Below are 91,361 nucleotides of genomic sequence, written 5' to 3'. Positions count from 1 at the left end.
TGGTTCGCAACCATTGATCTTGCCTTTCCCGGTGAACAGTTGCCGGTAATGGAGGGGAATTTATTGGCCTTCCATATAGTTGATAACAATGGCTTAAATTTAGAAGGGATTGCCGGGACAGCTTTGCTCATGGAAAAGTAGTTTCTACGCGGACTGAAGTGGTAGCGGTTTTAGAGACAGGGGAGCTTTACGTGATAGCCGATATGCGTGCGTGGCTTAAGGCGCGAGGCCACGGGGAATAACCGGAAGGCCCGCCGCCCGGCCTAAGGGGTCCAGGAGATCACGGCCCAGAGCGACGGTTTGATCCGTTCCAGGCGCCAGGTGCCGTCGGGCTGGGCGATCAGGCGGTCGTCCAGGTAGGATTCCAGTTTGGCCAGTTCAGTGGGGGTGGGATCATTCAGCATCCAGAGGCGGGAGGCGATGGCCGCCTGGCGGTTGGGGTAGGTTCGCTGGTTCTCCAGGCGGATAAAGTTCACCGTGGCCTGGATGCCCATGCTGTAAAGGATGTTGACGGTGATGATATAGTCGGGGCCGGGGGCGAAGGGGCGGCCCACGGCGGCAAAGAGATCGGGATCGAAGGGGCCGGCCCCCACCCGGTCGCTAATGATCGCCCGGCGGCCGGCCCAGCGGTTGATCTTGCTTAAGGCCCCCCGCAGATCATCCACCGCCAGCGAGCGGGAGGCGATCACCACCTCATGGCGGGGAATATTCAGTTGCTCCCAGTCATCTTCCCAGGCGGCCTGGACGGTGCGGATATTATCCAGCCCCTGGCGCTGCTGTTCGCGGGTCAGTTCCGCCAGCATGGCGGCCGAGTAGTCGATGGCGGTTACCGCCTTGACCCGGCGGGCCAAAGGCAGGGCGATGGTGCCGGGGCCGCAGCCGGCGTCCAGCACCGTCCACTCCGGTTGCCAGTCGAACAGGGCCAGAAACTGCTCGGTGTAGGGGGAATCCAGGTTGCGGGCGGCGAAATCGGGGGCCCGCCGGTCCCAATCCTTACGGCTGCGGCGGGGCCGCGATTTCTGGCGGCGCTCCTCCTGCCAGATCTCATCCCAATCCAGATCGCGGTAGCGCATGGCCCTTTTTTCCTACCTGGCGGTGAGCCGACTGATGATGACCGTGTGCTCCTCGTCGTCGGACTGCATCCGCCGCCGACTCATGGCGATCTCGAAATCCGGTTCGGCCAGGGTCAGGAAGGGGGAGAGGCTTTTGCGCCGGATATCGTGGGCCAGGTAGATGGTGCCGCCCGGGGCCAGCAGTTTTTTGAACAGGCTCAAAAGTGGTGCGAAAAAATCCTCCCGGAAGAGGATTTCGGCCCCGATGATCGTGGAAAATTGGGGCAGCTTGGGCGGTTTGAGCCAATCCAGCAGCAGATGCTCCACCCGCTGGGCCACCCCGCTGGCCTCGGCGCTGACCCGCTGAAAATCCAGGATATGGGGCTCGTAATCGCTCAGGGTTACCTGATGACCGGCGGCGGCCGCCGCCAGGCCCGGCAGGCCCAGCCCGGCGCCGATTTCCAGCACCCGGCCGTTCTCCTCCGGCGGCTGGGAGGCGATGAAATCGGCCAGCACCACCGAGGCTTCCCACAGTTTCACCCAGAAGGGGAATTCGCTGACCTCGGCAAAGGGGTCCTTGCCCTTGAGCAGACTTTCCAGGTCGGCCACCTGGAGGACTTGCAGGGCATGGCCGCGAATGGTCAGGGGGTTCAGCTCGACCCGGTGGGTTTGGCGCAGTTTGGTCAGCAGGGCGGCGGTGGCCGGCTTAAGTTCCTTTGCGGTGGTCATGGCTTAACCCAGCACTTCCTGCAACGCGCGTTCCAGGACCGTGATATCGACGTAGCCGTCGTAGCGTTGGACGATGTTGCCCTGGCGGTCAACCAGAAACGAGGTGGGAATGCCGAAGACATTGCCGAAACTCTTGGGGGTGTCCGGGTCGCTCATCGCCACCGGATAGTTGATCCCCAACTCGGTCATGAAATGGCGCACCGTTCGGGTGTCGCCCTGGTCCACCGAGATCCCCAACACCGTGAAGTTGCGGTCGGCATACTTGTTCTGCAGGGCGATCAGGGTGGGGACCTCCTGGCGGCAGGGGGCGCACCAGGTGGCGAAAAAGGTGATCACCATCGCCTGGCCCTGGAAATCCCGGCTATCGATGGGGCTGCCGTCCAGGGCCGAGGAGAGGGCAAAGGCGGGCATGGTTTCCACCATGGTGAACTGCTGTTTGCGGTCGGAGCAGCCAATACCGGCGACCAGCAGAAGAAGAAGCAGGATCAGGCCCAGCGCCGGCAACAGCGCGAGGCGGTTAAAGGGGGTGATGCTGTTCATGGGACCTCCGTGGGTGGTTTTTTTAGATCGGTCCTATATACAGCATCACCGGTTAAATGCCAATGCGGTTATAGAATGTTGCCCCGCACCCCGATCACCACTTCCTTGACCGGAATGCTGGTGCCGGCCCGCTGCTGGGCGGCCTGGATGATGCCGCGCATGCTGCCGCAGCAGGGCACCTCCATGATGGCGATGGTGATGCTTTTGATCCCGGCATGCTGAAAAATTTCACTGAACTTGGCCACGTAGGACTGGGCGTCGTCAAATTTGGGGCAGCCCAGCAGCAGCGTTTTGCCGGGCAAGAGTTCCCGGTTGAAGCTGGGGTGGGCCGCCGGCGCGCAGTCGGCGGCGATCAGCAGATCGGCGCCCTTGAGAAAGGGGGCCTCCGGCGGCACCAGGCGGATCTGGATCGGCCAGTGGGTAAGGGCCGAGGCGCCACTTTCGCCGGTGGCCGCCGGGGCCGGGGCGCCCGCCATGCTGCGCGGCAGGTTGGCCGCCTGGCAGGGGGTGGCCGGGCTGAAACTCTGGATGTGGCTGGAAGCGCAACCGCAATCCATGGTGGCCGGGGCCGAAGCGGCCTTGGCCGCCTGCTGGCTGGCCAGCAGGGCCTCCACCGCCGCCTCGTCGAAATCGTCGGCCTGGCGTTCCACTACCTTCAGGGCGCCGGTGGGGCAATCCCCCAGGCAGGCCCCGAGGCCGTCGCAATATTTCTCGGCGATCAGCCGGGCCTTGCCGTCGATAATCTGCAGGGCGCCCTCGGCGCAACCCGGGACGCACTGGCCGCAGCCGTTGCACAAATCTTCATCTATCTCAATAATCTTGCGTAAAACTTTCATGGGTTGCATCTCCTTGGGTTTAGCGGTTCGTCGCCGGTTGCTCGGTTTGCTGGTGGGCCTCGGCCAGGGTTAAAAGGTTGGGGTTGCTCTCCTGGGCCTGGGGCGCGTAAAGATGGCGGATGGCGGCGCAAACCTCATCGGCCAGACCGGGGTTGGCGTCGAGCCCGGCCAGCAGGGCTCGGATCTCCTGCTCCCGCTCGGCCTCGTCGGCCGCTTCCGACCGGTAAATCGTGTGCAGATAGGCGGCGATATTCAGCACCGCCGGGTTGGTTCCTTCCCGGCTTGGGGCCAGCTCGGCGGCCCGGCGGGCCACCCGGCCGGCATGGCCGATGGCCTGAAAATCCTGGCCCAGGCGCCGCTTGATGGCCACCGCCACCTGCTCAACCAGCTCCTCCTGCTTCTTTTTCAGCAGCTCGGGGGGCAGCTCGCCCAGGCACTGGGCGGCGTAGGGACAGTAAGAAGCGCACCCGAAATCGATCTGCGGGTTGAGCATCCGGTGGCCGCAGTTCTTGCAGACCCGGGTGGAATCATCCTTGAAAAATTCCAGGGGGTGGCCGCACTGCTCGCAGGCGGTTTCAAAAACGGCGTTGCCGGTCCAATAGCGACTGTCCTGTCCGGGGCATTGCATAATCGTTTTCCGTTTAACTTTTCAGTGGGCTTGATCGCGTAAAGTACGGCCCGGGGCTGAACGGCGCTCTGTTTTCGCGGGTTTCGGCCACCGCCGGGCACATGGAGGTGCAGGAGGCGGTGGTCGCCTCGGAGGCGGGCAGGAGGCCCGCCGAGAATGAGCGAAAACAGAGCGCCGTTCAGCCCCTTTACGGGCGTTGGCAACTACCCCAGAATAGCCTTCAGATCCTCATCCGGGGTGGTAATCGGCTTGATGGCGAAATTCTCCACCAGCACGTTGAGCACATTGGGGGTGATGAACGCCGGCAGACTCGGTCCCAGGCGGATATCTTTGATCCCCAGGTGGAGCAGGGTCAGCAAAATCGCCACCGCCTTCTGCTCGTACCAGGAGAGGACCATGCTCAGGGGCAGATCGTTGACCCCGCACTCAAAGGCGTTGGCCAGGGCCACCGCGATCTGGATCGCCGAGTAGGCGTCGTTGCACTGGCCCACGTCCAGCAGGCGGGGAATGCCGCCGATATCGCCGAGCTGCTGATCGAAGAAGCGGAACTTGCCGCAGGCCAGGGTCAGGACCACGCAATCCTTGGGCACCTTCTCGACAAACTCGGTGTAGTAGTTGCGGCCCGGCTTGGCGCCGTCACAACCGGCCACCAGGAAGAAGTGGCGGATATCCTTGTTCTTGACCGCCTCGATCACGGTGCCGGCCACCCCCATTACGGTGTTGCGGGCAAACCCGACCATCACTTCACCCTTGTCGGAATCGGCGGTGAAGCCGGGCAGGGCCAGGGCCTTGTCGATTACCGGGCCGAAATCCTTGCCCTTGCCGGCGCAACCCAGGCCAACGGCATTTTTAACCTTGTCCAGCAGCGAGGGGCAGCCCTTGTCGTCGATATGGGCCACGTTGGGCCAGCCCACCAGGCCGGTGGTGAAGATGTTGCTCTGGTAAGAGTCCTGGGGCTTCTGGATGCAGTTGGTGGTCATCAGGATGGCGCCGGGGAACGCGGCGAACTCCTTCTGCTGGTTCTGCCAGGCGGTGCCGTAGTGGCCGTGGAAGTGGGGATACTTCATCAGCTCCGGGTAGCCGTGGGCCGGCAGCATCTCGCCGTGGGTGTAGATGTTGATCCCCTTGCCCTCGGTCTGCTTGAGCAGCATCTCCAGGTCTTTCAGGTCATGGCCGGAAACCAGGATCGCCTTGCCCTTCTTGGCGCCCAGGGGCACCTTGGTGGGAACCGGATGGCCGTAAGCCCCGGTGTTGCCGGCGTCCAGCAGCTCCATGGCCCGCAGGTTGACCTCGCCGCACTTCAATACCATCCCCACCCAGGCCTGGAGGTCCATATCCTTGCGGAGCAGGGCGGCCAGTCCTTCCTGAATGAAGGCGTAAACCTTGTCATCCTCCTGGCCTAAAATCTTGGCGTGATCGGCGTAGGCGGCCACACCCTTGAGGCCGAAGAGCAGGATATGCTTCAGCGACTGGATATCGGCGTTGTCGTCGGCAGCGTTTTTCATGTCGATCTCCTCCCCCTGCCTGACCAGGCCGTCCAGGTCGGCGGCGGGGGCGAAGGAGGCGGCGGCTTCGGTAAAAGCGGTCTGGCCGCCGGCGGCCTTGACTTTGCTCTTCAGGGCCTCGCGCAGGGCCACGGCCCGCTTGATCAGGGCCACGAAGCGCTGGGGATCGAAGTCGACGTTGGTCAGGGTGGAAAAGGTTCCTTCACAGGTGAAGAGGTTGACCTCCTCATCCACCACCCCCACCTTGCGGCCTTCCACCGCCACCAGGGCCAGCCCCTGCAGAGCGTAGATCAGCAGATCCTGCAGGGCGGCCACTTCCGGCTTCTTGCCGCAAACGCCCATCACCTTGCATCCTTCCCCTTTGGCCGTCTGTTCGCACTGGTAACAAAACATGTTCGATCCTCCGTAATGGTTTTTAAAACGGTGATCCGAAGAACCGCCTCCGGATCCGGTTTATCGTGCTGTTGAGGGCTACGATACCGTTGGATGGATCTTGAAACCTTGACCTAGGTCAACGGCGACGATTTTTTTTCAGTAGGGGATTTTATCGGGCATTTTTTCCCACTGCCGGAACAGGGGCAGGGCTTCTTCCCGCATCAACTGATGCATGGGCAGGTCCCGGTCCGCCGGAGGGCGAGCCAGCTCCTGGTAGATGTGCAGGTCGGCAAAGCCGATGGCCGCCGCGTCGTGACGATCGGCGGCGTAATAGATCGCCTTGATCCCGGCCCAGTAGGCGGCGGCCAGGCACATGGGGCAGGGTTCGCAGTTGACGAACAGGCTGGCGCCCTCCAGGTTGAAATCCGCCAACCGGCGGCAGGCGTCACGGATCGCCTCCACTTCGGCGTGGGCGGTGGGGTCGTTGCTCGAGGTGACCCGGTTCCAACCCCGACCCAGGATCTGACCATCCCGCACCACCAGGGCGGCGAAGGGACCGCCTTCCCCCTCGGGCAGCCGGGCGGCGGCCAGGGCGATGGTTGCGGCCATCATTTTTTGTTCTTCCATGGTCAACTCCGCAAAAAAGGGGGGCGGATCGTTGTTAACGTGCTACAATTACCGACCCTGAAGGCAGGGTATCACAAACGGGGATCAATAATGAACGGTTTTTTTATGGCGGAATATGTCGTACTGGTCGCCGCTGCCTATCTCTTGGGCGCGGTTCCCTTCGGCCTCCTTTTCGGCAAGCTGGCCGGGGTGGATGTGCGTCGCCAGGGCAGCGGCAATATCGGGGCCACCAATGTGGGTCGGCTGCTGGGTAAGAAGCTGGGCCTGCTGACCCTGGCCGCCGATATGTTGAAGGGGGTGGCGCCGATGCTGGCGGCGGCCTGGTGGACGGCGGGCCAGGAGGGGGGGCACTACCTGGTGATCTTCTGTGGCGGCGCCGCCTTTTTGGGTCATCTTTTTCCGATCTGGCTGGGCTTCAAGGGGGGCAAGGGGGTGGCCACCGCCCTGGGGGTTTTTCTCTACCTGGCCCCCTTGGCGGCCCTGGGGGCTTTGGCGGTATTCGTCCTGGTCCTGATCAACTGGGGCTACGTCTCCCTGGCCTCGCTGAGTGCCGCGTTATTGATGCCGGGCCTGATCTGGCTGCTCTATCACGGCGGGGCCAGCGGCGAGGAGGGGCTGGCCGGGCTTTGGGGCGCGGCCGGCCCGGAAACCCTGCTGGCCCTTTTGTTCGCGGTGCTGATCTGGCTGAAACACCGCGACAATATCGAGAGGCTGTTGCGGGGAGAGGAAAAAAGCTGGCGCCAGGCTAAAAAGTGACGACTTAAAATCGTGGGGGGTGATCGGCACATCCTTGTGCCGTCATCAGCGGCAGCCCGGCTCAGCCTTCCTCGGTGGCGAAGACCGGCCAGCAGGGATCGTATTTTTCCGGGTCGAGCAGGACCTGTTTGGCCAGGCGGGTGGCCGGATTGATCACCAGCGGTCCCAGCAGGTTGGCGGTCATTGCTGCCGGTTTGCCTTTGGGGATGGCCAGGATCAGCAGCATCTCCAGGCCTTGGTCGGCGACATCGCCCAGTTCCCGCAGGGCGCCCAGGGGAATTTCCGGCTCATAGAGGGGAACCAGTCGTTTGGCCTCGATGACCACGAAGGCCAGTTCCGGGTTGTCCAGCGACTGCAACCACATGAAAGGCGATTTGTTGCTGTGCTGGCGCAGGGCGAAGTGGCGGGTTTCAGGGAAACCGGCAAGGGCACTGGTCAGGGTGATTACCTTCTCCTGGTCCACCACCATTTCGCCGAACCGGCTGCTCCGGATGATCGTTGCTTCGCTGGGCTCTGCTATTTTCATCGCTGCCTCTACCATTAGTTACCTCCGATGGGGATTGCGGTTGCGGACCCCTTGGCCCGTTGCTGCCTGCCTACTCTTTATCGGCTTTTTCGCCCCTTTCCGTTAATTTGAGGGAGAGATTTTCCAGGTCGATGGGACCGCCGGCGGCGGCCTGGCGGTTGGCGGCCAGAATGCGCTGGTAGATCTCTTCCCGGTGGATCGGGATCTCGGTCGGGGCTTCCACCCCCAGCTTGACCTGGCCGTTTTTAACCTCCAGCACCCGGATGGTGATCTGGTCGCCGATGGCCACCGCTTCACCCAGTTTTCTCGCAAGTACCAGCATTTTTGGCGCCCTCCTGGCTTTGTTGGCGGCGAACCACTCCTTGGTCGCCCCTGACTTCTCAAATAAATCGGCTAAAGAAAGTTGACCAGACTAAGCTGCATGGTTTTGGCGGCGGCACTGAGGGCGGCCTGGTAGGCCACCTCCTTGGCCTGCATCTCCATCAGGGCCTTGATCAGGTCGGTGTCTTCCAGCTCGGAAAGATTTTCCGCCGTGGCCACCTCCAGGTTCATATAGATGTTGTTCTGGGTTTCGATTCGGTTGGCCCGGGCCCCGAAGTCGGAGATCTGGTTGGTCTGCTCGTTGAGCAGCACCTCCAGCTCGGCGATCGATTTTTGCAGGGCGCTGGCCTGAATCTGGTCCGGGCGCAAACCGATGGCGTCGAGCAGGCCGCTGGTGTCCTGCTCCAGGTTGAAGCTGTAGCGCTGGGGGTCAGAGGACTCCAGCCGCAGATGGCCGGTGTCGGTCCAGGTGGCCGCAAGGCCGTTGATGCCGTTGAGCCGCTGGGCGATATCCTCCAGGGTATCGTTTTCCGGGTCCACCCTGATTGTGGTGGTGGTATGGCTGGGCGGAGTGGAGTCGTGGTTGGCGATGACCACCTTGAAGGTTCCCCCTCCCTCGACGATGCGATCGGCCAGCTCCAGCCCGGTATCTTCGCTGTTCAGCAGGGCGTGGATATCGCCGGCCTGGGCGGCGCCGGTGACGGCGGTATATTTTTCCCCCTGGAGAAAATCCTCCAGCTCCTTGAGAATTCGGAAAACCCCGGTGTCGAATACCGCGTCGTAGCCGTTCTTGTTGATCTCGATGGTGCTTTGCGGTCCCACCTTGATGCTGATGTCGTTATCCCGGTCGCCGGCGTAGCGGACGTAGTCGTTATCCCGCTGGATGGTGTTGACGATCAGCAGGGAGGGGTCGTCCCCCTCGGCGCTGAGCCCCAGGGCGGCCAGAGCGGCGGCGGGGTCATCCTCGGAACGGCTTTCCAGCCGGAAGGGCTGGTCGGACCAGAGCCGTACCGAACCGAAATGAACCTGGGAGCTGGGCTGGCCGACCAGATTGTTGAGCTGGGTAACCTGCTCGCCCATGGCCGAGGTCGTCACCTGGAGGTTGCGCCCATCCACGGCGTTGAGGATCAGCCGGCCGTTTTCGCCGCGGCTGGCCACCACCCCGGTCTCCTCCTGCCGGGCGTTGATGGCCCGGACCAGGGCGTTGTCGCTGTCCAGATCGCCTACCTGCTCCACCAGAATCTCAACGCCGTTGATAACCAGGTCGCCGGGGTCCAGGGAGCCTTCCTGGACCGGGCCCGCCGCCGTGAAGCCGGCCGGGACGATTTCGGCCCGAACGCCGTAATCGCCGGCGTTGATGGCGGCGGCCTTGGCGGCGGCCGAGGCGTCGGCGTAGATGGTGGAGATGCCGTCGGCCTGGCTGCTCACCGGCCGGCCGTTGATCAGCAGTTCGCCGGCCAGGGGGCGCAGGCCGAAGAGCAGGGTGCCCTCCTCGGCCGACGCGCCCAGGCCCAGGGTGTCGAAGACGGTGTCGTCGTTATGGTTGGGGCTGGTCAGGGTAAAGGCCGAAGCCGGGTCGCTGGTGGAAGAGAGGGTGATTTCACCGGTGTTGTTGGCCGGGCCCGCCGCCGCCGAGAGGGCGTCGGCAAAATCGCCGGCGACTGACAGTACCGCCCCGGTACCGGCTTCCACCTCGGTGCGGGTAAAGGCGTTGATCTCGATTGTCGAGTCGTCGCCGGCGGTCAGGTTGCGCAGGACGATGCCGCCGGTGACTCCACCGTTGGCGTCATTGCCGGCCTCGGCCCCCACCCCGGTCTGGCCGGAGACGGCGTTGATCGCCTCGACAAAAAGGTCCACCTGCTCGGCGGCGCTCTGCTCTCCAATGATGCTGATGGTGTTCACCGCAACCCCGTTGATCGTGAAATCGTAGTCCACCTGGGGCGGGTCCCCGGTGCCGGCGGTCTGGGCGGTGAAGGGGGTGCTGTGGAGCAGGGTGGTCAGTTTGGCGCTTACTTCGGGGTCCAGCCCATCCAGGGCCGCCACCGCGTTGGCCGCCTTCTCCATGGCCAGGCCGTTGATCACCGCCCCCGGGTCGATATCCACCGGAGTGGGTGTCCCATTGACGGCCAGGTCGCCGGCGGCGATGGCGCTGTTATCCACGGTGCCGGTCAGGCTGGTGGCCAGGGGGGCAGGGGGCTCGCCATTGATGAAATAACCGTCCCGGGCTCCCTGCACGAAGGGGGCCGGTTCGGCGGGGGTATAGCCGGTGGTGCGGAAGCCGCCGAAGATATATTTGCCGTTGACCGAGGAGTTGGCCAGGATGATCGCCTGCTCCCAGAGATGCTTCACCTCCGTGGCCGCGTTCTGGCGGTTATCCGGGGAGAGGGGGGCGTTGGCCTGCTGGATCGCCAGGGTCTTGGCCCGCATCACCAGGTCCTTCATGCTGACCAGGGCGTTTTCCGAGGCGGTGATCACCGTGTTGCCGTAGCTGAGATTTTTGCGGTACTGACCGATCTCGGAGAGGTTGGTCCGCAGCCCCAGGGCATTGACCAGGTTGACCGGGTTGTCCGAGATGCTGGACATCTGCTTGCCCGAGGAGATCTGCTGGTTGACCCGGTTGATATCGGTGTTGAGCTTGTTCAGGTTGACCAGGATGTTGGAGTATATGGATTGCATGGTGACGCGCATGGCTTGGTCTCCTATCGTACCGTGTCCAGCAGGGTTACCAGCATCTCGTCGGACTTGGAGATCAGCCGGGCGGCGGCGGTGTAGGCGTGCTGGAACTTGATCAGGTTGGCCATCTCTTCATCCAGGGAGACCCCGGAGATCGTGTCCCGCATCTCGTTCATCTGGTTCAGCACCAGGGAGTTGAATTCGACGTTGCGCTTGACGGTCCGGCTCCGGTTGCCGATATCTCCCACCAGGGAGTTGTAGAACTCGTTGAGCGAGTTGCGCTTGCCGCCGAGGAACTCGATGTCGTCCTTGTGCTGGAGGCCGCTGATCGCCAGGGCGTTGGTGTTGTCGCCGGGATAGATTTCGCCGTTGGGGCCCACCTGGCCGGCGGCGAGATGGTTGAGATCCTTGATTATGGTCTGGTTGATCCCGATGGTGCCGGCGCTGTGGCCGGTGAAGAAGGTGTTGAGCCCGGTAACCTGGAGCAGGTTGGAGCTGTCGGCGGTGAAGGCGAACTGGTGGCCGCCGGTGGGGGTCAGCTTGAGCCGGTGATCGGTGAACGAGGCCTGGACCCAGGGCAGCGGCGAGGCGGCCAAGGGGTTGTCGGTGCCGCCGGCATTGATGATGGCGTTATTGATGGCGTTGACCGCGTCGTGGACGCTGTAGGCCCGTTCCAGGGAAACCTCCACCGGTTGGGGCAGGGCCAGGGAGCCGTCGTCGTTGTAAAGCCAGATCGAAAAGCTGCCGTTTTCGGTGTTCAGCTCCTGGCTGTGTTTGTAACCGGCCAGCAGGAAGGCGTCATTGGGCCCCTCGCCGGGGGTGATGGTTAGCCGGCCGTTGCCCGGAGTTTCGGTATCAATGTTGTGCAGCCCCAGCTGGGTCAGAAAGGTGTCGTCCACCCCGGCCTGGATGGTGTAGGGCTGGTCGGAGAAGAGGGTGATCTGGCCGGTGTTGTGGCCGGCGTCGGCCGTCAGGGTTTCACCGGCCACGGCGGCCAGGCCGAGGATGGCTGGGCTGAGGCCGGGGTCGGCAAAATCGCCCGCCAGGTTGTCGATGGTGATCGACGACTGGTCGCCGGCGTTGGTGTTGCGGAAGATCAGGGCGTTGGTCGCCGCTCCGTTGCCGCCGTCGCCCACCAGCGCCTCGATGGTCACTTTGGGCGGCAGATTGTCGGCATCGCCGTTGTGGGCCTGGATGGCGCCGTTGGCCGCCGCGGCCAGATTGGCGGCGAAGGCGGCGTTGTCGCCCGGATCGCCGGCTTGGACGGTATAGTTGACCTCCACCCCGTTGACCGTGAAACTGATGGTATCAGCGACGGTGAGTCCCGCAGCGTCCACCGGCGCGCCGGTCACCTGGGTGGTCAGCCCGGCGATCACCCCGCTGTCGGCCTGATTGATGGCGTTGACCGTGTTGGCCGCCTTCTCCATCACGCTGCCGCCCCGGATTTCGCCGATGCTCAGCCCGTTGATGGTGATGGTACCCGCCGGGATGGTCCGGTGGGCCGTGCCGGCGTCGATCCGGCCGGTGGTTACCGAGGTCATGGCCCCCAGCTCCCCGCCCACCAGGGGTTCGGAGAAGCGTATCGTGCCGATGCCGTCGGCGTGGACCTGGTTGAGTTCCCGAACCAGGGCGTTGGCCAGGGCTTCCAGGCGGCCGGCGTAGTTGTTGGGGTTGCCGGCGGTGAGTTCGCTGTGGATCTCCAGCCAGCCCCCGACCTTGCCGCCCAGGTGGGCCCCGGTGCCGAGAGGGCGGGAGATGGTGCGACCGTTGGCGTCTTTGCTGAGCCAGTTGAGCTGATCATCCACCCAGTCCACCCGCCAGCTCTCCTGGCCCTCCACCAGGGGGTGGCCGTTGGCCAGCAGGATGGTGTAGCTGCCGTTTTTATCGGCGAACTGGCTGATATCCAAGAGAGAGGAGAGTTCCTTGACCAGATTGTCGCGGCGGTCGCGGAGATCGTTGGCCTGGCCCCGAGCCACCTCGGCGGTGCTGATCTTGGCGTTGAGTTCGGCGATCTGGGTGGTCAGGGAGTTGACGTCGTTGATCCCGGCCTTGAGGCTGACCCCGATATCGGAGCGGGCCCGGATAATTTCGCCGTTCATGATCCCCAGGTGATCCACCAGCAACTGCCCGTGCTGGAGAACGTTCTGGCGGGAGGCCAGGGTTTCCGGGTTGTCGCTGAGCTCCTGCCAGGAGTTCCAGAACTGGTTGAGCAGATCGTTCAGGGCCAGGCCGCGGGCTTCGTTGAAGATCGGCTCCACCACCCGCAGGGCCTGCTGCTGGGCTTCCAGATTGCCCATCAGGGAGGATTGGCGGGCGATGCGCTCGACCATGAACTGGTCGTAATTGCGGGTGATGGTATCTCCCATGACCCCGCCGCCCAACAGGCCGGTGCCCACCGGGATCGCCTCGTTGGCCTTGAGGCTGAGGCTCTGGCGGGTATAACCCGGGGTGTCGACGTTGGCCACGTTGTGACCGGTGACCTGGATCGACATCTGGTGGGTCAGCAGGGCCTGCTTGGCGATGTTGAGGACATGGGTGATGCCGGACATGGTAGTGGGCCTCCGTTAAATCGCCCGGCTGATCAGGCTGGGCTGGCCGCTGCCACGGCGGTTGACCTGCCCGGGTTTGCCGTAGTTGGGTCGCTGTTCGCTCACCGACGAGGTGAGCAGGGTGATCGCTTCCCGCAGGTGACGCTTGGTGTCTTCCACAAAATGGTGGTTGATCACGCTCTTGGCCGCGATCTCCTGGCGCAGGGCCACCAGTTCCAGGCGCTGCCGTTCCAGGCGGGCTTTCTCCTCGCCCTGGGCCATGGCGACCAGGTCGGAAAGGCGGACCGCGTTGGCCGCCGGCTGGCCGGTGAGCTGCTCCACCCGAAGCCGCAGCTGCTCGTCAACCTCCCGCACCAGTTCGATCTGTTCGGCCTTGCGGCGACTCAAGGCCACCAGGCCGCTCATGTCCAGGGCCACCACCGCCGCCTGTTCCCGCGCGAGGATGCTCAACAGTTCGCGGCAGAGGCTGAACTCCTGGTCGATCAGGTCAAAGATGCCGCTGGGTATTTTTTGCCGCATGGTGATCTCCTCTGCCTATCGGCTGTAGTGCTGTTGGGTGATCTGGCGGTAAAGCATCTCGCCGAAGCCCATCCCCTCTCCGGCCGCCATCTGCTGGGCCAGCTCCTGGTCGTGGAGGGAGCGGTACATCTGCTCGGCATGGCCGCCGCTGAGCAGGCCCTCCTTGGGGGCGCTTTCCCGGGCCATGCGCAGAAACTTTTCCAGCATGATCGCTTCAAAATCGGCGCAGGCCTGGCGGAGACGGGGGTCTCTTTCCGTATCGGCAGCCCCGGCACTGTTCTTGAATCCGGCGTTGGTCATGGCGGTTACATTCATGCTCTCCTCCTCGCTAGCCCTAAATGATTTCCAGTTCGGCGTTGAGGGCCCCGGAGGCCTTCATCGCCTGAAAGATGGCGATCAGGTCGCGGGGGGCCACCCCCACCGCGTTGAGGGCCCGGACCACCTCGCCCAGGGTGGCTCCTTCCGCCATCCGCACCAGGCGCTGGTTTTCCCCGGCCACCTGGGGCAGTTCTCCCGGCAGCAGCATCTCCTGGCCCTCGGGCGGGGCGGTTACCTGCAGATTGAGATTGCCGTGGGCCAGGGCCAGCTCGCGGATTCGCACGTTTTCTCCCATCACCACGGTGCCGGTCCGTTCATCCAGGACCACCCGGGCGGCGATATCGGGGACGATCTCCAGGTTTTCAATGGCGGCCAGCAGGGCGATCTCGTTATCCCGGTAGTCGGGGGGGACGTTGACGGTCACGGTGCCCCCGTCGTGGGCCCGGGCGGTGCCGGGGCCGAGCAGGCCGTTGATCACCTGGGTCATCCGTTGGACCGTGGTGAAATCGGGGGTGTTGAGGCTGATCACGATCTCTTCCCGCCGCTCAAAGGAGAGCGGTACCTCCCGCTCCACCGAGGCCCCGGCCGGAATGCGGGCCACGGTGAGATGGTTCCGCTGCCGGCCTTGGGGGGTGGGGCCTTGGGCCTCGATGCCGCCGATACTCACCGGCCCTTGGGCGATGGCGTAAACCCGGTTGTCCAGCCCCTTGAGGGGGGTGGCCAGCAGGGTGCCGCCCTGCAGCGAACTGGCGTCGCCCATGGAGGAAACGGTGACATCCAGATATTGGCCCGCCCTGGCGAAGGGCGGCAGCTTGGCGGTGACGATCACCCCGGCCACGTTGCGGACCTGGATCTGCTGGGGATCGATATTGATCCCCATGTTGCGCATCACGTTGGCCAGCCCGTTGGTGGTGAAGACCGCGTTGCGACCGTCGCCGGTGCCGTCCAGGCCCACCACGATGCCGTAGCCCACCAGTTGATTGTGGCGGACCCCCTGGACCGAGGCCAGGTCCTTGAGGCGGACGGACCCGGCGGCCTCAAGGGCCGGCAGGGTCAGCAGCAGCAGGCAGAGCAGGCCGGCGGCGCTCAGGGAGATGTTGCGGGTTTTAGGTTTCATGTTCCCCACCTGTAATTGATCCGGGCCGGAGGAAAAAATAGCCCACCAAACTGGTTTCACCCGGGTGTAACTGCATAACCCATGCCAGGCTAAAAGGGCCAGAGCAGGCCCACGGCGCGGGAGAGCCAGCCGGGCTGCTGCTCGTCGGCCACCGCGCCCTTGCCGCTGTACTCAATGCGGAAATCGGCGATCCGGTTGGAGAGCACCGCGTTGTCGGCGGTGATGTCGTCGGGTCGGACCAGGCCGGAAAGGATGATGAACTGGGTTTCGTTGTTGACCCGCACCTCCTGGTAGGCCCGCACCACCAGGTTGCCGTCCATGGTTTTGTCGATCACCCGGGCGGAGATGGTGGCGGATACGTTGTTGTCGCGGGAGGTGCGGCCGGTGCCTTCGAAATCCTTGCTGATCCGGGCCTGGACGGTGCCGTAACGGTCGATGAAGTCACCCAAACCGAAAAAGGAGTCGATGCCGCCGGCCACGCTGGATTCCCGTTCCGTTTTGGTGTTGGCGTTGCTGCGGCCGCTGGAGCTCTCCACCACCCGGACCAGGAGGATATCCCCCACCTCCCGGGCCCGGTTGTCCCGATAGAGATCCAGGCCCTGGCCGCCGTTGTAGATGGTGCCTTCCCGGGCCACCTCCCGCGGGGTTTCAGGTTCCGGCAGGGCGTAGCGTTCCGGCAGCCGTTGGGAGGGCGCCAGTTCCGCCGAGTTGCCGCCGAAGGTGGCGCAGCCCCCCAGCCCCAGGGCCAGGAGCAGCAGCATCAATAGATGGTTACGCATGGCGATTCCTCCTCAAAACGTGGTTTCCACGGTGGCGCTGTCCACCACCCGGGCCTGGATCTCCTGGCGGCTCATCAGATTGCGGACCCGGACCAGATCACCCTGGGCGCCGGTGTCCCGGACCTCGCCGGGGGCGCTGACCAGGATACGACCGTTGCCGGCCACGATGTTAACGCGATCCCCCCGGCGCACCAGGGGGGGATTTTCCAGCAGGTTGCCGTAAACGATGGCTCCGGCCTGGAGGGTGGTGCGGGGTTGCTTGCCCACCGCCAGGCCGGGCTCGGCGATGAAGCTGGGGTCCAGCATGCTGACCTCCCGGCGCAGCACCAGCAGATCGTCGGGGCCGATCACCTCGCCCCGGTTGATCCGCCGGGCGGTGACCACCACCTCTCCCAGCCGTTGCAGATTGGCGCTGAGCCGCACCCGCTCCTGCTCCCGCCCGTTGACCAGCAGGGTAACCTGCAGGCTCTGGCGGCCCGGGCGGCTGGGTTCGGGGCGGTTTTCCAGGCGGTAATCCAGGATGCCCGCCGGAACTTGCACGCTTTCGGGAAAGGCGGAAAAACCGCTGATGCTCAACTCCTCCCGGGGCCAGACGCTCTCCTTGGCAATGATGGCGGCAAAAATTTCCTCCAGCTCGCCGGGGCCCAAAGTGATCACGGCGGCCCCCCGGGCCGGGGCCGGGGTCAGGCCCGCGGCCAGCAGCAACAGCAGCAGCAGGGGTGAGAAAATCAGTTTTTTGACGGTCACGGCGCTTGCTCCTTCAGGACTGGGCCTAGCGTTTCAGGGTGTTGGCCACTTCCAGCAGCTGATCGGCGGTCTGCACCGACTTGGAGTTCATCTCAAAGGCCCGCTGGGTGATGATCAGGTTGACCAGCTCCTCGGTGACATCGACGTTGGAAACCTCCATGAAACGTTGCAGCACCACCCCCACCCCCTCGGTGCCGGGGTCGGCCTCACGGGGAGCGCCCGAGGCCTCGGTGGGGCGGAAAAGATTGCCGCCTTCGGCCCGCAGGCCGCCGGGGTTGACAAAGTCGTGGAGGGTGAGCTGGCCGGCGGCGATGATCTCCTGGGCCGCGTTCTTGGCCTCGATGATCCCGTTGGCCCCGATGCTCAGGCTGGTGGTCTCCGGTGGAATCACGAATTCCGGCTGCAGGCGGTCGCCGTTCTGGGTGACGATGAAGCCGTCGGCATCACGGGTGAAGGCGCCGGCCCGGGTGTAAAATTCCTCCCCGTCCCGCGTCACCTGAAAAAAGCCCCGGCCCTCGATGGCCAGGTCCAGGTCGTTGCCGGTTTCATGGATGCTGCCCTGGGTGAAGATCTTCTGGGTGGAGGTGGCGATCACCCCCAGGCCCACCTGGATGCCGGAGGGCACCTGGCCGCCGTCGATGGTCTCCGCCCCCACCGCCCGCAGCTCCTGGTAGTAGAGGTCTTCGAACTGGGCCCGGCTCTTCTTGAAGCCGGCGGTGTTGACATTGGCCAGATTGTTGGAGATGGTGTCCAGCTGCAACTGCTGGCCCCGCATGCCGGTGGTGCCGGAATATAGCGCGCGGATCATGGGTCAATCCTCCCTGTTTGGTCCCGAAATTTGATTACTAGGCTAATTTGCCCACTCTGCGTACCGCCAGATCGTCCATCTCGTCCACCGCCTGGATCATCTTCTGCTGGGCCTCGTAGTTGCGGTAGAGTTCGATCATCGAGGTCATCTCCTCCATGGAGTTGACGTTGGATTTTTCCAGAAAACCCTGGCGGACCTGGAAGTTCAGGGCCGCCATCTCCTCGCCCTCCTCGGTGAGCCGGAAAAGGTTCTTGCCTTCCTTGACCAAGGCTGTCAAATCATTGACGGTGACGACCTCCAGTTGGTTGACCATGGCCCCATCCACCAGAACCCGGCCGTGGCGGTCCACGCTGAAATCGGCACTTTCCAGGACCACCGGGCCGCCGTCCCCCAGGACCAGGCCGCCGCCGGGCAGCCGCAGCTGGCCCAGGGGGTCCAGTTCGAAGTTGCCGGCCCGGCTGTAGCGCACCCCCTGATCGGTCTGGATGCGGAAGAAACCGTCGCCGGTGATGGCCAGGTCGAGGGGGTTGCCGGTGGGCTGGGTGTTGCCCTGCTGCTGGTCGGTGAGAATGTTGAGGGCCTTGCCCACCCGTTGACGATCCCGGGTGACGTTGTAGAGCATCTCCCAGAAGGTCACCGATTCAAGCTTATAGCCCACGGTGTCGACATTGGCCAGGTTGTTGGCCACCTGGTCCAGGCGACGCTCCTGGGCCAGCATGGTTTCAACCCCTTCGAGCATCCCCAGGCGGTTATGGATATACATGGCTTCTCCTCCGGTGGTTTGGTTCCCGTACTCGGGGGTAAAGCCATGCAATCATCGTGCCACTTTGGGGGGCATCTCCTGGTTGGTTCGGTAGATAAAGGCGAGGATTTCGGCGACCAGCAGGTAGGTTTCGGGGGGAATTTCCTGGTTGAGATCCAGGCGGGAGAGGATTTCGGTGAGGTCGGCGTCCTGGTGGATGGGGATCTGGTACTCGCGGGCCAGCTCGAGCAATCTCTCCGCCAGCAGGCCGCTGCCCTTGGCCACCATCCGCGGGGCGCCTTGCCGGTCGGTGTCGTAGCTTAAGGCCACCGCCTTCTTGCGGGGCGCTTTCCTGTCGGCGGGTTTGGCGGTCATGGGCTCGATTTTCCGGGTGGTTTGGCAACTGACCAGGATATAAACCGCAAAGCCTTGTAAGTTCAAGGGCTAATTGGTGCCGGCCCCGGCGGGGGCGCATTTTATAATTTCCCCGCCGCTCTTTTGTGATACCATGGCGGGGTGAACACAACGTAATACCCGCGGACCCTGCGGGTCCCTTCCGTTAATCGGCAACTTCAAAGAGGTGAACCATGCAACTGCACGACCCCAATCTGCACCTGAAACTGATCGAGATGTGCGACTGCTACCTGGAAACCGATTTTCCCACCCAGTTGCGCCAGGCCGCCGGCGAGGGGGGGGATCTCCGGGAGGGGGCCATCAAGTACCTGGCCCTGGCCCTGCTCCACGCTTTGACCGAAAAGGCCGGCAAGCTTACCCTGAGGCAGAAGAAGGACAAGGTGACGGCGACCATTAAGAGTGATGCTGAAAAGGAGACGATTCCCGCCCCGACTCCCGAGCTGTTCGCCGAGATCATCGCGGTGGTCCGGGTCATTCTCCACAGCGAGGCCGACAAGGAGAAAACTCTGCTGGTCCTCGGTCTGCGCAGCGGTGAGGTGGAGTTGCAGGTGAAGCTGGACCGGGAAGAGGATAAAGAGGTACTCAGGATCAAGTTTCCCCAGGGTTGAAAGAGATTTGACAACCGTAGAGCGAAAGGAGGACCATCCCATGCAGCTGCTGATTGTCTACTATTCCATGTACGGTCACATCCACCGAATGGCCCAGGCCGTGGCCCAGGGCGCCGCCGGCGTGGAGGGGGTGACGGTGGCCTTGCGTCGGGTGCCCGAAACCCTGCCCGATCAGGTGCTGGAAAAGATGGGGGCCAAGGCGTCGCTTGCCGGCCAGCAGGATGTGCCGGTCTGTACTCTGGAAGAGTTGGCGGCGGCCGACGCCGTGATCTTCGGCACTCCCACCCGCTTCGGCAATATGTGCGGGCAGATGCGCCAGTTTCTCGATGCCACCGGCCAACTCTGGGCCAATGGGAGTCTGGTGGGCAAGGTGGGCAGCGTCTTCACCAGCTCCAACACCCAGCATGGCGGTCAGGAGTCCACCATCCTCAGCTTCCACACCACCCTGCTTCACCATGGCATGGTGCTGGTCGGCCTGCCCTATACCTTTGCCGGCCAGATGAATACCGACGAGATTACCGGCTGTTCCCCCTATGGCGCCTCCACCATTGCCGGGGGCGACGGCAGCCGGACCCCCTCGGATAACGAACTGGCCGGGGCCCGTTTCCAGGGCGAGCATGTGGCCAGGATCGCCAAAAAGCTCAGCGCCTGAGCCGGGGATGTCGATACCGGGATGAAATTTTTTTTACCTTTGCTGGTCTTGGCCGCACTGCTGGTGGGGTTTACTAAAGGAGCGGTTGCCATGAACGATTCCAGGCCTTTTCCTATGCCCACGGTGGGCCTGGCTTTGGGTTCCGGGGGAGCCGGGGGGTTGGCTCATATCGCCATGCTGCGGGTGTTTGATGATCTGGGGATTAAGCCGGCCCGGATTACCGGCACCAGCATCGGAGCGGTGATCGGGGCCCTTTACGCGGCGGGGTTGAGCGCCGCCGAGATTGAAGAAATTTTTGCCGAATTCGGCGGTTCCAGCCTTGATGTTCTTTCCCGGCTGATCATGCCGGGTTCCGAACTGACCCTGGCTGCTCTGCTGAAAATCGACAGCAATGGAGGAATCTTCGATTCCGGCGGATTCCTCAAGTTTCTGGCCGGCAAGGTCGAGGCCCGCAGTTTTGAGGATCTTGCCATCCCCCTTGCGGTGGTCGCCACCGATTACTGGACCGGTGAAACCGTGGTGCTCGACCAGGGTGATCTGTTTACCGCCGTCCAGGCGAGCATGGCCGTGCCCGGGCTTTTTCCGCCGGTTCAGCGTGGTCAGCAACTTTTGATCGACGGCGGCACCTCCAATCCCTTACCTTTCGATCTTCTGCTTAAGCGGCACGACCTGGTTGTCGCCATCGACGTTTCCCGGTCGCGAACCCGCTCCGAGGAGCAACAGGTCGATTCCCTGGATTTGTTGCTGGGCAGTTTTACCATTATGCAGCAGTCCATCATCGCGGCCCGAATGGAGGCGGCGCAACCGGATATTTATATCAAGCCGGAACTTCATGATATCCGGATGCTCCACTTCAATCGAATCGAGGCTGTGCTAGAACAGGCGAAGCCAGCCGCGGCCGAGTTGCAACGCCGACTCGGCCAATACCATAAAAACGAGGATTAGGATTGGCGGCCAGAACCCCCAGGGCCCATGGCTGACAACCCTAAGCAGGATCAACCGAAGCGGCCGGTGATATACTCCTCGGTCCGCTGCTGGTCGGGGTTGGTGAACATCTTGCTGGTGGGGTTGAACTCGATCAGGTCGCCGACGAAGAAGAAGGCGGTGTGGTCGGAGATCCGGGTGGCCTGCTGCATGTTGTGGGTGACGATGACGATGGTCACCTGATTTTTCAATTCGCTCATCAGCTCCTCAATCCGCATGGTCGATTGCGGGTCCAGGGAGCTGGTGGGCTCGTCCATCAGCAACACCTCCGGCTCCACCGCCAAGGCCCGGGCGATGGAGAGCCGCTGTTGCTGGCCGCCGGAGAGCGAACCACCGGGGCTGCGCAGCCGATCCTTGACCTCTTCCCAGAGGGCCGCCTGGGTCAGGGCCCGTTCGGCCACCTCGTTGAGAATATCCCGCTTACGAATTCCCACCAGCTTGAGACCGGCCACCACGTTATCGAAGATCGACATGGTGGGGAAGGGGGTCGGTTTTTGGAAAACCATCCCGATCCGCCGGCGGATGGTCACCGGATCGACCTTGGGGGCGTAAATATCGTGGCCGTCCAGCAGGGCCTGACCGCTGACCCTGGCCCCCCGAGTCAGGTCATGCATCCGGTTCAGGGCCCGCAGAAAGGTGGTCTTGCCGCAGCCGGAGGGGCCGATCAGGGCGGTGATCTGCTTGTTGTAGATGGGGATGCTGACATCTTTGACCCCGGCGCTCTTGCCGTAGTAGACTGTGAGGTTACGGGTCTCCATCCGGATTTCTTCGGGCCGGATCTCTTCGGGCCGGATTTCCCCGGGCTGGTTCGGTTGTTGCTGGTTGTTGCTTGCTTCCATCTTTGAAACTCTCCGAACTGTTAGCGTCTGACGGCCAATCTGGCGGCAATGAAGGTGACGATCACCAGGCTCAACAGCACGATGCCCGCCGCCCAGCCCATCTCATGCCAGTGTTTGTAGGGACTGATGGCCAGGCTGTAGAGCCGTTGCGGCAGGGTATCCACCGGTCCCAGCAGCCAGCCGCTCAGGCGACTGGGCAGATAGTTGTTGCCGAACGAGGTGAACATCAGGGGGGCGGCTTCCCCCACCGCCCGGGCAAAGGCGATCAGGATGCCGGTGACCAGTCCCACCCGGGCGGTGGGGACGATGGTGGAGAGAATCACCCGCCAGCGGGGGAGCCCCAGGGCCAGGCCCGCCTCGCGGATCGACCAGGGGATGATCATCAGGGCGCTCTCGGTGGCCCGGGCAATGATCGGCAGCATCACGAAGGTCAGGGCGATGGCCCCGGAGATCCCGGAAAAGGTCCCCATGGGCTTGACGATCAGGGCAAAGGCCAGCAACCCCTTGAGGATGGCGGGCATTCCGTTCAAGGTGTCGTTGAGCAGCCGCAGCAGCGGGTTCAGGGGGTGGTCCGGGTACTCGGAGAGCATGATTCCGGCCCCGATCCCCAGGGGTACGGCCAGCACCAGGGCTAAAGAGTCCACCACCAGGGTGCCGATGATGGTGTGGACCAGGCCGGTGGCCTGACCCATTTGGGCCCGGGACGGCGAGCCCAGCTCCCGGGTGAAGAAATCCCAGTTGAGGGCGCCGAGCCCCTGGACCACCACGTAGCTGATCACAATCAGCAGCGGCACCAGCACCAGCAGGGTGGCGATGGCCAGCAGGCCCAGCATCAGACGATCGCGCAGGTAGCGGCGGCCCAGGCTGATGGGGGCTGGCATTTCCCGGATACTCATACCGATCGTCCTCCCGAAACCATCATCTTACGTTGAATATAGGCGGCGACCAGATTGACGATCAGCGAGATCAGAAAGAGGTAGAAGCCGATGGCCATCAGGCTGGCAAGGTGCAGGTTTTCCACCGCCTCCCGGAATTCGTTGATGATCACCGAGGGCATGGTGGCCGCCGGCCCGAAGAGGTTGAAGGGCAGGGTGTTCTTGTTGCCGATCAGCATGGCCACCGCCATGGTTTCGCCGATCGCCCGGCCAAAGGAGAGAATGGCCCCGGCGATGATGCCGCCCCGGGCGTAGGGCAGCACCGCCATCCGGATCACTTCCCAGCGGGTGGCGCCCAGGGCCCAGGCCGCTTCCCGCTGGGAGGCGGGCACCAGCCGGATGGCATCGCGGCTCAAGGCGGCGGTGAAGGGGACGATCATCAGGGCCAGCACGATGGTGGCGGTGGTCATCCCGTAGCCGATGGGGCTGCCCAGAATCGGCAGCAGGTCGGGCTGGTTTTCCGCCGCCCAGAGGTAGATCGGCATATAGAACCTCTCCCGCATCCAGGGGGCAAAGACGAAGATCCCCCAGATTCCCACCACCACGCTGGGTACCGCCGCGATCAGATCGACCATGGCGTCGATGAGGTGGGCCAGCCAGCGGGGGGCGTACTCGGCGGAAAAGATCGCCACCGCGATGGCCGGCAGAAAGGAGAGGACTAAAGCCGCCACGCTGGTGACGATGGTGCCGATCAGAAAGGGCAGGGTGCCGAAACTTAAGGTGATGGCCGGGTCCCAGGAGGTGCCGGTCAGAAAACCAAAAAAACCGAAGGTGGTGATCGCCGCTTCCCCCTCCCGGTAGAGGACCACCGCCAGCGAGATGGCCAGTCCCATCAGGAGCAGCCCGAACATGGTCACCAGGAGCGCGAAGATCCGGTCACCCAGCCAGCGGTAGAGCAGGGGCGGGGTGCGGCGGATCAGTTCCGAGGCGGATGGGTTGGCCTGCAAGTCCGGATTCCTCATCTTTAAAGTTGTCGCTTAAAAGGCGGTCCAGGCCCGGAGCTCTCACGCTTCGGGCCTGGAGGGGAAAATAGGGGGGAAATGTTTGTTTTTGGTTAGAGTTTCTTTAGGGTTCGGTAATGCCTAGAGGCCCGCCTCCCGCAGGATTGCGGCCCCCAGCTTTTCCTCCTGCCACTTGATCTGGCGGATCATGGCCAGGTTGCGGTCGACGGCCGCCCGGGGCAGGCGGGCAAAGCCCAGGGACTCGGAAAGCTCTTGGCCGTCGGTAATGGCCCAGATCAGGAAGCGGAGCAGTTCCGCCGCCTGCTCCCGATTGGCGATGGCCCGGTTTTTATCCAGGTTTTCATAGACCAGCATCCAGGCGAAACCGGCGGCGGGGTAGCCGTCCGGGGCCGGGGTGTTGGTGAAGAGCACCCGGGTATCCGTCGGCAGTTCGATATCGGCGGCGGCGGTGGTGGCGGCGTAGCTGGGTTCGATCAGGTTGCCGCTGGCATTGATCAGGTAGGCGTAGCTGATCTCGTTGAGCAGGGCGTAGGAGAGGGAGTTGTAGCCCAAGGCGCCGGGGGTGTTGATCACCACCCCGGCCACCCCTTCGTTGCCGTTGCCGCCCACCCCGGTGGGCCAGTTGACGCTGGTGGCATAGCCGACCCTGGCAGCCCACTGCGGGGAAACCCGGCTCAGATAGCTGGTCCAGACATTGGTGGTGCCGGAACCGTCGGAGCGGTGGACGATGGTCACCGGCAGGGGCGGCAGCTTAACCCCGGGGTTGAGGGCGGCGATTTTGGGATCGTTCCAGCGGCTGATCTTGCCCAGGAAGAGATCGACCAGCACCTCGCCGTTGAGCACCAGGCCCTTTTTGACCCCGGGCAGGTTGTAGGTGGGGACCACGTCGGCCAGGGTGATGGGCAAGTTGAAGGCGTTGCCGCCGGTGTTGCTCTTGATCTCGGCCATCACCTGGTCGGAGAGGAAGGCCTCGCTCATGCCGAACATCACGGTCTGCTCGATGAACTGGCGGATGCCGCCGCCGGAGCCGATGGACTGATAGTTGAGGGTTACCCGGCCGGCGGTTTTGGTGCGGTACTGGTCGGCCATGGCGGTGACCAGGGGGGCGGGAAAGGTGGCCCCGGCCCCGAGCAGGTCGAGCCGCTGGGCCCAGGCCGCTCCGGCGGTCCCGGTCAGGGTGAGCAGGGCCGCGACCGCCAGCACCGCGAGGCGGCCGCGCAGGCCGGGCTGTTGACACTTTACTGTTTGCTTCATGGTGGCTCTCCTTGGAGTTGAACGTTGGTTGCCCGGCGGCGGGGGGGCCGCCGCCGGATCTTTAACCGCTTCGACTGGAGCAAGGATGAGCCTGAAATGTTCAGCTTTGATTAGGGAATCTTTCGGAATTGGTAAATTGTGACCGGACGATTTACCGGCAATTTAAGGATGTGGACCACTTGCCAGGTTCGGTGGCGGGGGAGCTTGGCGCAATTGGAGCAGTTCGCTCTGGATTTCAGGTTGACCCTCGGCTGCGCCGATAGAAGCGGGCCAGGCGCTCGGGGGTGATCCCGAGCAGGAAGCACAGCACCATCAGTTGGTTGACGAGAAAGATTCGCAGGACCCCCTGTTGCTGCCAGTACCGGGCGGCTCCGCAGCAGGGGCGAGGAGGGGGAGGGTGTAGCGGGTTTCGACCACCACTTTCCGCGCTTGGGTAAAAATTTGCGGGTCTTACAGGCCGGAACCCCCGATGATGCCGATAACACCCATAGCTTGACCTGTAAGGGTTTCTAACGTATAAAGTTCGGTGGGAGCGAGGATAACCGTCTGGTATGGAAAAAACTGCTCCGCCCCACTCGCGAGGGCGGAGCATAGTTATTGTTACCAGCGCCGGCCCGAGAAGACAAGGAGAAAGGAACGGTTTATGGCTGACGACTATTACGAGAAAAAGGATTTGCAGGATTTTCCCAGGATTGCCGAACAGGCCCCGGAGCAGGGGCGGGCTTTTTTCGACTACTATGCCAAGGCCACCGCCCCCGGGGCCCTGAGCGCCCGGGAAAAGGCCCTGATCGCCCTGGCGGTGGCGACGGTGCGCCACTGCCCTTACTGCATCGACGCCTACACCAACAAGTGCCTTTCCCTGGGGCTGACCGGCGATGAAATGCTGGAGGCCATCCATGTCGGGGCGGCCATGGTGGCCGGCGACACCCTGGCCCACGCCACCCAGGTTCGCAAGATCCTCCGGCAAAAGGAGATGTAGCCCGATGTCGGTACCCGGTCCCTCCTTCAGGGAATGTCTGCGCCGCTCCGGTTTTTTCCCCTTCCGGGCCGCCGCGGTCAAGATTCTCCAGCTTAACATCACCCGGCGCTGCAATCTCCGCTGTCGGCACTGCCACGTCGAGGCCGGCCTTGAACAGGACCGCCAGATGAATGACGCCGTGCTGGAAAAATGCCTCGAGGTGGCGGCGTTGCCCGCCATCACCACCCTGGATGTCACCGGCGGCGCTCCGGAACTCCATCCCCGGTTCCGCGAACTGGTGGCCCGCCTGGCCGCCCTGGGCAAGCGGCTGTTGGTCCGGACCAACCTGGTGATCCTCCAGGAAGCGGAATTTGCCGATCTGGTTGAGTTTTACGCGCGCCACCGGGTGGAACTGGTGGCCTCCCTGCCCGATGCCCGGGGTGAGCGAACCGACCGGCTCCGCGGGGCGGGGGTTTTCGCGGCGATCATCGCGGTGATGCGGCGGCTCAACTCCCAGGGCTACGGCCGCTCCGGCAGCGGTCTGGTTTTGGATCTGGTCCACAATCCGGTGGGCGCCTATCTGCCCGGCGAACAGGGAGCCCTGGAAGCCGACTATCGCCGGGTTCTGGCCGAACAGCACGGGGTGGAGTTCAATCAGCTTTTCTGCCTGACCAACTGCCCGGTGGGCCGCTATCTCGAATACCTGCAAAGCTCGGGCAACCTGGCCGACTACATGCTGGCCCTGCAGGCGGCCTACAATCCCGCCGCCGCCGGCCGGGCAATGTGCCGCGAGACCATCTCCGTCGGTCCCGACGGCACCCTTTACGATTGCGATTTCAACCAGATGCTGGACCTGCCGGTGGCCGGCAACACCCCGGCAAATATTTTTTCCTTCGACCACCGGGCCCTGGCCGGGCGGGAAATCGTCACCGCCGATCACTGCTTTGCCTGCACCGCCGGGGCGGGTTCGTCCTGCCAGGGGGCCACCTTGCCAACGGCCGACCTGCAAAGGACGGCGGCAAAATAACCAACGGCCTGGTCAGGGTTTTGCTTGGAATGCTCTGCTTATTCGGGTTCTACTTACCGGAGCGGCTGGAATTCAACCATGACTGGAGCTAGACAACCTGATGCAAAGTCGCTTATTGCTTTTGGCCGGCCTGGTCGTGGCCGGTCTCCTGGCTTTTGTGTTGCTGCCGGTGCGGGAGCTGGCCCTTGACCTGCTGCAATGGGTGGAGGGCCTGGGTTTTGCCGGCTACGCGGTTTTTTCCCTGCTCTACGCTTTTTTCACCGTCCTCTTTTTGCCTGGTTTCATTCTCACCGTCGGGGCGGGGGCGATTTTCGGCCTGTTCGGAGGCTTTGTCGCCGTCTCGGTGGGCAGTACCGCCGGGGCCGCCCTGGCCTTTCTGCTGGGCCGCTTTCTGGCCCGGGAAGCCATTGAAAAAAAAGTGGCCGCCAACGCCAAATTCACCGCCATCGACGCCGCAGTGGCCCAGCGGGGCTGGAAAATCGTCTTTTTGACCCGGCTGAGCCCGATTTTTCCTTTCAACCTGATCAACTACGCCTACGGTCTGACCAAAATCCCTTTTTATCATTACGTCCTGGCCTCCTGGGTCGGGATGATGCCCGGCACCCTGCTCTACGTTTACGCGGGAGCCCTGGCCGGCAACCTGGCCCGGGCGGCCCTGGTCGAAAGTCCGCCGGCCGGGCCCTGGGAGCTGGTCTTTCAGGGGCTGGGGCTGCTGGCCACCCTGGCCGTCACCATTTATATCACCCAGATCGCCCGTAAGGCTTTGCGAGAGGCCGTACCCACCCCGGAGGGAACAAAAGATGAGCAAATATGACTATGATCTCGGCATTATCGGCGGCGGGGCGGCGGGTCTGACCGTGGCTTCGGGGGCGGCCCAACTGGGAGCCAGGACCCTGCTGGTCGAAAAGGAAGAGGCCCTGGGCGGCGACTGTCTTCATTATGGATGCGTGCCCAGCAAAACCCTGATCAAGACGGCCCATGTCTATCATCTGATGAAAAGCGGGCCCCGCTTCGGCTTGCCGGCGCTTTCGCCCCCGCCCGTTGATTTCCGCCAGGTTTCGGCCCGGATTCGTTCGGTAATCGGCGTGATCCAGCAGCACGACTCGGTGGAGCGCTTTTGCCGGCTCGGGGTCAAAGTGGAGTTCGGGGATCCGCGCTTTAGCGATGAACATACCATTTCCTTGGCCGGCCGGTCGATTTCCGCCCGCAGCTGGGTGGTTGCAACCGGTTCTTCCCCGGCAGTGCCGGCGATTGAAGGCCTGGAGCGGACTCCCTATCTGACCAACCGCGAAATCTTCTATCTGGACCGGTTGCCCGCCTCGCTGATCGTGCTCGGCGCCGGGCCCATCGCCATTGAGATGGCCCAGGCCTTCGGCCGGCTGGGCAGCAGGGTGACGGTGATCCAGCGCAGCGGCCAGATCCTCAGCAAGGAGGACCCCGATCTGGCGAGCCTGGTCCAGCAGGAACTGGAGCGGGAAGGGGTGGTTTTCGAGCTTGACGCCGCAGTGGTCCGGGTCGGCGATCTGGGCCGGGAGCGTGAAGTGGTGGTCAGAAACCAGGCCGGCGAGAACCGGACCCTTAAGGCCGAGGCCCTGCTGGTGGCCTTGGGCCGTTCGGCCAATGTGGCGGGCCTGGGGCTCGATAAGCTGGATATTGCCGCCGATCAGCGGGGGATCAAGGTCGATAGTCGGCTCAGGACCAGCCACAAGCATATTTACGCCGCCGGTGATGTCATCGGCGGTCATCAGTTCACCCATGTCGCCGGTTACGAAGGGGGCGTGGTGCTGCGCAACGCCGTTTTCCATCTACCCCAGAAGGTCGATTACACCCGGGTTCCCTGGTGCACCTATACCCAGCCGGAACTGGCCAGCATCGGGCTTAACGAGAAAAGGGCCCGGGCGGCCGGGATCGATTACACGGTCTGGAGCGAAGAGTTCGCCGCCAACGACCGGGCCCTGGCCGCCGGGGAGAGCGGCGGCCGGATCAAGCTGCTGCTGGATCAGCGGGAAAAACCGCTGGGGGTGCAGATCCTGGGGCCCCGGGCCGGTGAACTGCTGAGCGAATGGGTGGCGGTCTTCAACGGCGGGGTGGGTTTGGCCAAAATCGCCGCCGCCATTCATCCCTATCCCACCTTGGGGGAGATCAACAAAAAGGTGGCCGGGGCGATCTTCGCCCCCAAGATTTTTTCCCCTTTGGTCCGCAAGGGGCTCAAGTTCTTTTTCAGCTTCAAGGGCCGGGCCTGTGGCGAGAACCAGGACCAGGCCGGGCAATAAAGGCCTTCCGGGCCAAACCTCAACGGGAGGCAACCTTTATGGCCAGTGGCAAGCTCAGCGCGGAACAGCAGCGCCTCGCGGCCCGGCAGCAGGGCCGGCAGGACTGGCACCTCTGGGGGCCCTATTTAAGCGAACGGGCCTGGGGCACGGTGCGGGAAGACTACAGTCCCGAGGGCGAGGCCTGGGATTATTTCAGCCACGAGCAAGCGGTCAGCCGGGCTTACCGCTGGCATGAAGACGGCCTGGGGGGTATCTGCGACGCCGGCCAGCGGCTGTGTCTGGCCGTGGCCCTCTGGAACGGGCGCGATCCCATCCTCAAGGAACGGATGTTCGGCCTCACCGGCAAGCAGGGCAACCATGGCGAGGACGTCAAGGAGTATTATTTTTATCTCGACGCCACCCCCAGCCACAGTTATCTCCGCTACCTCTACAAATATCCCCAGGCCGAATTTCCCTATGCCGAGCTGGTGGCGGAAAACCGGCGGCGTTCCCGCCAAGACCCCCCTTTTAGCCTGCTGGACACCGGCGCTATGGCGGAAAACCGCTACTGGGATGTGGAAATCAGCTATGCCAAGCAATCCCCCACCACCATCGGCATCCTGATCAGGGTCGGCAACCGGGGGCCGGCCGCCGCGACCCTCCACCTGCTGCCCAGCCTCTGGTTCCGCAATACCTGGTCCTGGGAGGATGGCGGCGCGGCGGAAAAACCGGTTCTGCGGCTGATTGAGTCCGACCGGGCCGCCTGGGCGGTGGAAGCCCGCCACGCCGGCCTGGGCCGCTATTTTCTTGCCGGCCGCCAAGTCGCCCGCTGCCTGTTCAGCGAAAACGAGAGCAACCAGGAACGCCTTTTCGGCGCCGCCAATCCCGCGCCCTATGTCAAAGACGCCTTCCATCGCCGGGTCGTGGAGGGTGACAAGGGGGCGGTAAATCCGGCCGCCACCGGGACCAAGTTCGCCGCCTGGCATGAGATCACCTGCGAGCCCGGGGAAGAGCGCCAGGTGGAGCTGCTGCTGACCGCCCAGCCCCTCCGGCCGAAGCCCTTTGCCGGCTTGAGCGCCCTGTTTGCCCGGCGCCGGCGGGAAGCCGACGCTTTTTACGCCCAACTGCTGCCGCAGGCCAGCGGCGAAGACGCCCTGATTTTTCGCCAGGCCATGGCCGGGATGATCTGGAGCAAACAGTTCTACCACTTCGATGTGGCCCGCTGGCTCGATGGTGACCGCCATCCGCCGCCGCCGGCGCGAACCATGGGGCGCAACCGCAACTGGCGCCACCTTCAGGCCGCCGATATTATTTCGATGCCCGACAGCTGGGAATATCCCTGGTTTGCCGCCTGGGATCTGGCCTATCAGGCCATGGTCTTCGCCCACCTCGATGTCGATTTCGCCAAGGAACAGCTCGAACTGCTCCTGCGCCACCGCTATCTCCATCCCAACGGCCAGATTCCCGCCTATGAATGGGACTTCGGCGACATCAATCCGCCGATTCACGCGGTGGCGGCCCTGAAGGTCTTCCGGGCCGAGCGCCGCCTGCGAGGCTGCGGCGATCTCCACTTTCTCCGCCGGGTCTTCAACAAGCTGATCATGAACTATACCTGGTGGCTCAATCGCCATGACCGCGACGGCCTCAATGTCTTCGAGGGCGGCTTCATGGGCCTGGACAACATTTCCGTTTATAATCGCTCCCAGCCGCTGCCCCCCGGCTTCAGCCTGAAGCAGGCCGATGCCACCGGCTGGATGGCCATGTGCGCCCTCAACCTCACCGGAATGGCCCTGGAACTGGCCCGGGAGGAGCAAGAATATGAGGATATGGCTATTCAGTGCTATCAGCAGTTTCTGGCCATCGCCAACGCCATTGCCGGGCACAGCGCTCAGCGACCGTCGCTCTGGGACCAGCAGGCCGGCTTTTTCAAGGATTTTCTCACCACCCCCGACGGTGAATTCCATCATATCGATGTTTATTCCTATGTCGGCCTGATCCCCCTGCTGGCCACGGAAATCGTGACCCCCGACATCATTGAGAAAGTGCCCCGCTTCAAGGCCCTGCTCGAGGAACATCGAGGCGGGATGTTCGACGGCCATACCATCTGCGCCTGTCCCAACAGGACCAACGAGCACGGGGAGCGGCTGCTGGCCCTGGTGGATCACACCATGATTCCCCGGATCTTGAAGCGGCTCCTCAACGCCGAGGAATTTTTTTCCCCCTACGGGATTCGCGGAGTCAGCCGGATTCACCGGGAACATCGGCAACTGGGGGATCTGCCGGGCCTGGGCCAGGCCCTGATCGAATATGAACCGGGGGAAGCGCAATCAGGTCTTTTCGGGGGCAATTCCAACTGGCGGGGACCGGTCTGGATGCCGATCAACTATTCCATTATCCAGGCTCTGACCAAATTCCATCGCTATCTTGGTCCCGATTTCAAAGTGCAGGTGCCGGGGCGGGGGGATGGCGAACTGGACTTGCGGCAAGTGGCCGATCTGCTTGCGGAAAGTTTAATCAATATCTTTCGCCGCGACGACCAGGGCCGCATTCCGGGCCTGGCGGCGGAGAGCCCCTTTCAGCACGATCCGGCCTGGCGCGACCTGCGCTTGTTCCACGAGTACTTCCACGGCGATACCGGCCTGGGTCTCGGGGCTTGCCACCAGACCGGCTGGACCGGTCTGGTCGCCAACCTGATCAAGCGCCGCTATACCCTGTTGCAGGCCGGCACAGGGGAGCAAAAATATTCGCGAAATGAGATCCGCCATCGGCAAGCTGGACAACCTGGTGGCTCTCCTTGGAGTTGAACGTTGGTTGCCCGGCGGCGGGGGGGGGGCGCCGCCGGATCTTTACCGCTTCGACTGGAGCAAGGATGAGCCTGAATGTTCAGCTTTGATTAGGAAATCTTTTTACTTTGATGAAAATGGGCGGCCTACCGCTTATGGCAACGGTCGCAGTTGAGCGAACTGGCGCAGGAGGAGCTGGGGAAAGCGGTGCCGTCGACCCGGTGGCAGTCGAAGCAGAATTTGCCGTCGTTGTGATCGGCCATGGAGATCGTCGCCCCCCTTTGCATGGGAAAAACTTCGGCGTGGCAGGCGTTGCAGTTCAGCCCTTGGTCGGCGTGGAACTGGCCATCGAAAATCACCTTGCCGGGGCCGCCCCCGGCGTACTCCACGGTTTGGCCGGGGGGGACGGCGCCGGCGGTGGTTGCCAGGGCCAGAAGGGCGATCAGGGCGGCCACGGTGGCGGTAAATTTCATCATCTGCTCCTCCTCTGTTGCTGATTTTTAATCAAATATCACTTTGTGGTAAGACGGTTGCCTATTTTGCCACTCTATTGGCTGAAAAACCATTTTGTCAATCATGAATTTTGCGGGGAGGGCCGGTTGGGGAATCTAGAGCGGCCAGATCCAGAGCAGCATCGGAACACTGACCGTCACCACCAGGAGATCGGTGGGCAGGCCCATGCGCCAGTAGTCGCCGAAACCGAAGCCGCCGGGGCCTAAAATCAGGGTGTTGTTCTGGTGGCCGATGGGGGTGAGGAAAGCGCAGGAAGCGCCGATGGCCACCGCCATCAGGAAGGTGTCCGGGTTGACCCCGAGTTGGGTGGCGGCACTGATGGCGATGGGGCACATCACCGCGGCGGTGGCCGCGTTGTTCATGAAATCGGTGAGCAGCATGGTGGCGACCAGCAGCACCACCAGGGCGATCACCGCCTGGCCTTGGGCCACGTTGGCCAGCAGGAAGCCGGCGATCAGGTCGGCGGCGCCGGTGGAGGCCATGGCCCCCGCCACCGGCAGCATGGCGGCCAGCAGCACCACCACCGACCAGTCGATGGCCAGGTAGACCGAGCGCAACGGCACCACCCGCAGGGCGACAAAGGCCAGGACCCCGGCGGCAAAGGCGATGGGGGGTGCCAGCAGGCCCAAGGCGGCGGTGGTCACCGCCAGGGCCATGATCAGCCCGGCAATCAGGGCCTGGCCCCTTTGCGGCACCCGGATATCACGGGTGGCCAGGGGTAGGCAGCCGAATTCGGCGGCAAAGGCGGCCAGGGCTTCCGCCGTGCCCTGCATCAGCAGGACATCGCCGGCCTGGATGGGGGTGGTGCGCAGCCGTTTGATCGTGCGGTAGCCCCGGTGGGAGATGGCCAGTAGATTGATGCTGTAGCGGGTGCGCAGTTGCAGGTCGGTGGCCGAACGCCCCACCAGCAGCCCGCTGGGCATGGCCACCAGCTCCTGGATCACGATCTCGTCGGGGCCTCTCTTCTCGTCGTTCTTCTCCGGGGTGGCTGGTTCTTCACCGGGTTTCCCGGCCGGGGCTTCGTTGTTTGCCGGTTCCGGTTCTTCCGGCGGCGGCACGTCCTCTTCCAGCTTCAAGCCCAGGCTGGAGAGGGCCCCGGCCAGGGATTCGGGTTCGGCCTGGATGATCAGAATGTCGTCCGGGCGCAGGACCCGGCCCGGCCAGGGTGCCGAGAGGCGGAAATCCTGGCGCACCAGGCCCAGGATCTGGGCGTCGGCCTCGTCGAGGATCTGCTCCGCTTCCCGCAGGGAGAGGCCCGCCGCCTTGCTGCCTTCCACCACCCGGACTTCACTGTGATAGGTCCCGGTATCAAACCCGGCGCTGTCGGTCCGTTTCTGGGCCGGCACCAGGCGCCAGCCCACCAGCCCCACAAAGAGTACTCCGACCACGGTGATTGCCGCCCCCACCGGCAGAAAGTCGAACATGGCGAAACCGCCCGGGCCGTTTTCGGCCCGGAAGCCCGAAACGATCAGGTTGGGCGGGGTGCCGATCAGGGTGGTGGTGCCCCCCAGGATCGAGCCGAAGGCCAGGGGCATCAGGATTTTGCCCGGCGGCAGCTCCTGCTTGGCCGCCAGTTGAATGGCCACCGGCATCAGCAGCGCCAGGGCGCCGACGTTGTTCATGAATCCCGAAAGTACCGCGGCCAGGCTGGTCAGGGCCAGGATGCTGACCGTCGGCCCCGCCGCCTTGGGCATTATTTTCTGTACCACCAGGTCCACCGCCCCGGTGATCTGCAGGCCGTAGCTGAGGACCAGGACGCAGGCCACCGTGACCACCGCCGGATGGCCGAAGCCGGCAAAGGCCTCCCCGGCCGGGACCAGCCCGGTCAGCACGCAGACCAGCAGGGCGGCCACCGCCACCATATCGTGCCGCCAGCGGCCCCAGAGAAACATGGCCATGGCGGCGATAATCACCGTGATGATGATGAGCTGGTCGTTCATGTGCCGCAGTGTGCCCGCAAAAAAAAACGGCGTCAAGCCCAGAGTAGTTGGGGTGAATGGTTGACCGGCTCCCGGCAGTTGTGGTCCAATCGGGTTTGGGCGGTCAACGGCCAAGTTCAATTTACTCTTTGCTGGAGCGTAAGTCATGGCGGCAAGCAGTCATCGGCGGCTGGTCTGGTACCTTTATCCCAGCCATGTTCTGATCGCTTTAGCGGCCCTGCTGGCGGTTTCCTGGCTGGCCGGCAGTTCGGTGCGCGGTTTTTATCTCCAGCAGGTGGAGCTGGACCTGGAAGCCCGGGCGGTGCTGCTGCACGGCAAGGTGGCCGAGCTGGTGCGGGCCGCTCAGCTGGAATCCTTGCAGAGCTACTGTCGGGAAGCGGGCCGGGCCTCCGGCACCCGCCTCACCGTGGTCGCCCCCTCGGGTCTGGTCCTGGCCGACTCCGAGCAGGAGCCGGCGGCCATGGAAAATCATGGCGGCCGGCCGGAGATCATCGCCGCCCTGGCCGGCCGGAGTGGCGGTGATCGCCGTTTCAGCAGCTCGGTCCAGTACGACACCATGTATGTGGCGATTCCCCTGATGCAGGAGGGTCAGGTGGTGGGAGTGCTGCGGACCGCCATCGCCCTGACCGCCGTTAACGAAGCCCTGGCCGAGATTCTGCGGCAGATCGCCCTCAGCGGGCTGTTGATCGCCCTGCTGGTGATCATGCTGGCTTGGCTGGTGGCCCGCCATTTAAGCCGCCCGTTGGAGGAGATGAAGGCGGGGGCCGAGCGTTTTGCCGCCGGTGAACTCAGTGGCGGGATCACCGAAGATGGGCCGGAGGAGGTGGTCGCTCTGGCCCGGGCGATGAACCGGATGGCCGGACAGCTTGACCGGCGGCTGCGGACCATCGAGCGCCAGCGGGGGCAGTTGCAGACGGTTTTCTGCAGCATGGTGGATGGGGTGATCACCGTGGACGGGCCCGAACGGGTGGTGGAGATCAACCAGGCCGCCGCCGATCTACTGGGGGTGCAACCGGAACGGACCAAAGGTAAAAATATCGAGGTGGCCATCCGCAACAGTGCCCTTAAACAACTGATTCGCCAGACCTTAACCGGCGGGGAGCCGGTGGAGAGCGATCTTACCCTGCTGGGTCCGCAGGGAAGGGAACATTTCTGCCGGGTCCAGGGCAACCGCCTGGCCGATCTGGATGATCGGGGCCATGGGGCGGTGGTGGTGATCAGCGATCTCACCCGCCTGCGCCGCCTGGAAAGCCTGCGCCGCGATTTTGTCGCCAACGTTTCCCATGAGCTTAAAACTCCGATCACCTCCATCGAAGGTTTTGCCGAAACCCTGCTCGACGGGGCCCTGGAGGAACCGGAGGGGGCCCGCCGCTTCACCGGGATCATTCTCCAGCAATCCCGTCGGCTCCACGCCATTGTCGAGGACCTGCTGACCCTCTCCCGGATCGAGCAGGAGGACCGTCGCCGGGAGATTCCATTGCAGGAGTTGCCCCTGCTGGAGACCCTGCAGGCGGCGGTCCAGGTCTGCCGGGAGCGGGCGGCGGCGCGGGAGATGGCGCTTGCGCTGCACGGCCCGGAGAAGCTGCGGGCCTGGATCAATCCGGCCCTGCTGGAGCAGGCCCTGGTCAATCTGATCGACAACGCCATCAAGTACAGTCCGCCGGGCAGGCCCATCACCATCGAGGCCCGGTCCGGGGAGGGCGAAATCATGATCATGGTTCGCGACCGGGGGCCCGGGATTCCCGCTGCCGCCCTGCCCCGGCTCTTCGAGCGTTTCTACCGGGTGGACAAGGCCCGCAGTACCCGGATGGGGGGAACCGGTCTGGGGCTGGCCATCGTCAAGCATATCGTCCAGGCCCACCGGGGCCGGGTGGAGGTGAGCAGCGAGCCGGGCCAAGGCACGGTTTTTACCATTTATCTGCCCGATTCCGCAGACACCCCTTGATCTTCTCTTAATGGAAATCTAATCTAACGCTAACAAACGGGGACTATCTCTTTAGCAAGTTGTGACGGAAAAAAGCCATCTGTCCTTATGACCTTAGAGGAGTAATTCCATGCCCCGCCTGATCCAGGAGATTGATAAGATTAAAAACCGTACCGGGGAGCTGGCCACCCTGATCGAGGAAAATTTGCAGCGGGCGGTGAAATCCCTGCTGGAGAAGGACGCCGAGGCGGCCCGCCTGGTGGTCCGCCTGGACAAGGAGGAGATCGACCGGCTGGAGATCCTGCTGGAGGAGGAGTGTCTGCGGGTCATGGCCCTCTACCATCCGGTGGCCGGCGATCTGCGTTTTCTGGTCACGGTGTTGAAGATCAACGGCGATCTTGAGCGGATCGGCGACCTGGCGGCCAAGATCGCCGATAAGGTGCTGCAGATTGCCGAGATGGATACCGATGTTTATGATACCGCCGGGATGATGGTCCCGGAGATGTTCAAGTCGATGTATGAAAAGACCATGGGGATGCTGAAAAGCACCATGGACGCCTTTCATAACGAGGACACCGACCTGGCCTACAGGGTCTGTCTGACCGACGACGAGGTGGATACCGACAAGCGGGCGATCCGGGAGGAGCTGGAGGAGATCATCGCCCACAATCCGGCCCAGCATGTCTATCTGGCCAAATTGCTGGGGGTGGCCCGGTCCCTGGAGCGGATCGCCGACCACTGCACCAATATCTGCGAGGATATCATCTACATGGCGCAGGGCAAAATCGTGCGCCACAAGCTGGGGTGAACATGGGGCCGGAAAGTGCCAAACCGACCATCCTGATTGTCGAGGATGACGAAAATATTCAGCAGTTGGTGGGCTATAACCTGGTCAAGGCCGGGTTTCAGGTGATCTACGCCGATAACGGTGAACAGGCCTTATCCCTGGTTTTTCGGGACAAACCCGATCTGGTGATTCTGGATATCATGTTGCCCGGTCTGGACGGGCGCGAGGTTTGCAAAAAGCTGCGTCACGATCCCCGCAGCCGCCAGTTGCCGATCATCATGCTCACCGCCCGCGGTGCCGAAGATGAGATCAGCGCCGGCCTGGACCTGGGGGCCGATGACTACATCACCAAGCCGTTCAGTCCCAAGATCCTGATCTCCCGGATCAAATCAGCTTTGCGCCGCGGCCGTGAAGGCGACGGTGAGGGTCGGGAAGGGGGTGAGGGCGGGGTGGTAAGGCTGGCCGAAATCGTGATCGATCCCCGCCGCTACGAGGTGCTGGTCCGGGGGGAACCGGTGGCCCTGACCCTGTCGGAGTTCGGCATTCTGGAACTGCTGGCCCGCCGCCCCGGCTGGGTTTTCAGCCGCCAGCAGATCATCGACGCGGTGCGGGGTTATGATTACGCCATCACCCCCCGGGCGGTGGATGTGCAGGTTTTCGGCCTGCGCAAAAAACTGGGCGAGGCGGGCGGCTGTATCGAGACGGTGCGGGGAATCGGCTACCGGCTCAAGGCCTAGCGTTTTTCCCATGGATTTACCACCCCACCTGATCAGAGCCCGAATGATTCGCCGCTACCAGCGTTTTCTGGCCGACGTGCGCCTGGAAGACGGCCGCGAGCTCACCGTCCACTGCCCCAACTCGGGCAGCATGCTGGGCTGTATCGAGGAGAACGGGGAGGTCGTGCTCTCCGTTTCCACCAATCCCGGCCGCAAATATCCCCATACCCTGGAGCTGGTCAAGGTGGCCGGCGTTTGGGTGGGGATCAACACCGCCCGCAGCAACGCCCTGGCGCGGGAGGCCCTGGAGAACGGGGTGATCCGGGAGCTGCAGCCCCTGGCGGCGATCCGGGCCGAGGTCAAGGTTTCGGCCCACAGCCGCCTGGACTTTCTCCTCGACCACGGCGGCGGTCGGCTCACCTATCTGGAAGTGAAAAACTGCACCTTGGCCGAGGATGGCCTGGCCCTCTTTCCCGACGCGGTGACCAGCCGGGGGACCAGGCATCTTGGTGAGTTGCTGAGTCTGGTTCAGGCCGGGCATGGGGCGGCCCTGCTCTTCTGCGTGCAGCGTGGTGACGTGGGGAGTTTTGCCCCGGCCGGGCGGATCGATCCCGCCTACGCCGCCGCCCTGGGGGAAGCCGCCGCCGGTGGGGTCCGGATCCTGGCCTACCGGGCCGCCCCCACTCCCGGGCGAATCCTCCTCGATACCCCCCTGCCCGTGCGGTTGTCCCCTTAGCGGTCCGCTTACGGTACCCGCAGCAACAGAAAAAACAGGATAATCAGCCCCAGTGAGCAAACTCCGGCCAGGGGCCAGGGGGTGGGGGCCTGTTGGGTCCGCCGTCCCCGTTGGCGCCATTGGGCCAGCCACCGGCGGCGGCGAAATTCGGCGGCGGCCTGGAGATTTTGCCTTTGGCCCCGGTGGCGCTGCCACCAGCGAATCAGGCCGGCCAGCCGGTCATGGGGTTCCGGTCCAGGTTCCCCGGCAGCGTGGGGCCGCAGGTCCCGTTCCTTGGGCCTTGGCCGGAAGCGGCCAGCCAGTCCGGCCAGGGCCAGGGCCAGGATGATGGGGAGCAGGGCGGCGCCGATCTTGTCCCCGCCGGCAGCCGGCAGCCGGGCGGTTAATTCACCAAGCCCGGGCAGGAAAGACCAGAGCGGCGGCAGGCCGGAGATAGCCAGGATCGCCAGGGGCAACCGTCGGCCGCTGGCCCCGGCCGGGGTGGCGGCGCTCTTTTCCCCTTGGCGGAGAGCCCGGAGCCGGCGTAGGAAGTGGAGCATCAAAAGGGCGGTGAGCAGGGAGGAGGCGCTGAGCAACGGAGGCAGAAACTCCCGCCCGGCGGCGGCCTCCAGCAGCAGGTTTTTGGCGGCAAAACCACTGGTCAGGGGCGCTCCCGCCAGGGAAAGAGCTGGCAGCAGCACCGCCGCCGCCAGGAGCGGTTCCCTCAGGTTGATCCGGCCGGCCACCCCCACCGCCAGAAAGAGGGCGCCCTTGGCCAGGCCGTGGTGGACCGCGAAAAGCTGAATGGCGGCCAGGGCCGGTTCCCGGGCCGCCCCTCCAGCCAAAAACAGTCCCAGGCCCACGGTGAGCAGACCCATCTGGCTGATACTGGACCAGGCCAGCACCGTTTTGGGGTCATCCCGGGTCAACCCCTTGAGGGCGCCGTAACCGGCGGCGACCAACCCGAGCAGCAGGCACAGTGAACCCAGCTCCGGCCCGGCGCCATCACCGGGCAGAAAGCGGAGCCAGCCCAGCAGGCCCGCCTTGATCATTACCCCGGAGAGGACGGCGCTGGCCGGAATCGGGGCGGCGGGATGGGCCAGGGGCAGCCAGAAATGGAGGGGCACCATCCCGGCCTTGATTCCGAAGCCCAGCAGCAGACAGGCAATCAGGGCCGGCGGCAGCCCCGCCGGAGCAGGGAGGGCGGTCAGCTGCACTATGCCGCCGGTTTGCCAGACCAGACCCACCAGCCCGCAAAAGATCAAGACCTCCCCCAGGATCACCAGGGTCAGGTAGATCCGGCCGGCCCGCAGGGCGGCGGGATCGCGGCGGTGGATGACCAGGCCGTAGGCGCTCAGGCCCATCAGGGAGAAGAAGAGGTTGAAGCTGATCAGGTCCCGGGCGACGATCAGCCCGAAATTACCCGCCATGGCCGCCAGGAAGAAGAGCAGAAACAGATGGGCGCGGCGGTCCTCGGCCAGGTAGGCGGTGGCAAACCAGGCGGCGATCAGCCAGAGCCAAGCGCTGAGCAGCAGAAAAATCCGGCCGGTGGCGTCCAGGCCCAGTTCCGTCCCCAGCAGCAGCCAGGGCAGGGCCAGGGTCGTCCCCTCCTCCCCCAACAGGGCCAGCAGCAGGGCGGGGAGGGCGGCCATGGGGGCCAGCCGCCGGGTCGCCTCTCGCCGGGCCGGCCACCAGAGCGGCAGGGCCAGCAGCAGCGGGGTCAGGATGGTCAGGGCCAGCAGCAGGGCGGTGGGGGAGGAGGTCATGGCCGGAAACCTCCCAAGGCGATAATGGTGGCCCAGGAGAGAGGGCTCCAAGGGGCATTGGCCATGATTCCCGCCAGCAGCACCAGCAGGGCGGTGAGCAGCGAGGGAACCAGCAGCATCCAGTTGGCCTCCTGGCCGCCCCGGCGGTAATTGATCTGGCTGGCCCGATTATCCCGGAAGGGGGTGTGTTCCGGGGTCCGGAACCAGACCCGGTAGATTACCGGCAGGAAGTAGGCGGCGTTGAGCAGGGTGCTGAGCCCCAGCACCGCCAGCACCCAGGGCTGGCCCACCTCCAGCCCGCCCCAGCCCAGGTACCATTTGCTGAAAAATCCGGCCATGGGCGGGACTCCGATCATACCCAGGGCGGCGATGGTGAAGGCGGTCATGGTCCAGGGCATCCGCCGACCCATGCCGGTCATCTGGGAGATTTTATGCACCCCCAGGGTTTCGGCCAGGTTGCCGGCACAGAAAAAGAGGGTGATCTTCATCAGGCCCTGATGCACCAGATGGGCCAGGCCACCGATCACCGCGGTGGGGCCGCCCACCCCCACCCCCAGGGCGATATAGGAAACCTGGCTGACCGTGGACCAGGCCAGCCGCTTTTTCAGGCTGTCCTGGCTTAAGGCCCGCAACGAGCCGTAAATGATGGTCAGCGCCGCCAACCCCGCCAGCCAGGGCAGTACCGCCAGCAGGCGGGCGAACTCCACCCCGTAGATGTCGAAAACCACCCGTACGATCCCGAAGGCCCCGGCCTTGACCACCGCCACCGCGTGGAGCAGGGCGGAAACCGGGGCCGGGGCGGCCATGGCGACGGGCAGCCAGTAGCAGAAGGGGAAGAGGGCGGCCTTGACCCCCACCCCGGCAATCAGCAGGAAAAAGATCACCTGGAGACTGAAGCGGTGGTCGGGGCCGAGGGCCGTCAGGATTCCGCCGGGGGTGAAATTGAGGTCGCCGGCCAGGGTCCAGAGCCAGAGGGTGCCCAGTAGCAGCAGGGCGCCGCCCCCCACCGTGTAGTAGAGATAGATTCGCCCGGCCCGCAGGGCCTGGGGAGTGCCGCGATGGACCACCAGGGGGTAGGTGGCCAGGGTCAGCATCTCGTAGAAGAGCAGGAAGGTGATCAGGTTGCCGGCCAGGGCCACCCCCACCGTGGCGCTGACGCAAAGGCTGAAAAAACCGAAGAAACGGCTGCGGTTGGGCGAGTTTTCCAGATAACCCACGGCGTAGATGGTGGTGAGCAGCCAGAGTACCGCCGAGAGGGCGGCGAACAGCACCGACAGGGAGTCGGCCCGCAGGCTCAGGGTGATGCCGGGCAGGAAGGGGATGCCGGCCTCGTACTCCAGGCCCCGAAACATGCCGTGGATCATCACCCCGATCAGCACCAGCTTAAGCGTCGCCCCGCCCAGGTTGAGGAGGGTGCGCAGGCCGACGCTCTCCTCCCTCAGAAAGAAGATGATGATCCCGGCGACAAAGGAGCTGAAGAGAATGGCGATGGGCAGCCAGGCATTGATGTTGATCAGGGCCGGGGTGGCGTTCATGGCATCCTCCCCGGCTGGATCGGGCTGAGGTTGGGCAGGCCGCCCAGCCACTCCAGGGGCAGCCAGGGGAAAATCCCCAGCAGAATGGCGATCAGGGCCAGCAGCAGCGCCGGCCCTTCCAGGGACCAGACCACCTGCCGCTTCCCGGCGTCACTCACTGCTGGTTGCCCCGGCCCGCCCCCCCGTTTCCGGTCCGACTCGGAGCGGGTGAAGGTCCGGGCCACCGGCCGCAGCAGGTAGGCCAGGCTGAGCAGGCCGCCGCCGATGATGGCCGCGGTCCACCACCATTGCCGACCGGTGAGGGCGGCGTGGAGCAGGTACCATTTGCCGACGAAACCGCCGCTGGGCGGCAGGCCCATCAGGCTGACGGCGGCCAGGGCCAGGGTGAGGGAGGTCAGGGGCAGGGTGCGGCTCAGGCCGGTCAGGTCGGAGATCAGCAGCGGCCGGTTGGCTTTCCCCGCCGGCTGGCGCTGCTTGGCGATGGTTCCCGCCACCAGGAAGAGGGCGGCCTTGGCCAGGGCGTGGGCCGCCAGGAAAAAGAGCAGCCCGTAAAGGGCGCTGGCCGGTTCCGGTCCGGTGAGGAGGGGAAAAACCAGGAAGAGGTAGCCCATCTGGGCCACGGTGGAGTAGGCGATCAGCTCCTTGAAGCCGGCACAGCGCAGGGCCTGCAGCGATCCCCAGAAGATGGCCCCCGCCCCCAGGATTCCGAAAAGCTGGAAGAGCGGGGTCGGATCAAGGGCGCCTCCCTCCGCAAGCGCCAGCCAGACCCGCAGCAGCAGGTAGAGTGAAGCCTTGACCACCAGGGCGGAAAGCAGGGCGGAAACCGGGGCCGGGGCCTGGGCGTGGGCCGGGGGCAGCCAGAAGTGGAGAGGGAAGAGGGCCGATTTGATGATCAGGCCCAGGCTGAGCAGGGCCAGGGCCAGGGTAATCAGGGGATCGGGGGCGGTCAGCTCCCGGAACAGGGCCAGGTTGAGACTGCCGGTCTGGCGGTAGATCAGGACCACCGCCAGCAGAAAAGAGAGGGAGCCGAAGAGGTTGAGCAGCAGATAGCGCAGGGCGGCCCGGCGGGCTTCCCGGCCGTCGCCCAGGGCCGCCAGGCAGACCGCCGCCAGCCCCAGCAGCTCCAGGCCCACATAAATATTGAACAGATCGGCGCTGAGCAGCAGGCCGTTGAAGGCGGCCCAGAGCATCAGCCACAGGGGGGGGAAGTAGCGGCCGCTCGCGGTGGTTGCTCCCCCCGGGGCGGATAAAAAATAGCGCCGGGCATAAAAGCCGACGGCGATATTGACCGCCGCCCCCAGCCACAGCAGCCACAGGCTCAGGCCGTCGGCCAGCAGGCCGATGCCCAGCGCGGGGGGCCAGCCACCCAGGGGATAAAGCAGGGAAGAGCCCGGGCTGACCAGGGCGGTTAAGGGCAGCAGCAGGGCCGGGACGGCGGCCATGGTCAGCAGGGCGGCCCAGCCCGCCAGGCGCGGCAGGGCAAAGGCCAGCAGGGCCGCGGCCAGGGGCAGCACGATCAGCAGAATCGGCCAAGGTGGCGGCAGGGGAGGAGTCATTCCGCCGGCCCCTTGGGCTTCGGCTCCCGGCCGGCCAGGGCCAGGGCGAAGGCGGTGATGCTCACCGAGATCACGATTCCGGTGAGTACCAAGGCGTGCAGGACCGGATCGGGCGCTCCTCCCGCCGGATCGTAAGCGATGCTGATCATCAGTAGAAAGATGCCGCTGCCGCAGATGTTGAGCCCCAGGATCTTGCGCAGCACGGCGGGCTGGGAAAAAAGGGCGCCCAGGCCCAGGCAGAACATGGTCAGTCCGGTCAGGCCGAAGAGGAGGGTGGAACTCATCGCGGCCGGCTCCCCGGCAGCAGGCTCAGGGCCAGGCCGATGGCCAGGGCGGCGGCCGCCTCGATGGCCAGAATGAAGGCTCCGGCATAAGCGGGGGGATACTGGAAAAAGAGCCTTCCCCCGGCCAGGGGCAGGGCCGCCAGCAGCAGAAATAAACCCAGGCCGACCACCAGGACGGCCCGCAGCAGCCATGTGGGAAAAAAATCGGTCAGCGGCCGGACCGTCAACCCCAGCATGATCCCGGCCGCGCCCAGCACCGCCCCGCTCTGGAAAGCGCCCCCCGGGGCCCGGTCGCCGATCCAGGCCAGGTAACCGGCGATCAGGATGGCCAAGGGCAGAATTCCCCGGATCAGGGTCAGCAGGACCGGTCCGGCCGCAATCGGCGTCCGGCCGCCGGGGCCGGCCGGCCCGCCCCGGCCCCAGGACCAGAGGCCCATCACCGCCAGCAGCAGCACCGCCAGCTCCAGCAGGGTGTCGAAGCTGCGGAAGTTGAGGAGCACGGCGGTAACCTGATTGCTAACCCCGCTCAGGGGCATCAGCTCGGTGGTCAAGGGGGCGGGGCCGGTCCGAAAGGGCGGAGTCAGCCCCAGCAGGATGCCGCTGGTCAATAACAGGAGCAGGGTGGCCAGGCCCAGCAGCCCCAGGACCCCGGGCCCGGCGGGTGCCAGCCAGCGGTTCCGTCGCTCCTTCTCCTTCCTTGCGGGGCCGGTTTGATTATCTCTTTTTCGCAGCCGCGGCAGGGCGGAGAGCAGCAGGGCGCCACTGATCCCGGCGCCGATGGCCGCCTCGGCCAGGGCCACCTCCGGGGCGGAGAGGCGCACCCAGGCCAGGGCCATTAACAGGCCCAGGGAGATAAACAGCACCACGGCCCGAAAATCATCGCGGCTGAACAGCACCGCCCAGGTCAGGCCGATGAGGATGGCGGCCAGGCAGAGGTCAAGGGCTGTCAGCAGCGGGTTCATGGTTGCCGCTCCTTGGGGATGGGGGTGGGCCTGGCAGCGGCTCCTGCCGGCTCCGGGTTTCGCCGGCCCAGGGCCAGAGCCCCCACCAGGTGGCCGGCGGTGGCGCCGGCGGAGAGCACCAGGGTCCAGATCAGCAGCAGTTCGGCCCCCACCGCCGGCGACCAGTTCCGCAGAATTAACCCGGTCACCAGCAGGCCCAGGCCGACATTATCCGCCTTGGTTACGGCATGGATCCGGGTGCAGGCATCGGGGAAACGGAGCAGCCCCACGGTGCCGGCCAGAAAAAAAGGCATGGCGATGACGATCAGGCCCAGGGCCAGCCAGCCGCGGATGAGCGCCAACAGTTCCACTTATTTCCGCTCCTCGGGGTCCGGGTCCGGGGCTTGATTTTCGTCGCTGCCGCGACGGACAAAGGTGATTACCGCCACCGCCGCCAGCAGGGCGTAAACCAGGGCGATATGGCGCAGGGTCGGGTCATCCCGCAGTTCGGCCAGCAGCAGAAAGATCGCCACGCCGCTGGTGCCGAAGAGCTGGGCGGAGAGCATCCGGTCGGCCGGGCTGGGGCCGCGGACCACCCGGATCAGTCCCAGGCCGATGGTGAGCAGCAGGAAGAGGACGCAGCCCAGCAGCAGCGCTTCGACGCTCATGGCCGATCCTCCTGGTGAAAGAGCAGCTGGACCATCTTCTCCAGTCGGGCCAGATCGCCGTCGAGATCGCGGTCGGCATTGATGGTGTGGATCAGCAGGCTCTCCCGGTCCAGGCCGACGCTGAGGGTGCCGGGCAGCAGGGAAACGGTGTTGAGGAAAAAGATCCGGGCCGGGCCTTCGGGCAGTTGCCAGTGGTAGCGGTGCAGGCCCGGGCGCAGGGCGGGATCGGGGGCCAGGGCCCGGCGGGCCACATCGAGGCCGGCCCACAGGGAACGGAGGAGAAAGAAGGGCAGAAAGCGGCACAGCCCGCCCAGCCGCCACCGCCAGGCCCGGGATACGGGCAGGAGCAGGGAGGCCAGGGCGGCGGGGATCACCACCGCCAGCCCCGGCAGCCAGGCATCGGGCTGGCCGCCGGTGAGGATCAGCCAGATCGCGGCCAACTCCAGGGAGCGGCGGCCCAGGCGGCGCCAGGTGATGTGATGTTCGCCGAAGAGGATCATGTCGGATATTCAACCACGAAGGGCTTTTCTTTGTCAATCGCCGCCGCCGCGACAACCGTATTGACGATGGGGGGGGTGGGGGATTAGGTTGGCGGCATGAACGATCAAACTCCCTTCCCGGCAAAAAAAGCGGTGGTGTTGCTCTCCGGCGGCCTTGATTCCACCACGGTGCTGGCCCTGGCCGCCACCGCGGGATTTCGCTGTCACTGTCTCTCCTTCTCCTATGGCCAGCGCCACACCCGCGAGTTGGAACTGGCCCGGGCCAACGCCCGGCGCTGGGGGGCGGCGGAGCACCTGGTGCTTGATATCGCCCTGGACGCCATCGGCGGCTCGGCCCTGACTTCCCAACTGGCGGTGCCCAAGGATCGCTCCCCCGAGGCCATGGTCGCATCCGGGGGCGCCGGAGAGATCCCGGTTACCTATGTGCCGGGACGCAACACCATTTTCCTGGCCTACGCCGTCTCCTGGGCCGAGGTGTTGGGGGCCCGGGATATCTTCATCGGGGTCAACGCCGTCGATTTCAGCGGTTACCCCGATTGCCGGCCCGATTACCTGGCCGCCTTTGCCGCCGCCGCCAATCTCGGCACCCGGGCGGGGCGGGAGGGGCAGGGGTTTCGGATCCAGGCCCCCCTGCTTGCCCTGAGCAAAGGGGAGATCATCGCCAGGGGGCTGGAGTTGGGGGTGGATTACGCCCAGACCCACTCCTGCTACGATCCCGGCCCGGCCCAGCGGTCCTGCGGCCGTTGTGATGCCTGTATCCTGCGTCTTAAAGGTTTTGCCCAGGCCGGGCAGGCCGATCCCCTGGAGTATGCTCGATGAGCCCGCTTGCCCCCCCCAGTTCCGCCATGGAAATTGGCGGCCTGTTCATGGTTGGCCTGCCGGGTCAGCAGCTGGATCAATCCACCCGGGAGCTGATCCAGCGTGACCGGGTCAACGATTTTATTCTTTTCAAACGCAACGTGGGGGGGACGGAGCAGCTTGGGCAACTGGGGGCCGATCTGGCCCGGACCTGCCGGGAGGCCGGCCTGCCGCCGCCGCTGATCGCCATCGATCAGGAGGGGGGCACAGTGGCTCGCCTGCCCCCCCCCTTCACCCAGTTTGCCGATGCCCGGGTGTTGGCCGAAGGCCCGGAACCGGAGGCGGCCCTGGTGGATTACGCCCGTACCTGCGCGGCGGAGCTGCTGGCGGTGGGGATCAATATGAATCTGGCCCCGGTGCTGGATCTTTGCCCGGCGGGCCAGGGGTTTTACATGGAGCGGCGGGTGCTGGGGGATGACCCCGCCACCGTGGCCCGTTTGGGTTGTCTGGTGATCAAAACCATGCAGGAGGCCGGTCTGGCCGCCTGCGCCAAGCATTTTCCCGGCCTGGGCAGCGCCCGCCTGGATCCCCATCAGACCCTGCCCACCCTGAGGCGGGAGCGGGAGGAGCTGGAACGTTTGGACCTGCCCCCCTTTCAGGCCGCCGCCGACCTGGGGGTGGCGGCGATCATGACCTCGCACACCATCTACCCAGCCCTGGACTCGGAGCGGCCGGCCACCCTCTCTCCGTCGATCCTGGAACAGCTGCTGCGCCGGCAGATGGGTTATCGGGGGGTGATCGTCACCGATGATCTGGAGATGGGGGCCATCGAAAATCACCAGGCGGTGGAGGAGGCGGCCCTGGCCGCCCTGCTGGCGGGCGCCGATCAACTGCTGATCTGCCACGATCATCAAAAAGTGCGGCGGGCCAAGGAGCGGCTGCGCCAAGCCCTGGCGACGGGCCAACTGGCCCCCGCCCGGCTTGCCGGCTCCCTGGCCCGGATTGGCCGGTTACGGCAAAAGTTCACCGGCAAAGCCTGTTGACGGGGTTGGGCAAGTCAACTATCCTCAAGGCAGGAGGTGCTGAGCTTTTTGGTTGCAAAGATGGTAAACAGAGGCTATTTTGCCCGTTTTTCGTTGCACCACCCTTAATCTTCCGGGAGGAATTTATGGAGCTTCAGGTTGAAGGCCGTAACTTGGATATCCGCAAGGTCTGGCAGGAAAAGATCGAGGCCGAAAAGGCCCGGTTGACCCGGCACCATGCCGGACTGATCCACCATCTGCGGGTAAGCATCGAGGAGACCGCCAGCCACAAGAGCGGCGGCTACGAGGTTCGTCTGGTGGCGGGGGTTCCCAATGATACCGTGGTGGTTTCCCGCAAGGGCGAATCGGTGCGGACCATCCTGGGAGAGGCCTTCGACACCCTGGGCCTGCAGCTCAAGGAACTGCAGCGCAAGCGCCGTCAATTCTCCGCCACCAAGGGGCCGGAACTGGAAGAGCCGGAAGTAGCCTGATCTTCCCCGCAAAACCATGACATCCCTTGTCCAGGTCGATATCGGGGCGGCGTATCTTGAGCAAGCGGAAGATACGCTGCACCGCCGGATCCTCTCCCGCAAGGAAGAGCTGGCCGACCGCCTGCTGCTGCTGGCCCACCACTATCAACAGGAGGCGGTTTTCCGCCATGCCGACGCCACCGGCGATTCCCTGAAGCTGGCCCGGATCGCCGCCGAAAACCGGGAAAAGAGTCTGATCGTTTTCTGCGGCGTGCACTTCATGGCCGAATCGGCCGATATTCTCACCAACGAGGGGCAGCGGGTCTTTTTGCCCGATCTGCGGGCCGGCTGCCCCATGGCCGATATGGCCACCCGTCCCGAGGTGGAGTGGGCCTTTGCCGAGCTGGGCCAGGTGATCGATGCCGATGGCCTGGTGCCGGTGACCTACGTCAACTCCTCGGCGGCGATCAAGGCCCTGGTCGGGGAGCGGGGCGGTTCGGTCTGCACCTCCTCCAACGCCGAACGGGTCCTGCAATGGGCCCTGGCCAAGGGGGAACGGGTCTTCTTTTTCCCCGACGAACACCTGGGACGCAACTCCGCCGCCGCCATCGGCCTCGCCGAGGCCGAGGTGATTCTCTGGCGCCGGGGCCGGCCCCTGGGCGGCAATGATCCCGAGGCGGTGAAGCGGGCCCGGGTGATCCTCTGGGATGGCTACTGCACGGTGCACATGCAGTTTTCGGCGGCCCATGTGGAGGCCTGGCGGGCCCGCGACCCCCGGGTCAGGATCATCGTCCACCCCGAGTGCCGCCGGGAGGTGGTGAGCCGGGCCGACCAGTATGGCTCCACCGAAGCGATCATCAAGGCGATTGAACAGGCCCCGCCGGGCTCCAAATGGGCGGTGGGCACCGAGATCAACCTGGTCCGCCGCCTCCAGGCCCGTCACCCCGAGCAGGATATCCACTCCCTTTCCCCCTTTCAATGCCTCTGCTCCACCATGTATCGTATCAAGCCCGCCTACCTGCTCTGGATTCTCGACCACCTGGCGGCCGGGCGGGAGGTCAATCGGATCACGGTGCCGGCGGTGACGGCGGCTTCGGCCCGGCTGGCCCTGGAGCGGATGCTGGCGATCTGAGCGCCGAGGAGTGATGATGCCCAAAATTTATTTCGACAACAACGCCACCACTCCCCTGGCGCCCGAGGTGGCCGCGGCCATGGCCATCTCTTTAAAAGAGAACTTCGGCAATCCCTCCAGCGGCCACGCCCTGGGCGAGGAGGCCCGGCGGGCGGTGGAAGAGGGGCGGGAGCGGGTGGCGGCCCTCCTCCACTGCGCCTCGGAGCGGCTGGTGTTCACCGGCGGCGGCAGCGAGGCCAACTGCCAGGCGATTTTAAGCGCGGTTCTGGCCCGGCCCCGGGCCCACAAGATCGTCACCTCGGCGGTGGAGCACCCCTCGGTGCAGCAACCCCTCAATTTTCTCGAGAAACATCACGGTTACCAGATCCAACGCCTGCCGGTGGACGCGGCGGGCCGGTTGGATTCCGCCCGGCTGCGGGCGGCCCTCAGCGAAGATACCGCCCTGGTCTCACTGATGGCGGCCAACAATGAAACCGGAGTCCTTTGGGATCTGGCCGAGCTGGGGGCCATCTGCCGGGAGCGGGGGGTTCTCTTCCATTGTGACGCGGTGCAACTGGCCGGCAAAGAGGAGCTCAGGGCCGAGGAGTGGCCGGTGGATTATCTCAGCCTGGCCGCCCACAAATTGCACGGACCCAAGGGGTGCGGCGCCCTTTACCTGGCCCGGACCGCCCCGGTGACCCCGTTGATCATGGGAGCCGGCCAGGAAGGCGGCCGGCGGGCCGGCACCGAAAACGTGGCCGGCATTGTCGGTTTCGGTCTGGCCTGCGAGCTGGCGGCCGCCCACCTGGCCGGGGGAGGCCGGGAGAAACTGGCGGTCCTGGGCCGCAAGCTGGAGGCCGGAATTCGTGATTGCTGCCCGGGGGCGTTGATCAACGGGGGTGAGGCGCCGCGGTTGGCCAACACCATCAATGTCAGTTTTGAATACTGCTCTTCGGCCCAGATGATCCAGGACCTCGATGATCGAGGTTTTGCGGTATCGGCCCATGCCGCCTGTCACGGCGGCGATCTTGATCCCTCCCCGGTGCTGGCCGCCATGGCGGTGCCGGAGAGCTATCGCCACGGCACCTTGCGGATCAGCTTGAGCCGCTTGAACAGCGAGGCGGAAGTGGCCGCCTTTCTGGCCGTCCTGCCCGAGGTGGTTCGGCGTTCTCGCCAGGTCTTTGTCTAAGCAAGAGGAAAAACAATGTGTGGAATTGTCGGTTATATCGGGCCGCGCCGAGTGGTGCCGATTTTGTTGGAGGGGCTCAAGCGCCTGGAATATCGGGGCTATGATTCGGCGGGTCTGGTTTATCTCCACCAGGGTGGTCTGGTCAAGCACCGGGCCATGGGCAAGCTGGTCAACCTGGAGGAGAAGCTGGACGCGGTGCGGGATGTGGAGAGCCATATCGGCCTGGGGCATACCCGTTGGGCCACCCATGGTTCGCCCTCGGAACTCAACGCCCACCCCCATAGCGACTGTACCGGCGAGCTGGTGGTGGTCCATAATGGAATCATCGAAAACTACCACGCCCTACGGGAGGAGTTGCAGGGCAAGGGCCATGTCTTCCGTTCCGAAACCGATACCGAGGTCTTGGTCCACCTGATCGAGGAGCTTTTCAACGGCAAGAATCTGCTGGCGGCGGTGCGCAAAGCCCTGCAAAGGGTTCAGGGTTCCTACGCGGTGGGGGTGATGTGGTCCGGGGCGCCGGATATGCTGATCGCCGCCCGTTGCCAGAGTCCGTTGGTGCTGGGGGTGCCGGAGCCTGGGGATGGCGGCGGCTGCCTGCTGGCCTCCGATATTCCCGCCCTGCTGCCTTACACCAACCGGGTGGTTTTTCTCGACGACCACGAGGTGGCCCTGCTCTACCGCGACCGCTTCGAGGTCCGCAAGCTGGCCTCCGGCCGGGAGGTCTCCAAGGAGGTTAAAATCGTCGACTGGAATCCGGCCATGGCCGAGAAGGGCGGGTATACCCATTTCATGCTCAAGGAGATCTTCGAGCAACCCCAGGCGATCCTCAGCACCTTCCGGGGGCGGGTCGATCCCGAAAACGGCCAGGTCAGCCTGCCGGAGCTGGGGCTTTCCGACCGGGAGATCAAGGGGATCAAGCGGATCTCGCTGCTGGCCTGCGGTAGCTCCTGGCATGCCGCCCTGGTGGCCAAATACTGGCTGGAAAAACGGGTCGGGATTCCGGTGGAGGTGGATATCGCCTCGGAGTTTCGCTATCGCCGCCTGATCCTTGATAAAAGTGTCCTGGTGGTGCCGATCTCCCAGTCCGGCGAGACCGCCGATACCCTGGCCGGCATGCGCCTGGCCCGCCAGGCGGGCGCCCGGGTGCTGACCATCTGTAACGTGCTGGGCAGTACCATGACCCGGGAGGCCCATGGGACCATCTACACTCATGCCGGCCCCGAGATCGGGGTGGCCTCCACCAAGGCCTTCACCTGCCAGCTGGTGGCCCTGTTCCTCCTCACCCTCTATTTCGCCCAGGTACGGGGGACCATGGTGGCCGAGGAGCGCCGGACCATGATCGAATCCCTGGTTGAACTGCCTCCCCTGGTGGCCAAGGAGCTGCCCGGCTGGCTGGAGGAGATGGAGCGGCTGGCCGAGGAGTTTGTCAAAAGCCGCCACTTTCTCTTCCTGGCTCGGGGGGAGAATTTCCCCATCGCCCTGGAGGGGGCCCTGAAGCTCAAGGAGATCTCCTATATCCACGCCGAGGGTTATGCCGCCGGCGAGATGAAGCATGGACCCATCGCCCTGATCGACCGGGATATGCCGGTGCTGGCCCTGGCCCCCCAGGACGGGGTTTATGAAAAGCTGATCGCCAACGTCGAGGAGGTCAAGGCCCGGCATGGCCGCCTGATCCTGCTGGGCAGCCGGGGGGATGACGGTCTGGCCCGCTTGGGCGAGTTTGTGGTGCAACTGCCGGTGGTGATGCCGGATCTCAATCCGATTCTTTATACCATCCCCTTGCAGTTGTTGGCTTACCAGGTGGCCAGGCTGCGGGGTTGTGATGTGGATCAGCCCCGCAATCTGGCCAAGAGCGTCACCGTTGAGTAGGGTAAGCGCGGGAGAGTGATGAAGATGAGTACGCAAGAGAGTGGGCCGCCGACCAGGGATATCCGTCATGATCCGATGATTGCCGGGATTCTGGGCCGGGTGCCGGAGCGGGTGGCCGCCTCCTTTTCCGAGGAGCAGCTGCTCAGCCTCAAGGAGGCCATGGGCGCCCATCGCGGTCATCGCCATCCCTTTGATGTGCGGGGGGTGGTTGGGGTGGGCAGCCGCCGCTGGTATTATGTGTTCCTGGCCGGCCGTGACCGGCGGGCCAGCCGGCGGCAGGAGGGGCGTTGCAATCGGATCGCCATGGCCGTTTTCTGGGCCATTTATCTATTGGTGGGCCTGCTGCTGGGCCTGGGCCTGCTGACCCTGCTTAAATGGGGATTCGGCGTTGACCTGGTGGCCGACGGTCTCAATATGGTGCCGGCCCTGGACGAGATGCTGGCCTGGTTGCCCACGGAGGCCCGGCCGGTTACTTTGGGAGGGGGAGAGCGATGATTGTTCCGGTTTTACTGGCCGGTGGTTCCGGCACCCGGCTTTGGCCGCTCTCCAGGGAGCTTTATCCCAAGCAGTTGCTGGCCTTGACCAGTGAAGAGACCATGCTGCAGCAGACGGTGCGCCGCCTGGAGCAGCTTTCGGGGGTGGGTCGGCCCATCGTGGTCTGCACCGAGGATCACCGGTTCATGGTGGCTGAGCAGTTGCGGGCGGTGGGAGTCAAGGCCACCATTCTGATCGAGCCGGTGGGGCGGGACACCGCGCCGGCCATTGCCGCCGCCGCCCTGGAGGCCGCCGCCGACGGTGATGATCCCCTGTTGCTGGTGCTGCCCGCCGATCACCTGGTGCGGCAGGTCGATCTCTTTGCCGCCGTGGTGGCCAGCGGGGAAGCGGTGGCCGAGACCGGCGGGCTGGTCACCTTCGGAATCGTGCCGACCCACCCGGAAACCGGCTATGGCTACATCCAGCCCGGGGAGCCCCTGAACCCCGAGGGTGGCGCCCGGGCGGTGGTCTGCTTCCGTGAAAAACCGGATGCTGCCTCCGCGGCCGCCTATCTGGCCGAGGGTTATCTCTGGAACAGCGGGATTTTTCTGTTTAAAGCCTCCCGCTTGCTCGCCGAGTTGGCCGCCTTCGAACCGGAAATGGCCGCCCGGGTGGCCGAGGCCCACGCCAAGCGCCACCTGGATCTCGATTTTATCCGCCTGGACAAGGAGGCTTTTTCCGCCTCTCCCGCCCGCTCTATCGATTACGCGGTGATGGAGCGCACCGCCGCCGCGGCGGTGATCCCATTGGCCTGCGGCTGGAGTGACGTGGGTTCCTGGAACGCCCTTTGGGAGATCGGTCCCGCCGACCCCGAGGGCAATACCCTCCATGGCCAGGTGCTGGCCCGGGACAGCCATGACTGTTATGTCCGGACCTCGGGCCGGCTGGTGGCCCTGCTGGGGGTTGACAATCTGGTGGTGGTGGAAACCGCCGACGCGATCCTGGTGGCCCGTCGGGACCGGGTCCAGGAGGTGAAGGAGCTGGTGGGCGAGTTGAAGCAGCGGGGGCGGGAGGAGGTGCTGCTCCATCGTCGGGTTTTTCGCCCCTGGGGCTCCTACGAGTGTGTCGATACCGCCGATCGTTTCCAGGTGAAGCGGATCGTGGTCAACCCCGGGGCCAGCCTCTCCCTGCAGCGCCATTACCACCGGGCGGAACACTGGGTGGTGGTCAAGGGTACCGCCGAGGTCACCACCGACGGCCAAACCCGGCTGCTCAGCGAAAACGAATCCACCTTTATCCCGGTGGGGGCCCTGCACCGGCTGCGCAATCCCGGCCAGATCCCCCTGGAGCTGATCGAAGTGCAGTCGGGCAGCTACCTGGGCGAGGACGATATCGAGCGCCACGAAGATATCTACAACCGGTAAGGGGGTGGAATCACTGCCCCTCCCTGGCCCCCGGCGTTAGGTTAGAGCTTGCCGTGCTCCCGCAGGGCCGCGATGTAGGGGCCGAAGAGGAGCTGGTAGTCATGGAAGGCCTTTTTGAGGACCAGGGGCATCTTGCCGGCATCCCGCTGATTGACCACCAGGTTGGCGCTCCAGGTGAGGGCCTGCAGGTCGTAGAGGGTGTGGAAATCGGGTCCGATCAGGACGTAGAGCAGCATCCGGCGCACACCCATCGGCAGTTTGCGCATATGGCGGTGAAAGGCCGAATCGGCCAAGCCCCCCTCCTCGAAGTCACTATGCAGCACCACCGCCGAGAAGTTGACAAACCGCATCCTTTTTTCCGCCGCCGCCCCGCTTGCCGGGAACTCGGGCTGATAGCCCAGGATCTGTAAAGCCTCACCGACCTGGCGCCGGAGCTGCTCGTCCCTGACCAGGACCAAGGCCAGGGGCACGTCCTTGACCACCTCCTCCAGATCGGGCTGGGCCCCATCCTCCCGCAGCCAGGCAATATCGGGGGGGGACGGGGGGGCTGGCGCCGTGCCGCTTGCTTGGGGCCGCTCCGGCTTGGGGGCTCCCGGGGCGGCCTCCACGGGGATCTCTTCCCGGTTAAGGTGGATCCCCTCCCGGCAGTTGGGGCAGGAGATCTTCAGGGTCTTGCCTTCGGGCAGGCCGCTCAAGGCCTGGCGGATTTTCGATTTTTGGGGGACGGAGAGGTTGATCTCTTTTTGGCAGTGGGGGCAGTGGGTCAGCATTTGGTGGTTCTCCCTGGCTTGATCTTCCGGTTAACGGCGGCGGGCGCGGGGGTCGGTCTCCTCCATGCTGAGCCCCTTGATTCTGGTGGTCTCTTCGCCCTTGGCCGCCTTGATCTGGTCTAAGCCCCGGTTGATGGTGGTCCGGCGGGTGCAGTAGGCCACGGCGGTCTCTTCGGTGATGATCCCCTGTTCGTAAAGCTGGAGGATATGCTGGTCGAAGGTCTGCCAGCCGAAGGCCCGCGAGTCGGAGATGATGTCGTAGTAGGTTTTGTCCTCCTGCTCGCCGTTCTGGATCAGATCCTTGATCCGCAGGCTCATCCCCATGATCTCCAGGGCCGCCACCCGGCCGCCCCCGATTTTGGGCAGCAGCCGCTGGCAGACGATCCAGCGGACGGTGTCGATCAGGCGGTTGCGGACCTGGGCCTGCTCATCCCGCTCGAACATACCCAGGATGCGGTTGATGGTCTGGCCGGCATCGACGGTATGGAGGGTGGAGAGCACCAGGTGGCCGGTCTCCGCCGCCGACAACCCGATCTCCATGGTGGTCCGGTCCCGCATCTCACCCACCAGGATGATCTTGGGGGCCTGGCGGAGGGCGGCGCGCAGCCCGGAGGAAAACTCATCGAAGTCGGTGCTCAGCTCTCGCTGGTTGAAGGTGGCCTGCTTGTGCGGGTGCACGAACTCAATGGGGTCCTCCAGGGTAATGATATGCTCCGGTCGCTCGTCGTTCAGCTTGTCCAGCAGGGCGGCCAGGGTGGTTGACTTACCCGAACCGGTGGCGCCGGTGACCAGGATAAAGCCGCTGCGCTCGATGGACATGTTGTTGAAGATGGAGGGCAGGTTGAGGTCGGCGATGGTGGGGATCTGGGTGGAGAGTTTCCGCAGGACGGTGGCCAGGTTCCCCTTCTGCTGAAAAATGTTGATCCGGAAACGGGCCTTGTCCTCCACGGTATGGGAAAGATCGCAGGAGCCCCGCTCGATCAGGTCGTTGAGCAGCCGTTTGTCCCCCCGGATCAGATTGAGGGCGAAAACCTCGGTCTGGAAGGGGGTCAACGCCTCCACCGGCGGTTCCACCCGGATCGGCAGCAGGCGACCCGCCGCTTCCACCTGCAGGGGCCTTCCCACCGTGAGGTTGAGGTCTGAAACGTTGTCGTAGGCCTCCAGCATGGTGGAGATCCAGTAATCCCTTTCCGCCTCTTTCATGGTTTGCCTCTCTTGCCCTGATCTGGGTTTGGCTGTCGGTTACGGCCTGGGGCATTTTAGTGGATTGGGGCCGGCCCTGACAACGCTTTATTTATTGCCGCCGGTTTTGGGCAGCAGCAGGAACAGTTCGGCGGGATGCCTGGTCGCCCCGGCGGCGATCTCGGCGTACCGGTCTCCCCCCCAGAAGAGATCGATCCGGCCCCGGCCCACGATGGCGGAGCCGCTGTCCTGGTTGAAGACGAAACGGCCGAAGGGCTGCCAGCCGCTGATGGTGCCGTCGGCTTCGGCCAACGGTTTGGTTCCCGCCAGGTAGGCCGGAATCCCGGGGGGGTAGTGGGTCTGGTCCATGGCCAGGGAGCGGCCGGCGGTCAGGGGCAGGCCGAAGGAGCCCAGGGGGCCGGGGGCGTCCACCTCCCCCCAGCGGAAGAAGATGTAGGACTCGTTGTGGTGGAGTACCCGCCGCAGCTGCTCGGGGTGGGTCCGCAGGTAACGGAGAATGCCGGGCAGGTCGGCCTCTTCCCGGCTCAGCCGGCCCTCGCTGACCAGCAGCCGGCCGATACTGCGATATTCCCGGCCGCTTTTGGCGGCGTAAAGTAGCGGGCGCGTGGTGCCGTCGGGCAAGCGCACCCGGCCGGAGCCCTGGACATGGAGCACGAAGGCTTCCAGCGGGTCGGCCAGGTAAACCAGTTCCTGGCCGGCCAGCAGGTTGCCGTTTTCGATCTGGGCCCGACTCCAGTAAGGTTGCAGTTGGCCCTCCACCAGGCGCCCCTCCCGGCCGTCGATCCGGGTCAGGTCCGGCGGCGGGGAGTAGAGGGGATAGGGGAAATCCGGGCCGGGCTCCAGACTGCCCGCCACCTCCGGGGCGTAGTAACCGGTGAGGAAGGCCATGCCCGAGGGCCCCTCCCCGCCGCTGGGGCAGAGGTGAAAATTTTCCCGCACATGGGCGGTCAAATCGGCGGCATCGGCGGCTAGCCGGGCCGCCGCGATCAACTCCTCCAGCCCCTGGCGCAGTTGGTTAAGGGTGTAGACTTGCCCGCACAGTTCGAAGGCGCGGGTCCCGTCCCGCCGGGCCATGATCTGGCGGCTGGTTTCGGCGGCCGCAACCAGTCCCCTCAGTTGCAGGTCGTCCTCCAGGGGCCGGTTCGGCCCCCCGATCGCCGCTGTGGCTCCCGCCGCGAGCAGGAGCAGGAGGATCAGGCCGACAAGATAGCGGCGCGGTTCAACTCTTGTTAGCATAGGTTTTTATTAAGGTTTAGCTTGTTCTTGACAGAGCTTGGCGCTCTTTCTATATTGCCTCTCTCGGTGCCGCGTTCAAAGCGATGGCCCCGAGAACGCCGGAGTGGTGAAACTGGTAGACGCACGGGACTCAAAATCCCGCGACCGCAAGGTCATGTCGGTTCGATTCCGACCTCCGGCACCAGAAATAACAGGGGGCTTCCGACTGATGGTCGGTAAGCCCCTTTTTTATGCGTTTCCCCGGCGATAAAGTCTGTCCGGCCGCTCTATTTTTCGATGGTGGCCGTCGCCTTGGGTTGCAACGCCTTCATGATCGGCCCGATGATATCGGTGGGGACCGGGAAGACGATGGTGGAGCTCTTGTCGCCGGCGATATTGGCCAGGGTTTGCAGATAACGGAGCTGCATCGCTTCCGGCTGGATCGAGAGGGTCTGGGCCGCCTCCAGCAAACGCTGGGACGCCTGAACCTCGCCCTCGGCGTGGATTACCTTGGCCCGCCGCTCCCGCTCCGCTTCGGCCTGGCGGGCGATGGCCCGGATCATCGACTCGTTGATGTCGACGTGTTTGATCTCGACACTGGAGACCTTGATCCCCCAGGCGTCGGTCTGGACATCCAGGGCCTGCTGGATATCCAGATTGAGTTTCTCCCGCTCGGCCAGCATCTCATCCAGTTCATGCTTGCCCAGAACCGCCCGCAGGGTGGTTTGGGCCAGCTGGCTGGTGGCCACCATGTAGTTTTCCACCTGGATAATGGCTCGCTGGGGGTCCACCACCCGAAAATAGACCACCGCGTTGACCTTGACCGAGACGTTGTCCCGGGAGATCACATCCTGGCTGGGCACGTCCATGGTCAGGGTCCGCAGATCCACCCGGACCATCTGCTGCAGGCCGGGAACCACGATGATCAGGCCCGGGCCCTTGACCCGCCAGAACCGGCCCAGCTGGAAAACCACCCCCCGTTCATATTCCCGTAAAATCCGGAAGGTGTACCCCGCCAGCAGGACCAGGCCCGCCAGCACCATCAAAATAAAATAACCGTCGATCATCTGCGTCATCCTCCTTGTTATTCCACGTCCAGTTCCAAGCCGTTGATGGCGATCACCCTGACCTGTTGGCCCTGGCGGATCAACTTGGCGCTTTTGGCCTTCCAGTTTTCGCTGTGTACCATGATCCAGCCTCGGCCCTGTTCGTCGAAATCGGTTAGCGCCTTGCCCATGGCCCCCACCATCTCCTCGGCTCCCGCCACCACCGGTCGTCGTCGGGCTTTCAGGGCCATGCCGATCACCCCCAGCAGAAAGACCACGGTGGCCAGGGTTACCGCGATAATCAGGGGCCAGGGGAGGGTAAATCCCGGAGCACTGGTATCCATAAGCATCACCGATCCGATCACGAAGGCCACCACCCCGCCGATGCCCAGGATACCGAAGGAGGGGATCATCAACTCGGCGGTCATGAACCCGACCCCCAGCAGAATCAACCCCACCCCCACATAACTCACCGGCAGAAGGTGGAAGGCATAGAGCGCCAGCAGCAGAGAGATGGCGCCGGTGACCCCCGGCACGAAAAAGCCGGGGTTGTAAAACTCCAGCAACAGGCCGTAAACCCCGATCAGCATCAAGATATAGGCCACGCTGGGATTGGTCACCGTGGCCAGAAAACGGTTGCGCCAGTCGGGGTCGATGGCGATGGTGGGGGCGGTGGCGGTATTAAGGGTGATCTCGCCGGCGGCCAGCACGATCCGCCGGCCATCGATTTGAGCGAGCAGATCGGCAAGATCGCGGGCCACCAGGTCCACCACATTGATGGCCGCCGCCTCTTCGGCCGGCAGGCTCAGCGCCTCCCGAACCGCCCGTTCGGCCCACTCCATATTGCGGCCCCGCATCTGGGCCAGGCTGCGGATATAGGCGGTGGCGTCCTCGATCTGCTTGCGGGTGAGGGCGTCCCCGGCGGGTGCTTCCTTTTCCACCCCCTCCCGCTCTTGCTCGTTTTCCGCCTCTTCGTCGCGTTCGCCGCCCGGGGAGGGGGCGCCGGGCCCGCCGATCGCCACCGGGGTGGCCGCCCCCAGGTTGGTGCCCGGGGCCATGGCGGCAATATGGCTGGCGTAGAGAATGTAGGTGCCGGCGCTGGCGGCCCGGGCCCCGGAGGGATGGACAAAGGTGGCCACCGGGACCGGCGAGGCGATGATATCCTTGATGATCTCCCGCATGGCGGTATCGAGGCCGCCGGGGGTGTCCATCTGCAGAACCACCAGTTGGGCGCCCATGTTCGCGGCCCGGTTCAAGCCCCGCTTGATGTAATCGGCGGTGGCCGGGCCAATGGCGCCGTCGACGGTGAGAATCGCCACCGGGGCCCGGGCGGCTGCCGGTGGCGTATTTTCCTCGCCGGCGGCCTGGGTGCCCAAGTGGGGCCACCACAGAGGGGCCAGCAGCAGCAGCAACAGCAGCATCCGGCGACCGTATCGCAAAAGCGCGGGGTTAATCATCATTATAGCCGTTTGCCCCTCAGGTCAGGGCCTGGGCCAGATCTTCCCGGAGATCATCAATATGTTCCAGCCCCACCGAGAGGCGGACAAAATCGGGGGAGACTCCGGCGGCCTGCTGCTCGGCCGGGGTCAACTGGGAGTGGGTGGTGGAGGCCGGGTGGATCGCCAGGCTCCGGGCGTCGCCGATGTTGGCCAGGTGGCTGAACAGTTTAAGCTGGTTGATGAACCGGCGGCCGCTCTCCAGCCCCCCCTTGATCCCAAAGCCCACCAGGGCGCCGTAGCCCCCCCGGAGCTGCTTTTGGGCCATGGCGTGGGTGGGGTGGTTCGCCAGTCCCGGGTAGAGAACCCACTCCACCGCCGGATGGCCCTGCAGAAACTCGGCCACGGCCATGGCGTTGGCGCAGTGGCGTTCCATCCGTAAAGTCAGGGTTTCGATCCCCTGGAGCAGCAGGAAGCTGTTCATCGGCGAAAGGCAGGCCCCGGTGTCCCGCAACAGAATGGTTCGGGCCCGGATCACGTAGGCCGCCTTGCCCACCGCCTGGCTCCAAACCACCCCGCCATAGGAGGCGTCCGGCTCGGTGAGCATGGGAAATTTGCCGGCAGCCTGCCAGTCGAAATTGCCCGAATCGACGATCACCCCGCCGATGGAGTTGCCGTGCCCCCCACAAAACTTGGTCAATGAATGGACCACGATATCGGCCCCGAACTCGAAGGGGCGGCAGAGGGCCGGGGTGGGCACGGTGTTGTCCACGATCAGGGGAATTCCGGCCCGGTGGGCCACCTGGGCGATGGCGGCCAGATCCGGGGTGTCCAGGCGGGGATTGCCGATGGTTTCCACCAGCAGGGCGCGGGTTTTATCGGTGATCGCCGCCGCGAAGGCCTCCGGCTGGTCGGCGGCCACAAAAGTGGTGGTGATGCCGTAACGGGGCAGGGTGTGTTGCAGCAGGTTGTAGGTCCCGCCATAGAGGCTGGAGGCGGCCACCAGGTGATGCCCGGCCTCGCAGATGTTCATGATGGCGTAGGTGATGGCGGAGGAGCCCGAGCTGGTGGCCAGGGCCCCGACGCCGCCCTCCAGCATCATCATCCGCCGCTCCAGCACATCGGTGGTGGGGTTCATGATCCGGGTATAGATATTGCCGGTGGCTTCCGCGGGAAAATCGTCGGGCCGCAATCCCGGGGTATCCAGGTTCAGGCGCGGGGCCCACACCTCGGGCTTGAGGGCAAAAAGCGAGGCGGCATCGTCGGTGTCGGCGAAGACGTAGCTGGTGGTCTGATAGATGGGAACCGCCCGGCTGCGGGTGGCCACATCCGGGGTGTGGCCGCCGTGCAGGGCGATGGTCTCGGCTTTCCAATCTTTCTTCGGCATGGCAGGCTCCTCCTTACCAGTCCGTTGAAAAAGCCATCCCTGGCTTTTCCAACTAACAGTTGGCCAAAGATGGCTTTGGCCAACCTCACGAACAGCCTGTTTTTCAACGGGCTGTTACGGTTCGTTTCCACTTTCACCGCTTCGTCGGGCAATGTCAAGCCCAAAGGGGGAGGGCGCTAAGGGGGCGCCAGCCGGCTTTGGGGCCATCGGCAAGAAAATTAACAAAAAGTGCTGTTTTTTTCAGAAAGGGGCGCAAATCAATTGACAAAAAAACGGTTTATTGTTCTCCTTTTTCTCAACCAATTTAGAAAAATGAGGGGCCGGGCATGAGGGATGTGAAGAGGGGGTCATCCACCGAGAAACTGCTTGAAATCATTCGGGGAAACTCCCAGGCGGAGTCTTCGTCGCCCCCGGTCTCATCCACCGCCTCCGGAGGAGGGAAACGGATCTTCTCCGCCGCCGGCAAGGGTCCGGTTGTGGGGGTGCTGGTTGAGGAGGACGCTCTGCGGTTGGTGAGGATGACCGGCCCCGTTGCGAACCGGCGGCTTGATGACTGCAAGAGCTATCCTTATCCCGGCAACCTGACCCCCGCCGGCGAAACCTTTCCCGCCTTTCTCAAAACCTCCCTCCAGAACTTTGGGGTGAGCGCCGCCGCCCGGATCTGGGCGGTGTTGCCCTCCGATCAGCTTGAGGTTTACCCCCTGCGCCTCCCCAAGGCCTCGGGCCGGGAGCTCTCCAGCGCCGTTTACTGGGCGATGCAGAAGGAGAAGCGATTCAACGAGCAGCAGGTGATCTTCGACTACTCCCTGGTGGGGGAGGTGATGGACAAGGGGATTCCCAAGCTGCAGGTGGTCTGCTATCTGGCCCGTCGCGAGGCGGTGCAGGCCTTGCAGCGGTTGTATCGCCGGGCCGGCTTTGCCTTGAGCGGGCTGAGCTGCGAGGCGGCGGCGATCAACGAGCTGCTCCGGGCCGGTTCCGCCGCCCCGCCGGGGGAGTCCTGGGCCCACGTTCACCTGGATCGGGAGTGGTCCCGGATCGACCTTTTCTCCCGGCATGATTTTCTGTTCAGTCGCAATATCCGGACCGGCAGCAACAGCTTTGTCGAGGCCATGGTGGAGGAGAGTCCCACGGAGCTTTCCGCCGCCGAGGCCATGGCCCGGTTCGAGGATAAGTTGAGGGGAAGGGGCGAGGCCGGTGCCGGTCAGGATGAAGAGCTACTGCGACTGATCACCCCGGCCCTGGGCCGGCTGGCCAACCAGATCGAGCGAACCTTCGAATACTTTGAGCAGACCCTCCACTTTCCCCGGCCGGAAAAACTGATCCTTTCCGGTGGGGCCGCTCTCTTTCCGGGGCTGGCCGCTTACCTTCAGGAGCAGTTGGCCATAGCCGTCGAAATTCTCGACCCCTTTGTCTTCGCGGGCCCGAGCCTGGTCTCCATCCACGCCCCCGCGGCGCCAAGGGAACGGATCCTCTTTGCCGTGCCCCTGGGCCTGGCCCTGGCCGAGGTGGGCTCCACCCCCAATTTTCTCCATACCTACCGAGAGAAGGAGCAGGCCCGCAAGGAGCGCCTGACCCAACGGGCGGCGGTTGTCGGCATGGCTCTGCTGGTGGGCCTGGCCCTGGTTTTTTACGGCTGGCAGGCCCACACCCGGGCCGGCTACCAGGCGGAACTCGACCGCCGGCAGGCCGAGCTGGTCGCCCTGGGTCCGGAGCTTAGCCCCCAGTATCTGAGTGGCCTTCTTGCCCAGGCGCGCAAAAGCCGGGAGGAGAGCGAGCGGTCGCTGGTCCGCCACAAGAGCATCGCGGTGCTGGGAGAGGTGGCAGCGGTTTCGATGGCGCCCAATGTGCGGCTGCACAGTCTCATGATCGATGCCGGAGACAAGGGCGCCACCGGAGCCGGCAATCTGATTCTGGACGGCTTTGTCGAGGGGAACCGGCAACTGCTCGACTCCTACTTGACGGGATATATCGTGCGGTTGCAGGCCTCCGGGCTGTTCAGCAACGTCCGGTTGCAAAAAACCACCGAGGAGAGCTATCCGGGAATCGGCAAGGTTTTGAAATTTACCCTTTCCATGCAATATGGTTGAAGCGGGGCCTGGTTGCCAATGATCATCAAGGGAAATACTCCGGTGGCGATGCTGCTCTATCTGGCGGGCGGTTTCATGGCGTTGCTGGCCATCAGCTTCCTGCTGGTGCTGCCGACCCGCCAGGATGCCGAGGGGCTGCGCCGGCAGATTGCCGAGACCGAGGCGCGGATCGAGGAGGCGAAACTGCTGGACCCCCTTTACGCCCAGCTCACCGCCCTGCAAAAAGCCCGGGAGGAGTTGGCTCTGCCCCCGGTTCCGCCCCTGGAGGGGCTGGCGGGCGAGGTTGGTGGGATCGCCCCCGAGCTGGAGCAGGTCAGCCGGCGGGCCGGGATGAAGCTGGTTTCCGCCACCCCCAGCCCCGCCTCCCTGGAGGGGGGCTCCGACCTGCTGCTGGTCGAGCTGGTGATCGAGGGTGACTATCCGGCCTTGCGCGAGCTGCTGCTTGGACTGCTGGAGATCCCCTACCTCCAGGCGGTCTCCTCCCTCCAGATCCGGGAAATAATCGGCGGCCGGGAATACACCCTGCAGTTGCTGCTAAAGTTGGGCAAATAAACGGTGAGCTGAAGCCGAGCGATGGAAAAGAGAGAAAAAATTTTACTGGCCCTGGCCGGAGCGGCGATGGTGATCGGCGGCTGGGTGCTGTTGACCGACCCGGGTCGGGGGCTGGAGCAGCCGGCCGCGGTGGTGACGGGGGCCTCCGAGGAGCTGCGCCGGGAAATTGCCGAGCAGTTGCCGCGGCTGGCCATCGGGGCGCGGGAGCGGGAGGCCGCCCGGGCCCTCAACCGGCCCTGGCCGGTGGACCCCTTCTATTTTCGCACCGAAAAAAGTCCTGTCGAACTGGCGGGGGATCAGTTCGAACACCTTTTCCGGTACACCGGCTATGTTGAGATGGGCCCCCGACGAATGGCGATCATCAATGGCCGGGAGTTCGGCGAAAACGAAGCGCTGGAGATCGCCGGTGCCCGCCTGCGGCACATCTATCCCGAGCGGGTGCTGATCGCCGTGGACACCCGGGAGACCCTGGTGGTCATTCCCTTTGAAGAGGAGGAAGGAAGATGAGTTGTCGCCGGGTCATGTTGGCTCTCGGTCTGGCCCTGTCGCTGCTTCTGCTGTCGGGCTGCGCCGCCCAGAAGTCCCAGCTCCAGCAGGAGGGCTTTTTCGAGGAGTGGCGGTTGCTGGCCGAGGATGCCAGGGGGCACTCTCCCGCGCCGCGGCGGGAAAGCGTGCTGCTGGCGCCGCTGGTGGAACAGGTGGAAACCATCACCGGCCTGGAGGATGAGTTCCGCCCCATGCCCACCAAGCCGGTGAGCATGCACCTCTGGAACGTCCCCATCACCTCGGTGCTGCGCAGTCTGGCCCGGCTGGCCGAGCTTAACCTGATCATCAATCCCACCATCACCGGCACCACCGACGTTCATCTCCACAACGTGCCCTGGGATCAAGCCTTCCGCGGCATGCTGGCCACCCACGGCCTGGCTTACGCCTGGGAGGGGGATATTCTGCGGGTGATGACCATCGACGACATGGAGCATGATTTGCGGCTGGCGGCGGTCAAGGAGAAGAAGGGGGCCCATCGGATCGAGATCGGTAGGGTGGCCCCCCTGGCCTCCCAGATCGTCAAGATAAGCTATGCCAATGCCGGCGAGTTGCGGGAGACCCTGCTGGCCATGCTGACCAAGGATGGCGAGGGCAATGCCCGGGGATCGGTGGTGGTGGATCGCCACTCCAACTCCCTGGTGATCCAGGCCACCCAGGAGGATCTTGAGCGGGTGGGTCGGATGATCACCTTGCTCGATCGACCCCGGCCCCAGGTGCTGATCGAGGCCACCATCGTCGAGGCCTCCAAGTCGGTGGCCCGCGACCTGGGAGTCCAGTGGTCCGGCCGTTATCTGGCGGGGCAAAACCGGCCCCACGGGATCACCGAGGGGCTTGATCCCACCGCTCTGCTGCCGGCCACCGGCCAGGAAACCCTGCTCGGCGGCGGGGTGAACCCCGACGGCTCCCCCATCACTTCCACCCTGGGCCTGCTTTACGGCTCCAGCAACTGGAACTTCCTCAGTCTTCAGCTCCAGGCCCTGCAGGAGGACGGTAAGGTCAACATTTTGTCCCAGCCCTCCATCACCACCATGGACAACCAGATGGCCTTCACCGAGAACGGCACCCGGATTCCGGTGGTGACCGTCACCGACGGCGATCGCACCGTGCGCTATGAGAACGCGGTGCTGCGGCTGGAGATAACCCCCAATATCATCGACCCAGACAACCTGCGGATGAAGATCGCGGTCACCAAGGATGAGGTTGATTTGAGCCGGCAGGTGGAGGGCAACCCCTTTATCATCAAGAAGCAGACCGAAACCAACCTCAACGTGGCCAACGGCGAAACCATCGTGATTTCGGGGCTCACCAAACAGCAGTTGGCCGACACCAACAGCGGGGTGCCCGGACTCAAGGATCTGCCCGGCCTGGGCTGGTTCTTTCGGGGGTCCAGCAAGGCCAGCGCCATGGAGGAGGTTTTGATTTTTCTGACCCCGGTCATTTTGCCCCAAAGAATCGCCGCCCCCTGATGGAGCAGCCCCCGTGGAATATTTCCAGCTGCTGCAGATCATCATCTTTGCCCAGGAGGAGTTTGCCGAGCGGCTGGCGGCCAAGCCCAACTTCCAGGATCGGATCAACCTGCTCTATCGGCTGCGGCCGCTTAGTTTCGCCGAAACCCGGGCGGCCTGGGAGCTTTTTCCCCAAGTGACGGCGCTGCCGGCTCAGATCGTCCGGGTGGCCGCAAGTCCCGGCCCGGTCCCCCGGCCCGATGGCATATAATCGATCACCCGTGCTAGAGGTAGTGACCTTGAGAAAGAAAGTGCTGCTGGGCGAGATGCTGGTCGCGGCCGGCATAATCAGTCAGGAAAAGCTGGCCCGGGCCCTGGAGGATCAGGCCAGGTCCGGCTTGCGCCTGGGGGAGTACCTGATCCGCAACGCTCTTGTCCGCGAAGAGCAGATCATCGAGCTGGTGAGCAAGCAGTTGCGGATTCCCCGTTTCTCCTCTGCCGATTTCACCATCGATTCCCGGCTGGCCACCCTGCTGGCCCCCGAGCTGGCCCAGAAACACCGGGCCGTCCCCCTGGGCCTGCGGGGCTCGGTGCTGCTGCTGGTCATGACCGATCCCATGGATATCTACGCCCTGGACGCCATCGAGGGTTCCACCGGCAAGGAGGTGCAGCCCTACATCTGCCCGGAGAGCGAATTTGAACAACTGATCGCCACCGTTTACGGGTTGCGGACCGGCCTTGACGGCTTGATGGAGGATATGGCCACCCTGGAGGTGGGGGAGCGGGAGGCCGAGGAGCTGGCCGGCGAGGTGGCGGTCTCCTCCCTGCAGAGCATGGCCGAGGATGCCCCGGTTATCCGCCTGGTCAACTCCATCCTCTCCCAGGCGGTGGTCGAAAAGGCCAGTGATGTCCATATCAGTCCGGAAAAGAAGTATATCCAGGTGCGCTTCCGGATCGACGGCCGCCTGCAGGAGGTGTCGGCCCCGCCCCGCAACCTGCACCTGGCCCTGGTCTCCCGCCTCAAGATTTTGGCCAACATGGATATCGCCACCACCAGAATCCCCCAGGACGGTCGTTTTACCATCAATATGGCCAAGCGGGAGATCAACGTCCGGGTCTCCACCCTGCCCACCATCCATGGGGAAAACGTGGTGTTGCGCTTGCTCGACATGGGGGGCGGCATCTATACCATGGAGGAGCTGGGGATGGAGGAGGCGGAACGAACCCGGCTGGCCGGCCTGGTGAGCAAGCCCTACGGAATGATCCTGGCCACCGGCCCCACCGGCAGCGGTAAATCCACCACCCTTTACGCCATCCTCCGCGAACTTAATCAGCCCGAGATCAATATCGTCACCCTGGAGGATCCGGTGGAATACCGGATGGAAAAGATTCGTCAGGTGCAGCTCAACCGCAAGGCGGGCATGACCTTCGCCTCGGGCCTGCGCTCGATTCTGCGCCAGGACCCCGACGTGGTGATGGTGGGCGAGATCCGCGACCGGGAAACCGCCGATATCGCGGTGCAGGCGGCTCTTACCGGCCACCGGCTGCTCTCCACCGTCCACACCAACGACGCCGCCGGGGCGATCACCCGCCTGCTGGACATGGGGGTGGAACCCTTCATGATCGCTTCCTCCCTGCTGGTTTCGGTGGCCCAGCGGCTGGTCCGTAAAACCTGTCCCCACTGCCGGGAGAGGTATGAGCCGGATCGGGCCCTCCTCCACTTCTGGGAGTTGGAACAGGAGGCGGGTGTCGAGTTTTTCCGGGGGGCCGGCTGTATCCAGTGCCGACAAACCGGTTACGCCGGACGGGTGGGGCTCTACGAGATTCTGCCCAATGATGAAACGGTGCAGGAGCTGATCATGCAGCGGGCCTCCTCCCAGGCGATCACCCGGGCCATGCGGCAGGCCGGCAAGCTCCGCACCCTGAAAGAGGACGGGGCCGCCAAGATCCTGGCCGGAATCACCACCGTTGAGGAAGCCACCACGGCGGTCATGGTATAGGCGATGAAATTTTCCTACAAAGCCATCGACGACGTGGGCACCGTGGTTGCCGGAACCCTGGAGGCGGAGAGTCGGGAGGCGGTTTATGTGGCCCTGGCGGAAAGGGGCTTGTTGCCCACCGAGGTGGCCAGTGGCGAAAACCCTCTCCTGGTTTATCTCCGGCGGCTGGAGCTGGCCCTGGAGCGAATCCGGCCGGTTGATCTGATCTTCTTCACCAAGCAGTTCCGCACCCTGTTCAAGGCGGGGATCCCGGTGGTGGAGGCGTTGCGGATTCTGGAGTTTCAGACCCAGAACGGCAAGCTGAAACGGGTGGTGGCCCAAATGGGCGAGGAGATCAGTGCCGGCAGCTCTTTGGGGGACGCCTTCGCCGCCCATCCCACGGTCTTTCCGCCCCTCTATATCGGGATGATTCGGGCCGGCGAGGCCAGCGGCTCCCTGGTCGGGGTGCTGGGGAGCGCCTGGTCTATATCATGGATCATGAGCATCGGATCAAGGCCCGGATCAACTCCGCCATGCAGTATCCCAAAATCGTGGTGGTGGCTCTGGTGGCCGCCTTCCTTTTTCTGCTCAGCTTCGTGGTGCCCGCCTTTGCCAGCATCTTTGCCGGGGCCAACCTGATCCTGCCCCTCCCCACCCGGATGGCCATGGCTCTCCATACCATGCTCCTGCAGTGGTGGATGGTCAGCCTGCCCTTGATTCTGCTGCTGCTGACCGCGGTTTACTGGTACCAGCAAACCCCCGCCGGCCGGTTGCGGCGGGATCGCCTGTTGCTGGCTCTGCCGATCATGGGTCCGGTCTTCTGCAAGGCGGCCATGTCCCGTTTTGCCAGTATTTTTGCCATTCTGCAGATGAGCGGGATCGGGGTGCTGGATTCCATGCGGATCATCTCCGATTCCATCGGCAACAGCGCCATCTCCCATGAGTTTGACCGGATCGGCGATAAGCTCCGGGAGGGGCGGGGAATCTCCGACCCCCTGCGTTCCGCCAAATATTTCACCCCCATGGTGATCAACATGGTGGCGGTGGGGGAGGAGTCGGGCCGGTTGGAGGAGATGCTGCAGGATATCTCCAACCACTACGATGACGAGGTGGAGTATGAGGTGGGCCGGATGACCGAACTGCTGGGACCCCTGCTGATCGTGGCCCTGGCGGCGGTGGTGGGCTTTTTTGCCTTGGCCATCTTCATGCCGATGTGGGATATGGTGCAAACCGTCGGTTAACCGGGCTGGCGGGTTGGGCCGTTAAATGCTATAGTCGGTGCCGCTGGGGCACCAGGCGGTTTCGCCGTTGCGCGGTTTCGACGGTCGGGGTCGCGAAGGGGTGTTGTTAACATTAACAGTTGAGGAGGAGCTTTGATGGAAAGGAAAAGTTTGCGGCGTTCCCAGGGTGGTTTTACCCTGATCGAGATCATCGCCGTGCTGGTGATTCTGGGAATCCTGGCGGCGGTGGCGATTCCCCGGTTTCAGAACTTGCAGAGCGATGCCCAGGAAAAGGCGGTGGAAGCGGCCATTGGCGCGGCCTCTTCCAATGTCACCTTAAGCTACGCCCAATTTTTGCTCACCAACTCCAATGAGCCTACGGGGATCACCGGCAACGAGTGGGTTGGGGCCACGGGGACCACCGCCGTGGCTATTCCCGCCGATCTGGGTGACTTTACGGCCGACTACAGCTATGCCGCTGGGGTTGTGACCATCGAAATCACAGACGGTCCCGACTGGTTTGCGGCCAGCAGCGCCGATAAAACCAAAACTTTTAGTATTCAGTAAGGGTTGGCGGGTAAGGGTGCCGGGGGATCGGGCACGCCGGTTTCCCCGTCGCTTTTTTCTAGAAGAGCAGCCGCCGTAGCCAGCCCCGGCTCAGCTCCTTCTCGCACTGGTCGTATTGCCGCTGGTAGCGGTTGGCGTTCTGCTGCACCCGGTTGGCGGTGTTCAGTAGCCGGGGCTTGTGCTGATAGGTGCCCCGGGCGTAGCCCCCGTGGCCCTCGTGGTAGGCCAGGTAGAGGTTGCGGGCGTCGGTTGGGGGGATCCGGTTGCGGCGATGGCTGTGGTGGTTGTACCAGCCGATAAAATCGGTGGCGTGGGCGAAATTGCCCCGTCGGGCCCGCCAGTTGCCGGTGGCCTGCCGGTATTCGTTCCAGGTCCCGTCCAGGGCCTGGGCGTAGCCCCGGGCGCTGGAGGGCCGTTTCCAGGGGATGATCCCCAGCAGGCGGGTTCGCTCCGGCCTGGCCCGGGCCTGGAAGGCCGATTCCTGGTAGATGAAGGCCATGGTCACCGGTGGTGGGACCTTCCAGCGTTTTTCGGCGCGGATGGCGGCCCGGTACCAGGAGCGGTTCTCCGCGAAGATCTCGCAGATGTCGGCGTGGTTGCGGGGCTGGGTGGTGGCGCAGCCGCCCAGGAGCATCAGCCAGCAGAGCGGGAGGGCCAAGAGGGGCCATATTGGGCGGCGGGGGCTGATCATAACGGTACGCATTTTACCCCATGGGAGCCGGTTGGGCAACCGCTGCCGCCCGGTAGCCCGGGATAAAAAGGTTGAGGGAGCAAACCAACACCATGAAGTTGTCGGAATTATCCAGGGTCGGCCCCCGCAGCCGCCAGCGGTTGCCCCAGCGGGTCGCGGGTTTCACCTTGGTGGAGGTGGTGCTGGTGCTGATCCTGCTGGCGATCCTGGCCCTGGTGGTGATCGGCCGGCTGACCTCCCCCCGGGAGGTGGAGGCCGGCGTCCAGGCGACCGTGCTGAAAAATCATCTTCGTTACGCTCAGTTGCGGGCCATCAACAGTGGTGGCCCCGCCGATCACGATATCTGGGGGATCGAAAAGGTCGGCCCCTCCGGTTACCGCCTCTTCCGGCAGGAGGAGAGCGAGTTGACTCCCGTGGCCCTGCCCGGGGGGGAGGATCTGGTTGAAGCCCCCCTGCTGGATTGGGATGGCGGTTTCAGTCGGGTGGGCTTCGACTACTATGGTCGACCCTCCACCGATCTGACCAACTTTGCCGACCAGGCCGGGTCGATTAGGGTAATCGGGGGGACGCATGCCGTCACCATCACCCGGGAAACGGGGTTTATCCCATGACCGGGGCAGGAGTGCGGCAAAGGGGGTTCACCCTGATCGAGCTGATCGTCGCCATCACCATCGTCGCCATCATGGGGGCCATGCTCTTTGTCTTCCTCTCCTCCTCCATGGTTCGCAGTTATCAGCCGCTGCGGTTGACCGGCGAGCTGGCCGAACTGCAACGGGAGATGGAGGAGGCGGTGGGCGCCTATAACCAGTGCCAGGCCGGGGGCTATCTCCAGGAGTGCTGGGCCGCGTTTAAGAACGCCTACAATTGCGTCCCCCTTTCCCCGGCGGAACTGGCGGGTTTCGGCACCCCCGAGTTTGCCATCTGCAAGGTGGAGATTCCGGCGGGCCAGCCGGTTCTGGTGGGCTATTTTACCTATGACCCATAATAATCGGGGTCGGGGTCGGGATCGGGCCATGCGGAAAAATGGATTTACCCTGATAGAGGTGATCGCGGTGCTGGTTCTGCTGGGCCTGCTGTTTGCCATGGCCGGCGGGGGGATCGCCGCCGGGGCCAGGGGTTATCTGCTGGCCCGGGAAAACAGTGTGCTCAGCCAGAAGGCCCAGTTGGCCCTGAGTAGAATGGCGCGGGAGTTCCAGGACTGTTTCGACTGTGTCGGGCCGGAAGGGGCGGTGGCGCTGCCCTTCTCCTACACCAACATCCGGCGGGATACGCCGGCCAATGTCCTTGCTTTCAGTGGCGGGACCATCACCCTGGACGGCAATATCCTGGTGGATCAGGTTGCCGATTTCAACCTTTCCTACTCCGCCGCCGGCCAGCTGGAGATTGCCTTGCGGCTGGTCCATCGCAGCGGGGAGGTGCCGGTGCTCTTCTCCACCTCCGTCCTGCCCCGTAATACTTACTGATCCGGGAGCCGTAATCGTGCCAGCTCGAATACTTTTGATCCCGTTAAGCTCTCCCCGGGGCTCCATCCTCCTCAGCCTGATCGGGACCATCGTGGTGGTGGCCCTGTTGGCCGCGGGGGTGGTTTCGCTGATCGGCTCGGCCGGCATGGCCGAGGTCCACGCCAATCAGGCGGCCCGGGCCTACTATCTGGCCGAATCCGGTTTGCGTTATGTGGTCAGCGAGTTCAGGGGGCACGCCGGCGCTGACTATAGCGCCCTGGAGGAGAAGTATAACGACCCGGATCAACAGCATTTTTCTCTGCCCGGCGGCACTCTGCGCATCTACGATCTCAAGGTCAGCGGCGGGGTGGCCGGCCAGCTCGGCTCCGACCCCCAGCTGGTCGCCCCCACCGGTTACCTGGTGCTGGAGGGGGTCGAAGCCGAGCTGGATGCCTTTCCCCGCTATAACGGGGTGGTTGCTTTTGCGGAACCGCTGGCCGGTGTTGCCGCTCCCCGCTATCGCTACCGGCGCAGTGAGCGGGTTGCCGGTGATTTGCGCCTCTTTGACCTGCGGCCCCTGGATGGTCCCGCCCTGCCTTTCCTGTTTCCGGCCGAAGCGGTGGTCACCCTGGAGCCGATGCTTACCTTCAAATCCCGGGGGGTGGCGGGCTGGGCCCGCCGGACCCTGACCTACAGCCTGCCCCTGGGCGGCGGCGGGCTGGCCGGCGGCCCCGACTTCGAGGACAGTGGCGATTTCGATCTCACCCACTGGGCGGGGGGGCCGGGCAAGGAGGGCAAGTCGCTGGGGGTTTTCGCCTATGACGGCACCGCCCAGGCCATCGTGGTGGAGCGGGTGCAGTCCGGGCATTCGGTGGCCTCCCTGCAGTTTGAGCCAAAAGATGAAGCCGGCCAGCCCATCAGCATCATCACCCGCCCCGATTACGAGGTCCAGGTCAAGATCAAACTGGCCGCCGATCTGTTTACCTTTGCCGACCAAACCGGTAAACCGGGTGAAATTCCCGACGATTACATGGTGGGGATCACCTTCCGCATGCATGGCGATCATAAGCTGGCCCAGGTCAGGGGCTACGGCTTGTCCCTGGTCCGCTGGGACGCCGCTGCCGAACCCGCAAAAAGTTACCACCGCCTGCCCGAGGCGGTGGTGCCGGCCAGTTACCGGCAGGGCGGAATCAACGCCAACCAGCCCTTTCTGGCCCTGTGGAAGAGCGGCGACGGTCCCGCCGACGGCTTCCAAAAGCCCGATAATCTGCAACTGCTGGCCTGGGCTCCGGCGGTTGGCACCGCCGATGCCGCCGGGCTGCTCAAGGAGTGGCTGACCCTGGTCCTGCGGGTCGAGCAGCTTGGGGAGGAGGGCGGCGAGTTCAACCGGGTTACCGCTTTTTATGGTGAGGGACAGCAGCGTCTGGCGGTGGGGGGCGGTATTCTCTGGCCCGCCGCCGGCCTTGAGCAGCTCGATCCCGCAGAGTTCACCCTTTTCCGCTGGAGCGGGCAGGCCGGGGGCGCCGCCCGGGGGGAGAACAACAGTTATGTCGACACCGCCGTCGGGCAGTATCTTTTCGAAACGACCTCCGGCCTGGAGGTGGGGCTCCATGCCTGGGGGGAAAACCTGGAAAATCGGGCCTGGTTCAGCGAGTTCGCCGTCAGGCTGGGGGGGGGTGGCCGTGAACTGCCCGGATTCGTGCCGCCGGTCCAGGAGTAGAGCGGCGGGTGAAAAAAACAAAGAAGCCGGCACGCTTGGAGAGAGCGTCCGGCTTCCTTGTCAGGAGAAAGGAGACGAGAATTTCTTCTCGCCTCCCCACTAAAGCAATTGGCGTGCCACCGCCGGTATTTTTTTAAACCTCACAGGTTCGGTCAGTTAGCACGGGGACAGCTTGCGGCCCCGGGGGGCTTGGTATAATTTTTTGTACGGTCCCTGGGATTTCAACTTCGGTTCTGGTGGGCAACTCTCCGAATGTTTAGTATATTCTCCGCGAAATGTTAGCGCTGGGTTAAGAGTGTTGAAATTTGCACCGGTACAAAAAATTAAACCAATGACGGATCAGGATCTCCCCTTACCACGCTCACTGAAGATCGGCCGGGCGGTGGTGGGCCTGCTGGAGCTGGATCAGGCCCTGGGGCTGGCCCTGGCCGAGGCCGACCAGCCCCGGGCCGAGGTGGTGGCCCGGCTCTACGAGCGGATCGCCCGCCGCAACTACATTCCATTGGGGCTGGAGGAGGAGTATCGCCGGGCCCTGGAGCGGGAGTATGGGCGGCTGCTGGGCGGAGAGAGCCGCCGGGACTCCCACCTGGAGATCCGTATCCTCGGGCCGGGCTGTGTCTCCTGTAACCGCTTGCAGGAGCTGGTCTTTGAGGTCATGGCCCAGCGGGGCGTGGCCGCCGACATCCTGCAGATTCACGATCCCGATGAGATCGGCCGCTTCGGCCTGAACCGGACCCCGGCCCTGGTGATCGACGGCCGGGTGGTTTGCGCCGGCCGTCTGCCCAGCCGGGCGGAGGTGGAGGAGTGGCTGTGCGCCGCCGCCGGGCTCTGATCATCGGGGCCGGGCCCGCCGGACTCACCGCCGCCCTGGAGCTGTTGCGCCACACCGACGTGTTGCCCCTGGTGCTGGAGGCATCCCCCCATATCGGCGGCATCTCCCGGACCGAGGTATATCGGGGCAACCGGATCGATATCGGTGGTCACCGTTTTTTCTCCCGCTCCCCCCGGGTGCTGGCCTGGTGGCGGGAGATTCTTCCCGTCCAGGGTGGGGTGGAGCCCGACCCGGTGCTGCTGGGCCCCGAGGCTTTAGGCGCCGCGCTGACCAGCGGCCCCGATCCGGCCACGGAGGAGCGGGTGATGCTGATCCGTTCCCGGCTCTCGCGGATTCTTCATCATCGCAAGTTCCTCGACTATCCCTTGAGCCTTAGCCTGCAACTGGTTCGCACCCTGGGGTTGCGCCAGTTGCTGCTGATTCTGGGCAGCTATCTTTATGCCCACCTTTTTCCCATCGCCCGGGAACGGAGCCTGGAGGATTTTTTTATCAACCGTTTCGGCACCCGTCTTTACCGGACTTTTTTCCGCGACTACACCGAAAAGGTCTGGGGGGTGCCCTGCCGGATGATCCCGGCGGAGTGGGGAGCCCAGCGGGTTAAGGGGTTGTCGGTGGCCGGGGCGGTACGGCACGCCCTGCGCTCGCTGCTGGCCCGGGGACGAGGAGGGCGGGTGGAGACCAGCCTGATCGGCCGTTTCCTCTACCCCAAGCTGGGGCCGGGCCAGCTCTGGGAGGAGGTGGCCCGGCGGGTTACCGAACTGGGGGGCGAAATCAGGACCGGCCAGCAGGTGGTTGGCCTGGTCATCAAGGGGGAGCGGGTGGTGGAGGCCAGGGTTCGTACCCGGGAGGGGGAGGAGCTGACCCTGGGGGCCGACTTCTGCTTTTCCACCATGCCGGTGCGGGAGTTGATCGCGGCCCTGGCGCCGGTGCCGGAGCCGGTGCGGGAGGTTGCCGCCGGGCTGGTCTATCGTGATTTTCTCACCGTCGGCCTGCTCTTCAAAAGGATGCGCAAGAACCCGGGGGCGGGCCGGGCGGCCTCCGGGGAACAGGGGCGGCCGCCGGATAACTGGATCTATATTCAGGAGAGTGATCTCCGCCTGGGCCGCTTGCAGATCTTCAACAACTGGAGTCCCTGGCTGGTACGAGATCAGGAGACGGTCTGGGTGGGGCTGGAGTATTTCTGCAACGAGGGGGATGAGCTCTGGGAGATGGCCGATGCCGAGCTTAAGCGGCTGGGGGTGGCGGAACTGCACACCCTGGGCTTTATCGAGCCCGCGGACCTGTTGGACGGGGTGGTGATCCGTCAGCCCAAGGCTTATCCGGCCTATTTCGGCAGCTATCAGCGGTTTGCCGAAATCCGGGCCTTTACCGATCGCCTGGAAAACCTTTTTCTGATCGGCCGTAACGGTATGCATCGCTACAATAATATGGATCACTCGATGCTGGCCGCCATGGCCGCGGTGGAGCTGGTCAAGGCCGGCAGCTCCGACAAAGCCCCGATCTGGGCGGTCAACAGCGAGGGCGATTACCATGAGGCTTGAGAGCCGCAAGTACTCGGGCGACGAGCTTTCCGGGGGGGATGGCTGGTGAACGAGCGTTCCGGCCTTGGCCGGGCGGATGAGCGGGCCGCCCATCTGCTGATTGCCGGCCTGGGCCTGCTGCTGCCCCTGCTGCTCTACCAGCTCCGCCATCTGGATGATAACAGCCTGACCAGCTGGTACTGGGTGTTTCAGGTTGCCGACCCCTGGCGGCTTTTCCTGGGGTTGCTCCTGCTGACCCCCCTCTGCTGGCTGCTGGCCCGGTTGCCGGAATGGCGGGGTTGGGTCGACCTCCTCCCGGGCCGCCCCCTGCTGCTGCTCCCCCCCCTGGCCTTTCTCGTCTGCCTGCCCTTTCTGGATACCCCGGAAGTGATTGTCGACGCGGCTCGTTACTTTCTCCAGGCCAAAAATCTCAGTATCCATGGCCCGGCCTGGTTTTTTCGGGAGTGGGGCCGGGAGATCTTCGCCTGGACCGATCTGCCGCTGATCCCCCTGATCTACGGTCTGCTGCTCAGCTTTTTTGAAGAAAGTCGCCTGGCGCTCCAACTCTTCAACGCCCTGCTCTTCGCCCTGACCGCCCTGCTGATCGCCGTTCTCGGTCGCGATCTCTGGGATCGGGAGACCGGGGTGGCCGGGGCGCTCTTCTTTTTGGGCTTCCCCTACCTCTACAGCCAGACCCCCTTGCTGCTGGTGGATATCGGAACCATGTTTTTTCTGCTGCTGGCCATGGTCGCCTTTCAGCGGGCCCTGGTCCGGGGCGGATATTGCTATCCGGTCCTGTGCGCCCTGGCGGTGGCGGCGGTTTTGCTCAGCAAATATTCCGCCTGGCTGCTGCTCAGCGCCCTGTTGCCGGTTTTGCTCTGCTCCCTGGAGCGGGGCCGGGGGCTGGTTCTGCGGCGGGCGGCCCTGGCTTTGCTCCCCGCTTTGCTGCTGGTGGGCCCGCTCTTCTGGTACCACCGGGAGGTGATGGCCACCCAAATCTTACTCCTGCTGGAGTTCCAGAAGCCGGGGCTGGCCGGCTGGAGTGAAAGCCTGATCTCCACCTTTTACTTTCAGACCCATCCGCTGCTGACCGCCGCCGCCCTCTACTCCCTCTATCGGGCCGGGCGGTTGCGGGACCCGCGCTACCTGATCCTGCTCTGGCCGGTGCTGCTGCTCCTGGTTTTGCTGGAGGTGCGCCGCATTCGCTATTCGATCCCGATCTTTCCCCTGCTGGCCCTGCTGGCCGCCTACGGTCTCCGTGATCTGGAACCGCCCGCCTTGCGGCGCCATCTGTTGCTGCTGGTGGCAGCCTCCTCTCTGTTGCTGGCCTATGGCGGTTTTTTGCCTTTTCTGCAGAGCATGAGCGAGCGCAATCTCCAACAGGCCGGGCGTTACCTCGACACCCTGGCGGTGGAAGGGGTGGAGGTGGTGGTGGTGCCGTCGACCGAGCCGGCCATGGACCCCCGGATGGCCGTGCCCCTGTTGGATCTGTTCACCGGCCGCCCCCTGGCTTATCACCCTTCGAGTCCGGTTGAGCCGCCACCGGGGGTGGCCACCTCCTCGCTGCGTTTTACCTGGGAGTTGCCTTTGCCTCGATTTTATGCCACACTGTCCCAGTCGGTCCGCAAGCGGGCCCTGGTGCTGATCCTGCCGGGGGAAGAGGTGGAGCTGTCTGGGGATATAGAGGATAAAATTCGAGGGCTTGAGCTGTTGCGCCGTTTCGCCGTCGACAGCGGAGCTTTCCAGCATCGCACCCTGGTGGAGGTGTATGGGGCGGCGCCCGATTGATCTATTCCGGTAAGCCCGTGATGCTGAACATTTTTTTCTTTACAAAGCGGCGCAGGATCACCTAATATGCCCTAATCTATTCCGTCGGCGGAGGGATTCGGCGCGCGATGGAACAAGCTGGCCTTTTCGCTGGTCTTTTGAAGAAGAGTACAAGGTCTTGTAGGAACATAACTTAAAGGAGGTTCCGTATGAAGAGTTCACGCGTGATTGGAATGCTGGTGGTAGCTGGGATGCTGGGCCTGGTGGCCTTCCACGGCCAGGTCGGTGGCCCCGATGAGGCCCAGGCCCGGGCCGGTGGCTATGGTGCTCCGGCGGCTCCGGCCGGCGGCGGTTACGGGGCGCCCCCGGCGGTGAAGAAAGATGATGAAAAGCAGGCTCCGGCCGCCGGTGGTTACGGCGCGCCCCCGCCCCGGCCCGGTGGCGGCTACGGAGCTCCTCCCCCCCGGCCCTCCGGTGGCGGTTATGGCGCGCCCCCGCCCCGGCCCGGTGGTGGTTACGGCCGCTAAGCCCTGACTCGACTTAGCATTAACATTGGCTCGGGAGATGCACTGCCTGGAGAGGGAGGCCATCTCCCGAGTCGTTTGTGATCTTATTTCTTTCTAAGGTTAAAAGGAAAAAGGAGAGGGTATGAGCGAAGGAAGCGTGCTTGGGGAGAAGGCGAGGGAGCTCTACAAAATTCTATGTAAGGATAAATGGAATCCTTACACCACCGGGATCATCATCGCTTTCTTGAGCGTGGTGATCGCCGCCTGGTACACCTCCTGGGGGGCAACCGGCGCGGTTCAGAACTGGGGCGATTGGATCCTTTATGGGGTCGGGATCAACGAAGCGGCCCCCGGCAATATCTTTCTGCACAGCGGTTCGGTGATCGGGATCGCCTTTATCGGCGGGGCCTTTGTTTCCGCCTGTCTGGGCGGTAACTTCGCCTTCCGGATTCCGCCGCGGTTGGAGATGGTCAAGGCGGTGGTGGCCGGTTCCCTGATGGGGATCGGGGCCATCCTGGGTGGTGGTTGCAACGTCGGTGGGTTCTACAATGCCCTGGGCAATCTTTCCGCCCACGGTTTCTCGATGTTTGTCGGCTTGGTCATCGGCGCCATCCTGGCCCTGAAATACACCTACTGGGAGATGGAGAATATCTCCTGGGGACAGGGCGGGGCCAAGACCATCGATGTTCCGGCCGCTTTCCAGATTGTGCTGGGAATTCTGGCCCTGCTGGGGATCATCATCGGCGCTTACGCCTATGCCGGCAGCGAGGAGTTCTTCTGGGGCCACAAGGGTTGGTCGCCCCTGGGTACCCTGGGCGGGGTTCTGTTGCTGGCCGCGGCCCTGGGCTACACCTTTCAGCGGGGCCGCTGGTGCATGATCCAGGGCTTCCGTGAGCCCCACATGACCGGTGACTGCAAGATGGCCAAGGCCGTCGCCCTTTCGGTGGTCATGCTGGTGATGGGGATCATGGTCCTCAAGCACCAGGGTTATGTCGATCCCGGCCACTATATGCGTGGTGTTTTCGGCTGGGGCGGGGTTCTGGGCGGGGTGATCTTCGCTTTTGGCGCGGTGCTGGCCGGTGGTTGCGGGACCGGCGCCCTCTGGCGGGTCGGTGAAGGCCAGATCAAACTCTGGATCGTGGTGCCCTTCTTTGGTCTCGGCGCGGCCCTGACCAGCAAGTTTATCCATGGCCCCCGGGATATCGAAGGGATTGTCGCCTGGTACCAGGCCGGTCAACCTTTGCCTTTCCATGAAGGTTCCCTGGGCAGCTTTGTATACTTGCCCTACACCTTCCTGGGCTACGGCGGCACCCTGGCCCTGATTTTCGGCGCCATGGCCGCCTGGTATCTGGCGGTAACCTGGAACGAGAAGACCCAGAAAGGCGTGCTGGATATGTAAGCGCGGCCCGTTGCGTTTTGTAAGGCAAGTGTCGGTTCTTAAGGAGGATCATCGCTGAGGCAGCGGTGGTCCTCCTTGTTTTTCAGCCTCTGGTGTTAATGATGAAATGCGCACTGATTATTCCCCCCTGGCTTCCCGAGGAGATTTTCGCCAGTAAGACGGCGGGCAGCCAGATCAACTACTGGCAACCCCTGGGTACCCTCTATGTGGCCGCGGCCCTGCAGCGGGCCGGTCATGAGGTCCGCTTTTACAACGGCGCCTTCATGACCCACCAGCAGATCATGGCCGGGGTGGCCGAGTTTAAGCCCCGCTTTGTCGGTCTCTATTCCACCACCTTTGGCTGGCAGAAGGCCCAAGCGATGGCCGAAGCTCTGCGATCGGTTCAGGGGGACTTTTTTCTGGCGGTGGGGGGGCCTTTCCCCATCGCCGTCCAGGAGCAGTGCCTGGTGGAATGCCCGCAACTGGACGCGGTGGTCACCGGCGAGGGTGAGGAGACGGTGGTGGAGCTGCTGGAGCGGCTGGCTGGCGGCGACTTTGCCGGGGTGTTGGGTCTGATCTGGCGCCGGGGTGAAGAGGTGGTGAAAAATCCCCCCCGGCCCCTGATCACCGACCTGGACGCCCTGCCTTTTCCCGCCCGCGAACTGCTGGGGGATGCCGCCGGCCAGTACGTGCCCCCGCCCGCCACCTACAAGCGGAAGCCGGTGGCGGTGATCATCACCTCCCGGGGCTGCAATCGCCACTGCCTCTATTGCTTCCAGATCGATAAGAGCCGTAAGAGCGGAATCCGTTACCGTTCGGTGGACAACGTGATGGCCGAGATCCGGCACTGTCTGGCCCAGGGTTATCGGGAGATCAAATTCATCGACGACACCCTGGCGGCGGATTACGATCGGGCCATGGAGCTGGCTCGGCGCATCAAGGAGGAGAAGCTGGATTTTACCTGGTTTGCCTCGGCCGTTGTCAACCAGGTGGATGAAAAGCTGCTCAGGGCCTTCAAGGAGGCGGGTTGCTGGGCCATCCTCTTTGGCGCCGAAAGCGGGGTGCAAAAGGACCTCAACACCATCCACAAAGGGATCACCCTGGCCCAGACCAGGAAGGCGGTGGCGGCCGCCAAGCGGGTGGGGATCACCGTTTACACCCCCTTCCTCTTCGGCATCCCCGGCCAGACCTTCGCCGACGGCCTTAAATCCATCGAGTTTGCCCTGGAGATCGACCCCGATATCGCCAATTTCCACGCCCTGACCCCTTTTCCCGGCACCGAACTCTGGGACAATCTGGAGAAATACGGTACCGTCTCCCACGATCTGGCCGACTACACCTATCAGGGGGCGGCCTTCATCCCCTACAGCATGACCCGGGAGGAGATCAACGAGCTGCGCCGGATCGCCTTCAAACGCTTCTACTCCCGGCCCAAATTCCTCTGGCGGCGGCTCTTGGCCTTGCGCAGCGTCAACGATCTCAAGGCCGCCTGGGAGGGGGTCAAGAGCCTCTTCTGGCTCCATTTCGGGGGCAGGATTTTCGGCCGGCGTTGACCCGGTTATTTGAACTGGAGGTACTCTTTGAGCAGGGCCGGATAGGTGGCGGGGTTGAAGAGGATGTTGGTCATCATGTAGCACTCATGGGTGCAGTGGCAGCCTTGCCGGCTGATGGCCGCCACCACCCGGCGGGCCTGCTCGGAGCGGAGCAGGCGGTTCAGGTCCCCGTCGTGGTTCCGGATATTGCCCATCACCATTTGGGGGGTGAAGGATTCGCAGGGATAGGTGGTGCCGTCATCGGTGATCACCAGGTTCAGGCGGCCGGCGAAACAGGGCAGCTGCGCTTTTTGCTCCCGGGCGGTTCGCAGGATGTAGCGCCGCTGGAGAATATCCTGGGCCGCCTTCAGTCGGGCGCCGCCGAAGCGGTAGGTGGCGGCCTGGCGGTTCTTCAGTTTTTGTTCCAGGTAGGCGCAGGCGGCCTGGTATTGCTCCAGGTCCGCGGTCAACTGGCTCTTGTCGGCGAGATCGCCCCGGGCTAAAGAGATGGTGTGGGTATGGATAAAGGGCAGGGAGGCGACCAGGTCGATGGTGGCGATCATGCTCTCCTGGGTGGCCGGGCAGAAGACCGAATTGATTCCCAGCTCGAAGTTGGGATGGCGCTCCTGGAGCTGGCCCAGGGCGGCGGCGGTGCGCAGGCAGGCGGCATGGGCCCCCGGCACCCCGCGCAGGCGGTCGTGGACCTCCTGGGGGCCGTCCAGGGAGAGCTTGACCACCACCGTGCTTTTGGGGCAGTCGCGGACAATCCCGGCGGTGGTTTTTACAATCAGATCGGTGGCCTGGCCGTTGCTGGGCAACAGGATGATGGCCGGTTTGGTCCGGCGGTAGAAGGCGGCGGTGACCTGGGCCAGATCGGAACGGAGGAAAATCTCTCCGCCGGAGAAGGCCAGCCAGAGCAGGGGCGGGCAGGAGGCGGCGATCTTCTCCAGTTCGGTCAGGGTCAGCTCGCCGGCGGCGCTCCCGGCCCCGGGCGTTGAGTCGGCGGCCAGGTAAAAGCAGAAGGAGCAGCGCTGGTTGCAGCGTCGGGTGAGGAAAACGGTCAGGTGAATGGGGCGCCGTTTCCAGAAAATATCGCCCAGATGGCGGAAAGGGGAGTAGCGGCCGGGCAGTGAACTCATCGGTCCCCCCTGTGATACTGCAAGGCGCCGACCAGGCCGCCCAGGCCCACCGGCAGGGGGTAGAGCAGGGTGTAGTAGGCCCCGGCGGTCAGGGCGAAGGAGAGCCCGCCGGTCCGGTAAAAGGCGGCCAGCAGGTGGCGCTGGATCCAGAGATTGCCGGCCATGGCCAGGGCAGAGGCCAGCGGCAGCCCGGCCAGCAGCAGGGCCAGGGCCAGGGCCAGGGCCAGCACGTTGATCTTGAGTTCGTGGGAGGCGGTGCCGGAATCGCTCAGCAGGTCCCGGCAGCCCAGGGAGTAGATCGTCCAGTAACGCGATTTGCGCCAGGCGTTTTTTAGGGAGCGGCGCAGATCGTAATTGAAGAGATGGCGCACCAGGATGGCCGGGTCCATCCGCATCCGGTAGCCCAGCCGGCGCAGCCGGTGGCTGAACTCCACATCCTCGATAATCGGCAGAAATTTTTCCGGAAAGCCGCCGGCGGCCTGCAGGGTGGCGGCATGGATCACCATGGCGTGGGTGGCGACATAATCGGGCGCCTCCAACCGCTTGGTTTCAAAGTGGTGGATAAAGACCGATTGGAACCGGCTGAAGAAGCCCTGGTCGTAGGGCAGCCGGGTGTAGGTGCCGCCGATGATCCACTCCGGGCCGGAGCGGCGGGCAGCGGCCGCCGCCGCGGTAACCGTCTCCGGCAGGACAATGCAGTCGGCGTCGATGAAGAGGATCACCTCCCCCCTGGCCGCCGCCGCCCCGGCATTGCGGGCCGCCGAGGCTCCCCGTTGCTCGGGCAGCTCTACCAGCCGACAGGGATAGCGGCGGATGATCGCCACCGAATCGTCCCGGGAGCCGTCGTCGGCCACCACCACCTCGAACTTCACCTCGGTTTCCGAGGCCAGCACCGCCTCCAGGCAGAGGCCGATGGTTGCCGCCCCGTTATGGTTGGGAATAACCACCGAAAGATAAGGAGCAGCACCCAAAGCTTCGTCCCGAAAGGAGTGATCGGCAAGTCACGCCGGAGAAAAAAACGGGGAGCCAGGGCGGCGCGAAAACGCCCGGCCCCGCTCCCCGTGGATGTACAATGGTAAAAAAAACGTTCAGTCGTATCTGGTGGTTATCCTACCACCAGCAGATGGCCTTGTCGGCCTCGAATACCATATCCACCAGCTTGTCGTAATCGACTTCGCCGCCGTAGAGCTTGAATTCGGTGGCCTCCCGGCCTTCGGTGACGATTTCGACCAGCTTCTTGACGTCGCCGTCCGGCTCCGAACGATATACATTCAGGATCTTCATGATTTTACTCCCGTGCTTTAATGAAGGACAAGTTACTTGGTTCCGTAGGGGACAATGAAGTCCATCTCACGCAGCTTCTGGCCCAGCTCCTCAATGGTGAGGGGCGTCAGGCCGTTGGCCTCGCAATTTTCCGGCAGGGTTGAGAAAACCTCCCCCTCCATATCCCGGATCCAGTCCAGGTTCTCCATGTTGTGCTCGTCAAGCTTATCCATCTTGCCCAGGACCGCCCCGAAGGCGTAGTTGTTCTCCACCGCCAGGCCCAGGGCCGAGCGCAGACCGTCAACGATATAGTCCGGGTTTTTATACAAGAAACAAACTTTCTTCGACATGTTATCCTCCCCTCCTATAAGGTCAAGTAGCGGTCGTAGCTTTCAATGATGGCGCCGTGCTGGGCCTGGGTGGCCATCTTGTCCGGGGTCAGGCCGGCGGGTACGTCGCTGACCTCGTAGCCCATCTTCTTGTAGCTGTCGGCGCAGATCGAAACATCGTCGGCCATCTCCACCAGCTGGGGGAAGGCGGGATCCTTGGCCAGCTTGGTTCCCTTCCAGGTGAAGAAGATCTTTACCTGGGCGCCCTTGGCCTTGGCGGCCTTGGTCACTCCCAGAAGATGCTGCATGTTTTCAGGGTTGGTTACGAAAATTCCTAAACTTTTTGCCATCTTGGTCCTCCGTCGGGAAAAAATGTTCGATAGGTTAAATCGTTAATCAACCCTTCTTGAGGTAAACCCGGAAAAAGCCGTCGTCGTCCTTGATGCCGAGGAATTCATGGCCTTCACGCTCACACCAACCGGGCATGTCGTTCTTGGAGCCGGGATCGGTGCCCAGAACCTCCAAGATCTGGCCGGAGCTGATCTGGTTGACCGCCTTCTTGGTTTTCAGCAGGGGCATGGGGCAGCTCAGTCCTTTGGCGTCCAGGGTCAGGTCGGGAGTAATACTGTTCAGGTCCATGGTCGTTCTCCTTTTGGTTAGAGGTGTGAAGTAGTGAAAATTAGTGGTAGTTACCGTAATGAAAAAACAGAGGGGCCGGAATCGCTCCCCTGATTTTACCGAGTGTGTAACCTATAACGGACCGGTAAAGAAGATGTCAACAAAAAAAGCCGGAAAATTATAGCTTCATCAAATAGATATGATTACTGCTGCCGGTGATGGGTTTTGGCTGGAAGGCGCCACCGGCCAGCAACTATGGCCTTGGCGGTCCGTTGGTAAGGATGGGCCGGGGAGAGGATGCCACCTATTACAGAGTGCTATTTGTTGGGCGGGGTCGGTCATTGCAAAAAGCGGGAGCGGGATCGGTTTTGATCCATTATATTATTGCTGTTTGATCTTTGTCGTTCAGCTGCCGGTTAATAACTATTAGTGGAGAAACTATGCAAGCTTTGGGTATCTGCCTGGGGGCTTCCACCATCTCCTTGGTGGGGATGGAGCGGGATGGGGGCGGGGAGGAGCGGATCGTGCTGCGCCGCAGCCGCTCCCACGAAGGTAATCCCCGCCGGGTGCTGCGGGAGCTGCTGGGGGAGATCGATAACCTGGACTCCTTGAGGGTGGCGGCCACCGGCCGCAAGTTCCGCCGTCATCTCACCCTCTCCACCATCTCGGAGCCGGAGGCCGTGGAGCTGGCCTGCCGCCTGCTCTTGCCCGCCGGTCACCCCTACCGGACGGTGGTCTCGGCCGGGGGCGAATCATTCATGGTCTACCAGCTCGACGAGGATGGCCGGATCCAGCACATCCACAGCGGCAACAAGTGCGCCTCCGGCACCGGCGAATTCCTGCTGCAGCAGCTGGGGCGGATGTCGCTCTCTTTGGCCGAGGTGGAGGAGATGAGTCTGCCCGAGAAACGCTACCAGGTTTCCGGCCGCTGCTCGGTTTTCTGCAAGAGTGACTGTACCCACGCCCTGAACAAAGGGATTCCCAAGGACCAGGTGGTGGCGGGACTTTCCCGGATGATGGCCGGCAAGATCCTCGAACTGCTCAAGAAGATGCCCAGCCGCCAGGTGCTGCTGATCGGGGGCTGCGCCGCCAACCAGGCCATGGTTCATTATCTGCGGGAAGAGATCGCCGATCTGCTGATCCTGGACGAGGCCCCGGTGATGGAGGCCCTGGGGGCGGCCCGCTGGGCCCTGGAACATGAAACCCGGCCGGTGCGTGATCTGGATGGGGTTTTCGGGGCTCAAAGGCTTAACCTCTCCTATCTCAAGCCCCTGACCCAATTTCAGGATCAGGTGGAGTTCAAGGAGCACCCCCGGGGCCGGGCCCAGCCCGGTGATCGTTGCATCCTGGGCCTGGATGTCGGTTCCACCACCACCAAGGGGGTGATCATGCGGCGCCACGATAAGGCCATTGTCGCCGCCGACTACCTGCGGACCAACGGTGATCCGGTGGGGGCCTCCCGCCGGGTTTACGCCTCCCTGGCCGAGCAACTGGGCCCGGAGTTGGGCCGCCAGATTGTGATCGAAGGGCTGGGGGTGACCGGTTCCGGCCGCCAGATCGCCGGTCTGCATGCCCTGAGCGAAGGGGTGATCAACGAGATCATCGCCCATGCCACCGCCGCCGTCCACTTCGATCCCGAGGTGGACACCATCTTCGAGATCGGCGGTCAGGATGCCAAATACACCTACATCACCAACGGGGTGCCCTCCGACTACGCCATGAACGAGGCGTGCAGCGCCGGCACCGGCTCCTTCCTGGAGGAGGCGGCCAAGGAGAGCCTGGGTATCGGGGTGACCGAGATTGGCGAGACCGCCTACCAGGCCGAAAATCCGCCCAACTTCAATGACCAGTGCGCCGCCTTTATCGGCTCCGATATCAAGGGGGCGGCCCAGGAAGGGGTGCCGCTGCCCGATATCGTGGCCGGTCTGGTTTACTCGATCTGCATGAACTACACCAACCGGGTCAAGGGCAACCGGCCGGTGGGGCGCAAGGTCTTTATCCAGGGCGGGGTCTGCTACAACCGGGCGATCCCCGCCGCCATGGCCGCCCTGACCGGCAAGAAGATGGTGGTGCCCCCCGATCCCGGTTTGATGGGAGCCTTCGGGGTGGCCCTGGAGGTGGAGCGCCGGCTGGACCAGGGGCTGCTTAAGCCCGGCAGTTTTGATCTGGACCAGTTGATCAAACGTGAGGTCGCCTACGGCCAGCCCTTCAAATGCGGCGGCGGTAAGGATTGTGACCGGGGTTGCGAGATCTCCCGGGTGGTGATCGACGGCAAGAGCTACCCCTTCGGTGGGATCTGCAACCGTTACGATAATATCCTCTTCAAGCGTAAGGTGGCGACCGGTGGCCTGGATATGGTGATCCAGCGGGAGCGGCGGGTCTTCCGCGACCTGGCTGCGGCCGATCCCGCCGATGATCGCCCCACGGTGGGGATGAACCGCTCCTTTCTGATCAATACCTTCTTCCCGCTGTTTAATCGTTTTTTCAGCGAGCTGGGTTATCGGCTGGTGCTGCCGGACCGGGTTGATCCCGCCGGGGTCGACCAGCGCAACGCTCCCTTCTGTTTTCCGGTGGAACTGGCCCACGGTTTCATGGCCGATCTGCTGGCCAAGGAGCCAGATTTTCTCTTCCTTCCCCATATCCGGGCGATCAAGGTGGCCGATGACGCCACCGTCTCCTGTACCTGCCCCTTTGTGCAGGGCGAACCCTACTATCTGCGCGGCACTTTCGGCGCCAGCCAGCGGCGACCGATTCTGAGTCCGGTTTTTGATTTCAGCCAAGGCTTTGCCGCCGCCCGCCCGGCCTTTCTTGAACTGGCGGCGGGGCTGGGGATCAAGGACCGGCGGCGGGTGGAGGCGGCGCTGGCCAGGGCCGAGGCCGAGCAGGAGGCCCTGCGCGCCGATCTCAAGGCCATGGGACGGCACGCCCTGGCCGAGCTGGAGCGGGACCCAAGCCAAACCGGGGTGGTGCTTTTCGGCCGGCCCTACAACAGTTGGGTGCAGGAGGCCAACAAGGGGATTCCCGCCAAGTTCGCCTCCCGGGGCATCCGGATCATTCCCCACGATATGCTGCCCTACGAGGATGAGCCACTGGCCGCCGACATGAACATGTACTGGGCCATGGGGCGGATGATCATGAAGGCGGCCCGTTTCGTCAAGCGCCACCCCCAGCTCTACGGCACCTATATCACCAACTTCTCCTGCGGACCCGACTCCTTTCTGGTCACCTATTTCCGTGACATGATGGAGGATAAACCCTCCCTGACCCTGGAGCTGGACAGCCATACCGCCGATGCCGGCCTGGAGACCAGGATCGAGGCCTTTCTCGATATCATCCGCTATTACCGCCAGTTACAGCAGAACCGACCGCCGGAGGCGCAACCGGCCAGCGACTCCGCTTTCGTGGCGGCGGTCACCGAAACCCGGGGTGGTCAACTGGGGATTCGCCGGGCCGATGGCTCCTGGGTGGCGCTGACCGATCCCCGGGTCAAGGTGGTGCTGCCGGCCATGGGGAAATTCGGCACCGCCCTGGTGGCCCGGGCTTTTGCCAGCAAGGGGATCAGGGCTGAAGCCCTGCCCCCGGCCGATGAGGAGGCGTTGAAGGTGGGCCGGGGCAACTCCTCCTGCAAGGAGTGCCTGCCCCTGCAGACCACCATCGGCACCATGCTGCAATATTTCAGCAAGCAGCGGGCCGCGGGGGAGATAACCGCCTATTTCATGGCCACCACCGAAGGGCCCTGCCGTTTTGGCCAGTACCAGGTTTTTGCCGGTCGGACCATCGCCCGCCAGCGGATTCCCGACGCGGCGGTACTGTCGCTGACCTCCACCAACAGTTACGGGGGCTTGGGCAACAGCTTTACCCTGGCGGCCTGGCGGGCCATCGTGATCGGCGATCTGCTCAACGAGATCTGGTCCACCATCCTGGCCGGGGCGGTGGATCGGGAGGAGGGGGTGGCCACCCTGGAGCGGGAGTGCCGGGCCCTGGAGCAGGTGATCGATAAAGGCTGGCCGGTGATCTCCCGCCAGCTCAAGGCCTCGGCGGCGGCTTTAGGCCGGATTCGCCTGCGGATTCCCCACGCCCAGATCCCCAAGCTGTCGCTGGTGGGCGAGATCTATGTCCGCCACGACCCCATCTCCCTGCAGCGGTTGATCGAGCGGCTGGCCGAGCAGGGCTTCATCGTCCGCACCTCCCAGACCTCGGAGTGGATCAAGTATACCGACTGGCTGGTGCGCCACCGGATCGAGGGGCGGCCCGATTTTCCCTGGTGGGCCCGCTACTGGGTAAAACGCTATTTCGACGCTAAAATCCGCAAGCTGCTGGCCCCCTGCGGTCTTTTTCACTATGAGGAGAAGGTGGAGGTGGAACCGCTGATTGCCGCCGGTCGCCGCTTTATCTCCCCCCATCTCTCCGGCGAGGCGATCCTGACGGTGGGGGCGGCCCTGCACGAGATTTTGCATCCCTCCTGCGGGGTGATCTCCATTGGCCCCTTTGGCTGCATGCCCACCCGGCTGGCCGAATCGATTCTCAATGAAAAATTCAACAGCGGCGAGAAGCGGGCCCTGCTGGCGGCGGCAGGGGTTCGCGACTTCCCGGCCCCCCTGGCCCGGGAGCGCAAGTTCCCCTTCCTGGCCCTGGAGACCGACGGCAATATCTTCCCCCAGATCATCGAGGCCCGCCTGGAGGCCTTTGCCCTCCAGGCCCGGCGGATCCATCAAGAGATGCTCAACGGTGGTCACTGATGCCGGCAGACCCATGACCCTGGCCGAACGGTTGCTGGCTCGGCTCAGCCGGCCCCGGGGTGTGGTGCCGGAGTATGTCGGACCCCGCTGCCTGCGCCGCCGGTTTATTCGCAGCACCTGCCGGCGTTGTCTGGAGGAGTGCCCGGTCCAGGCCCTTAGCGCCGGGGAAGGCGAGGTGGGGCTGGACTCCCGGCGTTGTACCGGTTGCCTGGCCTGCGTCGCGGTCTGCCCCAGCGGCGCTTTGGTGGCCAGAGACCCCCGGCCCGGCCGGGTGGCGGAGCGGCTCTTCGCCCGGGCCGGCGGCGGGGCGGTGCTGTGCTGCGAAAAGGGGATGCGGGACGGCAGTGAACTGCTGCTGCCCTGCCTGGGAATGCTCTCCCGGGAGGAGCTGGCCCTCTTTGCCCTGCTGGCCGGGTCGCTTACCCTGCGGTTGCACCCCTGCCAAAAGTGCCACTCGCCCCAGGTGCCGGCTTTGCTGCAAGGACGGGTGGAGCAGCTGGTGGCCCTGGGGGGGGGCGAGATGGCTCCGCCTCCCATTGAGTTACGGTTGGTTGAATCGCCGGCTGGCGGAGGGGGGGGCGTTCAGAGTGAGACGGAGCCAGCCGGCGGCGCTCCAGGAGATCGCCGCGATTTTTTTCGGGCCTGCAAAACCCTTTCTTTCCAGGCGGCCGTCGAGTCTTGGGGGGTAATCCGGGAAGAACCGGAGCGGCCCGAGGAGCGCTGGGCTTCCACTAAACATCTGCCACCCAGGTTTGCCCTGCTGGAGCGGGCCTGGTCGCGATGGGAGGCGGAACCCGGTCGGCGCAACCTGTTGCTGCCGCTGCTGACCATGGTGACGGTGGGCGACCAGTGCACCCACTGCGGGGCCTGTGTCGGGCTCTGCCCCAGCGGGGCGATCAGCAGCGAGGAGGGCGAGGAGGGCTCCCGGTTGCTCTTTAGCTGGTCCCGCTGCTGTGCCTGCGGGCTCTGCCGGGAGTTCTGCCCGGCCCGGGCGATCACCCTGGACCCCGTCACTGACCCTGCCCGGCTGGCGGAGAGAACCCGGGAGATCCACCGTCGTTAGCAGGCCGCTGCCAGCAGGGCTTGTAACCTGGTTTTGTATTCGGGGGGGGAGATTTGGGCGCCCCGCAGGCCGCCCCGCAGGTTGATCTCCCCCAGGCAGAAGCGGTTGTCGGGCAGCAGCATCAGGTCGAGATGGGCGTAGGGGAATCCCCCCCGGGTCATGACCCGGCGGCAGAAATCTTCCTGTTCCGGGCTGAGGGGCCGGGGTTGGGCGCTACCGCCACAATGGAGATTGTGGCGGAACCCCACCGGATTGTGCCGCAGATAGGCCTCCTGGTAATCTCCCAGCATAATCACCCGCAGATCCCGGCTCTCCGCGATAAAGGGCTGGAGGACAAAAGGGGGGGCCAGACTGCCCAGGGTGGTCTGATTGAGGACCTCCTCCACACTGTTCCAGAGCAGTACCCCCAGGCCGGCATTGGCCCGGTCCAGCTTGGTGACCACCCGCGAGATGCCGGCGGCATGATAGCGGCTGACCGCCCGGTGCAGGCCGTGCAGGTCATGGATGGCCGTGGTGTGGGGGAGCATAAAGGGCCCCAGCAGGGCGGCCTGCATCACCTTGGAGCGGGAGATGGCCTGGGAGAGGGCCGAGGGGAAAAGCTCAACCCCCCGGGCGGCGAGATCCAGCAGCAGGTACTCCTCGCCGGGGGCCAGGCGGACCCGGTCCACCACCCGGTCGCCGGCCTCCAGTTGTTGATAGCTCTTCCGCAGGGTTTCGTTGTCCCGGATCAGGCGTCGAGGCGGGTGCATTGGGTCGCCCTCGCTGTTGGTGGGGATTAGAAGAGCATTTCCAGAAAGCGGGAGTGAAACTGGGAGAGGTCGCTGTTGCATTCGCCGCAGTAAAGTTTGATCTCCCCCAGAATCTGGGATTCATCCCCCTCCTGGGTGAAGCTGCCGTCGCTGTTCTGGCGATAGTTGGTGGTGAGAATAACGTTGTCGGCCACCTCCAAAAAATCCCGGTCGTTGCCGCAATGGGGACATTTGATCAAGGTCAGACTCCGGCTGATTCGTTTTTTCTGCGGTTGGTCCTTTTTTTCGCGACTGGGAGCGATTTCCATCATCTTTCCGGCAAATAGTCAAGGTTCAAGAACGGGGCCACCGCTGCGCGGTAACCGGCAAACTGCGAATTATATTCCAGGCGGAGAATAATATCAAGGATTGAGTCTTCATGCGCAGGCACCCAAATGGTCGCCCAAATGGGTCCCAAACGCCCAAATGGGGTCAGACACCATTTGGCCGGATGCTTTGGATCTGCTAGAATGCGTTATTCGTCATCCCGTACCTTATCGCTCAAGGAAAATACAGGAGGCAGTAATGGCGCGTCTTCCCCGCTATGTTATCCCCGGCCAACCG

Annotated in this window: 90 protein-coding genes and 1 tRNA gene; 43 read left to right on the top strand and 48 right to left on the bottom strand. The window is 64.1% G+C overall.

The window, feature by feature from the left end; genetic code table 11:
• Positions 1-263 precede the first annotated feature (263 nt).
• The 7 genes from ACHHRT_RS09735 to ACHHRT_RS09705 all read right to left on the bottom strand — a co-directional run bounded on the left by ACHHRT_RS09735 (position 264) and on the right by ACHHRT_RS09705 (position 6,292).
• Positions 264-1,073 carry a class I SAM-dependent methyltransferase gene (locus ACHHRT_RS09735; protein WP_395499575.1) on the bottom strand — a complete coding sequence of 270 codons (810 nt, stop codon included), beginning with the start codon at positions 1,071-1,073 and terminating at the stop codon, positions 264-266.
• A 12-nt stretch (positions 1,074-1,085) separates the two neighbouring features.
• Entirely contained in the window at positions 1,086-1,781 is a 696-nt protein-coding gene (locus ACHHRT_RS09730; protein ID WP_395499574.1) for a class I SAM-dependent methyltransferase, read from the bottom strand.
• A 3-nt stretch (positions 1,782-1,784) separates the two neighbouring features.
• Positions 1,785-2,321 (bottom strand): TlpA family protein disulfide reductase, encoded by a 537-nt coding sequence (locus tag ACHHRT_RS09725; protein WP_395499573.1) that lies wholly within the window; start codon positions 2,319-2,321, stop codon positions 1,785-1,787.
• 68 nt (positions 2,322-2,389) lie between these two features.
• A complete protein-coding gene (locus ACHHRT_RS09720) occupies positions 2,390-3,157 on the bottom strand; it encodes an ATP-binding protein (protein WP_395499572.1) in 768 nt (255 codons plus the stop codon).
• 19 nt (positions 3,158-3,176) lie between these two features.
• Positions 3,177-3,785 carry a phosphohydrolase gene (locus ACHHRT_RS09715; RefSeq protein WP_395499571.1) on the bottom strand — a complete coding sequence of 203 codons (609 nt, stop codon included), beginning with the start codon at positions 3,783-3,785 and terminating at the stop codon, positions 3,177-3,179.
• Positions 3,786-3,988: 203 nt separating this feature from the next.
• The gene (gene hcp, locus ACHHRT_RS09710) at positions 3,989-5,683 is read right to left on the bottom strand and encodes a hydroxylamine reductase (protein ID WP_395499570.1); all 1,695 of its coding nucleotides are present in this window, start codon (positions 5,681-5,683) and stop codon (positions 3,989-3,991) included.
• 138 nt (positions 5,684-5,821) lie between these two features.
• Positions 5,822-6,292 (bottom strand): nucleoside deaminase, encoded by a 471-nt coding sequence (locus ACHHRT_RS09705; protein ID WP_395499569.1) that lies wholly within the window; start codon positions 6,290-6,292, stop codon positions 5,822-5,824.
• Between the two features lie 90 nt (positions 6,293-6,382).
• On the opposite strand from ACHHRT_RS09705, the gene plsY reads away from it, so the two are divergent.
• Positions 6,383-7,048, top strand: coding sequence for a glycerol-3-phosphate 1-O-acyltransferase PlsY (gene plsY, locus ACHHRT_RS09700; protein ID WP_395499568.1), 666 nt, complete (start codon positions 6,383-6,385; stop codon positions 7,046-7,048).
• A 61-nt stretch (positions 7,049-7,109) separates the two neighbouring features.
• Here plsY and fliW read toward each other — a convergent pair whose 3' ends face one another.
• The 12 genes from fliW to ACHHRT_RS09640 all read right to left on the bottom strand — a co-directional run bounded on the left by fliW (position 7,110) and on the right by ACHHRT_RS09640 (position 18,522).
• Positions 7,110-7,574, bottom strand: a complete 465-nt coding sequence (gene fliW / locus ACHHRT_RS09695) for a flagellar assembly protein FliW (RefSeq protein WP_395499567.1) — start codon at positions 7,572-7,574, stop codon at positions 7,110-7,112.
• A 70-nt stretch (positions 7,575-7,644) separates the two neighbouring features.
• Positions 7,645-7,896 carry a carbon storage regulator CsrA gene (gene csrA / locus ACHHRT_RS09690; protein ID WP_395499566.1) on the bottom strand — a complete coding sequence of 84 codons (252 nt, stop codon included), beginning with the start codon at positions 7,894-7,896 and terminating at the stop codon, positions 7,645-7,647.
• A 71-nt stretch (positions 7,897-7,967) separates the two neighbouring features.
• Positions 7,968-10,583 carry a flagellin N-terminal helical domain-containing protein gene (locus tag ACHHRT_RS09685; RefSeq protein WP_395499565.1) on the bottom strand — a complete coding sequence of 872 codons (2,616 nt, stop codon included), beginning with the start codon at positions 10,581-10,583 and terminating at the stop codon, positions 7,968-7,970.
• 11 nt (positions 10,584-10,594) lie between these two features.
• Positions 10,595-13,117, bottom strand: a complete 2,523-nt coding sequence (flgK, locus tag ACHHRT_RS09680; RefSeq protein ID WP_395499564.1) for a flagellar hook-associated protein FlgK — start codon at positions 13,115-13,117, stop codon at positions 10,595-10,597.
• Between the two features lie 15 nt (positions 13,118-13,132).
• Positions 13,133-13,636 (bottom strand): flagellar protein FlgN, encoded by a 504-nt coding sequence (locus ACHHRT_RS09675; protein ID WP_395499563.1) that lies wholly within the window; start codon positions 13,634-13,636, stop codon positions 13,133-13,135.
• Between the two features lie 15 nt (positions 13,637-13,651).
• Positions 13,652-13,951, bottom strand: coding sequence for a rod-binding protein (locus ACHHRT_RS09670; RefSeq protein ID WP_395499562.1), 300 nt, complete (start codon positions 13,949-13,951; stop codon positions 13,652-13,654).
• A 19-nt stretch (positions 13,952-13,970) separates the two neighbouring features.
• Positions 13,971-15,071: a flagellar basal body P-ring protein FlgI gene (locus ACHHRT_RS09665; RefSeq protein WP_395499561.1), complete on the bottom strand. Its 1,101-nt coding sequence runs from the start codon at positions 15,069-15,071 to the stop codon at positions 13,971-13,973.
• Between the two features lie 89 nt (positions 15,072-15,160).
• Positions 15,161-15,850, bottom strand: a complete 690-nt coding sequence (locus ACHHRT_RS09660; RefSeq protein ID WP_395499560.1) for a flagellar basal body L-ring protein FlgH — start codon at positions 15,848-15,850, stop codon at positions 15,161-15,163.
• A gap of 12 nt (positions 15,851-15,862) precedes the next feature.
• The gene (flgA, locus tag ACHHRT_RS09655) at positions 15,863-16,597 is read right to left on the bottom strand and encodes a flagellar basal body P-ring formation chaperone FlgA (protein ID WP_395499559.1); all 735 of its coding nucleotides are present in this window, start codon (positions 16,595-16,597) and stop codon (positions 15,863-15,865) included.
• A 25-nt stretch (positions 16,598-16,622) separates the two neighbouring features.
• Complete coding sequence (gene flgG / locus ACHHRT_RS09650) at positions 16,623-17,405, bottom strand: flagellar basal-body rod protein FlgG (RefSeq protein WP_395499558.1); 783 nt, start codon at positions 17,403-17,405, stop codon at positions 16,623-16,625.
• A gap of 37 nt (positions 17,406-17,442) precedes the next feature.
• Positions 17,443-18,168, bottom strand: a complete 726-nt coding sequence (gene flgF / locus ACHHRT_RS09645; protein ID WP_395499557.1) for a flagellar basal-body rod protein FlgF — start codon at positions 18,166-18,168, stop codon at positions 17,443-17,445.
• Positions 18,169-18,219: 51 nt separating this feature from the next.
• A complete protein-coding gene (locus tag ACHHRT_RS09640) occupies positions 18,220-18,522 on the bottom strand; it encodes an EscU/YscU/HrcU family type III secretion system export apparatus switch protein (RefSeq protein ID WP_395499556.1) in 303 nt (100 codons plus the stop codon).
• Between the two features lie 212 nt (positions 18,523-18,734).
• Between ACHHRT_RS09640 and ACHHRT_RS09635 the strand changes: the two genes are divergently transcribed.
• From ACHHRT_RS09635 to ACHHRT_RS09625, 3 genes are read left to right on the top strand one after another with little or no spacing between them, the layout of a single operon-like run.
• Entirely contained in the window at positions 18,735-19,169 is a 435-nt protein-coding gene (locus ACHHRT_RS09635; protein ID WP_395499555.1) for a hypothetical protein, read from the top strand.
• Positions 19,170-19,209: 40 nt separating this feature from the next.
• The gene (wrbA, locus tag ACHHRT_RS09630) at positions 19,210-19,821 is read left to right on the top strand and encodes an NAD(P)H:quinone oxidoreductase (protein ID WP_395499554.1); all 612 of its coding nucleotides are present in this window, start codon (positions 19,210-19,212) and stop codon (positions 19,819-19,821) included.
• A 21-nt stretch (positions 19,822-19,842) separates the two neighbouring features.
• On the top strand, positions 19,843-20,766 hold the full coding sequence (locus ACHHRT_RS09625; RefSeq protein WP_395499553.1) for a patatin-like phospholipase family protein: 924 nt from the start codon (positions 19,843-19,845) through the stop codon (positions 20,764-20,766).
• 50 nt (positions 20,767-20,816) lie between these two features.
• Here ACHHRT_RS09625 and pstB read toward each other — a convergent pair whose 3' ends face one another.
• The 4 genes from pstB to pstS all read right to left on the bottom strand — a co-directional run bounded on the left by pstB (position 20,817) and on the right by pstS (position 24,795).
• Positions 20,817-21,563: a phosphate ABC transporter ATP-binding protein PstB gene (gene pstB, locus ACHHRT_RS09620; protein ID WP_395499579.1), complete on the bottom strand. Its 747-nt coding sequence runs from the start codon at positions 21,561-21,563 to the stop codon at positions 20,817-20,819.
• A gap of 101 nt (positions 21,564-21,664) precedes the next feature.
• Positions 21,665-22,540, bottom strand: a complete 876-nt coding sequence (gene pstA / locus ACHHRT_RS09615) for a phosphate ABC transporter permease PstA (RefSeq protein ID WP_395499552.1) — start codon at positions 22,538-22,540, stop codon at positions 21,665-21,667.
• A complete protein-coding gene (gene pstC / locus ACHHRT_RS09610) occupies positions 22,537-23,541 on the bottom strand; it encodes a phosphate ABC transporter permease subunit PstC (protein WP_395499551.1) in 1,005 nt (334 codons plus the stop codon). The genes pstA and pstC overlap by 4 nt, the downstream gene beginning before the upstream one ends.
• Before the next feature lie 120 nt (positions 23,542-23,661).
• Entirely contained in the window at positions 23,662-24,795 is a 1,134-nt protein-coding gene (gene pstS / locus ACHHRT_RS09605; RefSeq protein ID WP_395499550.1) for a phosphate ABC transporter substrate-binding protein PstS, read from the bottom strand.
• A gap of 643 nt (positions 24,796-25,438) precedes the next feature.
• Between pstS and ACHHRT_RS09600 the strand changes: the two genes are divergently transcribed.
• The 5 genes from ACHHRT_RS09600 (at position 25,439) to ACHHRT_RS09580 (ending at position 31,836) form a co-directional block, all read left to right on the top strand.
• Positions 25,439-25,774, top strand: a complete 336-nt coding sequence (locus ACHHRT_RS09600; RefSeq protein ID WP_395493100.1) for an arsenosugar biosynthesis-associated peroxidase-like protein — start codon at positions 25,439-25,441, stop codon at positions 25,772-25,774.
• A gap of 4 nt (positions 25,775-25,778) precedes the next feature.
• The gene (arsS, locus tag ACHHRT_RS09595) at positions 25,779-26,780 is read left to right on the top strand and encodes an arsenosugar biosynthesis radical SAM (seleno)protein ArsS (RefSeq protein ID WP_395499549.1); all 1,002 of its coding nucleotides are present in this window, start codon (positions 25,779-25,781) and stop codon (positions 26,778-26,780) included.
• A 100-nt stretch (positions 26,781-26,880) separates the two neighbouring features.
• On the top strand, positions 26,881-27,594 hold the full coding sequence (locus ACHHRT_RS09590) for a TVP38/TMEM64 family protein (RefSeq protein WP_395499548.1): 714 nt from the start codon (positions 26,881-26,883) through the stop codon (positions 27,592-27,594).
• Entirely contained in the window at positions 27,581-29,053 is a 1,473-nt protein-coding gene (locus tag ACHHRT_RS09585) for a dihydrolipoyl dehydrogenase family protein (RefSeq protein WP_395499547.1), read from the top strand. Before ACHHRT_RS09590 ends, ACHHRT_RS09585 begins: the two co-directional genes overlap by 14 nt.
• Before the next feature lie 38 nt (positions 29,054-29,091).
• Positions 29,092-31,836, top strand: a complete 2,745-nt coding sequence (locus ACHHRT_RS09580) for an MGH1-like glycoside hydrolase domain-containing protein (protein ID WP_395499546.1) — start codon at positions 29,092-29,094, stop codon at positions 31,834-31,836.
• A gap of 125 nt (positions 31,837-31,961) precedes the next feature.
• Here ACHHRT_RS09580 and ACHHRT_RS09575 read toward each other — a convergent pair whose 3' ends face one another.
• Together ACHHRT_RS09575 and ACHHRT_RS09570 are read right to left on the bottom strand one after the other, a co-directional pair.
• Complete coding sequence (locus tag ACHHRT_RS09575; protein ID WP_395499545.1) at positions 31,962-32,291, bottom strand: c(7)-type cytochrome triheme domain-containing protein; 330 nt, start codon at positions 32,289-32,291, stop codon at positions 31,962-31,964.
• A 132-nt stretch (positions 32,292-32,423) separates the two neighbouring features.
• Positions 32,424-34,268 (bottom strand): SLC13 family permease, encoded by a 1,845-nt coding sequence (locus ACHHRT_RS09570; RefSeq protein WP_395499544.1) that lies wholly within the window; start codon positions 34,266-34,268, stop codon positions 32,424-32,426.
• A gap of 145 nt (positions 34,269-34,413) precedes the next feature.
• Between ACHHRT_RS09570 and ACHHRT_RS09565 the strand changes: the two genes are divergently transcribed.
• The 4 genes from ACHHRT_RS09565 (at position 34,414) to sfsA (ending at position 38,431) form a co-directional block, all read left to right on the top strand.
• Positions 34,414-36,213 (top strand): ATP-binding protein, encoded by a 1,800-nt coding sequence (locus ACHHRT_RS09565; protein WP_395499543.1) that lies wholly within the window; start codon positions 34,414-34,416, stop codon positions 36,211-36,213.
• A gap of 109 nt (positions 36,214-36,322) precedes the next feature.
• Complete coding sequence (gene phoU, locus ACHHRT_RS09560) at positions 36,323-37,000, top strand: phosphate signaling complex protein PhoU (RefSeq protein ID WP_395499542.1); 678 nt, start codon at positions 36,323-36,325, stop codon at positions 36,998-37,000.
• A 2-nt stretch (positions 37,001-37,002) separates the two neighbouring features.
• The gene (locus ACHHRT_RS09555) at positions 37,003-37,716 is read left to right on the top strand and encodes a response regulator transcription factor (RefSeq protein ID WP_395499541.1); all 714 of its coding nucleotides are present in this window, start codon (positions 37,003-37,005) and stop codon (positions 37,714-37,716) included.
• 10 nt (positions 37,717-37,726) lie between these two features.
• Complete coding sequence (gene sfsA / locus ACHHRT_RS09550; protein ID WP_395499540.1) at positions 37,727-38,431, top strand: DNA/RNA nuclease SfsA; 705 nt, start codon at positions 37,727-37,729, stop codon at positions 38,429-38,431.
• A gap of 8 nt (positions 38,432-38,439) precedes the next feature.
• Here the strand turns inward: sfsA and ACHHRT_RS09545 are convergent, their stop codons facing one another.
• The 8 genes from ACHHRT_RS09545 to ACHHRT_RS09510 are packed head-to-tail and all read right to left on the bottom strand — an operon-like array spanning position 38,440 to position 45,660.
• Complete coding sequence (locus ACHHRT_RS09545; protein WP_395499539.1) at positions 38,440-40,176, bottom strand: complex I subunit 5 family protein; 1,737 nt, start codon at positions 40,174-40,176, stop codon at positions 38,440-38,442.
• Complete coding sequence (locus tag ACHHRT_RS09540) at positions 40,173-41,711, bottom strand: complex I subunit 5 family protein (protein ID WP_395499538.1); 1,539 nt, start codon at positions 41,709-41,711, stop codon at positions 40,173-40,175. Before ACHHRT_RS09540 ends, ACHHRT_RS09545 begins: the two co-directional genes overlap by 4 nt.
• Complete coding sequence (locus ACHHRT_RS09535) at positions 41,708-43,267, bottom strand: complex I subunit 5 family protein (RefSeq protein ID WP_395499537.1); 1,560 nt, start codon at positions 43,265-43,267, stop codon at positions 41,708-41,710. Before ACHHRT_RS09535 ends, ACHHRT_RS09540 begins: the two co-directional genes overlap by 4 nt.
• Positions 43,264-43,551, bottom strand: coding sequence for an NADH-quinone oxidoreductase subunit K (locus tag ACHHRT_RS09530; protein ID WP_395499536.1), 288 nt, complete (start codon positions 43,549-43,551; stop codon positions 43,264-43,266). The genes ACHHRT_RS09535 and ACHHRT_RS09530 overlap by 4 nt, the downstream gene beginning before the upstream one ends.
• The gene (locus tag ACHHRT_RS09525; protein ID WP_395499535.1) at positions 43,548-44,513 is read right to left on the bottom strand and encodes a hydrogenase subunit MbhD domain-containing protein; all 966 of its coding nucleotides are present in this window, start codon (positions 44,511-44,513) and stop codon (positions 43,548-43,550) included. The genes ACHHRT_RS09530 and ACHHRT_RS09525 overlap by 4 nt, the downstream gene beginning before the upstream one ends.
• The gene (locus tag ACHHRT_RS09520) at positions 44,510-44,857 is read right to left on the bottom strand and encodes a monovalent cation/H(+) antiporter subunit G (RefSeq protein ID WP_395499578.1); all 348 of its coding nucleotides are present in this window, start codon (positions 44,855-44,857) and stop codon (positions 44,510-44,512) included. The genes ACHHRT_RS09525 and ACHHRT_RS09520 overlap by 4 nt, the downstream gene beginning before the upstream one ends.
• Positions 44,858-44,863: 6 nt before the next feature.
• Positions 44,864-45,160: a monovalent cation/H+ antiporter complex subunit F gene (locus ACHHRT_RS09515; RefSeq protein ID WP_395499534.1), complete on the bottom strand. Its 297-nt coding sequence runs from the start codon at positions 45,158-45,160 to the stop codon at positions 44,864-44,866.
• The gene (locus ACHHRT_RS09510) at positions 45,157-45,660 is read right to left on the bottom strand and encodes a Na+/H+ antiporter subunit E (protein ID WP_395499533.1); all 504 of its coding nucleotides are present in this window, start codon (positions 45,658-45,660) and stop codon (positions 45,157-45,159) included. The genes ACHHRT_RS09515 and ACHHRT_RS09510 overlap by 4 nt, the downstream gene beginning before the upstream one ends.
• 96 nt (positions 45,661-45,756) lie before the next feature.
• Here ACHHRT_RS09510 and queC point away from each other — a divergent pair, with 96 nt between their 5' ends.
• The 8 genes from queC (at position 45,757) to ACHHRT_RS09470 (ending at position 54,017) form a co-directional block, all read left to right on the top strand.
• The gene (gene queC / locus ACHHRT_RS09505) at positions 45,757-46,479 is read left to right on the top strand and encodes a 7-cyano-7-deazaguanine synthase QueC (RefSeq protein ID WP_395499532.1); all 723 of its coding nucleotides are present in this window, start codon (positions 45,757-45,759) and stop codon (positions 46,477-46,479) included.
• A complete protein-coding gene (nagZ, locus tag ACHHRT_RS09500; protein ID WP_395499531.1) occupies positions 46,476-47,501 on the top strand; it encodes a beta-N-acetylhexosaminidase in 1,026 nt (341 codons plus the stop codon). Before queC ends, nagZ begins: the two co-directional genes overlap by 4 nt.
• 125 nt (positions 47,502-47,626) lie before the next feature.
• A complete protein-coding gene (locus tag ACHHRT_RS09495) occupies positions 47,627-47,971 on the top strand; it encodes an HPF/RaiA family ribosome-associated protein (RefSeq protein ID WP_395499530.1) in 345 nt (114 codons plus the stop codon).
• Positions 47,972-47,987: 16 nt separating this feature from the next.
• Positions 47,988-49,082: a quinolinate synthase NadA gene (gene nadA / locus ACHHRT_RS09490; RefSeq protein ID WP_395499529.1), complete on the top strand. Its 1,095-nt coding sequence runs from the start codon at positions 47,988-47,990 to the stop codon at positions 49,080-49,082.
• 13 nt (positions 49,083-49,095) lie between these two features.
• Complete coding sequence (locus ACHHRT_RS09485; RefSeq protein ID WP_395499528.1) at positions 49,096-50,250, top strand: cysteine desulfurase family protein; 1,155 nt, start codon at positions 49,096-49,098, stop codon at positions 50,248-50,250.
• Positions 50,251-50,265: 15 nt separating this feature from the next.
• Positions 50,266-52,119 carry a glutamine--fructose-6-phosphate transaminase (isomerizing) gene (glmS, locus tag ACHHRT_RS09480; RefSeq protein WP_395499527.1) on the top strand — a complete coding sequence of 618 codons (1,854 nt, stop codon included), beginning with the start codon at positions 50,266-50,268 and terminating at the stop codon, positions 52,117-52,119.
• A gap of 24 nt (positions 52,120-52,143) precedes the next feature.
• A complete protein-coding gene (locus tag ACHHRT_RS09475) occupies positions 52,144-52,614 on the top strand; it encodes a hypothetical protein (RefSeq protein ID WP_395499526.1) in 471 nt (156 codons plus the stop codon).
• Positions 52,611-54,017 (top strand): mannose-1-phosphate guanylyltransferase/mannose-6-phosphate isomerase, encoded by a 1,407-nt coding sequence (locus ACHHRT_RS09470; protein ID WP_395499525.1) that lies wholly within the window; start codon positions 52,611-52,613, stop codon positions 54,015-54,017. The genes ACHHRT_RS09475 and ACHHRT_RS09470 overlap by 4 nt, the downstream gene beginning before the upstream one ends.
• Before the next feature lie 41 nt (positions 54,018-54,058).
• Here ACHHRT_RS09470 and ACHHRT_RS09465 read toward each other — a convergent pair whose 3' ends face one another.
• From ACHHRT_RS09465 to mltA, 3 genes are all read right to left on the bottom strand, one after another.
• The gene (locus ACHHRT_RS09465) at positions 54,059-54,787 is read right to left on the bottom strand and encodes a zinc ribbon domain-containing protein (RefSeq protein ID WP_395499524.1); all 729 of its coding nucleotides are present in this window, start codon (positions 54,785-54,787) and stop codon (positions 54,059-54,061) included.
• Positions 54,788-54,817: 30 nt separating this feature from the next.
• Positions 54,818-55,990, bottom strand: coding sequence for a type IV pilus twitching motility protein PilT (locus tag ACHHRT_RS09460; protein ID WP_395499523.1), 1,173 nt, complete (start codon positions 55,988-55,990; stop codon positions 54,818-54,820).
• 87 nt (positions 55,991-56,077) lie between these two features.
• The gene (gene mltA, locus ACHHRT_RS09455; RefSeq protein ID WP_395499522.1) at positions 56,078-57,226 is read right to left on the bottom strand and encodes a murein transglycosylase A; all 1,149 of its coding nucleotides are present in this window, start codon (positions 57,224-57,226) and stop codon (positions 56,078-56,080) included.
• Positions 57,227-57,323: 97 nt separating this feature from the next.
• On the opposite strand from mltA, the gene ACHHRT_RS09450 reads away from it, so the two are divergent.
• A tRNA-Leu gene (locus tag ACHHRT_RS09450) sits at positions 57,324-57,410 on the top strand.
• Between the two features lie 82 nt (positions 57,411-57,492).
• On the opposite strand, the gene ACHHRT_RS09445 is transcribed toward ACHHRT_RS09450, so the two are convergent.
• Genes ACHHRT_RS09445 through ACHHRT_RS09435 form a run of 3 tightly spaced genes read right to left on the bottom strand, consistent with a single transcriptional unit; the run spans position 57,493 to position 61,074 of the window.
• Positions 57,493-58,272, bottom strand: a complete 780-nt coding sequence (locus tag ACHHRT_RS09445; protein ID WP_395499577.1) for a slipin family protein — start codon at positions 58,270-58,272, stop codon at positions 57,493-57,495.
• Positions 58,273-58,289: 17 nt separating this feature from the next.
• A complete protein-coding gene (locus tag ACHHRT_RS09440; protein WP_395499521.1) occupies positions 58,290-59,711 on the bottom strand; it encodes an NfeD family protein in 1,422 nt (473 codons plus the stop codon).
• A gap of 16 nt (positions 59,712-59,727) precedes the next feature.
• Positions 59,728-61,074 (bottom strand): O-acetylhomoserine aminocarboxypropyltransferase/cysteine synthase family protein, encoded by a 1,347-nt coding sequence (locus ACHHRT_RS09435; RefSeq protein ID WP_395499520.1) that lies wholly within the window; start codon positions 61,072-61,074, stop codon positions 59,728-59,730.
• 326 nt (positions 61,075-61,400) lie between these two features.
• Between ACHHRT_RS09435 and pilM the strand changes: the two genes are divergently transcribed.
• The 9 genes from pilM to ACHHRT_RS09390 all read left to right on the top strand — a co-directional run bounded on the left by pilM (position 61,401) and on the right by ACHHRT_RS09390 (position 69,470).
• Positions 61,401-63,161 carry a pilus assembly protein PilM gene (gene pilM, locus ACHHRT_RS09430; RefSeq protein WP_395499519.1) on the top strand — a complete coding sequence of 587 codons (1,761 nt, stop codon included), beginning with the start codon at positions 61,401-61,403 and terminating at the stop codon, positions 63,159-63,161.
• 18 nt (positions 63,162-63,179) lie between these two features.
• Positions 63,180-63,713 (top strand): hypothetical protein, encoded by a 534-nt coding sequence (locus ACHHRT_RS09425; RefSeq protein WP_395499518.1) that lies wholly within the window; start codon positions 63,180-63,182, stop codon positions 63,711-63,713.
• Between the two features lie 21 nt (positions 63,714-63,734).
• Positions 63,735-64,220: a hypothetical protein gene (locus ACHHRT_RS09420; RefSeq protein WP_395499517.1), complete on the top strand. Its 486-nt coding sequence runs from the start codon at positions 63,735-63,737 to the stop codon at positions 64,218-64,220.
• Entirely contained in the window at positions 64,217-65,725 is a 1,509-nt protein-coding gene (pilQ, locus tag ACHHRT_RS09415) for a type IV pilus secretin PilQ (protein ID WP_395499516.1), read from the top strand. The genes ACHHRT_RS09420 and pilQ overlap by 4 nt, the downstream gene beginning before the upstream one ends.
• A gap of 13 nt (positions 65,726-65,738) precedes the next feature.
• Positions 65,739-65,975: a hypothetical protein gene (locus ACHHRT_RS09410; protein ID WP_395499515.1), complete on the top strand. Its 237-nt coding sequence runs from the start codon at positions 65,739-65,741 to the stop codon at positions 65,973-65,975.
• A 28-nt stretch (positions 65,976-66,003) separates the two neighbouring features.
• Complete coding sequence (locus ACHHRT_RS09405; protein ID WP_395499514.1) at positions 66,004-67,704, top strand: GspE/PulE family protein; 1,701 nt, start codon at positions 66,004-66,006, stop codon at positions 67,702-67,704.
• Positions 67,705-67,707: 3 nt separating this feature from the next.
• Positions 67,708-68,322, top strand: coding sequence for a type II secretion system F family protein (locus tag ACHHRT_RS09400; protein ID WP_395499513.1), 615 nt, complete (start codon positions 67,708-67,710; stop codon positions 68,320-68,322).
• A complete protein-coding gene (locus ACHHRT_RS09395) occupies positions 68,217-68,924 on the top strand; it encodes a type II secretion system F family protein (RefSeq protein WP_395499576.1) in 708 nt (235 codons plus the stop codon). Before ACHHRT_RS09400 ends, ACHHRT_RS09395 begins: the two co-directional genes overlap by 106 nt.
• A 135-nt stretch (positions 68,925-69,059) precedes the next feature.
• Positions 69,060-69,470 carry a type II secretion system protein gene (locus tag ACHHRT_RS09390; protein ID WP_395499512.1) on the top strand — a complete coding sequence of 137 codons (411 nt, stop codon included), beginning with the start codon at positions 69,060-69,062 and terminating at the stop codon, positions 69,468-69,470.
• Between the two features lie 58 nt (positions 69,471-69,528).
• Here ACHHRT_RS09390 and ACHHRT_RS09385 read toward each other — a convergent pair whose 3' ends face one another.
• Entirely contained in the window at positions 69,529-70,173 is a 645-nt protein-coding gene (locus ACHHRT_RS09385) for a transglycosylase SLT domain-containing protein (RefSeq protein ID WP_395499511.1), read from the bottom strand.
• Positions 70,174-70,253: 80 nt separating this feature from the next.
• Here ACHHRT_RS09385 and ACHHRT_RS09380 point away from each other — a divergent pair, with 80 nt between their 5' ends.
• The 10 genes from ACHHRT_RS09380 (at position 70,254) to ACHHRT_RS09335 (ending at position 80,879) form a co-directional block, all read left to right on the top strand.
• The gene (locus tag ACHHRT_RS09380; RefSeq protein ID WP_395499510.1) at positions 70,254-70,772 is read left to right on the top strand and encodes a prepilin-type N-terminal cleavage/methylation domain-containing protein; all 519 of its coding nucleotides are present in this window, start codon (positions 70,254-70,256) and stop codon (positions 70,770-70,772) included.
• Positions 70,769-71,146: a PulJ/GspJ family protein gene (locus ACHHRT_RS09375; RefSeq protein WP_395499509.1), complete on the top strand. Its 378-nt coding sequence runs from the start codon at positions 70,769-70,771 to the stop codon at positions 71,144-71,146. Before ACHHRT_RS09380 ends, ACHHRT_RS09375 begins: the two co-directional genes overlap by 4 nt.
• A 28-nt stretch (positions 71,147-71,174) precedes the next feature.
• Positions 71,175-71,624, top strand: a complete 450-nt coding sequence (locus ACHHRT_RS09370; RefSeq protein WP_395499508.1) for a type II secretion system protein — start codon at positions 71,175-71,177, stop codon at positions 71,622-71,624.
• 16 nt (positions 71,625-71,640) lie between these two features.
• Positions 71,641-73,323 (top strand): hypothetical protein, encoded by a 1,683-nt coding sequence (locus tag ACHHRT_RS09365; RefSeq protein ID WP_395499507.1) that lies wholly within the window; start codon positions 71,641-71,643, stop codon positions 73,321-73,323.
• 331 nt (positions 73,324-73,654) lie between these two features.
• Positions 73,655-74,155 (top strand): thioredoxin family protein, encoded by a 501-nt coding sequence (locus ACHHRT_RS09360; RefSeq protein WP_395499506.1) that lies wholly within the window; start codon positions 73,655-73,657, stop codon positions 74,153-74,155.
• On the top strand, positions 74,128-75,696 hold the full coding sequence (locus ACHHRT_RS09355; RefSeq protein WP_395499505.1) for an NAD(P)/FAD-dependent oxidoreductase: 1,569 nt from the start codon (positions 74,128-74,130) through the stop codon (positions 75,694-75,696). The genes ACHHRT_RS09360 and ACHHRT_RS09355 overlap by 28 nt, the downstream gene beginning before the upstream one ends.
• Before the next feature lie 45 nt (positions 75,697-75,741).
• Positions 75,742-77,463: an ArnT family glycosyltransferase gene (locus ACHHRT_RS09350; RefSeq protein WP_395499504.1), complete on the top strand. Its 1,722-nt coding sequence runs from the start codon at positions 75,742-75,744 to the stop codon at positions 77,461-77,463.
• A gap of 188 nt (positions 77,464-77,651) precedes the next feature.
• Positions 77,652-77,969, top strand: coding sequence for a hypothetical protein (locus ACHHRT_RS09345; protein WP_395499503.1), 318 nt, complete (start codon positions 77,652-77,654; stop codon positions 77,967-77,969).
• A 121-nt stretch (positions 77,970-78,090) separates the two neighbouring features.
• Positions 78,091-79,347, top strand: a complete 1,257-nt coding sequence (locus tag ACHHRT_RS09340) for a YeeE/YedE thiosulfate transporter family protein (RefSeq protein ID WP_395499502.1) — start codon at positions 78,091-78,093, stop codon at positions 79,345-79,347.
• Positions 79,348-79,448: 101 nt separating this feature from the next.
• A complete protein-coding gene (locus ACHHRT_RS09335) occupies positions 79,449-80,879 on the top strand; it encodes a B12-binding domain-containing radical SAM protein (protein WP_395499501.1) in 1,431 nt (476 codons plus the stop codon).
• Between the two features lie 5 nt (positions 80,880-80,884).
• Here the strand turns inward: ACHHRT_RS09335 and ACHHRT_RS09330 are convergent, their stop codons facing one another.
• The 6 genes from ACHHRT_RS09330 to ACHHRT_RS09305 form a co-directional block, all read right to left on the bottom strand.
• Positions 80,885-81,997 carry a radical SAM protein gene (locus ACHHRT_RS09330; RefSeq protein WP_395499500.1) on the bottom strand — a complete coding sequence of 371 codons (1,113 nt, stop codon included), beginning with the start codon at positions 81,995-81,997 and terminating at the stop codon, positions 80,885-80,887.
• Positions 81,994-82,944, bottom strand: coding sequence for a glycosyltransferase family 2 protein (locus ACHHRT_RS09325; protein WP_395499499.1), 951 nt, complete (start codon positions 82,942-82,944; stop codon positions 81,994-81,996). The genes ACHHRT_RS09330 and ACHHRT_RS09325 overlap by 4 nt, the downstream gene beginning before the upstream one ends.
• Positions 82,945-83,107: 163 nt before the next feature.
• Positions 83,108-83,281: a hypothetical protein gene (locus ACHHRT_RS09320; RefSeq protein ID WP_395499498.1), complete on the bottom strand. Its 174-nt coding sequence runs from the start codon at positions 83,279-83,281 to the stop codon at positions 83,108-83,110.
• 32 nt (positions 83,282-83,313) lie between these two features.
• Positions 83,314-83,610 carry a hypothetical protein gene (locus tag ACHHRT_RS09315; protein WP_395499497.1) on the bottom strand — a complete coding sequence of 99 codons (297 nt, stop codon included), beginning with the start codon at positions 83,608-83,610 and terminating at the stop codon, positions 83,314-83,316.
• A gap of 14 nt (positions 83,611-83,624) precedes the next feature.
• Complete coding sequence (locus ACHHRT_RS09310; protein WP_395499496.1) at positions 83,625-83,939, bottom strand: DsrE family protein; 315 nt, start codon at positions 83,937-83,939, stop codon at positions 83,625-83,627.
• Positions 83,940-83,985: 46 nt separating this feature from the next.
• Entirely contained in the window at positions 83,986-84,228 is a 243-nt protein-coding gene (locus ACHHRT_RS09305) for a sulfurtransferase TusA family protein (protein ID WP_395499495.1), read from the bottom strand.
• Positions 84,229-84,647: 419 nt separating this feature from the next.
• On the opposite strand from ACHHRT_RS09305, the gene ACHHRT_RS09300 reads away from it, so the two are divergent.
• The gene (locus ACHHRT_RS09300) at positions 84,648-88,946 is read left to right on the top strand and encodes an acyl-CoA dehydratase activase (RefSeq protein WP_395499494.1); all 4,299 of its coding nucleotides are present in this window, start codon (positions 84,648-84,650) and stop codon (positions 88,944-88,946) included.
• A complete protein-coding gene (locus ACHHRT_RS09295) occupies positions 88,936-90,009 on the top strand; it encodes a 4Fe-4S binding protein (RefSeq protein ID WP_395499493.1) in 1,074 nt (357 codons plus the stop codon). The genes ACHHRT_RS09300 and ACHHRT_RS09295 overlap by 11 nt, the downstream gene beginning before the upstream one ends.
• Here ACHHRT_RS09295 and ACHHRT_RS09290 read toward each other — a convergent pair.
• A complete protein-coding gene (locus tag ACHHRT_RS09290) occupies positions 90,006-90,758 on the bottom strand; it encodes an ATP-grasp domain-containing protein (RefSeq protein WP_395499492.1) in 753 nt (250 codons plus the stop codon). The two genes, ACHHRT_RS09295 and ACHHRT_RS09290, sit on opposite strands and share 4 nt — an antisense overlap.
• Before the next feature lie 26 nt (positions 90,759-90,784).
• Entirely contained in the window at positions 90,785-91,069 is a 285-nt protein-coding gene (locus ACHHRT_RS09285) for a hypothetical protein (RefSeq protein ID WP_395499491.1), read from the bottom strand.
• Between the last annotated feature and the right edge of the window lie 292 nt (positions 91,070-91,361).

Origin of the sequence: Desulfurivibrio modestus (assembly GCF_044068625.1) — a bacterium.
In the GTDB taxonomy this organism is placed as follows: Bacteria; Desulfobacterota; Desulfobulbia; order Desulfobulbales; family Desulfurivibrionaceae; genus Desulfurivibrio.
This window is presented reverse-complemented; position numbering and strand designations above follow the sequence as displayed.

Excerpts from the sequence above, each read along its gene's own strand:
- ACHHRT_RS09300 (WP_395499494.1), top strand. The coding sequence starts at position 84,648 with ATGCAAGCTTTGGGTATCTGCCTGGGGGCTTCCACCATCTCCTTGGTG.
- ACHHRT_RS09400 (WP_395499513.1), top strand. The coding sequence starts at position 67,708 with ATGAAATTTTCCTACAAAGCCATCGACGACGTGGGCACCGTGGTTGCC.
- ACHHRT_RS09735 (WP_395499575.1), bottom strand. The coding sequence starts at position 1,073 with ATGCGCTACCGCGATCTGGATTGGGATGAGATCTGGCAGGAGGAGCGC.
- ACHHRT_RS09495 (WP_395499530.1), top strand. The coding sequence starts at position 47,627 with ATGGAGCTTCAGGTTGAAGGCCGTAACTTGGATATCCGCAAGGTCTGG.
- ACHHRT_RS09665 (WP_395499561.1), bottom strand. The coding sequence starts at position 15,071 with ATGAAACCTAAAACCCGCAACATCTCCCTGAGCGCCGCCGGCCTGCTC.
- ACHHRT_RS09580 (WP_395499546.1), top strand. The coding sequence starts at position 29,092 with ATGGCCAGTGGCAAGCTCAGCGCGGAACAGCAGCGCCTCGCGGCCCGG.
- flgK (WP_395499564.1), bottom strand. The coding sequence starts at position 13,117 with ATGTCCGGCATCACCCATGTCCTCAACATCGCCAAGCAGGCCCTGCTG.
- ACHHRT_RS09570 (WP_395499544.1), bottom strand. The coding sequence starts at position 34,268 with ATGAACGACCAGCTCATCATCATCACGGTGATTATCGCCGCCATGGCC.
- ACHHRT_RS09315 (WP_395499497.1), bottom strand. The coding sequence starts at position 83,610 with ATGTCGAAGAAAGTTTGTTTCTTGTATAAAAACCCGGACTATATCGTT.
- ACHHRT_RS09465 (WP_395499524.1), bottom strand. The coding sequence starts at position 54,787 with ATGCTGACCCACTGCCCCCACTGCCAAAAAGAGATCAACCTCTCCGTC.
- pstB (WP_395499579.1), bottom strand. The coding sequence starts at position 21,563 with ATGGAGACCCGTAACCTCACAGTCTACTACGGCAAGAGCGCCGGGGTC.
- ACHHRT_RS09530 (WP_395499536.1), bottom strand. The coding sequence starts at position 43,551 with ATGAGTTCCACCCTCCTCTTCGGCCTGACCGGACTGACCATGTTCTGC.
- ACHHRT_RS09370 (WP_395499508.1), top strand. The coding sequence starts at position 71,175 with ATGCGGAAAAATGGATTTACCCTGATAGAGGTGATCGCGGTGCTGGTT.
- ACHHRT_RS09330 (WP_395499500.1), bottom strand. The coding sequence starts at position 81,997 with ATGAGTTCACTGCCCGGCCGCTACTCCCCTTTCCGCCATCTGGGCGAT.
- ACHHRT_RS09705 (WP_395499569.1), bottom strand. The coding sequence starts at position 6,292 with ATGGAAGAACAAAAAATGATGGCCGCAACCATCGCCCTGGCCGCCGCC.
- pilQ (WP_395499516.1), top strand. The coding sequence starts at position 64,217 with ATGAGTTGTCGCCGGGTCATGTTGGCTCTCGGTCTGGCCCTGTCGCTG.
- ACHHRT_RS09625 (WP_395499553.1), top strand. The coding sequence starts at position 19,843 with ATGAAATTTTTTTTACCTTTGCTGGTCTTGGCCGCACTGCTGGTGGGG.
- ACHHRT_RS09545 (WP_395499539.1), bottom strand. The coding sequence starts at position 40,176 with ATGACCTCCTCCCCCACCGCCCTGCTGCTGGCCCTGACCATCCTGACC.
- hcp (WP_395499570.1), bottom strand. The coding sequence starts at position 5,683 with ATGTTTTGTTACCAGTGCGAACAGACGGCCAAAGGGGAAGGATGCAAG.
- ACHHRT_RS09335 (WP_395499501.1), top strand. The coding sequence starts at position 79,449 with ATGAAATGCGCACTGATTATTCCCCCCTGGCTTCCCGAGGAGATTTTC.
- fliW (WP_395499567.1), bottom strand. The coding sequence starts at position 7,574 with ATGAAAATAGCAGAGCCCAGCGAAGCAACGATCATCCGGAGCAGCCGG.
- sfsA (WP_395499540.1), top strand. The coding sequence starts at position 37,727 with ATGGATTTACCACCCCACCTGATCAGAGCCCGAATGATTCGCCGCTAC.
- pstC (WP_395499551.1), bottom strand. The coding sequence starts at position 23,541 with ATGAGGAATCCGGACTTGCAGGCCAACCCATCCGCCTCGGAACTGATC.
- ACHHRT_RS09440 (WP_395499521.1), bottom strand. The coding sequence starts at position 59,711 with ATGATGATTAACCCCGCGCTTTTGCGATACGGTCGCCGGATGCTGCTG.
- ACHHRT_RS09720 (WP_395499572.1), bottom strand. The coding sequence starts at position 3,157 with ATGAAAGTTTTACGCAAGATTATTGAGATAGATGAAGATTTGTGCAAC.
- plsY (WP_395499568.1), top strand. The coding sequence starts at position 6,383 with ATGAACGGTTTTTTTATGGCGGAATATGTCGTACTGGTCGCCGCTGCC.
- nadA (WP_395499529.1), top strand. The coding sequence starts at position 47,988 with ATGACATCCCTTGTCCAGGTCGATATCGGGGCGGCGTATCTTGAGCAA.
- ACHHRT_RS09565 (WP_395499543.1), top strand. The coding sequence starts at position 34,414 with ATGGCGGCAAGCAGTCATCGGCGGCTGGTCTGGTACCTTTATCCCAGC.
- ACHHRT_RS09575 (WP_395499545.1), bottom strand. The coding sequence starts at position 32,291 with ATGATGAAATTTACCGCCACCGTGGCCGCCCTGATCGCCCTTCTGGCC.
- ACHHRT_RS09510 (WP_395499533.1), bottom strand. The coding sequence starts at position 45,660 with ATGATCCTCTTCGGCGAACATCACATCACCTGGCGCCGCCTGGGCCGC.
- ACHHRT_RS09290 (WP_395499492.1), bottom strand. The coding sequence starts at position 90,758 with ATGCACCCGCCTCGACGCCTGATCCGGGACAACGAAACCCTGCGGAAG.
- ACHHRT_RS09525 (WP_395499535.1), bottom strand. The coding sequence starts at position 44,513 with ATGAACCCGCTGCTGACAGCCCTTGACCTCTGCCTGGCCGCCATCCTC.
- ACHHRT_RS09730 (WP_395499574.1), bottom strand. The coding sequence starts at position 1,781 with ATGACCACCGCAAAGGAACTTAAGCCGGCCACCGCCGCCCTGCTGACC.
- ACHHRT_RS09475 (WP_395499526.1), top strand. The coding sequence starts at position 52,144 with ATGAGTACGCAAGAGAGTGGGCCGCCGACCAGGGATATCCGTCATGAT.
- ACHHRT_RS09340 (WP_395499502.1), top strand. The coding sequence starts at position 78,091 with ATGAGCGAAGGAAGCGTGCTTGGGGAGAAGGCGAGGGAGCTCTACAAA.
- ACHHRT_RS09600 (WP_395493100.1), top strand. The coding sequence starts at position 25,439 with ATGGCTGACGACTATTACGAGAAAAAGGATTTGCAGGATTTTCCCAGG.
- ACHHRT_RS09305 (WP_395499495.1), bottom strand. The coding sequence starts at position 84,228 with ATGGACCTGAACAGTATTACTCCCGACCTGACCCTGGACGCCAAAGGA.
- pilM (WP_395499519.1), top strand. The coding sequence starts at position 61,401 with ATGAGGGATGTGAAGAGGGGGTCATCCACCGAGAAACTGCTTGAAATC.
- ACHHRT_RS09380 (WP_395499510.1), top strand. The coding sequence starts at position 70,254 with ATGAAGTTGTCGGAATTATCCAGGGTCGGCCCCCGCAGCCGCCAGCGG.
- ACHHRT_RS09485 (WP_395499528.1), top strand. The coding sequence starts at position 49,096 with ATGATGCCCAAAATTTATTTCGACAACAACGCCACCACTCCCCTGGCG.
- nagZ (WP_395499531.1), top strand. The coding sequence starts at position 46,476 with ATGAGCCCGCTTGCCCCCCCCAGTTCCGCCATGGAAATTGGCGGCCTG.
- ACHHRT_RS09660 (WP_395499560.1), bottom strand. The coding sequence starts at position 15,850 with ATGCGTAACCATCTATTGATGCTGCTGCTCCTGGCCCTGGGGCTGGGG.
- ACHHRT_RS09535 (WP_395499537.1), bottom strand. The coding sequence starts at position 43,267 with ATGACTCCTCCCCTGCCGCCACCTTGGCCGATTCTGCTGATCGTGCTG.
- pstS (WP_395499550.1), bottom strand. The coding sequence starts at position 24,795 with ATGAAGCAAACAGTAAAGTGTCAACAGCCCGGCCTGCGCGGCCGCCTC.
- ACHHRT_RS09445 (WP_395499577.1), bottom strand. The coding sequence starts at position 58,272 with ATGATCGACGGTTATTTTATTTTGATGGTGCTGGCGGGCCTGGTCCTG.
- ACHHRT_RS09425 (WP_395499518.1), top strand. The coding sequence starts at position 63,180 with ATGATCATCAAGGGAAATACTCCGGTGGCGATGCTGCTCTATCTGGCG.
- ACHHRT_RS09715 (WP_395499571.1), bottom strand. The coding sequence starts at position 3,785 with ATGCAATGCCCCGGACAGGACAGTCGCTATTGGACCGGCAACGCCGTT.
- wrbA (WP_395499554.1), top strand. The coding sequence starts at position 19,210 with ATGCAGCTGCTGATTGTCTACTATTCCATGTACGGTCACATCCACCGA.
- ACHHRT_RS09670 (WP_395499562.1), bottom strand. The coding sequence starts at position 13,951 with ATGAATGTAACCGCCATGACCAACGCCGGATTCAAGAACAGTGCCGGG.
- ACHHRT_RS09590 (WP_395499548.1), top strand. The coding sequence starts at position 26,881 with ATGCAAAGTCGCTTATTGCTTTTGGCCGGCCTGGTCGTGGCCGGTCTC.
- ACHHRT_RS09360 (WP_395499506.1), top strand. The coding sequence starts at position 73,655 with ATGACGGATCAGGATCTCCCCTTACCACGCTCACTGAAGATCGGCCGG.
- queC (WP_395499532.1), top strand. The coding sequence starts at position 45,757 with ATGAACGATCAAACTCCCTTCCCGGCAAAAAAAGCGGTGGTGTTGCTC.
- flgF (WP_395499557.1), bottom strand. The coding sequence starts at position 18,168 with ATGTATATCCATAACCGCCTGGGGATGCTCGAAGGGGTTGAAACCATG.
- ACHHRT_RS09285 (WP_395499491.1), bottom strand. The coding sequence starts at position 91,069 with ATGATGGAAATCGCTCCCAGTCGCGAAAAAAAGGACCAACCGCAGAAA.
- pstA (WP_395499552.1), bottom strand. The coding sequence starts at position 22,540 with ATGAGTATCCGGGAAATGCCAGCCCCCATCAGCCTGGGCCGCCGCTAC.
- csrA (WP_395499566.1), bottom strand. The coding sequence starts at position 7,896 with ATGCTGGTACTTGCGAGAAAACTGGGTGAAGCGGTGGCCATCGGCGAC.
- ACHHRT_RS09395 (WP_395499576.1), top strand. The coding sequence starts at position 68,217 with ATGCAGTATCCCAAAATCGTGGTGGTGGCTCTGGTGGCCGCCTTCCTT.
- ACHHRT_RS09685 (WP_395499565.1), bottom strand. The coding sequence starts at position 10,583 with ATGCGCGTCACCATGCAATCCATATACTCCAACATCCTGGTCAACCTG.
- ACHHRT_RS09640 (WP_395499556.1), bottom strand. The coding sequence starts at position 18,522 with ATGACCGCCAAACCCGCCGACAGGAAAGCGCCCCGCAAGAAGGCGGTG.
- ACHHRT_RS09585 (WP_395499547.1), top strand. The coding sequence starts at position 27,581 with ATGAGCAAATATGACTATGATCTCGGCATTATCGGCGGCGGGGCGGCG.
- ACHHRT_RS09470 (WP_395499525.1), top strand. The coding sequence starts at position 52,611 with ATGATTGTTCCGGTTTTACTGGCCGGTGGTTCCGGCACCCGGCTTTGG.
- ACHHRT_RS09385 (WP_395499511.1), bottom strand. The coding sequence starts at position 70,173 with ATGCGTACCGTTATGATCAGCCCCCGCCGCCCAATATGGCCCCTCTTG.
- ACHHRT_RS09635 (WP_395499555.1), top strand. The coding sequence starts at position 18,735 with ATGCAACTGCACGACCCCAATCTGCACCTGAAACTGATCGAGATGTGC.
- glmS (WP_395499527.1), top strand. The coding sequence starts at position 50,266 with ATGTGTGGAATTGTCGGTTATATCGGGCCGCGCCGAGTGGTGCCGATT.
- mltA (WP_395499522.1), bottom strand. The coding sequence starts at position 57,226 with ATGCTAACAAGAGTTGAACCGCGCCGCTATCTTGTCGGCCTGATCCTC.
- arsS (WP_395499549.1), top strand. The coding sequence starts at position 25,779 with ATGTCGGTACCCGGTCCCTCCTTCAGGGAATGTCTGCGCCGCTCCGGT.
- ACHHRT_RS09435 (WP_395499520.1), bottom strand. The coding sequence starts at position 61,074 with ATGCCGAAGAAAGATTGGAAAGCCGAGACCATCGCCCTGCACGGCGGC.
- ACHHRT_RS09345 (WP_395499503.1), top strand. The coding sequence starts at position 77,652 with ATGAAGAGTTCACGCGTGATTGGAATGCTGGTGGTAGCTGGGATGCTG.
- ACHHRT_RS09310 (WP_395499496.1), bottom strand. The coding sequence starts at position 83,939 with ATGGCAAAAAGTTTAGGAATTTTCGTAACCAACCCTGAAAACATGCAG.
- ACHHRT_RS09555 (WP_395499541.1), top strand. The coding sequence starts at position 37,003 with ATGGGGCCGGAAAGTGCCAAACCGACCATCCTGATTGTCGAGGATGAC.
- ACHHRT_RS09390 (WP_395499512.1), top strand. The coding sequence starts at position 69,060 with ATGGAAAGGAAAAGTTTGCGGCGTTCCCAGGGTGGTTTTACCCTGATC.
- ACHHRT_RS09375 (WP_395499509.1), top strand. The coding sequence starts at position 70,769 with ATGACCGGGGCAGGAGTGCGGCAAAGGGGGTTCACCCTGATCGAGCTG.
- ACHHRT_RS09460 (WP_395499523.1), bottom strand. The coding sequence starts at position 55,990 with ATGAAAGAGGCGGAAAGGGATTACTGGATCTCCACCATGCTGGAGGCC.
- flgG (WP_395499558.1), bottom strand. The coding sequence starts at position 17,405 with ATGATCCGCGCGCTATATTCCGGCACCACCGGCATGCGGGGCCAGCAG.
- phoU (WP_395499542.1), top strand. The coding sequence starts at position 36,323 with ATGCCCCGCCTGATCCAGGAGATTGATAAGATTAAAAACCGTACCGGG.
- ACHHRT_RS09420 (WP_395499517.1), top strand. The coding sequence starts at position 63,735 with ATGGAAAAGAGAGAAAAAATTTTACTGGCCCTGGCCGGAGCGGCGATG.
- ACHHRT_RS09675 (WP_395499563.1), bottom strand. The coding sequence starts at position 13,636 with ATGCGGCAAAAAATACCCAGCGGCATCTTTGACCTGATCGACCAGGAG.
- ACHHRT_RS09320 (WP_395499498.1), bottom strand. The coding sequence starts at position 83,281 with ATGAAGATCCTGAATGTATATCGTTCGGAGCCGGACGGCGACGTCAAG.
- ACHHRT_RS09515 (WP_395499534.1), bottom strand. The coding sequence starts at position 45,160 with ATGAGCGTCGAAGCGCTGCTGCTGGGCTGCGTCCTCTTCCTGCTGCTC.
- ACHHRT_RS09725 (WP_395499573.1), bottom strand. The coding sequence starts at position 2,321 with ATGAACAGCATCACCCCCTTTAACCGCCTCGCGCTGTTGCCGGCGCTG.
- ACHHRT_RS09540 (WP_395499538.1), bottom strand. The coding sequence starts at position 41,711 with ATGAACGCCACCCCGGCCCTGATCAACATCAATGCCTGGCTGCCCATC.